This is a genomic window from Erythrobacter sp. (assembly GCF_024305245.1).
Classification (GTDB): Bacteria; Pseudomonadota; Alphaproteobacteria; order Sphingomonadales; family Sphingomonadaceae; genus Erythrobacter.
Genome location: NZ_JAMWYX010000010.1, coordinates 1 through 110,644, shown reverse-complemented (window position 1 = coordinate 110,644; position 110,644 = coordinate 1). Strand labels below are relative to the sequence as shown.

116 protein-coding genes are annotated in these 110,644 nt (G+C 63.4%); 64 read left to right on the top strand and 52 right to left on the bottom strand.

What is annotated here, in order from left to right; all coding sequences use genetic code 11:
- Nucleotides 1–11: 11 nt before the first annotated feature.
- On the top strand, nt 12–491 hold the full coding sequence (rplM, locus tag Q0L48_RS13655) for a 50S ribosomal protein L13 (protein WP_296721840.1): 480 nt from the start codon (nt 12–14) through the stop codon (nt 489–491).
- Nucleotides 491–1,030, top strand: a complete 540-nt coding sequence (gene rpsI, locus Q0L48_RS13650; protein WP_296721838.1) for a 30S ribosomal protein S9 — start codon at nt 491–493, stop codon at nt 1,028–1,030. The genes rplM and rpsI overlap by 1 nt, the downstream gene beginning before the upstream one ends.
- A 77-nt stretch (nt 1,031–1,107) precedes the next feature.
- On the opposite strand, the gene Q0L48_RS13645 is transcribed toward rpsI, so the two are convergent.
- The 4 genes from Q0L48_RS13645 to Q0L48_RS13630 form a co-directional block, all read right to left on the bottom strand.
- Nucleotides 1,108–1,305: a hypothetical protein gene (locus Q0L48_RS13645; protein WP_296721836.1), complete on the bottom strand. Its 198-nt coding sequence runs from the start codon at nt 1,303–1,305 to the stop codon at nt 1,108–1,110.
- A gap of 170 nt (nt 1,306–1,475) precedes the next feature.
- Nucleotides 1,476–2,336, bottom strand: coding sequence for a metallophosphoesterase (locus tag Q0L48_RS13640; protein ID WP_296721834.1), 861 nt, complete (start codon nt 2,334–2,336; stop codon nt 1,476–1,478).
- Nucleotides 2,326–3,186: a diacylglycerol kinase family protein gene (locus Q0L48_RS13635; protein ID WP_296721831.1), complete on the bottom strand. Its 861-nt coding sequence runs from the start codon at nt 3,184–3,186 to the stop codon at nt 2,326–2,328. The genes Q0L48_RS13640 and Q0L48_RS13635 overlap by 11 nt, the downstream gene beginning before the upstream one ends.
- A gap of 33 nt (nt 3,187–3,219) precedes the next feature.
- Complete coding sequence (locus Q0L48_RS13630; protein ID WP_296721829.1) at nt 3,220–3,492, bottom strand: hypothetical protein; 273 nt, start codon at nt 3,490–3,492, stop codon at nt 3,220–3,222.
- A gap of 228 nt (nt 3,493–3,720) precedes the next feature.
- Between Q0L48_RS13630 and Q0L48_RS13625 the strand changes: the two genes are divergently transcribed.
- Nucleotides 3,721–4,041: a UrcA family protein gene (locus Q0L48_RS13625; protein WP_296721827.1), complete on the top strand. Its 321-nt coding sequence runs from the start codon at nt 3,721–3,723 to the stop codon at nt 4,039–4,041.
- A 136-nt stretch (nt 4,042–4,177) separates the two neighbouring features.
- On the opposite strand, the gene Q0L48_RS13620 is transcribed toward Q0L48_RS13625, so the two are convergent.
- The 3 genes from Q0L48_RS13620 to fumC all read right to left on the bottom strand — a co-directional run bounded on the left by Q0L48_RS13620 (nt 4,178) and on the right by fumC (nt 7,746).
- Nucleotides 4,178–4,933 carry a LytTR family DNA-binding domain-containing protein gene (locus tag Q0L48_RS13620; protein WP_296721825.1) on the bottom strand — a complete coding sequence of 252 codons (756 nt, stop codon included), beginning with the start codon at nt 4,931–4,933 and terminating at the stop codon, nt 4,178–4,180.
- A complete protein-coding gene (locus Q0L48_RS13615) occupies nt 4,926–6,125 on the bottom strand; it encodes a sensor histidine kinase (RefSeq protein ID WP_296721901.1) in 1,200 nt (399 codons plus the stop codon). The genes Q0L48_RS13620 and Q0L48_RS13615 overlap by 8 nt, the downstream gene beginning before the upstream one ends.
- Nucleotides 6,126–6,339: 214 nt before the next feature.
- Nucleotides 6,340–7,746 (bottom strand): class II fumarate hydratase, encoded by a 1,407-nt coding sequence (gene fumC, locus Q0L48_RS13610; RefSeq protein ID WP_296721899.1) that lies wholly within the window; start codon nt 7,744–7,746, stop codon nt 6,340–6,342.
- A 215-nt stretch (nt 7,747–7,961) separates the two neighbouring features.
- Here fumC and Q0L48_RS13605 point away from each other — a divergent pair, with 215 nt between their 5' ends.
- The 5 genes from Q0L48_RS13605 to Q0L48_RS13585 are packed head-to-tail and all read left to right on the top strand — an operon-like array spanning nt 7,962 to nt 13,256.
- Nucleotides 7,962–8,573, top strand: coding sequence for a protein-L-isoaspartate O-methyltransferase (locus tag Q0L48_RS13605; protein WP_296721824.1), 612 nt, complete (start codon nt 7,962–7,964; stop codon nt 8,571–8,573).
- A 5-nt stretch (nt 8,574–8,578) separates the two neighbouring features.
- On the top strand, nt 8,579–10,042 hold the full coding sequence (locus Q0L48_RS13600; protein WP_296721897.1) for a TolC family outer membrane protein: 1,464 nt from the start codon (nt 8,579–8,581) through the stop codon (nt 10,040–10,042).
- Between the two features lie 47 nt (nt 10,043–10,089).
- Nucleotides 10,090–10,617: a DUF2497 domain-containing protein gene (locus tag Q0L48_RS13595; protein ID WP_296721822.1), complete on the top strand. Its 528-nt coding sequence runs from the start codon at nt 10,090–10,092 to the stop codon at nt 10,615–10,617.
- 39 nt (nt 10,618–10,656) lie between these two features.
- Nucleotides 10,657–12,846 carry a S9 family peptidase gene (locus Q0L48_RS13590; protein WP_296721820.1) on the top strand — a complete coding sequence of 730 codons (2,190 nt, stop codon included), beginning with the start codon at nt 10,657–10,659 and terminating at the stop codon, nt 12,844–12,846.
- Nucleotides 12,843–13,256, top strand: a complete 414-nt coding sequence (locus tag Q0L48_RS13585) for a (2Fe-2S) ferredoxin domain-containing protein (RefSeq protein WP_296721819.1) — start codon at nt 12,843–12,845, stop codon at nt 13,254–13,256. Before Q0L48_RS13590 ends, Q0L48_RS13585 begins: the two co-directional genes overlap by 4 nt.
- On the opposite strand, the gene Q0L48_RS13580 is transcribed toward Q0L48_RS13585, so the two are convergent.
- Nucleotides 13,253–13,564, bottom strand: coding sequence for a hypothetical protein (locus Q0L48_RS13580; RefSeq protein ID WP_296721817.1), 312 nt, complete (start codon nt 13,562–13,564; stop codon nt 13,253–13,255). The genes Q0L48_RS13585 and Q0L48_RS13580 overlap by 4 nt on opposite strands.
- 145 nt (nt 13,565–13,709) lie before the next feature.
- Between Q0L48_RS13580 and Q0L48_RS13575 the strand changes: the two genes are divergently transcribed.
- From Q0L48_RS13575 to xth, 3 genes are all read left to right on the top strand, one after another.
- Complete coding sequence (locus Q0L48_RS13575; RefSeq protein ID WP_296721815.1) at nt 13,710–14,141, top strand: CBS domain-containing protein; 432 nt, start codon at nt 13,710–13,712, stop codon at nt 14,139–14,141.
- 40 nt (nt 14,142–14,181) lie between these two features.
- On the top strand, nt 14,182–14,514 hold the full coding sequence (erpA, locus tag Q0L48_RS13570) for an iron-sulfur cluster insertion protein ErpA (protein ID WP_296721813.1): 333 nt from the start codon (nt 14,182–14,184) through the stop codon (nt 14,512–14,514).
- A gap of 114 nt (nt 14,515–14,628) precedes the next feature.
- Nucleotides 14,629–15,423, top strand: a complete 795-nt coding sequence (xth, locus tag Q0L48_RS13565) for an exodeoxyribonuclease III (RefSeq protein ID WP_296721811.1) — start codon at nt 14,629–14,631, stop codon at nt 15,421–15,423.
- 167 nt (nt 15,424–15,590) lie between these two features.
- Here the strand turns inward: xth and Q0L48_RS13560 are convergent, their stop codons facing one another.
- From Q0L48_RS13560 to Q0L48_RS13515, 10 genes are all read right to left on the bottom strand, one after another.
- A complete protein-coding gene (locus Q0L48_RS13560; RefSeq protein ID WP_296721810.1) occupies nt 15,591–16,247 on the bottom strand; it encodes a cell wall hydrolase in 657 nt (218 codons plus the stop codon).
- Between the two features lie 192 nt (nt 16,248–16,439).
- Nucleotides 16,440–16,781: a DUF1491 family protein gene (locus tag Q0L48_RS13555; RefSeq protein ID WP_296721808.1), complete on the bottom strand. Its 342-nt coding sequence runs from the start codon at nt 16,779–16,781 to the stop codon at nt 16,440–16,442.
- On the bottom strand, nt 16,778–17,254 hold the full coding sequence (locus Q0L48_RS13550; protein ID WP_296721806.1) for a PaaI family thioesterase: 477 nt from the start codon (nt 17,252–17,254) through the stop codon (nt 16,778–16,780). The genes Q0L48_RS13555 and Q0L48_RS13550 overlap by 4 nt, the downstream gene beginning before the upstream one ends.
- Nucleotides 17,255–17,272: 18 nt before the next feature.
- On the bottom strand, nt 17,273–17,734 hold the full coding sequence (locus tag Q0L48_RS13545; protein WP_296721805.1) for a PTS sugar transporter subunit IIA: 462 nt from the start codon (nt 17,732–17,734) through the stop codon (nt 17,273–17,275).
- A gap of 154 nt (nt 17,735–17,888) precedes the next feature.
- Nucleotides 17,889–18,461, bottom strand: a complete 573-nt coding sequence (gene raiA / locus Q0L48_RS13540) for a ribosome-associated translation inhibitor RaiA (RefSeq protein WP_296721803.1) — start codon at nt 18,459–18,461, stop codon at nt 17,889–17,891.
- Nucleotides 18,462–18,516: 55 nt separating this feature from the next.
- Complete coding sequence (gene dnaQ, locus Q0L48_RS13535) at nt 18,517–19,212, bottom strand: DNA polymerase III subunit epsilon (protein WP_296721801.1); 696 nt, start codon at nt 19,210–19,212, stop codon at nt 18,517–18,519.
- Nucleotides 19,213–19,261: 49 nt separating this feature from the next.
- On the bottom strand, nt 19,262–19,846 hold the full coding sequence (gene coaE, locus Q0L48_RS13530; RefSeq protein ID WP_296721800.1) for a dephospho-CoA kinase: 585 nt from the start codon (nt 19,844–19,846) through the stop codon (nt 19,262–19,264).
- Nucleotides 19,843–20,697 carry a shikimate dehydrogenase gene (gene aroE / locus Q0L48_RS13525; RefSeq protein WP_296721798.1) on the bottom strand — a complete coding sequence of 285 codons (855 nt, stop codon included), beginning with the start codon at nt 20,695–20,697 and terminating at the stop codon, nt 19,843–19,845. The genes coaE and aroE overlap by 4 nt, the downstream gene beginning before the upstream one ends.
- Nucleotides 20,694–21,299, bottom strand: a complete 606-nt coding sequence (locus Q0L48_RS13520) for a Maf family protein (protein ID WP_296721796.1) — start codon at nt 21,297–21,299, stop codon at nt 20,694–20,696. Before Q0L48_RS13520 ends, aroE begins: the two co-directional genes overlap by 4 nt.
- On the bottom strand, nt 21,296–22,141 hold the full coding sequence (locus tag Q0L48_RS13515) for a pyruvate, water dikinase regulatory protein (RefSeq protein WP_296721794.1): 846 nt from the start codon (nt 22,139–22,141) through the stop codon (nt 21,296–21,298). Before Q0L48_RS13515 ends, Q0L48_RS13520 begins: the two co-directional genes overlap by 4 nt.
- 347 nt (nt 22,142–22,488) lie before the next feature.
- Here Q0L48_RS13515 and hemE point away from each other — a divergent pair, with 347 nt between their 5' ends.
- The 5 genes from hemE to Q0L48_RS13490 all read left to right on the top strand — a co-directional run bounded on the left by hemE (nt 22,489) and on the right by Q0L48_RS13490 (nt 26,387).
- Nucleotides 22,489–23,517 carry a uroporphyrinogen decarboxylase gene (hemE, locus tag Q0L48_RS13510; protein ID WP_296721793.1) on the top strand — a complete coding sequence of 343 codons (1,029 nt, stop codon included), beginning with the start codon at nt 22,489–22,491 and terminating at the stop codon, nt 23,515–23,517.
- A gap of 6 nt (nt 23,518–23,523) precedes the next feature.
- Nucleotides 23,524–23,967, top strand: a complete 444-nt coding sequence (locus Q0L48_RS13505; protein WP_296721791.1) for a CopD family protein — start codon at nt 23,524–23,526, stop codon at nt 23,965–23,967.
- Nucleotides 23,968–24,169: 202 nt separating this feature from the next.
- Entirely contained in the window at nt 24,170–25,435 is a 1,266-nt protein-coding gene (gene rho / locus Q0L48_RS13500; RefSeq protein ID WP_296721790.1) for a transcription termination factor Rho, read from the top strand.
- Between the two features lie 55 nt (nt 25,436–25,490).
- Complete coding sequence (locus Q0L48_RS13495; RefSeq protein ID WP_296721788.1) at nt 25,491–25,883, top strand: BLUF domain-containing protein; 393 nt, start codon at nt 25,491–25,493, stop codon at nt 25,881–25,883.
- Nucleotides 25,884–25,988: 105 nt separating this feature from the next.
- The gene (locus tag Q0L48_RS13490) at nt 25,989–26,387 is read left to right on the top strand and encodes a BLUF domain-containing protein (RefSeq protein WP_296721787.1); all 399 of its coding nucleotides are present in this window, start codon (nt 25,989–25,991) and stop codon (nt 26,385–26,387) included.
- On the opposite strand, the gene Q0L48_RS13485 is transcribed toward Q0L48_RS13490, so the two are convergent.
- Nucleotides 26,378–26,743 carry a nuclear transport factor 2 family protein gene (locus Q0L48_RS13485; RefSeq protein WP_296721896.1) on the bottom strand — a complete coding sequence of 122 codons (366 nt, stop codon included), beginning with the start codon at nt 26,741–26,743 and terminating at the stop codon, nt 26,378–26,380. The two genes, Q0L48_RS13490 and Q0L48_RS13485, sit on opposite strands and share 10 nt — an antisense overlap.
- Before the next feature lie 47 nt (nt 26,744–26,790).
- Nucleotides 26,791–27,504: a dienelactone hydrolase family protein gene (locus Q0L48_RS13480; RefSeq protein WP_296721785.1), complete on the bottom strand. Its 714-nt coding sequence runs from the start codon at nt 27,502–27,504 to the stop codon at nt 26,791–26,793.
- A gap of 102 nt (nt 27,505–27,606) precedes the next feature.
- On the opposite strand from Q0L48_RS13480, the gene Q0L48_RS13475 reads away from it, so the two are divergent.
- From Q0L48_RS13475 to Q0L48_RS13450, 6 genes are all read left to right on the top strand, one after another.
- Complete coding sequence (locus Q0L48_RS13475) at nt 27,607–27,882, top strand: DUF6489 family protein (protein ID WP_296721783.1); 276 nt, start codon at nt 27,607–27,609, stop codon at nt 27,880–27,882.
- A 10-nt stretch (nt 27,883–27,892) separates the two neighbouring features.
- Nucleotides 27,893–29,179, top strand: coding sequence for a tRNA uridine-5-carboxymethylaminomethyl(34) synthesis GTPase MnmE (mnmE, locus tag Q0L48_RS13470; RefSeq protein ID WP_296721782.1), 1,287 nt, complete (start codon nt 27,893–27,895; stop codon nt 29,177–29,179).
- Nucleotides 29,180–29,300: 121 nt separating this feature from the next.
- Nucleotides 29,301–31,166 (top strand): tRNA uridine-5-carboxymethylaminomethyl(34) synthesis enzyme MnmG, encoded by a 1,866-nt coding sequence (gene mnmG / locus Q0L48_RS13465; protein WP_296721780.1) that lies wholly within the window; start codon nt 29,301–29,303, stop codon nt 31,164–31,166.
- Nucleotides 31,163–31,789, top strand: a complete 627-nt coding sequence (gene rsmG, locus Q0L48_RS13460; protein ID WP_296721778.1) for a 16S rRNA (guanine(527)-N(7))-methyltransferase RsmG — start codon at nt 31,163–31,165, stop codon at nt 31,787–31,789. The genes mnmG and rsmG overlap by 4 nt, the downstream gene beginning before the upstream one ends.
- Before the next feature lie 66 nt (nt 31,790–31,855).
- Nucleotides 31,856–32,632 (top strand): ParA family protein, encoded by a 777-nt coding sequence (locus Q0L48_RS13455; protein ID WP_296721777.1) that lies wholly within the window; start codon nt 31,856–31,858, stop codon nt 32,630–32,632.
- Nucleotides 32,629–33,594 carry a ParB/RepB/Spo0J family partition protein gene (locus Q0L48_RS13450; protein WP_296721775.1) on the top strand — a complete coding sequence of 322 codons (966 nt, stop codon included), beginning with the start codon at nt 32,629–32,631 and terminating at the stop codon, nt 33,592–33,594. The genes Q0L48_RS13455 and Q0L48_RS13450 overlap by 4 nt, the downstream gene beginning before the upstream one ends.
- 100 nt (nt 33,595–33,694) lie before the next feature.
- On the opposite strand, the gene Q0L48_RS13445 is transcribed toward Q0L48_RS13450, so the two are convergent.
- The 3 genes from Q0L48_RS13445 to Q0L48_RS13435 all read right to left on the bottom strand — a co-directional run bounded on the left by Q0L48_RS13445 (nt 33,695) and on the right by Q0L48_RS13435 (nt 35,229).
- Nucleotides 33,695–33,835: a hypothetical protein gene (locus tag Q0L48_RS13445; RefSeq protein ID WP_296721774.1), complete on the bottom strand. Its 141-nt coding sequence runs from the start codon at nt 33,833–33,835 to the stop codon at nt 33,695–33,697.
- Nucleotides 33,836–33,946: 111 nt separating this feature from the next.
- Nucleotides 33,947–34,585, bottom strand: a complete 639-nt coding sequence (locus Q0L48_RS13440; protein ID WP_296721772.1) for a hypothetical protein — start codon at nt 34,583–34,585, stop codon at nt 33,947–33,949.
- A 143-nt stretch (nt 34,586–34,728) separates the two neighbouring features.
- Complete coding sequence (locus tag Q0L48_RS13435; protein ID WP_296721770.1) at nt 34,729–35,229, bottom strand: GAF domain-containing protein; 501 nt, start codon at nt 35,227–35,229, stop codon at nt 34,729–34,731.
- Between the two features lie 65 nt (nt 35,230–35,294).
- Here Q0L48_RS13435 and Q0L48_RS13430 point away from each other — a divergent pair, with 65 nt between their 5' ends.
- Complete coding sequence (locus Q0L48_RS13430) at nt 35,295–36,776, top strand: PQQ-dependent sugar dehydrogenase (RefSeq protein WP_296721769.1); 1,482 nt, start codon at nt 35,295–35,297, stop codon at nt 36,774–36,776.
- On the opposite strand, the gene Q0L48_RS13425 is transcribed toward Q0L48_RS13430, so the two are convergent.
- Both Q0L48_RS13425 and Q0L48_RS13420 read right to left on the bottom strand, forming a co-directional pair.
- Nucleotides 36,773–37,627: a DUF815 domain-containing protein gene (locus tag Q0L48_RS13425; RefSeq protein ID WP_296721767.1), complete on the bottom strand. Its 855-nt coding sequence runs from the start codon at nt 37,625–37,627 to the stop codon at nt 36,773–36,775. The two genes, Q0L48_RS13430 and Q0L48_RS13425, sit on opposite strands and share 4 nt — an antisense overlap.
- Complete coding sequence (locus tag Q0L48_RS13420; RefSeq protein WP_296721766.1) at nt 37,596–39,338, bottom strand: acyl-CoA dehydrogenase; 1,743 nt, start codon at nt 39,336–39,338, stop codon at nt 37,596–37,598. Before Q0L48_RS13420 ends, Q0L48_RS13425 begins: the two co-directional genes overlap by 32 nt.
- A gap of 88 nt (nt 39,339–39,426) precedes the next feature.
- Between Q0L48_RS13420 and Q0L48_RS13415 the strand changes: the two genes are divergently transcribed.
- On the top strand, nt 39,427–40,377 hold the full coding sequence (locus Q0L48_RS13415) for an L-threonylcarbamoyladenylate synthase (protein ID WP_296721764.1): 951 nt from the start codon (nt 39,427–39,429) through the stop codon (nt 40,375–40,377).
- Here the strand turns inward: Q0L48_RS13415 and Q0L48_RS13410 are convergent.
- From Q0L48_RS13410 to Q0L48_RS13380, 7 genes are all read right to left on the bottom strand, one after another.
- Nucleotides 40,374–40,706, bottom strand: a complete 333-nt coding sequence (locus tag Q0L48_RS13410; RefSeq protein WP_296721761.1) for a hypothetical protein — start codon at nt 40,704–40,706, stop codon at nt 40,374–40,376. The two genes, Q0L48_RS13415 and Q0L48_RS13410, sit on opposite strands and share 4 nt — an antisense overlap.
- 39 nt (nt 40,707–40,745) lie before the next feature.
- Entirely contained in the window at nt 40,746–41,516 is a 771-nt protein-coding gene (locus Q0L48_RS13405) for a head GIN domain-containing protein (protein ID WP_296721760.1), read from the bottom strand.
- 148 nt (nt 41,517–41,664) lie between these two features.
- A complete protein-coding gene (locus Q0L48_RS13400) occupies nt 41,665–42,198 on the bottom strand; it encodes a CarD family transcriptional regulator (protein ID WP_296721758.1) in 534 nt (177 codons plus the stop codon).
- Nucleotides 42,199–42,427: 229 nt separating this feature from the next.
- A complete protein-coding gene (locus tag Q0L48_RS13395) occupies nt 42,428–43,225 on the bottom strand; it encodes a YihY/virulence factor BrkB family protein (protein WP_296721755.1) in 798 nt (265 codons plus the stop codon).
- A 58-nt stretch (nt 43,226–43,283) separates the two neighbouring features.
- Nucleotides 43,284–43,622 (bottom strand): ferredoxin FdxA, encoded by a 339-nt coding sequence (gene fdxA, locus Q0L48_RS13390; protein WP_296721751.1) that lies wholly within the window; start codon nt 43,620–43,622, stop codon nt 43,284–43,286.
- A gap of 17 nt (nt 43,623–43,639) precedes the next feature.
- Nucleotides 43,640–44,020: an RNA-binding S4 domain-containing protein gene (locus Q0L48_RS13385; RefSeq protein ID WP_296721750.1), complete on the bottom strand. Its 381-nt coding sequence runs from the start codon at nt 44,018–44,020 to the stop codon at nt 43,640–43,642.
- A 5-nt stretch (nt 44,021–44,025) separates the two neighbouring features.
- The gene (locus Q0L48_RS13380; RefSeq protein WP_296721894.1) at nt 44,026–46,731 is read right to left on the bottom strand and encodes a helicase-related protein; all 2,706 of its coding nucleotides are present in this window, start codon (nt 46,729–46,731) and stop codon (nt 44,026–44,028) included.
- Between the two features lie 320 nt (nt 46,732–47,051).
- Here Q0L48_RS13380 and Q0L48_RS13375 point away from each other — a divergent pair, with 320 nt between their 5' ends.
- The 6 genes from Q0L48_RS13375 to Q0L48_RS13350 are packed head-to-tail and all read left to right on the top strand — an operon-like array spanning nt 47,052 to nt 53,809.
- On the top strand, nt 47,052–48,821 hold the full coding sequence (locus Q0L48_RS13375) for a M23 family metallopeptidase (RefSeq protein ID WP_296721748.1): 1,770 nt from the start codon (nt 47,052–47,054) through the stop codon (nt 48,819–48,821).
- Nucleotides 48,822–48,864: 43 nt separating this feature from the next.
- A complete protein-coding gene (gene hemB / locus Q0L48_RS13370; RefSeq protein ID WP_296721747.1) occupies nt 48,865–49,860 on the top strand; it encodes a porphobilinogen synthase in 996 nt (331 codons plus the stop codon).
- Nucleotides 49,861–49,864: 4 nt separating this feature from the next.
- On the top strand, nt 49,865–50,431 hold the full coding sequence (locus Q0L48_RS13365; RefSeq protein WP_296721745.1) for a GNAT family N-acetyltransferase: 567 nt from the start codon (nt 49,865–49,867) through the stop codon (nt 50,429–50,431).
- Nucleotides 50,428–50,997 carry a GNAT family N-acetyltransferase gene (locus Q0L48_RS13360; RefSeq protein ID WP_296721743.1) on the top strand — a complete coding sequence of 190 codons (570 nt, stop codon included), beginning with the start codon at nt 50,428–50,430 and terminating at the stop codon, nt 50,995–50,997. Before Q0L48_RS13365 ends, Q0L48_RS13360 begins: the two co-directional genes overlap by 4 nt.
- A complete protein-coding gene (locus Q0L48_RS13355) occupies nt 50,994–53,219 on the top strand; it encodes a spermidine synthase (RefSeq protein ID WP_296721742.1) in 2,226 nt (741 codons plus the stop codon). The genes Q0L48_RS13360 and Q0L48_RS13355 overlap by 4 nt, the downstream gene beginning before the upstream one ends.
- A gap of 14 nt (nt 53,220–53,233) precedes the next feature.
- Nucleotides 53,234–53,809: a gamma carbonic anhydrase family protein gene (locus tag Q0L48_RS13350; RefSeq protein ID WP_296721740.1), complete on the top strand. Its 576-nt coding sequence runs from the start codon at nt 53,234–53,236 to the stop codon at nt 53,807–53,809.
- Here the strand turns inward: Q0L48_RS13350 and Q0L48_RS13345 are convergent.
- The 9 genes from Q0L48_RS13345 to Q0L48_RS13305 form a co-directional block, all read right to left on the bottom strand.
- The gene (locus Q0L48_RS13345) at nt 53,806–54,465 is read right to left on the bottom strand and encodes a hypothetical protein (protein ID WP_296721739.1); all 660 of its coding nucleotides are present in this window, start codon (nt 54,463–54,465) and stop codon (nt 53,806–53,808) included. The two genes, Q0L48_RS13350 and Q0L48_RS13345, sit on opposite strands and share 4 nt — an antisense overlap.
- A 144-nt stretch (nt 54,466–54,609) precedes the next feature.
- Nucleotides 54,610–55,251: a YoaK family protein gene (locus tag Q0L48_RS13340; RefSeq protein ID WP_296721737.1), complete on the bottom strand. Its 642-nt coding sequence runs from the start codon at nt 55,249–55,251 to the stop codon at nt 54,610–54,612.
- Between the two features lie 115 nt (nt 55,252–55,366).
- On the bottom strand, nt 55,367–56,020 hold the full coding sequence (locus tag Q0L48_RS13335; protein ID WP_296721735.1) for a hypothetical protein: 654 nt from the start codon (nt 56,018–56,020) through the stop codon (nt 55,367–55,369).
- Between the two features lie 227 nt (nt 56,021–56,247).
- Complete coding sequence (locus tag Q0L48_RS13330; RefSeq protein WP_296721734.1) at nt 56,248–56,817, bottom strand: twin-arginine translocation pathway signal protein; 570 nt, start codon at nt 56,815–56,817, stop codon at nt 56,248–56,250.
- 103 nt (nt 56,818–56,920) lie between these two features.
- Nucleotides 56,921–58,519 carry a cisplatin damage response ATP-dependent DNA ligase gene (locus Q0L48_RS13325; protein ID WP_296721732.1) on the bottom strand — a complete coding sequence of 533 codons (1,599 nt, stop codon included), beginning with the start codon at nt 58,517–58,519 and terminating at the stop codon, nt 56,921–56,923.
- On the bottom strand, nt 58,519–59,523 hold the full coding sequence (locus Q0L48_RS13320; RefSeq protein WP_296721731.1) for a ligase-associated DNA damage response exonuclease: 1,005 nt from the start codon (nt 59,521–59,523) through the stop codon (nt 58,519–58,521). The genes Q0L48_RS13325 and Q0L48_RS13320 overlap by 1 nt, the downstream gene beginning before the upstream one ends.
- Nucleotides 59,524–59,582: 59 nt before the next feature.
- Nucleotides 59,583–59,747 (bottom strand): hypothetical protein, encoded by a 165-nt coding sequence (locus Q0L48_RS13315; protein ID WP_296721729.1) that lies wholly within the window; start codon nt 59,745–59,747, stop codon nt 59,583–59,585.
- A 215-nt stretch (nt 59,748–59,962) separates the two neighbouring features.
- Nucleotides 59,963–62,320, bottom strand: a complete 2,358-nt coding sequence (clpA, locus tag Q0L48_RS13310) for an ATP-dependent Clp protease ATP-binding subunit ClpA (protein WP_296721728.1) — start codon at nt 62,318–62,320, stop codon at nt 59,963–59,965.
- Between the two features lie 143 nt (nt 62,321–62,463).
- Nucleotides 62,464–62,667, bottom strand: a complete 204-nt coding sequence (locus Q0L48_RS13305; protein ID WP_296721726.1) for a DUF1192 domain-containing protein — start codon at nt 62,665–62,667, stop codon at nt 62,464–62,466.
- A 112-nt stretch (nt 62,668–62,779) separates the two neighbouring features.
- On the opposite strand from Q0L48_RS13305, the gene Q0L48_RS13300 reads away from it, so the two are divergent.
- The 6 genes from Q0L48_RS13300 (at nt 62,780) to Q0L48_RS13275 (ending at nt 69,257) form a co-directional block, all read left to right on the top strand.
- A complete protein-coding gene (locus tag Q0L48_RS13300) occupies nt 62,780–63,814 on the top strand; it encodes an NAD(P)H-quinone oxidoreductase (RefSeq protein ID WP_296721725.1) in 1,035 nt (344 codons plus the stop codon).
- A complete protein-coding gene (locus tag Q0L48_RS13295) occupies nt 63,807–64,436 on the top strand; it encodes a glutathione S-transferase family protein (protein WP_296721723.1) in 630 nt (209 codons plus the stop codon). Before Q0L48_RS13300 ends, Q0L48_RS13295 begins: the two co-directional genes overlap by 8 nt.
- A 123-nt stretch (nt 64,437–64,559) precedes the next feature.
- A complete protein-coding gene (locus tag Q0L48_RS13290; protein ID WP_296721722.1) occupies nt 64,560–65,483 on the top strand; it encodes a UDP-2,3-diacylglucosamine diphosphatase in 924 nt (307 codons plus the stop codon).
- On the top strand, nt 65,480–66,586 hold the full coding sequence (locus Q0L48_RS13285) for a glycosyltransferase family 1 protein (protein WP_296721720.1): 1,107 nt from the start codon (nt 65,480–65,482) through the stop codon (nt 66,584–66,586). Before Q0L48_RS13290 ends, Q0L48_RS13285 begins: the two co-directional genes overlap by 4 nt.
- Nucleotides 66,587–66,725: 139 nt before the next feature.
- A complete protein-coding gene (locus Q0L48_RS13280) occupies nt 66,726–67,466 on the top strand; it encodes a DUF1013 domain-containing protein (protein ID WP_296721718.1) in 741 nt (246 codons plus the stop codon).
- Nucleotides 67,467–67,589: 123 nt separating this feature from the next.
- Complete coding sequence (locus Q0L48_RS13275) at nt 67,590–69,257, top strand: AMP-binding protein (protein WP_296721716.1); 1,668 nt, start codon at nt 67,590–67,592, stop codon at nt 69,255–69,257.
- Nucleotides 69,258–69,263: 6 nt separating this feature from the next.
- On the opposite strand, the gene Q0L48_RS13270 is transcribed toward Q0L48_RS13275, so the two are convergent.
- A complete protein-coding gene (locus tag Q0L48_RS13270; protein WP_296721714.1) occupies nt 69,264–69,635 on the bottom strand; it encodes a polymer-forming cytoskeletal protein in 372 nt (123 codons plus the stop codon).
- A 10-nt stretch (nt 69,636–69,645) separates the two neighbouring features.
- Complete coding sequence (locus Q0L48_RS13265; RefSeq protein ID WP_296721712.1) at nt 69,646–70,842, bottom strand: M23 family metallopeptidase; 1,197 nt, start codon at nt 70,840–70,842, stop codon at nt 69,646–69,648.
- 267 nt (nt 70,843–71,109) lie between these two features.
- On the opposite strand from Q0L48_RS13265, the gene Q0L48_RS13260 reads away from it, so the two are divergent.
- The 8 genes from Q0L48_RS13260 to Q0L48_RS13225 all read left to right on the top strand — a co-directional run bounded on the left by Q0L48_RS13260 (nt 71,110) and on the right by Q0L48_RS13225 (nt 78,071).
- Nucleotides 71,110–72,399, top strand: coding sequence for a glutamate-5-semialdehyde dehydrogenase (locus tag Q0L48_RS13260; RefSeq protein ID WP_296721711.1), 1,290 nt, complete (start codon nt 71,110–71,112; stop codon nt 72,397–72,399).
- A 19-nt stretch (nt 72,400–72,418) separates the two neighbouring features.
- A complete protein-coding gene (locus tag Q0L48_RS13255; protein WP_296721708.1) occupies nt 72,419–73,102 on the top strand; it encodes a nicotinate-nucleotide adenylyltransferase in 684 nt (227 codons plus the stop codon).
- Nucleotides 73,103–73,276: 174 nt separating this feature from the next.
- Entirely contained in the window at nt 73,277–73,627 is a 351-nt protein-coding gene (gene rsfS, locus Q0L48_RS13250) for a ribosome silencing factor (RefSeq protein WP_296721707.1), read from the top strand.
- 227 nt (nt 73,628–73,854) lie between these two features.
- Nucleotides 73,855–74,280: a 23S rRNA (pseudouridine(1915)-N(3))-methyltransferase RlmH gene (locus Q0L48_RS13245; protein ID WP_296721893.1), complete on the top strand. Its 426-nt coding sequence runs from the start codon at nt 73,855–73,857 to the stop codon at nt 74,278–74,280.
- A 4-nt stretch (nt 74,281–74,284) separates the two neighbouring features.
- Complete coding sequence (locus Q0L48_RS13240; protein ID WP_296721705.1) at nt 74,285–75,562, top strand: peptidoglycan DD-metalloendopeptidase family protein; 1,278 nt, start codon at nt 74,285–74,287, stop codon at nt 75,560–75,562.
- A gap of 134 nt (nt 75,563–75,696) precedes the next feature.
- A complete protein-coding gene (locus Q0L48_RS13235; RefSeq protein WP_296721703.1) occupies nt 75,697–77,061 on the top strand; it encodes a S41 family peptidase in 1,365 nt (454 codons plus the stop codon).
- A gap of 10 nt (nt 77,062–77,071) precedes the next feature.
- The gene (locus tag Q0L48_RS13230) at nt 77,072–77,524 is read left to right on the top strand and encodes a disulfide bond formation protein B (RefSeq protein WP_296721701.1); all 453 of its coding nucleotides are present in this window, start codon (nt 77,072–77,074) and stop codon (nt 77,522–77,524) included.
- Nucleotides 77,525–77,549: 25 nt separating this feature from the next.
- The gene (locus tag Q0L48_RS13225) at nt 77,550–78,071 is read left to right on the top strand and encodes a demethoxyubiquinone hydroxylase family protein (protein WP_296721700.1); all 522 of its coding nucleotides are present in this window, start codon (nt 77,550–77,552) and stop codon (nt 78,069–78,071) included.
- A 19-nt stretch (nt 78,072–78,090) separates the two neighbouring features.
- Here the strand turns inward: Q0L48_RS13225 and Q0L48_RS13220 are convergent, their stop codons facing one another.
- Together Q0L48_RS13220 and Q0L48_RS13215 are read right to left on the bottom strand one after the other, a co-directional pair.
- Nucleotides 78,091–79,110 carry a phytanoyl-CoA dioxygenase family protein gene (locus Q0L48_RS13220; RefSeq protein WP_296721699.1) on the bottom strand — a complete coding sequence of 340 codons (1,020 nt, stop codon included), beginning with the start codon at nt 79,108–79,110 and terminating at the stop codon, nt 78,091–78,093.
- A 115-nt stretch (nt 79,111–79,225) separates the two neighbouring features.
- On the bottom strand, nt 79,226–80,515 hold the full coding sequence (locus tag Q0L48_RS13215; protein WP_296721697.1) for a nucleotide sugar dehydrogenase: 1,290 nt from the start codon (nt 80,513–80,515) through the stop codon (nt 79,226–79,228).
- Between the two features lie 156 nt (nt 80,516–80,671).
- On the opposite strand from Q0L48_RS13215, the gene Q0L48_RS13210 reads away from it, so the two are divergent.
- Nucleotides 80,672–81,379: a hypothetical protein gene (locus Q0L48_RS13210; protein ID WP_296721695.1), complete on the top strand. Its 708-nt coding sequence runs from the start codon at nt 80,672–80,674 to the stop codon at nt 81,377–81,379.
- A gap of 6 nt (nt 81,380–81,385) precedes the next feature.
- Here the strand turns inward: Q0L48_RS13210 and Q0L48_RS13205 are convergent, their stop codons facing one another.
- From Q0L48_RS13205 to Q0L48_RS13195, 3 genes are all read right to left on the bottom strand, one after another.
- Nucleotides 81,386–82,399, bottom strand: coding sequence for a GDP-mannose 4,6-dehydratase (locus Q0L48_RS13205; RefSeq protein ID WP_296721694.1), 1,014 nt, complete (start codon nt 82,397–82,399; stop codon nt 81,386–81,388).
- 54 nt (nt 82,400–82,453) lie between these two features.
- Nucleotides 82,454–82,819 (bottom strand): hypothetical protein, encoded by a 366-nt coding sequence (locus tag Q0L48_RS13200; protein WP_296721693.1) that lies wholly within the window; start codon nt 82,817–82,819, stop codon nt 82,454–82,456.
- Nucleotides 82,820–82,886: 67 nt separating this feature from the next.
- Nucleotides 82,887–84,152, bottom strand: a complete 1,266-nt coding sequence (locus Q0L48_RS13195; RefSeq protein ID WP_367274045.1) for a capsule biosynthesis protein — start codon at nt 84,150–84,152, stop codon at nt 82,887–82,889.
- A 211-nt stretch (nt 84,153–84,363) separates the two neighbouring features.
- Here Q0L48_RS13195 and Q0L48_RS13190 point away from each other — a divergent pair, with 211 nt between their 5' ends.
- Entirely contained in the window at nt 84,364–85,845 is a 1,482-nt protein-coding gene (locus tag Q0L48_RS13190) for an LTA synthase family protein (RefSeq protein ID WP_296721691.1), read from the top strand.
- On the opposite strand, the gene Q0L48_RS13185 is transcribed toward Q0L48_RS13190, so the two are convergent.
- Nucleotides 85,825–86,613: an SDR family oxidoreductase gene (locus tag Q0L48_RS13185; RefSeq protein WP_296721689.1), complete on the bottom strand. Its 789-nt coding sequence runs from the start codon at nt 86,611–86,613 to the stop codon at nt 85,825–85,827. The two genes, Q0L48_RS13190 and Q0L48_RS13185, sit on opposite strands and share 21 nt — an antisense overlap.
- Before the next feature lie 202 nt (nt 86,614–86,815).
- On the opposite strand from Q0L48_RS13185, the gene Q0L48_RS13180 reads away from it, so the two are divergent.
- The gene (locus Q0L48_RS13180; RefSeq protein WP_296721688.1) at nt 86,816–87,433 is read left to right on the top strand and encodes a sterol desaturase family protein; all 618 of its coding nucleotides are present in this window, start codon (nt 86,816–86,818) and stop codon (nt 87,431–87,433) included.
- Here the strand turns inward: Q0L48_RS13180 and Q0L48_RS13175 are convergent.
- Nucleotides 87,413–88,090, bottom strand: coding sequence for an HAD family hydrolase (locus tag Q0L48_RS13175; protein WP_296721686.1), 678 nt, complete (start codon nt 88,088–88,090; stop codon nt 87,413–87,415). The genes Q0L48_RS13180 and Q0L48_RS13175 overlap by 21 nt on opposite strands.
- Before the next feature lie 75 nt (nt 88,091–88,165).
- Here Q0L48_RS13175 and Q0L48_RS13170 point away from each other — a divergent pair, with 75 nt between their 5' ends.
- From Q0L48_RS13170 to Q0L48_RS13120, 11 genes are all read left to right on the top strand, one after another.
- Nucleotides 88,166–89,194 (top strand): SIS domain-containing protein, encoded by a 1,029-nt coding sequence (locus Q0L48_RS13170; protein WP_296721685.1) that lies wholly within the window; start codon nt 88,166–88,168, stop codon nt 89,192–89,194.
- 6 nt (nt 89,195–89,200) lie between these two features.
- Entirely contained in the window at nt 89,201–90,019 is an 819-nt protein-coding gene (locus Q0L48_RS13165; protein ID WP_296721683.1) for a 3-deoxy-manno-octulosonate cytidylyltransferase, read from the top strand.
- On the top strand, nt 90,019–90,837 hold the full coding sequence (kdsA, locus tag Q0L48_RS13160; protein WP_296721682.1) for a 3-deoxy-8-phosphooctulonate synthase: 819 nt from the start codon (nt 90,019–90,021) through the stop codon (nt 90,835–90,837). Before Q0L48_RS13165 ends, kdsA begins: the two co-directional genes overlap by 1 nt.
- A gap of 1 nt (nt 90,838) precedes the next feature.
- On the top strand, nt 90,839–92,386 hold the full coding sequence (locus Q0L48_RS13155) for a hypothetical protein (protein WP_296721680.1): 1,548 nt from the start codon (nt 90,839–90,841) through the stop codon (nt 92,384–92,386).
- A gap of 82 nt (nt 92,387–92,468) precedes the next feature.
- Nucleotides 92,469–93,593: a capsule biosynthesis protein gene (locus Q0L48_RS13150; protein ID WP_296721678.1), complete on the top strand. Its 1,125-nt coding sequence runs from the start codon at nt 92,469–92,471 to the stop codon at nt 93,591–93,593.
- Between the two features lie 3 nt (nt 93,594–93,596).
- Nucleotides 93,597–94,379: an ABC transporter permease gene (locus tag Q0L48_RS13145; RefSeq protein WP_296721676.1), complete on the top strand. Its 783-nt coding sequence runs from the start codon at nt 93,597–93,599 to the stop codon at nt 94,377–94,379.
- On the top strand, nt 94,376–95,023 hold the full coding sequence (locus Q0L48_RS13140) for an ABC transporter ATP-binding protein (RefSeq protein WP_296721891.1): 648 nt from the start codon (nt 94,376–94,378) through the stop codon (nt 95,021–95,023). Before Q0L48_RS13145 ends, Q0L48_RS13140 begins: the two co-directional genes overlap by 4 nt.
- A 169-nt stretch (nt 95,024–95,192) precedes the next feature.
- Nucleotides 95,193–96,965, top strand: a complete 1,773-nt coding sequence (locus Q0L48_RS13135) for a beta-galactosidase (RefSeq protein ID WP_296721674.1) — start codon at nt 95,193–95,195, stop codon at nt 96,963–96,965.
- A 77-nt stretch (nt 96,966–97,042) separates the two neighbouring features.
- Nucleotides 97,043–97,285 carry a hypothetical protein gene (locus Q0L48_RS13130; protein WP_296721672.1) on the top strand — a complete coding sequence of 81 codons (243 nt, stop codon included), beginning with the start codon at nt 97,043–97,045 and terminating at the stop codon, nt 97,283–97,285.
- Between the two features lie 474 nt (nt 97,286–97,759).
- The gene (locus Q0L48_RS13125; RefSeq protein WP_296721670.1) at nt 97,760–98,944 is read left to right on the top strand and encodes a glycosyltransferase family 4 protein; all 1,185 of its coding nucleotides are present in this window, start codon (nt 97,760–97,762) and stop codon (nt 98,942–98,944) included.
- 31 nt (nt 98,945–98,975) lie between these two features.
- A complete protein-coding gene (locus tag Q0L48_RS13120; RefSeq protein WP_296721668.1) occupies nt 98,976–99,914 on the top strand; it encodes an NAD-dependent epimerase/dehydratase family protein in 939 nt (312 codons plus the stop codon).
- Nucleotides 99,915–99,950: 36 nt separating this feature from the next.
- Here Q0L48_RS13120 and Q0L48_RS13115 read toward each other — a convergent pair whose 3' ends face one another.
- Together Q0L48_RS13115 and Q0L48_RS13110 are read right to left on the bottom strand one after the other, a co-directional pair.
- Nucleotides 99,951–102,329: a glycosyltransferase family 2 protein gene (locus Q0L48_RS13115; RefSeq protein WP_296721666.1), complete on the bottom strand. Its 2,379-nt coding sequence runs from the start codon at nt 102,327–102,329 to the stop codon at nt 99,951–99,953.
- 47 nt (nt 102,330–102,376) lie between these two features.
- Nucleotides 102,377–104,335, bottom strand: a complete 1,959-nt coding sequence (locus Q0L48_RS13110) for a hypothetical protein (protein WP_296721665.1) — start codon at nt 104,333–104,335, stop codon at nt 102,377–102,379.
- A gap of 65 nt (nt 104,336–104,400) precedes the next feature.
- Between Q0L48_RS13110 and Q0L48_RS13105 the strand changes: the two genes are divergently transcribed.
- From Q0L48_RS13105 to Q0L48_RS13080, 6 genes are all read left to right on the top strand, one after another.
- Complete coding sequence (locus Q0L48_RS13105) at nt 104,401–106,110, top strand: glycosyltransferase family 2 protein (protein WP_296721663.1); 1,710 nt, start codon at nt 104,401–104,403, stop codon at nt 106,108–106,110.
- A 1-nt stretch (nt 106,111) separates the two neighbouring features.
- Nucleotides 106,112–106,909 carry a DUF5672 family protein gene (locus Q0L48_RS13100; RefSeq protein ID WP_296721662.1) on the top strand — a complete coding sequence of 266 codons (798 nt, stop codon included), beginning with the start codon at nt 106,112–106,114 and terminating at the stop codon, nt 106,907–106,909.
- The gene (locus Q0L48_RS13095; RefSeq protein ID WP_296721660.1) at nt 106,906–107,883 is read left to right on the top strand and encodes a phytanoyl-CoA dioxygenase family protein; all 978 of its coding nucleotides are present in this window, start codon (nt 106,906–106,908) and stop codon (nt 107,881–107,883) included. Before Q0L48_RS13100 ends, Q0L48_RS13095 begins: the two co-directional genes overlap by 4 nt.
- 81 nt (nt 107,884–107,964) lie before the next feature.
- Nucleotides 107,965–109,125, top strand: coding sequence for a polysaccharide biosynthesis/export family protein (locus Q0L48_RS13090; RefSeq protein WP_296721659.1), 1,161 nt, complete (start codon nt 107,965–107,967; stop codon nt 109,123–109,125).
- Nucleotides 109,126–109,136: 11 nt separating this feature from the next.
- A complete protein-coding gene (locus tag Q0L48_RS16695) occupies nt 109,137–110,327 on the top strand; it encodes a glycosyltransferase family 4 protein (protein ID WP_367274044.1) in 1,191 nt (396 codons plus the stop codon).
- A gap of 175 nt (nt 110,328–110,502) precedes the next feature.
- Nucleotides 110,503–110,644 (top strand): sugar phosphate nucleotidyltransferase (locus Q0L48_RS13080; RefSeq protein ID WP_296721890.1); only part of this gene is annotated, 142 nt, incomplete at its 3' end.

Sequence of the window (110,644 nt, the reverse complement as noted above, 5' to 3'; positions counted from 1 at the left end):
GATACACAGCCATGAAGGCGCTCAGCAAGCAGACCCGGTCGATCAAACCGGCCGAGGTCGAAAAGAACTGGCACATCATCGATGCCGATGGCCTCGTCGTCGGCCGTCTGGCCGCGATCGTCGCCAGCATCCTGCGCGGCAAGCACAAGCCGAGCTTCACGCCGCATGTTGATTGCGGCGATCATGTCATCATCATCAACGCCGAAAAGGTGCAGTTCACCGGCAAGAAGATGGGCGACAAGGTCTATTACAAGCACACCGGCCACCCCGGCGGCATCAAGGAAACCACCCCGGCCAAGGTGCTGGCGGGCAAGTTTCCCGAGCGCGTGCTCGAAAAGGCCGTGGAACGCATGATTCCGCGCGGCCCGCTGGGTCGCCAGCAGATGAAGGCGCTGCACCTCTACGTCGGCACCGAGCATCCGCATGACGGCCAGCAGCCGCAGGTGCTCGACGTTGCTTCCATGAACCGCAAGAACAAGGTCACCGCATAATGACCCCGGAAAATACTGGCGAGAACACTGGCGAAACCACCACCGTGACCGATCTCGCCGATCTCAAGGACATCGCCGGCGATGCACCGCAGGGTGATGCCGTCGAAATGGCCCGCGTTTCCGCTCCGCTGCGCCAGCAGGAGCTGGACAAGCAGGGCCGCGCCTATGCCACCGGCCGCCGCAAGGATGCGGTTGCCCGCGTGTGGGTGAAGCCCGGCACCGGCAAGATCACCATCAACGGCAGGGACCAGGAAACCTATCTTGCCCGCCCGACCCTGCGTCTGGTCATCAACCAGCCCTTCACCATCACCGATCGCAACGGCCAGTATGATGTCGTCGCCACAGTGCGCGGCGGCGGGCTTTCGGGTCAGGCCGGCGCGATCAAGCACGGCATTGCCCAGGCACTGAGCAAGTACGAGCCGGAACTGCGCAGCACCGTCAAGGCGGCAGGCTTCCTGACCCGCGACAGCCGCGTGGTCGAGCGCAAGAAGTACGGCAAGGCCAAGGCCCGCCGCAGCTTCCAGTTCTCGAAGCGCTAAGACTCGATCCTTTACGGATACCGAAAGGGCGGCCCCGCAAGGGTGCCGCCTTTTTTGTTGTCCTGCGCCGCCAGATTTCAGCGCTGCAGCAGCATCAGCCCCCAGGCAAGGCCGCTGCCCGACAGGAACACCGGCCACGACCAGTAGACCTTGGCATCGGCTATCGCGACCATGTGGATGGCCAGCGGCCCGGCGCTGGTGCCCTGCGACCCGATCACCAATCCGATCGCCGCAGACATCAGCGCACCGAATATGAATGCCTTCAACATCTCCATCACGAACCTCCGGCACAATCCAGAACGGCAAGGGTAAGACCAAGGCAGCACCGCCGGATCGCCTGCGCGCGACTCCGCGGTCTGCCTGCGCAGTTTCACTTAGAAAATCTTAACGCCGATACTCGGGAAAAGGTTAAGCCGGGGGGGCCGCAGGTTACGAAGCGCGCGCGTCAGTGCACCGGCGGATCGACCGGCGGAACGCGTCCGGCCGGTGCGACGGGATCGCCCGGACCACGCGGCGGAAGCGCGTTCTCCGGCACATCGGCGATCATCATGTCAGGGGTCGGCAGATGTTCGAGGTTGCGCGCCTCGACCTCGAGCCGGGTCCCGTCCCAGCGCAACTCGTTGAAGCTCGGCGGGGTCGAACGGATGCGCTGCGACAGCGTACCCGCGCCGATCATGCGCACCGCCCCCTCGGCGGTCGGCTCGGCGATATCGAAAGCGTCGTGGACATGGCCCGACAACACCCCCAGCACCTGCCGCTGCGCCAGTTCGCGCAAGGCGCGCTCACCGTGACGGGTCAGCGCGGTACCTTGCGTGCCGACCTCGCGCAGCGGGTGATGCACCGCCACCAGCGCGCGCGTGCCTTGCGGAAGCCGGTCGAGCGCAGCAAGGCAGCGATCGAGCGCGGGCTGCGTCACCCATCCTTTCGACCAGTTGAAGCGCGGCTGCCAGCGCCGCACCGTCTTGAGCGGAACGATCGCCAGCCCCGGCAGATCGATCTCGCGCTCGATCAGCGCCTGCATCCCCTCGAACCGGCGATAGGGCGCGAAGAAGCGCTCGATCAGGTTGAAATAGGGCATGTCGTGATTGCCGATGCTGATCGTCACCGGCACATCGAGCGCGGTAATCCAGCGCGTTGCGGCGGCGAATTCATGGGTTCGCGCGCGCATCGTGTGATCGCCGGTAATCACCACCGCATCGGGCCGCCGCGCGGCGATTTCGCGCCGCACCCATTCGAGCGCTTCGCGGTCCTCCAGGCCGAAATGGATATCGGAGAGGTGGAACAGGACGAGCCGGTCAGAGGTCATGCGCGCTCGCCAGCAGATCCACCGCGCACGGCTCGACAGTGAAGCGGAACGGAGAGGGGCATTCGGCCGGCTCCCCGTCGATCAGACAGGCGAGCGGGCTGCCATCGATGCTGGACAGCACCAGCGCTTCGACCATCCCCAGCCGGTCGTGCGGGCCTTCGCGGAACCTGCGCCGCAGCAATGCCCAAGCCTGCCCGGCGTAATCGAGCGGGTCCTCCGCATAATAGCCGTCGATCTGGATGCCGTGTTCGCCCGGCGTCAGTTCGATCAGGGGATAGCCGTCCTCGCGTGCCATGCCGCTCTCGGGCACGAGCACATAAGGCGCCGTGGCGGTATGCCGGATCGCCTCGATCGTTTCCGCCGCCATGTCGGCCAGCGCGAAGTCGCGCATCGATTCGCGCACCCGGTTCCACTGCGTGCCCGGCCCCACCAGCAATCCTGCCAGCGCCAGCCGGCCATCGCAGCGCACACAGGCGGGGCGACATCTGCGCGCGCCGCCGCCCGCAACGATGTCGAAGATATCGTCCATGTCGAGCGACCGGTGCAGTCGCTTCGCCAGCAGGTTCATCGTTCCGCCCGGCAGCACCAGCACCGCGCCGCCCCATCCGGCGAGCCCATTGATCAGGGCGTTGACCGTGCCGTCGCCCGCATAGACGACCACCATCGCGATTGCGGCTGCATCCAGCGCCGCCGGGGTCGGCAGGGGCTGATCGGGGAAAGTGATCGTGCGGCTGACCGACCACCCGCGCTTTTGCAGCGCGGCGGCGAGCGTCTCTGCCGAAGCCGCCTCGTTGCTCCCGCTGGCCGGGTTGACGACGAGCCAGCAGGCCGAATCCGGTTTCCGATTCATGTGAAGCGCCAATTCCTCTACCGTTCCGCGGCACTATACCCGCCTCGTGAGGATCAGCCATGCAGCCACTGCGCTGAACGCGGTATAACCTGCATAAGCCCAGGCAAATCCCGGCCAGCCCCTGACCGACAGCAGCAGCGCAAAGAACAGCACTGCGAATTCGGTGACCAGTGAAGCGCGGCGGCCCAGCTCGCGGCTCGACCGCGGCAGGCGCGCCATCAGCGGATGGCCGCTTTCGAACACCGCCCGGTTCATTGCGAAGTTGGCGACGCCCAGCACAAAGATCACGATTGTCGCCAGTCCCATCCCCGCCACTATGCAGATGCGCCGGTCGGATGGAAACCGCCATTTGTCGGGGATGGCGAACCGTCCATCCGGATACCGCCGCGCCGGTCGAGCAAACGCAACGGGTTGATCGAGTCTCGCGCGATGGCGGCGGCGAATCGGCCTATTCCTCAATTCGGCAGAGGGCCTGGCACCCCCCGGATCGGCACCCCCGTCCGATCACAGGCTGGCTGCCTTTGGAGGATGACTATGAAAAACCTGACGAAAACATTCGCAATTGCAGCCGCCACTTTGGGCCTCGTCGGCACCGCCGCCCCGGCCTTTGCCAGCGGCGCAACCACCATGTCGCTGACGATCGAAACCAGCGACATCAATCTCGCCACGCCGTCCGGTCAGAAGCTGCTCGACCAGCGGATCGAGAAAGCCGCGCGCACGGTGTGCCGCACCACCGATCTCAAGACCGGCACGCGCGTGATGAACCGCGAAGCGCGCGCCTGTCTGGCCAAGGCCCGCGTCGATGCGCGCCAGCAGGTCGCGACCATCATGGAAAATCGCCAGCGCGGCGGCTGAACCGCGCAGCCTGACGCTGCCCCACCCCGCAGTGCAGCGATGCGGCCCGAACCCTCATAGTCCCTGGGGTTCGGGTCGCTTTTTTTGGTTGGCAGGGCATTTGTGTGGCGCAGCTCGCATCAGCGAACCCGAAAAACTACCTTCCGGCCATCGCCTTGACCCGGGCGAGGTAGGTGCGCCCGATCCGCAGCGCCTCGCCGTTCTGCAATTCCACCGACCACACGCCGAGGCCGTCGTGCCGCAGCCCGCGAATATTGTCGCGCCGCAGGATGGTGGAGCGGTGAATGCGGATGAACTGTTCGGGATCGAGCCGCGCTTCCAGCCCGGCGATGGTCTGCAGCAGCAGATATGATCGCTCCGCATCGGCCCCGCCGACATGCAGCCGCACGTAATCGCGCTCGGCATCGATCTGGTGCACTTCGCTCACCGCGATGCGCAGCAGTTCTGACCGGTGCGGCACCCACAATTCGTCGAGATAGCGGCTGGTTTTCTGGCGCCGCTGGCCGCGCCGCGCCAGTGCACGTTCGATCGCGCGTTCCAGCCGGTCGGCAGCGACCGGCTTCAGGACATAATCGACCGCATCGCAATCGAACGCCTCGACCGCGAAATGATCATGCGCGGTGACGAAGATCACCACCGGTGCCTGTTCCTGCTCGGCCAGCTTTCGCGCGACGCCCAGCCCGTCCAGTTCGGGCATGGTCATGTCGAGCAGCACCAGATCGGGTTCGAGCTTTTCGGCCAGCCGCAGTGCGGCGGCCCCGTCGCTCGCCGTGCCGATCACCCGCACATTGGGGATTTCGGCGCAGATCACCTGCACGCGTTCCACCGCGAGCGGTTCGTCATCGACGATCAGGGTGCGCAGGGCGGTCGGTTCGATGTCGTTATCAGTCATGGCGGGTCGCAAACCGGGTCAGGGGGATACGGATTTCGGTGCGATATCCGCCCGGAACAGGGGCGGAGGTAAAGCCGATATCGGGGCCGAAGCGCGCCTCCAGCCGGTCACGCACATTGGCGAGGCCAATGCCGAAGCCGTGGCTGGCGCCCTGCGGCACGCCGGGGCCATCATCACTGACGGTCAATACCAGCCGATCGAATTCCTCGCGCGCGGCGAGCGTCACGGTCACTGTGCGTGCGACGGGCGAGATCGCGTATTTGACCGAATTTTCGACCAGCGGCTGCAGGATCATGCCCGGCACCCGCGCTTCCTCGAGATCTTCCGGAAGATCGAACACGCAGACCAGCCGCTTGGGAAAGCGCACCGCCTCGATATCGAGATACAGCTTTTGCAGGTCGAATTCGTCTTTCAGCGCGACATCGGCGGTGGGTTCGTTCGCTAGGCTGTGACGATAGAACCGGCTCATCGTCTGGATCATCTTCTCGGTCCGGTCGGCCTTGCCAGTCATCACCAGGGCAGAGAGCGAATTCAGCGTGTTGAACAGGAAATGCGGGTTCACCTGATAGCGCAGGGATCGCAATTCGGCGGCCTTGGCGGCAGAGCGGAACTGTTCCTCGCGGCGCTGTGAGGCGCGCGCCTGCACGCCTGCCAGCAGCGCGAAATAGGTCGATGCCCAGGCGAGCAGCAGGAAATAGCGCCCCAGCGCCACGTCGAGCAGCTTGCGCCAGAAATCGGCATAGGTTTCCGCGCCGGCGATGATCACGCTTTCGGACCCGACCACATCGTCATCGTCGTCGACAGCGCCGCCGGGCACGCCCGGAACCGCCGGGCCGACCCGCCGCACCGGCACGTCGACCAGCAGATTGCCCGCTTCGTCGCGGCGCAGGTTGAGGTTGTATTTCTCGGCATAGGCCTGCTGGTAGGCGGCCTCCATGTCCTTGAAGACAAGGTAATTTACCTGTCCGATCGCAAGCGCCACGGGCAGCGCAAGCAGGCACGAGGCGGAAATCTTGATCCACAGCGATTTGGCATCGAACAGGCGCAGCAGCAGCCACAACACGATCGTCATCGTGACGCCCATCGCCGTCACCGCAAGGCGGCGCCAGGCCAGTTCGAACTGGAGATCGAATTCCATCACCATGCTGCGCAGCGTGGTGAGCGCGAAATAGGTCGCCCACAGCACCAGCATGGAAACCAGCACCGTGCGGAACGGCACAGTCACATCAGCCCCGGACGTGGGCACCTCGGTTTTTCGATCATTCGCCATGTTGCGCGTCAGCGATAACGCCCTGCCCGCACGAATCCTAGCGGGCAGGGCGCTTGTCGTCGGGCAGGGTGGGGCCTTGGTCGAAAGATGAACGGCTGTTCAGGCGCGCGCCTTACGCGCAGCCTTACGCGCAGCCTTATGCTCGGGGCTTGATCATGTCGGCGGGCACCACCCACTGCGCGAATTGTTCCTCGGTCAGCAGGCCGAGTTCCAGCGCGGCTTCCTTCAGGGTCATCCCTTCGGCATGCGCCTTCTTGGCGATCTTGGCGGCGTTGTCGTACCCGATATGCGGATTGAGCGCGGTCACCAGCATCAGGCTTTCGTTGAGCAGCTGGTTGATCCGGCCTTCGTTGGCTTCGATCCCGACCACACAATTATCGGTGAAGGCATGGCTCGCATCGCCGATCAGCTTGATCGACTGCAGCACGTTGTAGATCATCACCGGCTTGAACACGTTGAGCTCAAGATGCCCGTGCGTGCCCGCAACCGTCACCGTCATGTGATTGCCGATCACCTGCGCGCAGACCATCGTCATCGCTTCGCACTGGGTCGGGTTGACCTTGCCCGGCATGATCGAGGAGCCGGGCTCGTTGGCGGGCAGGCTGAGTTCGCCCAGCCCGCTGCGGGGGCCGGAGCCGAGCAGGCGGATATCATTGGCGATCTTCATCAGGCTGACCGCGAGCACGTTCAATGCGCCCGAGATCTCCACCATCGCATCATGCGCGGCGAGGGCTTCGAACTTGTTGGGCGCGGTGACGAAGGCGTGGCCGGTTTCGGCAGCCACTTGCGCGGCGAATTCTTCTGCAAATCCGACCTTGGAATTGATCCCGGTGCCCACGGCAGTACCGCCCTGCGCCAGCTCGAGGACGCGCGGCAGCGTCGCTTCGACGCGGGCGATGCCGTATTCGATCTGCTTGGCATAGCCGGAGAATTCCTGCCCCAAGGTCATCGGGGTAGCGTCCTGCAAGTGGGTGCGGCCGATCTTGACGATTGCACCGAATTCCTGCGCCTTGGCATCGAGCGCGCCGTGCAGCTTTGTCAGCGCGGGAATCAGATTGGCAATCGCCTCATGCGCGGCGGCGATGTGCATTCCGGTGGGGAAGGTGTCGTTCGACGATTGCCCCATGTTGCAATGATCGTTGGGATGAACCGGATCCTTGCCGCCTTTGTTGCCGGTGAGAATCTCGTTGGCGCGGCTGGCGATCACTTCATTGGCGTTCATGTTCGACTGGGTGCCGGAACCCGTCTGCCACACCACCAGCGGGAACTGGTCCGCAAGGCTTCCGTCGATCACTTCGCGCGCGGCCTGCACGATCGCTTCGCCCAGCTTGGCATCGAGCACACCCAGCTTCATGTTGGCCTTGGCGGCGGACAGCTTCTGGATACCCAGCGCGCGCACCAGCGCAGGCGGCATTTTCTCGCCGCCGATGGGGAAGTTGACGATGCTGCGCTGCGTCTGCGCGCCCCAATGAACATGCGCGGGAACCGCCACTTCGCCCAGCGAATCCGTTTCGATCCGCACGTTGTCGCCATTGGTCGTCATGTCACTCATCGAAGCCATCCCTGCATAAGTCGAATACAATGTCGCTTGATTGCGCGCTCCCCTAAGCACCGGTGAGCCATGAGGTCAAAGCCCGAAATCGAACGCCGCCAACAGTCGGTCGCAAAGGGCGCAAAGGCCTTGGAACCCGCTTCACGCACGTCTAAGGAAGGTTTGACTAACTGTATTACTCCTCTAATACAGCGTCCGGAGCAAGCATGACCGATCTGACCATGACCAGTGAACCCCGCAATGACACGCAGCCCGCGCGCCGGGCCATGATCGACAGCCAGCTGCGCACCAGCGGCGTGAACGAGGAATATGTGCTGGCGCGCATGATCGCCGTCCCGCGCGAGGATTTCCTGCCGGCCGAAAAGGCGTCGCTCGCCTATATCGACCGGGCGGTTTCGCTCGGCGCAAACGGCCACCTCGCCGCGCCGCTGTTCTACGGCAAGCTGCTGATGGAAGCCGCGCCCGCGCGCACCGACCGTGTGCTGGTGGTCGAAGGCGGCACCGGCTACCTCGCCGAATTGCTGCGCCCGCTGGTGGCCGACCTGACCACTGTCAGCGCGGCCGATGCGGTTACAGGCGCAGGTGATGCGGAATATTCGCTGATCATGATCGATGGCGCGATCGAGCAGCTGCCCGAAGCGCTGGTCGCACGGCTGGCAGATAACGGCCGGGTCGTTGCGGGCCTCGTGCTGCGGCAGGTGACGCGGCTGGCTTCGGGCCGCAAGGTTGTGGGCAAGGTCGCGCTGCAACCGCTCGAGGATATGGGCATCCCGGTGCTCCACGCCTTCGACGCGCCCAAGGGCTGGACGTTCGGGTGACGCGCATTCCCGCCCTGCTGCGGTTGGCCGGTTCGGCCAGCCTGCTGACGCTGACTGCGCTCGCCGCTCCGGCGCAGGCGGATACGCTGCGCGAGGCGCTGGCGGCGGCCTATGTCGAAAACCCCTCGCTCGAAGCCGCGCGCGCCAACCAGCGCGCGACCGACGAGAACGTGGCGATCCAGCGGGCGCCGGGCTTGCCCAGCCTCAATACGACCGCAACCTACATCGAGTTCGTTCGGCAATCGGCCAATGCTTTTACCGCCCCGGAACGCAACCTCGGCGTCGCCACGCAATTCCTGGTGCCGATCTATTCGGGCGGTGCCGTCCGCAATTCCATCCGCGCCGCCAAGGAACGGGTCGCCGCCGGACAGGCCGACCTGCGCAACACCGAAAGCGCGCTCTTCAGCCAGGTCGTCGCCGCCTATATGGACGTGCTGCGCACCGAGGCGCTGGTGGCGCTGGCGGATAACAACGTCGCCGTGCTGCGCACCAATCTGGAGGCCACCAGCGACCGGTTCCAGATCGGCGACCTTACCATCACCGATGTCGCCCAGTCACGCTCGCGACTCGCGGTGGCCGAAGGCGATCAGCAACAGGCGATGGCGACCCTGATCGCCGCGCGCGAGACCTATATCCGGCTGGTCGGCAACGCGCCGGGCGAACTCGCGCCGCCGCCGCCGCTTCCCGGCCTGCCCGATACGGTCGGCACCGCGATCGTTACCGCGCTGGAAAACAACCCCAACCTGATCGCCGCCAAGGAACGCGCCGATGCAGCGGGCTTCGACACCAAGGTTGCGGGAGCCGGCCGGTTGCCTCAGCTCTCCGCCTTCACGAACGCCGACTACAGCAACTTTTTCGGCACGCTCGGCGGGTTTGGGCAAGGCCTTGTCCAGGCCGAGGTGACAGGAAACGCCGGTGTCCGCCTTACCATCCCCATTTTTCAGGGTGGCCTGCCCGCCGCCCGCCAGCGGCAGGCCGGTGCGCGTGAAAGCGCGGCGCTCGAAGACGTGATCGCCGCCGAACGTCAGGTGATCGCCGAAACCCGCTCGACCTATTCCAACTGGCAGGCGGCCAATGCGGTCATCCGCAGCACGCAGGCCGCCGTCGAAGCCGCCGAACTCAGCCTTGAAGGCGTGCGGGCCGAAAATTCGATCGGGAACCGCCAGATCCTCGACGTGCTCAATGCCGAACAGGAACTGGTCAACGCGCGCGCGCAATTGGTGACGGCGCGCCGCAACGCCTATGTCGCCGGGTTCAACCTGCTGGCGCTGATGGGCAAGGCCGAGGCGCGCGACCTCGATCTCGACACCGGCGGCCCGTTATATGATCCGACGATCAATTACGAACGGGTGCGCGACAGGATCTGGGACTGGGATCGCGACCCCGCGGCCGCAGCGAAATCGACCAGCACCGTTGACATTCCCGCCCCTGACGCAACAATCGGGCCGCAATTGCTTCCGGGCGAATGAATCTGTCCCGATTCGGGAACGGTCGGGTAGCGTAACAAGGGCAGGACATGGGGCACGACAGCGAAGCGTCGGTCGAGGAAATCCTCGAATCGATCAAGAAAGTCATCGCGCGCGATAATCGCGCCGTGGCCATGGAACAGCGTCGCCGCCGCGAAACCGCCTCGGATGATGCCGAGAGCGCGGCGACACCGCAGTCCGAGGCGCCGAACCAGCATCAGGTGCGCGACGCGGACATGGTCGGGGACGAAGTGCTCGATCTGGCCGACATGGAATGCCTGCCCGAAGGCGAAAACAGCGCGCTGCCGCTGGGCATTGGCGCGCCAGCATCGGACGATACCCCGTTGATCGCCGATGCCGTGCGCAGCGCGATGCAGGATAATCTCGCCGCGCTGGCGATGCTGGCCGAACCGGGCGTGAAACCGCAGATCGTCCGCTCGGGCGAAACCTCGCTCGAAGGGCTGACCCGCGAATTGCTGCGCCCGATGCTGGCCGAATGGCTGGAGGCAAAGCTGCCCGCGATGGTCGAAAAGCTGGTGCAGGCGGAAATCGCCCGGATCGTCGGCAAGCGGCCGTAACACTGGCGCACATCCGCGCGGCAGGCTACTCTTGCAGCCATGCGTAATGTTACAGCTTTCGGCGCCCTGATTCCGGTCACACTCGCCGCCGCCCTTTTCTCCGCCCCGCTCGCCGCACAGGAACCGCCGGAAAGCGCGGCGACCGCAACCGCGACCATTCCCGGCCTTGCCACCCCGGCGATGACCGCGCGCGATCTTGTCACCATGCCGCGCCTCGGCGCGCCGGCGGTGAACGGCGCGGGCACGCTGGCGGTTTACAGCGTGACCACCACCGATCCGGACACGCTGGTGCGCAGCACCGCGCATTACCTGCTCGACCTGACACAGCCCGGTGCAGCGCCGGTGGCGCTCGATTTCGGGCTGAAGGCTTCTGCGGTCGCCTTCGGCGCCGGCGGAGCGCTCTATTTCCTCAGCAGCGACCATCCCGCTGCCGATGCCGAAGCGCGCAGCCGCGTTTGGCGGGTAAGCCTCGGCAGCAATGGACGGGTCGGAACGCCCGAACTGGTGGCCGACACCCCCGGCACCGGCATCGACGGGTTCAAACTGGCACCGACCGGCAATGCCATCGCGCTATGGGGCGCTGCCCCGCGCGATTGCCCGCAATTCGCGTGCCCCGATGCCACCCCTGCACACCTGCCGGGGCCGGGCACCGGGCGGCTGTATGACGGCGCGGACGGGTTCTACCGTCACTGGGACCAGTGGGAAACGCCCGGCACCTATAACCGCGTGTTCGTGTTCCCGATCGAAGACGGGCAAGCGGTGGGCGAGGGCGTGCCGGTCGACGGCACCGATCCCGCCACCGGGCTGACCGGCGACACCCCGACCATGCCGTTCGGCGGGGGAGAGGACATCGTCTGGTCGCCCGATGGCCAGCAGGTCTACTTCGTCGCGCGCAAAGCTGACGGCGAGGAGCCGACCTCGACCAATCTCGATGTTTACGTTTCCGACCTTTCGGGCGGCGCGCCCACCAATCTCACCGCGAACAATGCCGCCACCGACACTGCGCCCGCCGTGTCGCCCGATGGCCGCTATCTTGCATGGTTGGCGATGGAGCGCCCGACCTACGAAGCCGATCGGCTGATGGTGCAATTGCGTGATCTGGCGACCGGAACCACCCGCGCGCTGACCGCCGATACCGATCTCAGCTTCGGCAGTCTGGCATGGAGCGCCGATGGCCAAAGCCTGATCGCCACCGCGCAGGAGGTGCTGGATACCCCTGCCTTCCGCATCGATCCGGCCAGCGGCAAAGTCACCCGGCTCGATCTGATGGCGGGGAACGAGGCGCATATTGCCGGCCTCGCCGCGCTGCCAGGTGGGCGACTGCTGTTCACCCGCGATTCGCTGGGCAATCCGGCGGAGTTGTATCTTGCCGATGCGGGCCAGCAGGGGCGGCCGCTGACCGATGTGGCCACCACCCGAATGGGGCAGATGGCCAATATCATCACCCGCCGCTTCAGCTTTGCCGGGGCGGATGGGGACACGGTGTGGGGCCAGATCACCCGGCTAGCCGATCAGGAAGGGCCGATCCCGGCGGTGCTGTATATCCACGGCGGGCCGCAGGGCAGTTTCAACGATGGCTGGTCAAGCCGTTGGAACCCGCGCGTCGTCGCCAGCCAGGGCTATGCGGTGATCTCGGTCGATTTCCACGGCAGCACCGGATACGGGCAGGCCTTCACCGATGCGATCCGCAACGACTGGGGCGGAAAGCCGCTGGAAGACCTGCAAAAAGGCCTCGCCGCGGCGCTCACACTCGACACACAGATCGACGGGGACCGCGCCTGCGCGATGGGGGCGAGCTATGGCGGCTACATGATCAACTGGATCGCAGGGCGCTGGCCCGAACGGTTCGATTGCCTTGTCCAGCATGACGGGTTGTTCGACCTGCGCAGCTTCTACTATTCGACGGAAGAATTGTGGTTCCCACGCTGGGATTTCGGCGGCTCCTACACCGAGGCACGCGACACCTACGAACGCTGGAATCCGGCCAATTACGTCGACAATTGGCAGACGCCGATGCTGGTCGTGACCGGCGAGCAGGATTTCCGGGTGCCCTACACCCAGGGCCTGCAAAGCTTCACCGCACTGCAGGAACGCGACATTCCCTCGCAATTGCTGGTGTTTCCCGATGAAAACCACTGGGTGCTGAGCCCGAAGAACTCGCTGCAATGGCATGACACGGTGTTCGCCTGGCTGGATCGCTGGCTGAAGGACGAGGAGGGCGCGCAATGAGCCGCAAGGAACTGCTGTCCGCCCAGACCTCGCTCGGCAAGCATTTCGGCGACCCGGACAAGGGCACCGCAATCCAGCGCCACATCATGCTGTGTTCGGTCTCGGACAAGCAGAAATGCTGCTCGCGCGAGGAAGGCGAGGAGGCGTGGAAATTCCTCAAGACGCGGCTGAAAGAACGCGGACTGGTCGGTCCGCAGCGCGGGGAAGACAGCAAGCGCGGGCCGGGCGGCGGGATCCAGCGCAGCAAGGCCGATTGCCTGCAGATTTGCGCGGCGGGGCCGATCGCGGTCGTGTGGCCGGACGGGGTGTGGTATCATTCGTGCAGCCCGCAAGTGCTTGACCGCATTATCGAGGAACATCTGGTCGGCGGCGTGCCGGTGGAGGATTACCAGCTCAAACCGCCCGCTTAATCATCCTTCGGCGACCAGAACTCGTCGCGGCCCGGAAGGCGGTTGTCGACCGATTCGTCGTGCCCCGTCCCGTTGGACAGGAAGGCGAGGCCCATCAGTCCGCCGCCCAGTAGCATCGTAAAGCTGATGCCGAGCGCAACCGCGATGTAGAAATGCACCGACACCGTGCCGTTGGACGCGAACAGCAGCCCCATCGCCACAGCCACCACCAGCGCGGTCACCGCCAGCAGCAGCTTCATGATCTGGCGATAACGCGCCCAGGCGTGGGCCGCGTTCTTGGGATCGTCGAGCGGGGATTTGCGAGTCATGCCGCACAGATGGCGCGCAGCCGGAGGCAATGCAACGCGCAAAAGCCGCAAGGTTGCCCGCATGCGATGCAAGTCGTGCGACGGGCGGATTCGCTTTTTGACCGCAGACATGGCACCTTCGCACCCTGAGAGAAGGGAGTCGGCCATGAACATCGCCAGCATCATCGCCCAGCGCGGCGCGTCCGACATCATCGCCTGCGACGTTTCGACCCCGGTGGCCGAGGCCGTCCGCATCCTCGCTGCCCGGCGCATCGGCGCGCTGCCGGTGCTGCGCGATGGCGCAGTAGTCGGCATCATTTCGGAACGCGACGTGATCTATTGCCTCGGCGACAAGGGGGCCGCGTGCCTCGATCTGCCGGTCGAACAGATCATGACCTCGCCCGCCGTCACGGTCGAACCTGCAACCTCGATCGACGAGGCGCTGGCCATGATGACCCGCCGCCGGTTCCGGCATTTTCCGGTGGTCGAGGATGGCACGCTGGTCGCCTTCATCTCGATCGGCGATCTGGTGAAGCGCAAGATCGACGAAGTGCAGCACGAGGCCGAGGCGCTGCGCAATTATATCCAGGCGGTGTGAAAGCCTTGAGGTTGTCCTGCGGGTGGCCTATTTTAAACTCATGACCGCACAGACCATGACTTTGACCCCTTCGGCTGCCAAGCGGATCGCACTGATCGCCGAAAAGCAGGCACGCCCGCCGATCCTGCGCCTTTCGGTCGAAGGCGGGGGCTGTTCGGGCTTCCAGTACAAGTTCGACCTCGCCGAAGCGCCCGATGGCGAAGACATGGTCAGCGAAACCGATGGCGTGCAGCTGGTGGTCGACCCGATGAGCCTCGAACTGGTCGGCGGCAGCGTGGTCGATTTCGTCGAATCGCTCGGCGGGGCGGCGTTCAAGGTCGAAAACCCCAATGCGGCGGCCGGCTGCGGCTGCGGGTCGAGCTTCGGGATTTAAGCACACCTACCGTTCGGGCTGAGCTCGTCGAAGCCCTGCACTTCTTGAACTCCACGCGGAAAAAGAAAGTACAGCCCTTCGACAGGCTCAGGGCGAACGGGTAAGGCGAATCCCATGAAAATCGCCACATTCAACATCAACGGGATCAAGGCGCGCCTGCCGCGCCTGCTCGAATGGCTCGCCGAAACGCGGCCCAGCGTCGCCTGCCTCCAGGAAATCAAATCGCAGGACGAAGGCTTCCCCGCCGCCGACATCGAGGCGCTGGGATACAGCGCGATCTGGCACGGGCAGAAAAGCTTCAACGGCGTCGCGATTCTGGTCGACAACGCTGCCGGATACACCCTCACCGAGGTCCAGCGCGGCCTTGGCATTCCCGGTCCGAATGAAGGCGACGCCGAACAGGCGCGCTACCTTGAGGCGGACGTCAGCGGCGTGCGGATCGCCTGCCTGTACCTGCCCAACGGCAACCCGCATCCGGGGCCGAAATTCACCTACAAGCTGGCGTGGATGGAAGCCTTGCGCGCGCGCATGGCGGACATCTGGGCCGCAGAAGTGCCCGCCGTGGTGCTCGGCGATTTCAACGTGATCCCCGAAGATGACGATACGTGGTCGGTAAAGGCGATGCGGGACGATGCGCTGATGCAGCCCGAATCCCGCGCCGCCTATGCCCGGATGCTGGCCGATGGCTGGACCGACGCGCTACGCACCCACAATCCGCGCGGCGGGGTGTGGACCTACTGGGACTATCAGGCAGGCGCATGGCAGCGCGACCACGGCTTCCGCATCGACCACATCCTGCTGTCACCCGAATGCGCCGACCGGCTGGAAGCTTGCGGTGTCGACAAGGATCATCGCGGGCGCGAGAAGGCCAGCGATCATGCGCCGGTTTGGGTACGCCTGAAGGCGTAATCCTCGCCGAGTCTTTGTCGCCCTATCGCTGCGCTCCTTGAGGGCGATTGCCCTTGCGGCGCTACTCCCGTTGGCTGTCTCTGATCGGCGCGAAGCGCCGCAAGCCCAACCGGGCGCCCGCAGCCGCTCGCGCGGCACGCGCGGCACGCGCGAAACAGCGGCGAGGATCAGCGGTAAAAGATATGCGTGTCGATCTGCGCCAGCTTCGTCTTGCGCTGGCTCCAGCCGGGGCGGACGTAATTGGCGTGGAAGAACACCGCGTCGCCCGCTTCGGACTGCCACATGCCCTGATGGGCGATCTGCGCGATCGCCACGGCGCGGCTCCAGGCGGCTGTGCCCGTGCGGACAGCAGGCATGCGGCTGCCGCGCATGAACGAGAACTGCCCCTTCTGCGCCACGACGCTGCAATAGGTGCCGGGGAAGCGATTATCCTCGCTGCGGTTGATGATCACCTGCGCCACCGCCAGCTGGCCTGCCAGCGGCTCGCCGCGGGCTTCGAAATAGACCGCACCGGCAAGGCAGCGCAGATCTTCGTTCATCGGGGCGGAGGTATCGACCATGCCGACGAGTTCGCGGAGCGAACCGGCTTCGGTCAGAACCGGCGCTTCGGGCTGTTCGGGAAGCGGCTGCACCACTTCTTCCGAGATGAACACGGTGGGTTCTGGAACCAGTTCCGCAGCCGGGGCCGGATCGGCCGCACCGGAAAGCGAAAGCGTGTCATCGGCTGCTTGAGCCAGCGCCGCAGCACTGTCAAGGCCGGGCAAAGTCACCGTCGCGGCGGCCACAGCGGCCAGTGCGACGACAGAAAAAGTCTTACGACCCATTTAATCTACTATTCAAGCGGTGAGCGTGCTCCGACGCAGGCGGAATCCCTGTGCGATTATTCGCTGAAAAAAGAGGGGGTTCAAAAAGCCTGCCGGCCGCTCCCCGTCTGCGTGCTGATCGAACGACCGAATTGCCGCTCCGTCAGCCTGCGCCAGGAAGTGGGCGGGCAAATAGCTACGCGCGGATCAGGGTCAAGCAAAACCCGACAATTGGGCGATGAAGCGTTCCGCATCAGCGATATCCACCTCGATCAGCCAGATATCCGGGTCCTGCCGCCGCCGCCGCGCCAGATATTCGGCAAATTCTTGTCTGTTTTCAGGATCTTCGCGCTTTGAAGCAACAAAGCTGCGCGAACCATCGAGCGCGGGCATTCTTTCGTAAAGAACCGAAGGCTCGCCGCGATAGGTCGTTACGATCAGCACAGTCCCGGCATCGCGCTCGCCCTTGGCCAGCACCGTTGCAAAGCCGCCTTGGGTTTCCGCCAGCCGCATGATCGCCCCGGCCTCCAGATGCGCGGGCAGGCGTGCGCTCACGGCCCGGCCGTATAGCCCGGCAGGCCCGACAGCGCGATGTGCGAGCGCATGAAGGTGCCGGTGCCGCGCCCGATCTCCTCGCCCTCCTCGTCAACCAGCCGCGCTTCGGCGACGAACACGCGCCGTCGGCCCGAAACCCAGCGCCCTTCGGCAATCACGGTTCCGGCGCGTACCGGCTTGGTGAAGTGCAGGTTGAAACTGGTGGTGAGCAGGAAACGATCGGTCGCCATCGTGTTCGCGGCATAGAACGCCGCATCGTCGAGCATCTTGAAATAGATCGTCCCGTGCGCCGCGCCCGCTGCGTGATAATCCGCTTCGGTCACAGTAAAAGTCAGGCGCGATCGCCCTTCGCCCGGAATGTGAAGCGTCGAGGCAAACTTGTGGTTCACCGGCGCGGAGGCATAGAGCCGCTCCAGCGCGCGGTAATGTCCGTCGGCCCCGGTGGCGGGGGAATCGTGCTCGTCTGCGGTCATGATCTCAGGCGGTGCGCTTTAGGCAGCATTACGCTCGAACTGGTTGGTGAGGAGGGCATAGACCGCCTCGGCATCGGGGGCGTCGGCCAGCATCTGCAACTTCGCCTCGTCGCGGGCAAGGCGCGAAATCGCGGCGAGCGCGTGCAGGTGGGTTGCCCCGGCGTTCTCGGGCGAAACCAGCCCGCAGATCAGCGTGACAGGCTGCGCGTCGGCAGCGGCGAAATCGAGCTGCTGTTCGAGCCGGATCAGCGCGAGGCTGGGCTTGCGCACATCCTTGCTGCGGCAATGCGGGATCGCCACCCCGCGTCCGAAGCCGGTGCTGCCCAGCGCCTCGCGCGTTTCGAGGTTTTCCAGCACCTCGTTTGCGTCCAGCCCGTAGGTATCGGCCAGCAAGTGCGCGATCGCGTCGAGCGCCTTTGCTTTGCTGTCGATGTGCTCGAACGCAATGGCCTGCGGCGAGAGGGCAAGGTTGACGTCCATTATGGTGCGAATCCCGAAATGAAATGCGTGCGCAGACAATATCCGGTCAGACAGCTGAGCAAGGCTCGTGCCGGACCGGGGCGATGCCCCTCCTGCTGCTGCCGCATACGTCCTGCCTGATCATTTTACCGTTCCCGACGGCCAGGCTTGAACTCTATTTCGGTTCGACCCAACCGATCGAACCATCGGCACGGCGATAAACCATATTATGTCTGCCGGTGCCAGCGTTTTTGAAAAACAGGGCAGGGGTGTGCCGCAGGTCCATCATCATCACCGCGTCGGCCACGCTGGCGGTCGGGATATCCACCCGCGTTTCGGCAATCACCAGCGGGGCGTCGGAGGCGGTATCCGCCTCTTCCTCGTCCTGCTCGGCCACCGCGAAGATGGTGTAGGCGGCTTCTTCCTCGGCGCGCGAATGGTTGGTCTGTTCGTGGCGATCATTCAGGCGGCGCTTGTAGCGGCGCAGCTGCTTGTCGATCTTGGCCACCGCATCGTCGAGCGCGATATGCGCATCGGGCGCGGAGCCCTGGGCCTTGAGGATCAGGCCCTGCATCACGTGGGTGACGATGTCGCAGGTGAACGCCCCGGCGGGCGCCTTGCCGAAGGTGACGTGGCTGGACAGCGCCTTGTCGAAATACTTGTCGACGATCACGCCAAGCCGGTCAGCCGCGTGTTCCTGCAAGGCGCTGCCGGTGTCCATCTGGTGGCCCGAAATCCGAATATCCATGCATTGTCCTCCTTATGGGTTGAGGATCCTGGCGATCCTGACGCGCGCCCAGGCTTCAGCGCGCCCAGATCGCGTTATCGATTCCGGCGATGAATTCCTTGTGCCGCGCCAGTTCTTCCGGCGAAGCGGTGTGCGGGCGCGGTGGACGCACCGGACGGGCGGGGGCAGGCGTTCCGGCGACGCTCACCACCGCCGCAGCCACGGTGACACTGTGCACCGCCGCCAGTTCCAGCCCGATCTGCCGTCCGCCGGTCAGTTCGACATAGACCTGCGCCAGCAATTCGGCATCGAGCAGCGCGCCGTGCTTGACCCGGTGCGAGCGATCGATCCCGTACCGCGTGCACAGCGCATCGAGCGAGTTCTTCGCGCCCGGATGCTTCTTGCGGGCAAGCGCGACGGTATCGACCATTCGTTCGAGGCTGATCGCCGCGCGGCCGATCCGTTCCAGCTCGTTGTTGAGGAACCCGAAGTCGAAGCCGGCATTATGCGCCACCAGCGGGGAATCGCCCAGAAATTCGAGCAGTTCGTCAACGCTTTCGGCAAAGCGCGGCTTGGTGGCGAGGAAGGCGGCGCTGAGGCCGTGCACCCGTTCGGCTTCCATCGGCATATCGCGTTCGGGATTGTAATAGGCGTGGAAGGTGCGGCCCGTCTCGACCCGACCGACCATCTCGATGCAGCCGATTTCCACCATGCGATCCCCGCTCTTGGGATCCAATCCGGTGGTTTCGGTATCGAAAATTATCTCGCGCATTGGCGGTACTATCTGCCCAAGCTTTGCTGCTGGCAAGTGCCGCAAGCCATCAAAGTGAAGCAATCAGTGCAGCGACCGCGCTGCGGGTTTCATCGAGGCTGGTGCCGGTGTCGATCACATGATCGGCGCGCGCGCGCTTGTCGGCATCGGGGAGCTGCAGGCCGAGAATATGCTCGAACTTCTGCGGGGTCATGCCGGGGCGGGCGAGCACGCGGGCGCGCTGCACGTCAGCCGGGGCCGAGACGACGACGATCATGTCGACGCTTTCGTGCCCGCCGCGTTCGAACAATAGCGGGATATCGAACACCACCGCGCGTTTGTCTTGATGCGCGGCGAGGAACGCGGTGCGCCTGGCCGCCACCGCCGGGTGGACGATGGCTTCCAAGCGGGCGAGCGCTTTCGGATTGGCGAAGACATGCTGGCCAAGCCGGTCACGGTCGACGCCAGCCTCGCCGGTCGAGCCGGGGAAAGCGGCTTCGATGGCGGAGACAAGTTCGCCGCCCGGCCCCTGCATCGCGCGCACTTCGGCATCGGCATCGAACACGGGGATCCCCGCCTCGGCGAACATTGCCGCGACAGTCGACTTGCCCATGCCGATAGAGCCGGTGAGGCCGATGATGGTGGGGCGGGTCATCGGGTCAGGATCTCGCGCAATTCGGCATCATGTGCACGCGGAGCGGGGTGGCCGAAGAATTTCTCGAACGCCGCCGCCGCCTGCCCGATCAGCATCGAAAGCCCGTCGATGGTGCGGTGGCCCTTCGCCCGCGCGCCTTGCAGGAACGCGGTATCCAGCGGCGCGGTGACGACATCATAGGCGATGCTGCCGGGCGGGGCGTGGCTCCAGTCGAAGGCGAGCGCCGGCTGCCCCTGCATCCCCAGCGAAGAGGCGTTGATGACGAGATCGCAGCACGCTTCGCGGTCGTCGAAGGGGAAATCGGTGGGATCGGCGAAATGGGCGAGGTCGATTGCATGATGCTCGCCCTTTCCACCAAGTTCGTCGAGCAGCGCGCGCGCCTTGGCCGGATTGCGGCCTGCCACCACCAGCGTGAAGCCGTGGCCTGCCAGCGCGGTAATGATCGCCCGCGCCGCGCCGCCTGTGCCGAGAATCCGCGCCATGCGGAAATAATGCGTCTGCGCCAGCGTTTCACCCAGCGGTTCGAGGAAGCCCGCCGCGTCAGTGTTGGTGCCCGCCAGCGCTCCGGCGGTCGGGAAGATCGTGTTGACCGCACCGATCGCATCGGCGGGCGGGTCGATCCGGTCGAGCAATCCCATCACTGCCTGCTTGTGCGGCATGGTGACGTTGCACCCGCGCCAGTCGGGGTCGGCGCGGCGGGCGGCGAGGTAATCCGCCAATCCGTCCGCCCGCACATGGGCTGCGCGATATTCCGCTTCCAACCCCAGCTTGCCCAGCCAGAAATTATGGATCGCGGGCGATTTGGACTGCGCAATCGGATCGCCGATGACTTCTGCATAGGGCTTGGTCATGCCAGCAGCACCCCGGCCTCGCGCAGCGCGCCCAGTAGCGGCAGCAACGGCATGCCCAGCACGGTGAACTGGTCGCCTTCGATATGATCGAACAGCTGCACCCCCGGCCCCTCGATCCGGAATGCGCCGACGGTGTGGCCGATTTCGGGCCATTCGAGGCTCAGGTAGTGCGCGATGAAATCATCCGACAGATCGCGCACGTGCAGGCGGGCAATGCTGGCATGGCTCCACTCGCATCCACCGTCTCGCACCAGAGCCGCGGCGCTATGCAGTTCCATCATGCGTCCCGAGAAGAACCGCAGATGCTCGCCCGCTTCCTCGGCCGAACCCGGCTTGTCGAACCGCCGCCCGCCTGCAACCACCAGCGAATCCGAACCCAGCACCAGCGCGCCCGGATGGGCCGCCGCCACCGCCGCCGCCTTGGCGACCGCCAGCGCCTCGGCCACCTCGCCGGGGGCCGCGCCCGCCAGCCCTGCCTCCACCGCACGCTCGTCCATATCGGCAGGCACCGCTTCGTACGCCACCCCGGCGGCATCCAGCATCGCCCGGCGCGAAGCCGATTTGCTGGCGAGGATCAGGCGCGGCGCGTGCGCGGCGGTCATATCGGTTTCCCCACGCCGCCCTCGCTCGGCGGGCGGCGGTGGCGTTCCTGTGCCAGGCGGATGATCGCGGCGGCCGTCTCCTCGATCGAGCGGCGGGTGACATCGATCACCGGCCAGCCATGATCGGCGAACATCCGCCGCGCGAACTGCAATTCGGCCTTCACCCGGTCATTGTCGACATAGGCGGTCTCGGTCGCCTCGTTCAGCGACAGCAGCCGGTTGCGGCGGATCTGCACCAGCCGTTCGGGCGAGGTGGTGAGGCCGACCACCAGCGGGTGCCTGAGCCCATACAAGGCAGGTGGCGGCGGGCTTTCGACCACCAGCGGAATATTGGCGACCTTGAAGCCGCGATTGGCGAGGTAGATGCTGGTCGGGGTCTTGGAAGACCGCGACACGCCCACCAGCATGATATCGGCCTCTTCCCACTCCTCGTATCCGATCCCGTCATCATGGGCGATGGTGTACTGGATCGCATCGACGCGCTTGAAATAGCTTTCGTCCATCATGTGCTGACGGCCCGGACGGCCATGCGCCTCCTGCCCCAGCTGCGCTTCCAGTGCGGCGGTCACCTGATCGAGCACCGCGACCGCTGGCAGGCCGAGATGGCGGCAATGCTCCTCCAGCCGCTTGCGGGTTTCGGGATTGACCAGCGTGTACAGCACCAGCCCCGGATGCGCGGCGAGATCGGGCACGATCCGGTCGAGATGCTGAAGCGAGCGGACCATCGGCCAGAAATGGCGGCTGACATCGGGATCGTCGAACTGCGCCAGCGCGGCTTTCGCGATCATTTCCAGCGTCTCGCCGGTCGAATCCGATACCAGATGCAGATTGAGTCGGTTCATGAGTTGAGCGCTCGCGGTCCGGATTCGGGCCAGGGGGTGGAGGCTGTGGACAGAACCCCGCATAAACCACGGGACAGCGGGGCTAACAAGCAGGGGAGCGATTTAAGTCCCCGCTGACAGGCATTCGGTGGGGGGTATTTGCGCACACGGGACAAGTCTTGTCGACAGGCTGGGAAGAGTGGGGATAAAGCTTGCTTGACCTCGGTCCCTTGCGGATTCGGTGGGGGCATTCGGTCCTGTTCAGCTTGGGCATAATCCGGCAAGCGCCGGTAATTCCCGCTATCCACAGGGCCAACAGACTCCATCAATCCTTTTATAATTAGATTAGTTTTGTTTAAAGGAACCCTATGCCCGGTCCGCTTCTCGATACGCTCAATGGTGTCCGTCAGGACGTTGCCCCCGTCTGGCTGATGCGCCAAGCCGGGCGCTATCTGCCTGAATACAGGGAACTCCGGGCCGAAAAGGGCGGGTTCCTCGAACTGGTTTACGACAGCGAGGCCGCAGCCGAGATCACCGTGCAGCCAATCCGGCGGTTCGGGTTCGACGGGGCAATCCTGTTTTCCGATATCCTGATCGTGCCGCATGCGATGGGGCAGGGGCTGACGTTTCAGGCTGGTGAAGGGCCGCACCTGTCGCCGACGCTGCTGGAAACCGGGCTCGACAGCTTCACACCTGCGTTCGAGCGGTTCGAACCGGTCTACGAGACCGTGCGCCGCACCCGCGCGCTGATCGGGCCGGAAGTGACGATGCTCGGCTTTGCGGGGAGCCCCTGGACGGTCGCGACCTACATGATCGCAGGTCAGGGCTCGAAGGATCAGGGCCCGGCGCGGCTGCTGGCGTACCGCGATCCGGCGCACATGCAGGCAATCGTGGATGCGATCATCGAAGTTTCGGTCACCTACCTGCGCGGTCAGATCGATGCGGGTGCCGAGGCGGTGCAGTTGTTCGACAGCTGGGCGGGCAGCCTTGCCCCCGACCAGTTCGAAAAGTGGGTGGTCGCCCCCAATGCGGCGATCACCGCGCAGCTCAAGGCTTCGCATCCCGACACCCCGGTGATCGGCTTTCCCAAGGGCGCGGGCGCAAAACTGCCGTCCTATGCGCGCGAAACCGGGGTGGATGCGGTCGGGCTGGACGAAACGCTCGATCCGGCCTGGGCGCATGCCAGCCTGCCTGCGGGCATGCCGGTGCAGGGCAATTTCGATCCGTTGCTGCTCGAAGCCGGCGGTCCGGCCATGGCCGAGCGGGTTCGGACGATCATCGACGCGTTCGAGGATCGCCCGCATGTGTTCAACCTCGGCCACGGAATCGGACAATTCACCCCGATCCCGCATGTCGAGGAACTGCTTGCGGCCCTCAGAAACCCGGCTAGGGGTTGAGAGGTCATGCAATCCGTCCTCCTCACCATCTACCCGTTCCTCAAGATCGGCCATGTCATCTTCATGGTGTTCTGGCTGGCGGGCCTGTTCATGCTGCCGCGCCAGTGCATCTACATGCTCGATCATGCGCCTGGTTCCGAAGGTGAGGCCAAGTGGGCGACCCGGATGGGGAAGCTGCGCAAAATCATCCTCACCCCCAGCCTGATCATCGTCTGGGTGCTGGGTCTGGCGATGGCAATCGCGATGGGCTTTTTCAGCGACGGCTGGCTGCATGCCAAGCTGACGCTGGTGCTCATCCTGACCGGTTATCATGGCTGGCTGGTAGGGCAGACCAAGAAGATGGCGCGCAGCGAGCGGCCGCTGACCGAAGCCCGTCTGCGGATGATCGGCGAAGTGCCCGGCGTGCTGCTCCTGTTCATCGTCGCGCTGGTCTATCTGAAGCCGTTCTGAGGCAGGCCGCACCGGCCCTGCATTTCCGCGATTGACCGGACCGCGCGGCAGTTCTATCCCGCGTGAGTTCATCCGGTTTCGGAAGCGTTCCACGCGCTTCTTCAGGTCTGCTTTCTCCAAGCCCGGCCCCGCCACACGGGGCGCCTCTTTCTCAAAGAGGTACTGACCATCCGGCCACTCCTGTTTTCGGAAAATAACGACAATGCATCTCAAAGACCTCAAGCGAAAGACCCCGGCCGAACTGGTCCAGATGGCCGAAGAACTGGGCGTCGAAGGCGCCTCGACCATGCGCCGACAGGACCTGCTGTTCAGCATCCTGCGGGAACTGGCCGAGGATGAGGAATACGAAGAAAAGATCATGGGGATCGGCACCATCGAGGTGCTGCAGGACGGCTTCGGATTCCTGCGCTCGCCCGAGGCGAATTACCTTGCCGGGCCGGACGATATCTATGTCTCGCCCAATCAGGTCCGCCGCTGGGGCCTGCGCACCGGTGACACGGTCGAAGGCGAGATCCGCGCCCCGCGCGAAGGGGAGCGCTATTTTGCGCTTACCACCCTCGCCAAGGTCAATTTCGACGATCCCGACGCGGTCCGCCTGCGCACCAACTTCGATAACCTCACCCCGCTCTACCCGGACGAGAAGCTGACGCTCGACAGCCTCGATCCCACGGTCAAGGACAAGAGCGCCCGCGTAATCGACATCATCGCGCCGCAGGGCAAGGGCCAGCGCGCGCTGATCGTCGCCCCCCCGCGCACGGGTAAGACCGTGCTGCTGCAGAACATTGCCAAGGCGATCACCGACAACCACCCCGAGGTGTTCCTGATCGTCCTGCTGGTCGACGAACGGCCCGAGGAAGTCACCGACATGCAGCGGAGCGTGAAGGGCGAGGTGATCTCCTCGACCTTCGACGAGCCCGCCAATCGCCACGTGCAGGTCGCCGAAATGGTGATCGAAAAGGCCAAGCGTCTGGTCGAACACAAGCACGACGTGGTGATCCTGCTCGATTCGATCACGCGTCTGGGCCGCGCCTACAACACCGTGGTGCCATCATCGGGCAAGGTGCTGACCGGCGGTGTGGATGCCAACGCGCTCCAGCGGCCCAAGCGGTTCTTCGGCGCGGCGCGTAACATCGAGGAAGGCGGCAGCCTCTCGATCATCGCCACCGCGCTGATCGACACCGGCAGCCGCATGGACGAAGTGATCTTCGAAGAGTTCAAGGGCACCGGCAACAGCGAAATCGTGCTCGACCGCAAGGTTTCGGACAAGCGCATCTTCCCCGCGCTCGATGTCGGCAAGTCCGGCACCCGCAAGGAAGAACTGCTGGTCGAAAAGGACAAGATGTCGAAGATGTGGGTGCTGCGCCGCATCCTGATGCAGATGGGCACCGTAGATGCGATGGAATTCCTGCTCGACAAGATGAAGGATTCCAAGACCAACGACGATTTCTTCGATACGATGAATCAATAGGCAAGGGCGCGCCGGGGGGCGTGCCATCGGGACGACAACGGACGGGTCGAAAAAAGTGCTCAGCCAATATCTCTATATCAGCACCGCGCCGACTTTGCTGCGCGAAGAAGTCGACGCGATTCTCGCCACCAGCGAGCGGAATAATCCGGCGCGCGGGATAACCGGGTTGCTGCTGTTCAACGGCCGCAATTTTCTCCAGCTGCTCGAAGGGGCAGAGGGCGAGGTCAATGCGCTAATGGAAACGATCTTTGCCGATCCGCGCCACAGCGGTGTCTCGGTGCTCGACCGGCGCGGGATCGCCCAACGCACCTGCCCCGATTGGGCGATGAAGCGGGTAATGATCGCCGAGAGCATCGAAAGTCGCCAGGAGATGCTCGAAGGCGAGCTGCCCAAAGGCCTCGACCCCGAAGTGCGCAAGATGATCATGAACTTCGCGGTGCTGAATTGATTGGAAGTGCGCCGGTCACGATAGATCAGTTCTAAATCTTAATGTGCCGGTAGGATTGTTTTCACACCTTTTCGCGTAACCCCCTCCAAGTGCAGGAGGGGTGTTATGGAACGGCTAATCTACGTCAGCACTGCAATCCCCTCGCTTGCGGGTGGTGACGTGTTCGACATTATTCAGAAGTCGTCCCTGCGCAATCCCGATCGCGGGATCACCGGGTTTCTGTGTGTCGTGGGCGGTCTGTTCTTCCAGTATATCGAAGGCGATACGTCTGCGCTGGACAAACTGCTTGGCGATCTGGCCCACGACCCAAGACATCATTCGATCACGATCCTCGGGCGCTGGGCCGCTGATAAGCGTGCTTTTCCGGCGTGGAAGATGAAGCGGATCCATCTGTCACAGCCCATTACGCAATCGGCCGACTTCATCGCGCAGTTGCGTACCTTGGGCATTCCCGAAGACGCCGTTCGCAAGGTGGAGCAATACCTCGCCGTGCGTCAGGATTGACCCTTCGCTGTTTCGAGTTGCGCTGCCATCACTTCCCAGACCTTGTTGATCGCCTTCAGCGGACGCACCATAACCTTGAAATCGCTGATATTTCCTGCTTCGTCGAAACGGATGATGTCGACCCCGTTGATCGCTATGCCGTCGATCGCCGTGACGAATTCGAGCATCACCTCGTTCCCGTCGACCAGCTCGCGGGTATAGCGGAAAGCATCGTTCCCCAGCACCTGCGCAGCGGCAACAAGGTAGGCCAGCACCACCGGCCTGCCGATCTGCGGGGTGTGCACCACCGGAGAGTGGAACACAGCATCATCCGCTAATAGCGCCGACAGGAGGGCAGGATCGCTCCCGCCCTCCATATAGGCGTGCCAGCGGGCGAGGCCCGTGTGGTTTTCGGCGCCCGCGCTCACCCCAGATGTTCGGCGAAAAAGGCGGCAGTCCGGCTGTCGGCGAGGGTCGCGGCTTCTTCGTCGCGGCGTTTGCCGGTTTCGGTGGCGAAGCCGTGATCCAGCCCTTCGTAGTCGTGCAGCGTCACGCGCGGGTGATCGTCCAGCCCTTCGTGCATCGCTGCCTGTGTTTCACGTGAAACAAAGCCGTCCTCGGTCGGGATGTGGAGCATCAGAGGGTTGGAGATCGCGTGCTTCTCGCCCAGCAATCCGTCGATCCCGACGCCGTAATAGCCGACGCTCGCATCGATATCGGTGCGCGCTGCGGTCATGTAAGCGAGCCGCCCGCCAAGGCAGTATCCGACGCAGCCGACCTTCGCGACGCCCAGCGAGCGGCGGATGTGGTGGATCGTCGCCTCGATATCGCGGATGCCGGCGTCCTGGTTGAACTTGCCCATCATGTCGAGCGCGGTCTGGAACTCGGCCTCGACATCGGGATCGAATTCGACGCCGGGTTCAAGCCGCCAGAACAGATCGGGGGCGACCGCGAGATATCCGTCCGCTGCCAGCTTGTCGCATTTGCTGCGGATGCCGGGGTTCACACCGAAAATCTCCTGAATAACGATGATGGCGGCCTTGGGTGTGCCTTCGGGCTTGGCGACATAGGCACCGAAGCTGGACCCGCCAGCTTCATTGGCGCCGTCAAGGGTGGGGATGGTTTCGTTGAGGCTCATGATGTCTCTCTCGCTTGCGGGGGAAGGGGTGCGGGGCGAACCCTATCGCTTGCCTTGCTCGGCTGCCAAGCCCAAATGGATGGACAGACAGGAGGATGCGCCATGAAGATCACCATCGAAATCGACTGCACGCCAGAGGAAGCCCGCAGTTTCATGGGCCTGCCCGATGTCAGCGCAGCCAATAATGTCTATGTCGAGAACATCACCAAGGCGATGCAGGGCGTCTCAAACCCCGATCAGTTGCAGCAATATGCGCAGGCCCTGGCGCCGATGGGGCAGGTAGGGCTGAAGATGTTCCAGAGCTTCGTCGAAAGCGGGATGAAGGCGGCGTCCGGCTCCACCGGGCGGGCCGGCGAAGGGCCGAAGGGCTCCGAATAGTTCCGCTGCGATGAGCCAGAATCCGACGATCTTCGCGCTTTCGAGCGGCGCGCCGCCTTCGGCTATCGGTGTGATCCGCATTTCCGGGCCGCAGGCGGGAGCCGCGCTGGCTGCGCTGGCCGGGCGGATGCCGGAGCCGCGCCGCGCTGCGCTGGTCAAGTTGCGCGATACGGACGGGGCAATGCTCGATGAAGCCTTGGCGCTGTGGTTTCCGGGACCGAACACCGCGACGGGCGAGGATCTCGCGGAATTGCACTGCCACGGTGGGCGCGCGGTGATCGCCGCGGTAGAGGCGGCGCTGGCGGCACTCCCCGGCCTGCGCCGTGCCGAACCGGGCGAATTCACCCGACGTGCCTTCGCCAATGGCCGCATCGATCTCGCCGAGGCCGAGGGGCTGGCCGATCTGCTCACCGCCGAGACCGAATTGCAGCGCGCCGCCGCGTTGGCGAACGCGGGCGGTGCCTTGTCGCGCCAGGTGGTGGATTGGCGCGAACGTGCACTCGCACTCTCGGCCGAGATCGAGGCTGCGCTGGACTTCTCCGACGATGAGGACGCGTCCGACCTCCCAGAATGTTTCACGTGGAACATTGCCGCGCTGGCGGGCGAACTGCGCGTCTGGCTGTCGCGTCCGCGCTCGGAGCGGTTGGGGGAGGGGTACCGGGTGGTGCTCGCCGGGCCGCCGAATGCGGGCAAATCAACGCTTTTCAACGCTTTGATCGAAAGCGAGGCAGCGATCACCTCGCCCATTGCCGGGACGACGCGCGATGTGATCGAGCGGTCTGTGGGTATCGCAGGCGTTCCGTTTACCTTTGTCGACACTGCAGGGCTGCGCGACGGCGCGCACGCGGAAGCCATCGAGGCGATCGGCATCGACCGCGCGCGGGGCGAGTTGGCGCGCGCCGATCTCGTACTGTGGCTCGGACCGGAAGGCGAGGGTCCGCAGGGCGCGTGGGAAATTGCGGCGCAGGCGGATCGCGGCGACTTCACAGCCAAACCTTCGGCGCGGTTCACCTTGTCGGCAACGACCGGCGAGGGGCTTGGCGCGCTGAAATCCGCGTTGGCCGAAGTGGCGCGCGGCACACTGCCGAAGCCGGGGGAGGCCGCGCTCAATGCCCGTCAACATGCCCGGCTTGCCGAAGCGGCAGAGGCTTTGGCAGCGGCAGAGATGCTCAGCGACCCGCTGCTGATCGCGGAAGAACTGCGCCGTGCGCGGCACGAATTCGACCGGCTGATCGGGCGCGCGACCACCGAGGATATGCTCGACACGCTGTTCGGGCGGTTCTGCATCGGCAAGTGAAGCGTGCACAATGTTTCACGTGAAACATTTTCGGCATTTCTTGCGGCCAATGTTTCACGTGAAACATTTTGCCTGATGAAACGGCTTTGACGATCCCTGCGCCAAGCCCTATCTGCGCCGCATGCATTCCTTCGATGTCCTCGTAATCGGCGGCGGTCACGCCGGAGTCGAAGCTGCCTGCGCGGCGGCGCGGATGGGTGCGCGCACGGCATTGGTCAGCTTCGATCTCCAGGCCATCGGAGCGATGAGCTGCAACCCCGCCATCGGTGGTCTCGGCAAGGGGCATCTGGTGCGCGAAGTCGACGCGCTCGACGGGGTGATCGGGCGCGCGGCGGATGCCGGCGCGATTCATTACCGGATGCTCAATCGTTCCAAGGGCAGCGCCGTCTGGGGCCCGCGTGTGCAGGCCGACCGGGTGCGGTTCAAGGCGGCAGTGCAGAGAATCGTGCGCACGCAAGAGAACCTGATGTTGGTGCAGGGCGAAGCGGCTGCGCTGGTGCTGAAAAGCGGGGTGGTCGCCGGACTGGAACTCGCGGACGGAACAATCCTCAACGCCCCGCGCGTGATCCTGTGCACCGGCACGTTCCTCGGCGGCGTGCTGTTTCGCGGCGAGGAGCGGTTCGAAGGCGGGCGCATCGGTGAGAACGCCGCAAAGCGTCTCGCCCAGCAGCTGCGCGCTGCCGATCTGCCGATGGCGCGGCTGAAGACCGGCACACCGCCGCGGCTCGACGGGCGCACCATTGATTGGGCCGCGCTGGAAGAACAGCCTTCGGATGACGAGAGTTGGACTATGTCTCCGCTCACCCCGCGGCGGCTTAACCCTCAGGTGTTCTGCGCGATCACCCGGACCACGCAGGCGGGTCATGATGCGATACGCGCGAATCTCCACCGGTCCCCTTTGTTTTCAGGTGCGATTGGTGCGGCCGGGCCGCGCTATTGCCCCTCGATCGAGGACAAGATCCACCGCTTCGGGGACCGGGAGGGCCATCAGGTGTTCCTGGAGCCGGAGGGGCTGGATACCCACATGGTCTATCCCAACGGGATCAGCACCTCGCTGCCGGTCGATGTTCAGGAGCTTATTGTCCGCACGATGCCGGGCTGCGCGCGGGTCGAAATCGTGCAGCCGGGCTATGCGGTCGAATATGATCATATCGATCCGCGTGCATTGACGCCGGATTTGCAGGTGAGGGTGATCCCAGGTCTCTATTGTGCCGGACAGATCAACGGCACCACTGGCTATGAGGAAGCTGCCGCACAGGGCCTGGTCGCCGGGTTGGAGGCGGCGGCTGCGGTGCTGGGCAGGGCTGCGCCCGCGCTTGATCGCGCCAATTCCTATATCGCGGTGATGGTGGATGACCTGACTTTGCAGGGCGTGTCCGAACCTTATCGGATGCTCACCTCCCGCGCTGAATACCGGCTCCGGCTCCGCGCCAATAATGCGGCGACGCGGCTTACCGGGTTGGGGATCGCGGCGGGATGCGTGAGTGAAGAACGCAGGTCATGGTGGGAACGGCGCGAAAATTTGCGCGAAATGTTTCACGTGAAACATTCGCAGTGCCTCCACTCCCGCGACTTGGCCGATGCTGGATTGCCGGTACGGCGCGATCATGGTGTAAAACCGATTGCCGAATGGCTCCGCTATGACGGGATCACGCATGATGCGCTCGCCCCATGGCTTGGCGACGTGGCTGCGTTGGACCCGCTGCTGGCCGAGGAGATGGCAGAGGATGCGGCCTACGCGCCTTACCTCGCGCGGCAGGATGCCGAATTGCGTGATCTGCGCGCGAGCGAGGCGCTGACGCTGGCGGCGGATTTCCCCTTTGCGGAGGTTCCCGGTCTCTCGAACGAAATGGTCGAGCGGTTGACCAAGGCCGCGCCGGGAACGCTCGCGGCGGCGGGCCGGGTGGCGGGGGTGACGCCCGCTGCACTGTCGGCGCTGCTGGTCCACGCCCGCCGCCGGCTGGCTGACGGGCAGCGTGCAGCGTGATCAGGACTGAAGAGGAGGCCCGCGCCTATGTCGCGACCCTCGCCGATGCGGACGCAATGGCGCGGATGGCGACATTCGCCGCGCTGGTGCTGGAGGAGAATCAGCGCCAGAATCTGATCGCCAAGGCGACCGAGCCGCATATCTGGCAGCGCCACATTGCCGATTCGGCGCAACTCATCGAAAATGTTTCACGAGAAACATTGGGGCCGAATGCGATCGGCCCTTGGCTCGATCTCGGGAGTGGGCCGGGATTTCCGGGGTTGGTAATAGCGGCGCTGTGCCCCAACATGCCGATGGTGCTGGTCGAATCCCGGGCGCGCCGGGTGGAATTTCTCGAAAGATGCATTGCGGCGCTCGATCTGCGGAAATGCCGGGTCGAAGGGCAGCGGTTGGAGCGGGTTACCCCCTTCGCCGCCCGCGCCATTTCCGCCCGTGCGTTTGCGCCCTTGCCGAAGCTCCTGAGCTTGTCCGCACCCTTCTCCACAGCGGCGACTGCCTATGTCTTGCCCAAGGGCCGCTCGGCGGCGCAGGAGTTGGAGGCGTTGAAACCTTCGATTCGAGCAATGTTTCACGTGAAACATTCCTTGACCGATCCCGATGCGGGAATCATTGTGAAGGCCTGACACGCGACACACCCCCGGAACGCCGCGATTCAGGCAATTTCGGCTGCGGGAAGGACGGGATACGCCATGCTGACCATCGCGATTGCCAACCAGAAGGGCGGGGTGGGTAAAACCACGACCGCGATCAACATTGCCACCGCGATGGCCGCGACCGGATGGCGCACGCTGCTGATCGACCTCGATCCGCAGGGCAACGCCTCGACCGGGCTTGGCGTGCAGGCCGCATCGCGCGAAGTCTCGAGCTACGATCTGCTGGTCGACGAAGTCGCGCTGGAAGACGCCATCGTGCCGACCAGTATCCCGCGGTTGGATATCGTACCAGCAACGGTCGATCTCAGCGGGGCCGAGATCGAGCTGGTTTCGGTCGAGGATCGCACCTCGCGGTTGCGCGATGCGCTGGCGAATCATACCAGCCACGATATTGCGTTTATCGATTGTCCGCCGTCCTTGGGGCTGCTGACGCTGAACGCGCTGTGCGCCGCCGATACGCTGCTGGTGCCGCTGCAGTGCGAATTCTTCGCGCTCGAAGGGCTGAGCCAGCTTCTCCAGACGGTCGATCAGGTGCAGCAGCGCTTCAATCCGCGGCTTGGCATCATCGGCGTGGCGCTGACGATGTTTGATCGCCGCAACCGGCTGACCGATCAGGTGTCCGACGATGTCCGCGATTGCCTCGGCAAGCTGGTGTTCGAAACCGTCATTCCCCGAAACGTGCGCCTGTCCGAAGCGCCGAGCCACGGGCTGCCCGCGCTGATCTATGACCAGCATTGCACCGGCAGCCGCGCCTATATGGCCCTGGCGCGCGAATTGATCGGGCGCTTCCCCGCAGAAAGGCAAGCCGCATGAGCGAAGATACCGATCAAGCCGTTGATACTGCTCCAACAATGCGCGCGGCTGCGGAAAAGCCGCGGCGGTTGGGCAAGGGTCTGGGCGCGCTGCTGGGCGAGACCCGGCGCGAGGAGCCATTGGTCCGGCGCGAAGAGCCTGTCGATGCACCGACACCCGGCGGCGCGGCCCTGCGGATGTTGGCGCTCGCCACGATCAAGCCGCTGCCGGGCAACCCCCGCAAGCATTTCGACGAAGCGGCGCTGGATGAACTGGCGGCCTCGATCGCCACGCGCGGAGTGATCCAGCCGATTATCGTTCGGCCCCATCCCGAAGGCACCGGTTATCAGCTGGTTGCAGGCGAGCGGCGCTGGCGTGCGGCGCAGAAGGCGCGTCTGCACGAGATCCCGGCGCTGGTCCGCACCCTGACAGACCGCGAAGTGATGGCGCTCGCACTGATCGAGAACCTGCAGCGCGAAGATCTGAACCCGGTCGAGGAAGCGCGCGCCTATCACCGGCTCTCCGAAGACGAGGGCATGATCCAGGTCGACATCGCCAAGATGGTCGAAAAGTCGCGCAGCCATGTCGCGAACATGATGCGGCTGATGACGCTGCCCGACAGGGTGCTGGATCTGGTCGAGCAGGGCAAGCTCAGCACCGGTCATGTCCGCGCGCTGATCGGGCGGCCCGATGCCGCGCATCTGGCGGAAATCGCGGTGGCCGATGGGCTGTCGGTGCGCGACATGGAGGGGTTGACCCGCAAGGCTGGCAAGGACGGCGCTGCCCGCAACGCTGGCCACCGCGCCGAACCGGCGGAAAACGCCGATATTCTCGCCGTGCAGCATCATCTCGAGGAATTTCTGGGGCTTGGCGTCCGGATCAAGCCCGAAGTCGATCCGCGCAAGGGCACGATTACGATCCGCTACACCACGCTGGATCAGCTCGATCTGGTGTGCCAGCGCCTCACCGGCGGCGAATTCTGAGAACACCCACCCCGCGTTTCACCGAATCAAAAGCCCCGGAAAGTCGCGCCATGCAACTTCCGGGGCTTTCTGTGCCTGCCATCAAGGCAGAGGAAAGGCTCTAGCGGTCGGCCTTGATCATCTTGGGCGAGGGGCGCGCTGCGGGGATTTCGCGCACAGCGCCGGGCACGGTGTAATTTTCGTAACGCACCGTCTCGCGCACCACCACCTGCTGCTGCTGTTCGCTGCGCACCGGGACCATCACCATCTGCTGCGGCGGGGCATAGGAATAGCCGTAGCAGATGGTGATGGTCCCGGTGCGCAGCGAACAGCAGCAGCAGGTGGTGGTGCGCGAGACGGTGCGTTACGAAAATTACACCGTGCCCGGCGCGCCATATTGCGACAGGTAGCTGTCGAGCGCGGCTTCGCAATCATAGCGGTTCTTGTCCTTGTCCCCGCCGAACAGGCTCCCGAGCAATCCGCCGATCAGCCCGCCGCCGCCCACGCCGAGCACGGTGCCGAGCACGCGATCACCCCCGCCGGCGATCTCGTAGCCGGCAACGCCGCCCGCAACCGCGCCGAGCAGCCCGCCGATGATAAGTCCGGTATCGTCGCGGTTCCGCCCCGCCGTGCGGCGGTGGCATTCCGCGATCCACTGGTCACGCTCGAACACCGCGGGCGCATAGGCCTGCGCGGGAGCATAGGACTGCGTGTAGCCCTGCATCGCGTGACCTTGCGGGGCAGCGGGGAGCGGGCGCGGCGATTCGATCCGGCGGGTGCGGGTGATCGTCTCCACCCCGTCGTCACCGATGATGGTCTGCGTGTCGGCCGTGGCGGTCATCACCGGCGCGGTGCGATACTCGGCGGGCAACGTCCGCACTTCCGCCTCGCTCATCGGGCTGAGCGGCGGCAAGTCGCTGTAATCCTGTGCAATCGCGGCGGTGGACAGCGCAAGCGCAGGCATGGTGAGCGTAAGCGCGGTGAGCGAACGGGTGGGCAGGCGCGTGGGCATTGGCAGATTCCCCCTGAAGCAGCCGCGCGCGGGATATGGCGCGCAAACCGATGGTTAGCAAAACCTTACCATCGACTCGCGCCCGTCCCCAAGCAGTGCTGAGGGCGCTGTCCCGTTTCGGGCCGCTAGTGGCGGGAATTCTGTCAGATACGGTCGGACAGCAGCGCCGCCAGCGCCTCGATCCCTTCGGCATCGGCAGCGCCGAAGCGGGCGGGCGAGGGGCTATCGAGGTCGATCACCGCGATCACCGCGCCATCGCGGAGCACCGGCACGACCAGTTCCGAACGGCTCGCCGCGTCGCAGGCGATGTGGCCGGGGAAGGCATGGACATCCGCGACAAGTTGCGTGGCGCGACTTTCCGCGGCCGCGCCGCAAACGCCTGCGCCGAACGGGATGCGGATGCAGGCGGGGCGGCCCACGAACGGGCCAAGCACCAACTCGCTGCCCGCGCCGTCTTTGGTCGGTGCGGTGCGGTAGAACCCGGCCCAGTTGAGATCGGGCAGGAATTCCCACAGCAGCGCCGCGATATTGGCCATGTTGGCGGTACCGTCCGGCTCGCCTGCGGTCAGCGCATCGGCGGCACCGAGCAGTTCGCGGTGGACCTCGACCGGGTCGAGTGCGGTATCGGGCTTGAAATCATACATCGGGATCGGGCCTTTGCGTCGCTTGCCAGTTGCCGCCGGGGCGCGGCGGCTCTATCTCCCCCCACATGGCATTCTCCCGCAAAATCGCAATCGCTGTCCTCGTCGTCGTCCTGCTGGTCGTCGCGGTGCTGTTCTGGCTCTCACGCGGCGACACCGCCGAACTTTCGGTAGAGGCGGTTGCCGGCACCGATCCGGTGTTGCAGGAACCTGCCGCCGAAAGCTTCCCGACCGTCAAGATTGCCGAGCCGGTGGGCTGGGCTGCGGACGAAAAGCCGGAAGCCGCCGCCGGGCTCGAGGTGATGCGTTTTGCCGAGGGGCTGGATCATCCGCGCGTGCTCTACACGCTGCCCAATGGCGATGTGCTGGTCACGCTGACCCGCGCTCCGGCGAAGGAGAACGAGGCGAGCGGGATCATGGCGACGGTCCGCGGCTGGATCGAAGGCATCCTGTTCGCCAAGGCCGGATCGGCGGGCGAATCCGCCAACCAGATCATCATGCTTCGCGATACTGATGGCGATGGCGCCGCCGAAACGCAGCAGGTCTTGCTCGAAGAAGGGCTCGACTCGCCTTCGGGCATGGCCTACCAGGACGGCACGCTGTATGTCGCCAATCACAACGCTGTGCTGGCGTTCCCCTACACGCTCGGGACCGACCAGGTCACCAGCACCCCGCGCAAACTGATGGATCTGCCCGGCGGCGGCGGCCACTGGATGCGCAATCTCGAGCTCTCGCCCGATGGCAACAGCCTGTATGTCGCGGTCGGATCGGTCAGCAATATCGGCGATCAGGGGATGGATTTCGAAGCGGGCCGGGCGATGATCTGGGAATATGATCTCGAGGCCGGTCGCCAGCGCCAGTTCGCTGTCGGCCTGCGCAATCCCAACGGCATGGATTTCAGCCCCTGGACCGGCGAGCTGTGGGTCACAGTGAACGAGCGCGACATGCTCGGGTCGGATCTGGTGCCCGATTACCTCACCAATGTCCCGGTGGGCGCGCAATATGGCTGGCCGTGGATCTACTACAAGACCAACATCGATCGCCGGGTCGAAGCGCCGATGCCGCAATTCCTGATGGAATATACCCGCAACCCTGAATACGCGCTGGGACCGCATGTCGCGGCGCTGGGCTTCGTGTTCAGCAGCGAAGGCCACGTGATGGGCGATCGTTTCGCCAGCGGTGCCTTCGTGGCGCGGCACGGCTCGTGGAACCGCAAGCCGCCCTCGGGCTATGATGTGGTCTATGTGGAGTTCGATGCGCGCGGCAATCCGGTGGGTAAGCCGCAGCCGGTGCTGACCGGGTTCCTGACCGGCGAAGGCACCACCCGCGGACGGCCGACCTGGGTCGAATGGGCGCAAGATGGCGCGCTGCTGGTGTCCGACGATACGGCGGGCGTCATCTGGCGGGTGCGTTCGCCCTCGGCCTCGCCAGCGCCCGCGATTGCCCGGTTGCAGAGCGATCCGCTGCGTCCGCAGAGCGAGCTGCGCGATCCGCGCGCGGTGTTCGAGGAGGATTATCTGCGCGAGCAGGCCGGCCAGCAGACGAACTAGAGGCGTTTTCCTGCCCGCCCCGCAAGCTCCGTGGCGAATTGCAGCGCGGTGCGGCCTGATCGGTTGCCGCGCTGGATCGCAAAGGCCAGCGCCTCCTCCGCATCGACGCTCAGACCGAGCGGCGCGGTGTAGCTTTCGACCATCGCCAGAAAAGTCTCGCGGCTGGCGGGATGGAATCCCAGCGTCAGCCCGAACCGGTCAGCCAGCGCCAGCGCATCGTCACGCTCGTCGCGTTCGTGCAGCGCGGCGGACGTATCCTCACGCATGGTGATCGCGCGGCGGTTGGCGGTCACCGCAATCCGGATATGCGCCGGACGCGGGGCGACGCCGCCGTCGAGCAGACCGCGCAGCGCGAGCATTTCGGCCCGTCCATCATCGCCGAAGCCGAGATCGTCGATGAACAGCAGAAAGGCGCGGGGTTGCTGCGCCAGTTCGGCGATCAGCGCCGGGAAACCGGGCAGCGCGCCGGGGGCAAGTTGCACCAGCGCCAATGCCTGCGGGCTGTCCGACTGCACATCGGCCACAGCGGCGCGCACCAGCGCCGACTTGCCCATCCCGCGCGCGCCCCATAGCAGCACGTCATGCGCCGCCGCGCCGCTCGCGAGACGTCCGCACAAGTCGCGCAGCGCTTGCTTTTGCGTGTCGATCCCGTGGAGCCGCTCCAACGGCAGCGCGTCCAACTCCGCGATACTGCGCGCGCTTTGGCCGTCCCACACATAGGCGGGGTGCGCGAGCCAATCGGTCGGTGGCGCAGGCGGGGGTGCCATCCGCTCCAGCGCGGCGGCGATCCGCTCCCAGGCCTCGCCCCCTTGGGTCATCTCAGCCGACCAGCGCTTCGGCAGGGAGAGCATAAAGACCATCGGCCCCGGCGGTTGCGCCTGCCTTCAGACCCGCCGCTTCGGGCACGATCCGGTCGAGGAAGAACCGCACCGTTACCGGCTTGCTCGCTGCCAGAGCCGGCGCTGCGCCCGCCGCCACCGCTGCGGCCTGCTTCATCAGCTGCCAGCCTGCGACCGTAACCGCGGCCATGGTGCAGAACGGCACGCTGCCCGCAAGGCGATCGTCGAGGCTCGCTTCGCTCTGCATCCAGCGCGCGATGGCGGCGCAGTCCTGCGCCAGAGCAGCGAGGTTCGCTTCACCGGCGGCTTCGCGGGCGATGGTTTCGAACAGCGCCACCATCGCCTCACCCCCGTCGAGGCCCAGCTTGCGGGTGACGAGGTCGGCGGCCTGAATGCCGTTGGTGCCTTCGTAGATCGGCGCGATGCGCGAATCGCGCCAGTGTTGCGCCGCGCCGGTTTCCTCGACAAAGCCCATCCCGCCGTGGATCTGGATGCCGAGGCTTGCCACCTCCACGCCGATGTCGGTGCCCCACGCCTTGATCAGCGGCACGACGATTTCGGCGCGGTTCTTCGCCGCCGCATCGCCCAGATTGCCACGATCGACCTGTCCTGCGCAGTAGTACAGCAGCGCGCGGCTGCCCTCGGTCAGCGCCTTCATCCGCAGGATCATGCGGCGCACGTCGGGATGCTCGATGATTGCCACGGCGGTCTTGTCGGGCGAGCCGGCGCGCGCCGATTGCACCCGGTCGCGGGCGTAGGCGAGCGCCTGCTGCGTGGCGCGCTCACCGATCTGCACGCCCTGGTTGCCGACATTAATGCGCGCGTTGTTCATCATCGTGAACATCGCCGCCAACCCCTTGTTCTCGTGACCGACCAGCTCGCCGATACACTCGCCGTTGTCGCCGTAGCTCATGACGCAGGTGGGCGAGGCGTTGATGCCCAGCTTGTGTTCGATGCTGACACAGCGCAGGTCATTATGCGTCCCAAGCGATCCGTCGTCGTTCACATGATATTTCGGCACGAGGAACAGGCTGATCCCGCGCGACCCCTCGGGCGCGCCGGGTAGCCGCGCCAGCACCAGATGGACGATGTTGTCGGCCAGATCATGCTCGCCCCAGGTGATGTAGATCTTCTGCCCGGTGATCCGGTACTGGCCCGCGTGCGGCCCTTGCGTGATCGGTTCGGCGGTGGTGCGCAGCGCGCCGACATCGCTGCCTGCGCCCGGCTCGGTCAGATTCATCGTGCCCGACCAGCGCCCGCTGACCAGGTCGGGGAGGTATTTCGCCTGCTGATCCTTCGACCCGTGATGCTCCAGCGCTTCGATCGCGCCAACCGACAGCATGGGCAGCAGCGTGAAGGCCATATTGGCCGCGCCGAGGTTTTCCAGCACATTGCACGACAGCGTGAAGGGCAGGCCCTGTCCGCCGAATGCTTCGGGCGAGGCAATCGCGTTCCAGCCCTGCTCGACATAGGCGTGGTAGGCTTCCCGGAACCCGTCCGGCAGGCGCACCACGCCGTTTTCGAGGCGCGCGCCTTCGAGATCGCCCACGCGGTTGAGCGGTGCGAATTCCCCGGCGGCGAACGCGCCGACGCCTTCGACGATGGCTTCGACCAGATCGGGCTCGGCATGGGCGAAGCGTTCGCTTTGCGCCAGTTCCTCGATCCCGGCATTGACGCGGATGGCGAGCAGCTGGTCGGCGGTCGGCGGGGTATAGGGGGTCACGTTAGGGGCGTCCTGTGAAGCTGGCGTGAGGGAGGCGGCGGGCGCCCTGCACTTGGCAGAGCACGCGGCAGTCTATAGCGCGAGGGGCATGAGCGGCAAGAACGTTACGGACATGGTGCTTGCGGACGCCGCAGGAATAGCGCGCGCGGCGCGAATCCTCGAATCGGGCGGGCTGGTCGCGGTGCCGACCGAGACGGTCTATGGCCTTGCCGCGAGGGCCGATAGTGCCGAGGCTGCGGCGAAGATTTACGCCGCGAAAGGGCGGCCCGATTTCAACCCGCTGATCGTCCATGTGCGGGATGCAGAGCAGGCTGCGCGCTACGGCAGTTTCTCGCCCGAGGCGGCGGCGCTGGCGCAGCAATACTGGCCCGGTCCGTTGACGCTGGTGGTGCCGCGCCGCGCAGATGCCGGACTGGCCGACGCGGTGACAGCGGGCCTGCCGACTGTCGCCCTGCGTGCGCCTGCGCATCCGGTAATGTCGGCACTGCTGGAGCAGGTCGACTTTCCGCTCGCCGCGCCTTCGGCCAATCGGAGCGGGTTCATCAGCCCTACCTGCGCCGCCCATGTGCTCGCCTCGCTCGACGGGCGGATCGATCTGGTGCTCGACGGCGGGCCGACGACGGCGGGGGTGGAGTCGACCATTCTGGCGGTACGGGCAGACGGCAGCATTGACGAACTGCGCCCCGGGCCGCTCCAGATCGGGCACCGGACTGCGGGAGGAGAGACGGGAGCGCGTTTAGAGGCGCGCATTCAGGCTCCGGGCCAGCTTGCCAGCCACTATGCGCCGGGCAAGCCGGTGCGGCTGGAAGCGACCAGCGCCGAGCCTGACGAATTCTGGATCGGCTTCGGCGCAGTGCAAGGTGACTGCACGCTGTCGGCGAGTGGCGACGTCAACGAGGCAGCGGCGCGGCTCTATGCCTGCCTTCACGAAGCCGCGCGTGCGCCGCAGCCCCGCATTGCTATCGCCCAGGTGCCGGACAACGGCGTGGGCCGCGCGATCAACGACCGTTTGCGGCGGGCAGCGACGCCGCCAGCCTAGTCCGCTTCCGGCTCGACCGGCACGCCCTGCATCAGCGCGCGCTGTTCGGCGCGGATCGCCTGCGCGCGGTCGCACGCGGCATCGTCGCCATCGCCGCAGCGTTCCATCGCCTTGTCGTAATCGCGTTCGAGCTTGCCGAGTTGTTCCTCGCGCTTGCGGATTTCGCGGCCGCGATTCTCGTCGGCTTCGGACTGGCTGGTGGTGGCGAGATCGACGCCCTTGCTCACCGCCCTGACCGGCAGCGTGACGACATCGACCGCCGCACGGGCGAGACAGCCCTGCAGGGCAAGCGAGGCGAGGCCGAGGGCCACAAGCTGGGGAGCGCGCATGATCGGATTATTTCGCGCGCTCCTGCCCGAAAAGCAAACCTATTCTGCGGGTTCGGTCGCAGGAGCATCCGTTGCCGTGGCCGCTGCCGAATTGCAGGTCAGCGTGCCCGAACCGAACGCCTTGACCGTGCACTTGGCGCTGCCGTTCACACGAACATCGCCTGCGCCGGCAATCGTGGCTTCGACCGTGCCGTCCGAGGCAAAGGCGACATCGCCCGACCCGCCAATATTCACGTCAGCGCGGTCGGCCTTGAGCGCGGCGAGGTCGACATCGCCCGACCCGCCGATATTGATTTCGAGCCGCTTGGCCGTGCCCGCGCCCTTGATCCGGCCGCTGCCACCGATATTCACCTCGAAGCTCTCGGCCGCGACGGTGGTGAATTCGACATCGCCCGATCCGCCGATATTGACCGAGCTGGTGCTGGCGAGCGATTGCGCCTTCACACTGCCGCTGCCCGCGATCACCACTTCGGACGGCGGGGGCATGGTGATGCGGATCGTCGCCTTGCCGTTGCCGTCCCGGCTGTTTTCACGGGTGATCCCGATCACTTCGTTGTCGCGCACGAAGCGCAAGGCATCGCTGCCTGCACCTTCGACGGTGAGATCGAACGTCTCGCCTTCGGTCAGGATCACGGTGTCGCCCGATGACAGCACCAGTTCGTTGGGCGCCGGGCCGCTCATGTCGAGTTCGGCCAGCGGCACGCCCTTTTCGCCGTTGATGCTGATATCCGCACCATTGCAGCCCGAAAGTGCGGTGCCGAGCGCGAGCGCGGCGACCGGGGCCATGCGCCTGAAGAACTGGTTTATCATGCTTTCTCCCTCCGGGATGTGTTCAGCGTGTTGCCGACATAATACACCAAGCCGCCGGAAGCAAGCGCGCGTATCTGTGTGATCCGCACAAACAAAAAGGGCCGTCCCGAAGGACAGCCCTTGTTGCTGCGACCGGCGCTTGAAGCCCTCAGGCTTCTTCGGCGCTGTCGTAATATTGCGGTGCGTGTTCGCGCAGAACGTCGAGGATCTTGTTCAGCGCGGTTGGCTCATCCGTCTCTTCCATCGCCGCGAGTTCGCGGGCGAGGCGGCTGGAGGCCGCTTCGAAGATCTGGCGTTCCGAATAGGACTGTTCGGGCTGGTCTTCGGGGCGGAACAGATCGCGCGTCACTTCGGCGATCGACACGAGGTCGCCGGAATTGATCTTCGCTTCGTATTCCTGCGCACGGCGCGACCACATGGTGCGCTTCACCTTGGGCTTGCCCTTGAGGGTTTCCATCGCCTGCTTCAGCGTCTTGTCGGACGACAGCTTGCGCATCCCGATCGATTCGACCTTGCCCACCGGCACGCGGAGCGTCATCCGCTCCTTTTCGAAGCGCAGCACGTAAAGTTCGAGCTGCATTCCGGCGATTTCCTCGCTCTGCAATTCGATCACGCGGCCGACGCCGTGCTTCGGGTAGACAACATAATCGCCAACGGTGAATGCGTTTGCGGTGCTTGCCATGCAAGTTCCTTTCTGTGGGCCAACCGGCAACAGGGGGGGGGAGAATCATCCCGGCGGCGCGACCCACCCCGTTAGAGGGAAAGCACCGGGAGCGGATTGTCCGGAGGGGGGGTTGCTGGTGTGTGGCCTTCCTGGTTTCGACGCGTGCGGCAGGCCCCGATTACCGATCAGGGCCAACGCGCTCGCCTATTATATAGCACGTTGGCAACAAAATTGCGAGTCCAACCTGTCAGCCATGCCCGTCCGAACTCGCGGCAGCAAAATGCGCGCCGAGCAGCAGCAGCCAGGCGCTGAGCCACAGCCATGTCAGGAACACCACCACCGCGCCGAGCGATCCGTAAGTGGTGCCGTAATTGCCGAAATTGCTTGCATAAAAACCAAAACCCGCACTCGCTGCCAGCCAGCCGACCGCGAACAGTGCGCCGCCGCGCAGGGCAGGGCCGCGCCCGACCGCAGCGTCATGCGGTACCACCCGGTAGGCCAGCATCGCCCCGCCGAGCCCGGCCAGACCCACAACAACGTAGCTTGCCAAGGCGCCCGCAAGCCCTGTGAACACGGTCGAGACCAGCGTTGTCACGCCGACCATCAGGCCGAGCGCCAGCACCGCACCCAGCGTGATCGCCAGCGCCAGCAGGTTGGCCGCGATAAAGCCGCGTTCCTCCTCGACCTCGAACGCGATGTTGAGCGCGGTGATCAGCGCGCCCGCCGCCGCCCGCGCGCTGATGAGCGACAGGCCGAGCGCAATCACCAGCCCCAAGCCCTGCGCCCCGCCGCGTGTATCGGCGACATCGCGCATCTGTTCGGCCACCAGCTCGCCTGCGGAACCCGGCAGGTTGCGCGCCAGCGTCTCGCCATGAGCAGCGATGGTGGCAGGGTCGACCACCAGCCCGTAAGTCAGGATGGCGGCGGCGAGTAAGGGGACCAGTGCGAGGAAGCCGTAATAGGCGACCCCGGCGGCAATGATGCCGACATGGCCGTCGCTGGCCTGCGACCAGCCTGCGCGAAGCGAGGGGAGAATGGGATGCATGAACCATCAACCGGACGGCGTCCGGCGCGTTCCATGATTTGTCCCGTTCAGGGGGCGATCAGTCGCCTTCGCCCGGTTCGGTGCTGAAATATTTCTCGAACTTGTCCTTCTCGCCCTTGAACTCGTCGGCATCGTCGGGCGGGGATTTCTGGCTGGTGATATTGGGCCACTGCGCCGAAAACTTGGTGTTCAGCTCAAGCCACTTTTCCAGCCCGTCCTCGGTATCGGGCAGGATCGCCTCGGCCGGGCATTCGGGTTCGCACACGCCGCAATCGATGCATTCGCTGGGATTGATCACCAGCATGTTCTCGCCTTCGTAGAAGCAATCGACCGGGCACACTTCCACGCAATCGGTGTATTTGCACTTGATGCAGTCTTCGGTGACGACGTAAGTCATTGCGGCTCTTTCAGATATCAATCTTCGGGATCATCGGGCGGACGGACTGCCGTGAGAGGCGAGGTTGCTATGGCGATTTGCCCCTGAGGGTCAAGACTGTCTGGGTCAACCTCGTCAAAAACCACAAGGTCGCGGTAATGCGACCGTGCGTGTCCGGGTGGGCCGCGCCGGTCGGGCAGGGCGGTGAGTTCGATCACCCGCATCCGCTCGCCCAGCGCGATGGTCAGCACGTCGCCGATACGCGCCTGTTCGGCCCCGCGCAGCACATGTTTTCTGTTGCGGCGCAAAGCGTGATTGTCGATCAGCGCCTGCGCGGCGGAGCGCGTGCGGGCGAAGCGGAGATAGACCAGCAGGCGGTCGATCCGGATCGACCCCGTTCTGTCTACCTCCGCGCCCAAAGACTTCATCCCTTGAGCAGGTCCGCCAGCTTGTCGAAGGCGCCGCTCGCGCGGGCCGGGCCGGTATCGGGTTTGGGCGGCGCAGGACGGGGTGGCCGGTCGGGGCGGCGGTCACCCCTTTCCGGGCGTTTGCCGGGCCGATTGTCTGAGCGATTATCAGAACGGGCCTTGCCTTTGGCGGGTGCGGTGCCTTCAGCCTGATCCTTGTCTTGAGGCGCGCGCGCCTGTGCGGGCTTGAGGCGCGGATGACGTGGCCGCTCGCTGCGCTTTTCGTCACGTTCGCGCACCTGCTCGCCGGGGCGGCGCGGGCGCCAGTGCCAGCGGTCGGGCGCAGGCGCGCCCTGCGCGCCTTCGGGCAAGGCGCGCGCACGATCACAGCGGAAGCCCGCACTGCCCAGCAGGCGGCGAGCGTTCTCCGCTTCCAGCCCGATCGACACGCTGAGCGCCAGATCGAGCCGGAACGCGCGGTTGCGTTCCTTCGGATGGGCAGCGGTTGTCACCGCCCGCGCATCGAATGCGGCGCGCAGGATCTTCTCGGCAAGATCGACCCGGATCGCCTGCGTGCCCGCAAAGCGATATCCGGCCGGCAGCCGCCCCTTGGCCCACGCACCTTCCGCCAGCACCGGCAACATTGCCTCCTGCAGCGGGCGCGGGTCCAGCCCTAGCGCGTGCAACAACCGGCGCGGCGCAGGCTTGAGCAGGGGCGCGGCGAAGATGTCGAGCGCGCCGAAGGTTACGCCCAGCTTGCGCAGATAGGGGCGCATTTCCTTGGGCAGGTGTTCCAGACCCGCTTCCTCGCGCGAAATCACGCCGCGTGCTTCGATCAGGGTGATGACCAGCGCCCGCGCCTGCGATCCGGCCTCGGGATCGCGCGCGGCATCGGCCAGCTTGCGCAAGGGGGCGAGCGGTTCGAGCTGCGCCTCCAGCCATGTCGTCAACCCCGCTTCAAGGCTCGCCCGCGCAGCTTCGGGCAGCAGTGCCAGATCGCGGGTCTGAACGAGGCGGGGCGAGCCGAAATTGTCTGCGCCAGGATGGCCCGGAAAAGTGATGTCGGCCAGGGCGCGGCCCCCACCTTGACCGGGCCAGCGGATTGCGCCGCCGGAAATTTCCAGCTCGCCCAAGCCCTGTGTCAGCAGCCATTCGGCGCGCCCCGCCAGCAGCGCGGGCAGCGCCTTTTCGCCCGCCGCCAGCAGCATCCGGCGGTCAGCGACGCCTGCCGAGGGATCGACATGGAAGCGGAAGCCCTCGAGCCGTCCGATGTGTTCGCCCTCCACGGTCAGGTGGCCATCGGGCTCTAGCGTGACGGGCAGCGCGCTTGCGTCCTGCCCCAGCGATTTCATCAAGAGTGTCGTCCTTCGGTTCACGAATCTTTCGGTCAGCCGCGCATGCAGCGCATCCGACAGCTTCGCCTCGACCGCGCGAGCCCGCGCGGCCATCTCGTCGCGTGCCAGCACCCAATCGGGCCGCTGGCAGATGTAAGCCCAACTGCGAATCGCCGCGATTCGCCCTTGCAGCGTGTCGATGTCGCCCTGCATCCGGTCAAGCTCGGCGATGCGCGCGGCGACGAAATCCGCGCCGAGATACCCTTCGCCCAGGTCCTGCCAGAGCCGCGCCACGAACCGCGCGTGCTGCTCCACCCCGAAATTGCGGAAATCGGGGAGCGAGCATGCCTCCCAGAACCGCCGGACACTGCCCGCACCGCGCACGCCTGTGGCAACGGGATCGTCCGCGAGGCGTTTCAGCACGGCGAGATCGATCGCTTCGGGCGCGCCGCGCAGCACCGCGTGGTCGGGGCGGGATTCGAGATCGGCGATCAGCGTGCCCAGGCTATCGAACCGGGGTTCCGCCTCGCGCCAATACAGATGCGTCAGCGGCGCGAACTTGTGTTCCTCGATCGCGTAGACTTCTTCATCGGTGAAGGCGAGCGGTTCGCCCTGCTGGCTTGCGGTGCTCATGCCCGACAGCGTGCCGAAGGTGCCGTCGCGCTGGTGCCGCCCGGCGCGCCCGGCGATCTGCGCCATTTCCGAAGGGGTCAGCCGACGTTTGCGCCGTCCATCGAACTTCGAAAGCGCAGCAAACGCCACGTGGTCGAGATCGAGGTTCAGCCCCATGCCGATCGCGTCGGTGGCGACGATGTAATCGACCTCGCCCGACTGGAACAATTCGACCTGTTTGTTGCGGGTTTCGGGCGAGAGCGCACCCATCACCACCGCCGCGCCGCCGCGGAACCGCCGCAACGCCTCGGCCATGGCGTAGACCTGCTCGATCGAGAACGCGACCACGGCCGAGCGTTTGGGCAGGCGCGACAATTTGCAGATGCCCGCGTGGGACAGGGTGGAGAACCGTGGGCGGGTGGTGATCTCGGCCTTGGGGATCAGCGCCTTCACCATCGGCTCCAGCGTGGCGCTGCCGAGGATCATCGTCTCTTCCCGCCCGCGTGCATGCAGCAGGCGGTCGGTGAAAATATGCCCGCGTTCGGGATCGGCACCCAGTTGCGCCTCGTCAATCGCGACAAAGGCGTGTTCGCCCATCGTCCTCGGCATGGCTTCGGCGGTGCACAGGAAATAGCGCGCCTCGGGCGGCTCGATCCGTTCCTCGCCGGTGATGAGCGCCACCTGCTTGTCGCCCTTGAGGCTGCGCACCCGATCATACACTTCGCGCGCCAGCAGCCGCAGCGGAAAGCCCATCATGCCGCTGGAATGGCCGCACATCCGTTCGATCGCGAGGTGGGTCTTGCCGGTGTTGGTCGGGCCGAGCACGGCGCGCACACGCTCGTCCGGGGCGGAGGATTTGTCGCGCAGGGCGACGGCACGGGCACCGGGGGGAAAGGTCACGACCCGGCGGTTGTCGCAGGCTTGGCGCGGCGGAGCAAGGCCGCGCTCCGTGCAGGTGGGGGCGCAGGGGCAACAACTTGTCGCATCTGTGATGCATTTGATCGCTGGTTAATGCAGCCTTTACTTTGATCGGGCAGGAAATTGCGTCAAGGCGGCAATCGGTCTTGCCCGCAAGGGGCGCGGCTATCGGGGCACTGATGTTGAACCACGTGCGCAATATGAACGATCTGCCCGAGGCAGAGGGTGAACCTTGCGCCGATGAAGACCCGCGCGCACTGGTCCGGGCCGATCCGGCCCCGTTCGACCCGGAGGCCGCGCGCGATCTGCTGCCCTACCTGCGCAATTCCAAGAAGCTCGCCCCGCCGACCAAGGCGCAAGCGGCAAAACGCAAGGTCGTTGTCCGGGTCAATGGCTGGGGCGAACGCTATGACGAATGGAAGCTGGCCGCCTCGCGCTGGTTCGACGGCGTCGATCTTGCTCCCGATCTGGCCGATAATATCGGCAGCCGCCGCTGGTTCCGCGGGCTGGGCACGATGGTCGGCCTCGGCGCGCTGGCGCTGGCGTTCTGGCCCGATCTCACCCCGCTCGAAGCCCGGCCCGCGATGCCGCAGGACAAGGCAGTCACCAGCGAGCTGCGCAGCCAGATGATCCTGCCGCTGGCGCTGGGCGCGGATTCGGGCCGCCGCATGGGGCCGACGGGGCAGGTGATCCCGCTGAAAAGCGCGCCCGAACGCCCGCAGATCCAGATGCTCGTCACGCTGGCATCGGGGGACAGTTTCGTCACCATGCTTCGCCGCGCCGGAGTTTCTGCAGTGGACATCGATCGCGCCGCCGCGCTGGTCGAACAGGCGGTGCCGCTGGCCGATATCGCACCGGGGACGCAGATCGACGTGCTGCTCGGCCGCCGGATTGCAGCGGGCCAGCCGCGCCCGCTCGATAGTCTCGCGTTCCGCGCGCGGTTCAATCTCGAGCTTGAACTGACCCGGCCGGGGGTGGGCGAGATTGCTGAAGACGGCACGCCCATCGTTCCCAACGGCCCGCTGGCGCTGAAACGCAACATCATCCGCGTCGACGAAACCCCGCTCAGGGTGCGCGGCACGGTCGGCTCCAGCCTCTACCGCTCGATGCGGCGGGCAGGGGTTCCGGCCAGCGCGGTGCAGGATTATCTCAAGACGCTCGATTCCCAGATCGACATGGACCGCGAGGTTCGCTCCACCGACGAATTCGACATCATCCTTTCCTATCGCCGCGCTGCCACCGGCGAACGGCAGGCGGGGCAGCTGCTGTATGCCGGAATCGAGCGCGGCGGAGAGCCGAAGACGCAGCTGATGCGCTGGGGCAGCGAGGGGCGCTTTTACGAGGCTTCTGGCGTGGGCGAGCAGCGCAACGGCCTGCTGGCGCCGGTGCCGGGGTCGATCACATCGGGCTTCGGGATGCGCCGCCATCCGATCCTCGGGTATCGCCGGTTGCACGCCGGGATGGACTTCCGGGCGCGTCACGGCACGCCGATCGTTGCGGTCAGCGATGGCCGGGTGAGTTCCGCCGGGCGCGCCGGCGGCTGCGGCATAGCGGTGCGGCTGGAACACGGCAGCGGGCTGTCCACCCGCTATTGCCACATGAGCCGCATGGCGGTGAGCCGCGGCCAGCAGGTGCGGCGCGGGCAGGTGATCGGCTATGTCGGATCGACCGGCCTGTCGACCGGCGCGCATCTGCATTACGAAATGTATCGCGGCGGGCGGGCGATCAATCCGTCCAGCGTTGCCTTCGTCACCCGCGCCGAATTGAGCGGCACCGAACTGATCGATTTCCGCCGCCAGCTGATCCGGCTGAAGGAGGTCGAAACCGGTGCCGCGCTGAAGGAGCTCGAACCGCTGCCGACCGAAGTGGAGGAGCCGGTGCGCGAGATCGAGAAGATCGACATAGCGACCCGCGGGACTCGCCGCACCGCGGCGACAAGCTCGCTGTAACGAGAGCTTGTCGCGGGCGTGCGATTGCGCCAAATCCGCAGCCATGACCGGACATTTTCCCAACACCCGCCTGCGCCGCACGCGCGCCCACGCCTGGAGCCGGACGCTCCACCGCGAGACCATCCTCAACCCCGCCGATCTGATCTGGCCGCTGTTCGTCACCGCCGGAAAGGGCGTGGAGGAACCGATCGCGACGTTGCCGGGCGTGTCGCGCTGGTCGGTCGACGGGATCGTCGCCCGCGCGAAGGAGGCGGTCGCACTGGGCATTCCGGTCATCGCGCTGTTCCCCAACACCCCGCGTGATCTGCGCAGCGACGATGGGGCCGAGGCGCATAATCCGGACAACCTGATGTGTCAGGCGATCCGCGCGATCAAGGATGCTTGCGGCGATTCCATCGGCGTGCTGACCGACGTGGCGCTCGATCCCTACACCGCCCACGGACAGGACGGGCTGGTGGACGATGCCGGTTATGTGCTGAACGATGATACGGTGGCAGCGCTGGTCGATCAGGCGGTCAATCAGGCGAATGCAGGCGCGGATATCATCGCGCCATCCGACATGATGGATGGCCGCATCCACGCGATCCGTGTGGCGCTGGAGATGAACGGGCATCCCAATGTCCAGATCATGAGCTACGCCGCCAAGTATGCCAGCGCGTTCTACGGCCCGTTCCGAGACGCAGTCGGCAGTAGCGGGCTGCTCAAGGGCGACAAGAAAACCTACCAGATGGACCCGCCCAACGCCGACGAGGCGATGCGCGAGGTCGCATTGGACATTGCCGAGGGCGCGGACAGCGTGATGGTGAAGCCCGGCCTCGCCTATCTCGATATCATTTACCGGGTGAAGCAGCGGTTTGACGTGCCGGTCTTCGCCTATCAGGTCAGCGGCGAATACGCGATGATCGAGGCCGCTGAGGCCGCCGGGATCGGCGACCGCGATGCGCTGGTGCTGGAAAAGCTGATCGCCTTCAAGCGCGCCGGGTGCAGCGGGATCCTGACCTATCACGCCGCCCACGTTGCCCGCCTGCTGAACGGCTGACAGCATGGCCGAATCCGGGGCTGATTTCCGGCACGAAACCGCCCGCCTGATCTTGCGCGACTGGCGCGATGACGATTGGGCGGCGTTCTGGGAGGCCACCAACACACCCGCCGTCATGCGCTGGCTGGGCGGGGTGGCCGATGCCGACGTGCGCGCCGCCGCGCAGGATCGCCTGATCGGCTACCGGCGCGATTTCGGCCACACTTTCTGGGCGGTGGAGCGCAAGGCCGATGGCGCGCTGCTGGGTTTCTGCGGGCTGAAACGCTCCAATCAGCCGGGCGGTCCGCAGGGGATGATGGAAGTCGGCTGGCGCCTGCGCGAGGATGCCTGGGGGCAGGGCTACGCCAGGGAAGCCGCTGCCGCCTCGCTCGATCTGGCGTTCGGCCGCTTCGGCGCGGACGAGGTGATTGCGCTGACGGTGCAGGGCAACACCGCCAGCTGGGGCCTGATGCTGCGGCTGGGGATGGAGCGGCGCTTGGATCTCGATTTCGCCAGCGCGGACTTCGATCCCGATAATCCGGTGATCATCGCCTATTCCATCACCCCGGAGAAATGGCGCGTGGCCGCGTGACGGCAACTGTGCTGACGACCGAGCGGCTGATCCTGCGCCGGATCGTGCCGGACGATCTCGATCCGCACATGGCGCTGCTCAACACCCCGGCGGTGATGCAGCATCTGGGCGGCGTGCAACCGCGCAGTGCCATCGCCGCCAAGCACGAAGCCGCGCGCGCCGGCTTTGCCGCCGAAGGGTTCGGCTTCATGATGATGGAGGAACGAGCCACCGGCGAAATCGTCGGTCATTGCGGGCTGCGCCGGGCCGCCCACCCGCTTTATCCCGTTCCCAACGATCACGAAATCGGGTGGCTGGTGCGCGAGGATCGCTGGCGGCGGGGCTATGCTCTCGAAGCGATGCGCGCGGTGGTGGACTGGGGCTTTGCCGTCATCGGCGCGCCGCACATTGTCGCCATCACCTGCGAGGCGAATGTCGGCAGCTGGCGGCTGATGGAACGGCTCGGGATGGAGCGTCGGCGCGATCTCGATTTTCCGGATTCGCCAGAGAACCGGGGCGAGAGACCGGATCTTAACCATAACATTGTATTCGCGATCACCCGTCAACAATGGACAGGCCGATCATGACATCCTCTCGCCGCTCGCTGTTTGTCGCGGCCATTCTGGTGGGCAGTTTTCTGCTGTTTCTGGTGCAGCCATTGGTGGCGCGGCTGGCGCTGCCGCGTCTGGGCGGCACGCCGAATGTCTGGAACAGCGCGATGCTGGTGTATCAGGCGCTGCTGCTGGGCGGATATGCCTATGCCCATGTGATCGGCAGGTTCACGCTCCGGCGCCAGCTGGTGCTGCACATCGGGCTGCTGACGGTGGCCGCGCTGAGCTTGCCGCTGGCACTCGCGGATTTGCCCGATTTCGGCCCCGGGCTGGAGGTTTTCTGGGTGCCGGCGCTGCTGTTCGCATCGGTCGGGCCGGTGTTCTTCCTGATTTCGGCGCAGGCTCCGCTGATCCAGCGCTGGTACTCCGCCGATCCGGCCGCCGGCGATCCCTATCCGCTTTATGCCGCATCGAACCTCGGCAGCTTTGCCGGGCTGATCAGTTATCCGATCCTGATCGAGCCGTTGCTGCCGCTGGGCCAGCAGAGCCTCATCTGGAGCCTCGGCTACGGCGCATTGATCGTGTTGCTGCTGTTTGTGGTGCGCGCCCGGTGGCAGACGATCGCGCAGGATGGTGACGACAAGAGCGTTCAGGCAGCCGCCGCCGCCGACCGCGATCCCATTGACTGGCGGCGCATGGGCATGTGGCTGGTGCTGTCTGCAGTGCCATCGGGCCTGATGCTGTCGACCACCACGCACCTGACCACCGATATTTTCGCGATGCCGCTGCTGTGGGTGATCCCGCTCGGGCTGTATCTGCTCAGCTTCAGCGTGGCCTTTGCCGAACGGCGGACCCTTGCGCGGTTAATTACCGGCGCGGCGCCGGTGGTTGTCCTGCTGGCGGGCGGCATGGCGATGGTTTCGCAGTCGAGCGAAGGCTTGTGGCTGCTGCTCGCCTCGGTCGCGCTGTTGTTCGTGGTGGCGGTTGCGCTGCACACGCGCTTGTATGATCTGCGGCCCGATCCTTCGCGGCTGACGCTGTTCTATCTGGTGATGTCGGCGGGGGGCGCGCTGGGCGGGCTGTTTACCGCGTTGATCGCGCCGCTGCTGTTCGACTGGGTGTGGGAACATCCTCTGCTGATGCTGGCCGCCGCCGCGCTGATCCCGCTGGGCTGGTTCGGGTCATGGCAGATGCGGATTACAGACGACCGGACGCGGCGTCTGGCATTGCTGGGCGGCGGGCTGATTCTGGCGCTCGGTATGTCGTCGGCCCTGTTCAATGCCACCATGCGCGATGCCGATATGCTGGTGATCGCGCTGTATCTTGCGCTGGCGGCGGCGGCGCTGGTTCTCGCCTTCAATCGCGTGGCATTCGTGGCGGTATTCTGCGGCATGATGGTTGCCAGCAGCCTTGCCGGACATGGATATACTTACGTCAACGGCGACCGGGTCCGCAGCTATTTCGGGGTCTACAATATCAGCGATAATGCCGCCCTCGGTATCCGCGTTCTGGGCCACGGGACGACCAATCACGGCCAGCAGTTCCTGAAACCGGAACAGCGGCGTGAACCCACCGCCTATTATGGCCGCGCTGCCGGGATCGGACTGCTGTTGTCGGGCGCTTCGGACCTGTTCGGTGAGGGTGCCGACATCGGCGTCGTCGGTCTCGGTACCGGCACACTGGCCTGTTACCGTGAGCCGGATCAGAAGTATCGCTTCTACGAGATCGATCCGGTGATGCTCGATTTCTCGACCGAGGGCCGGTTCACCTTCCTGTCCGATTGCGCGCCGGACAGCGAAACCGTGATCGGCGATGCCCGGATCGCGCTCGAACAGGAAGCGGGCGGTCAGTATGATGTGCTGGTGGTGGATGCCTTTTCGTCCGACGCGATTCCGCTGCATTTGCTGACCCGTGAAGCCTTGCAGACCTACCGCCGCTCGATCAGGGATGATGGAGCGATCGCGATCCACATCACCAACCGCTTCATCGATCTGAAGCCGGTGCTGGCGGCCCTGGCGCGCGATGGCGGGTTGGCCGCTGCAGTGCGCAGGGACGTTCCCGATGCGGCGACGGGACTTTTCCCGTCGACCTGGGTTGTGCTAACCCCCACCAACGAAACGCTCGCGTCGATCAAACGGATCAGCGGCGCCGATAACTGGCGCATTCTCGATGACCCGGCGCCGAGTGTGTGGACCGATCAGCATGCATCGACATTGAGCCGGTTCCGCTGGAACGAACTCGTCAGGCGCAATCCCTAAAGCAAGGCCGCAATATGAACCGCCCCCAACACCGCCCCGGCGTCAATATCATTCCGATCCACGGGAAGACGCCGAAGATCCACGAAACCGCATTCGTCGCCCCCGGCAGCACCATCATCGGCGATGTCGTGATCGGCGCGGGTTCATCGATCTGGTACAATTGCGTGCTGCGCGCCGATGTGTTCAGCATTCGCATCGGCGAGCGCACCAATGTGCAGGACGGCAGCATCCTCCACTGCGATCCGCCGCGTCCCGGCGATCCGGATGGATGCCCGCTGGTGATCGGCGATGATGTGCTGATCGGCCACATGGCGATGGTACATGGCTGCACGATCGAGAGCCGCGGCTTCGTGGGCCTCGGCGCGATTGTCATGAACAAGGCGGTGGTCGGCGCGGACGCGATGCTGGCGGCCGGCGCAATGCTGACCGAGCGCAAGGTGATGGGCCCGCGCGAATTGTGGGCCGGCCGCCCGGCAACCCGCATGAAGGATCTCAGCGACGCTGCGATCGCCGGAATGCGGGCGGGCGTGATGCACTATGCCGAAAACGCAAAGGCCCACGCCGAAGCCGTGGCAGCCAGCGGGCTTTAGAGCACCCAGATCTCGTAGCGATAGGTCGTCGGCTGATTGACGCGCAATCCGCCATTCGCATCGACCGTGACCATGTTTGCCGGAATGCGGCGCTGATCGTCGTCGAACACGGATTCCGCATTCATCTGTACGACGTAATCGCTCAGCATGCCGGTTTCCGGGTGGAACAGGATGTCGCTGACCGGCAGGGCTTGCCCGTCGGAAAACGTCAGGCTCGAACTGAGCAGGTTCGACACCATCCGCCGGTTGGCCTGCGACCGCGTCAACGCGATCTCCTGCGGCGCTTTTCCGCTCGCCTCGTCATTGACGACAAGTTCCGGTCCCGCTCCCAGCCCGGCTCTGACATCGATATTGGCCCACTCGACAAAGCCGTTTCCGGTTTCGAACGGAAAGTAGGAACCGCGCTGATTGAACAGCACATATTGCACCTGCCGCCCGTCCGTCGACAAGATCATGTCGTCGACCGAAGCGATCGGGCTGAAGCCGTTGGAGATATCTCCATCCAGCATTTCTTCCGCGCTCACGCGTTCGGCCATGTTGGCTTGCCGCTGCTGTTCGCGCTGCATGGCCCAGTCATTGTTCTGCGCCATAGCCGGAGCAACCATTCCAAGGCCGGCGGCGGCCAGAGCGAGCTTCGTCCATTTCGGGGTTGTCATAAGGGCTCCTTGTTGTTTTCGGGGCCGATATGCGGCCACCAGGATGTCCCGGCACATGCGCGGGCATTCTGCACAGCCTGCGCGTTTTTGGCCGGAGCACCCTAAAATGAGATATTAGCCTGTTGGCGCTGTCGCTGGCGCGGATCAGCGCGGCGTAGTCTCCACCCGGAAGGCGAAGCCCCACAGCGCCAGCGCGGAAAACAGGGCTGCGCCCGCCGCCAACGACCGGTCGATCAGGCACAGGCTGCCCCCGACCACCGCCCCCAATGCCAGCGCGCTCCACAACAGGCCATAACCCCGCGTCGCGGGGAGCGATTGTCCAGCCAGCCGCGCCGCCAGACCTTGTCCGAAACGCACCAGAGCGCCGGTCATGTAGGTGACCCCGACCGTCACCTCGCCGTCGCGGGTGAAGACATTATTGGAAACCCCCATCGCCGTTGCCGAGGCTGCCAGAAATAGCAGCGGCCAACCGGCAACCAGCCCCCCGGTGCCGATCCCCAGCAGCGCTGCGACCAGACCGAGCAATACCCGCTTGTGCCGCCCCGGCACCCGCCGCAGCATCAGCGCGCCCGCCACCACCCCGGCCAGAAAGCATCCGATCAGACCCAGCGGCAGCAGCGCAAGCGCGGGACGCTCCACCAGTTCCACCCCCAAGCGCGTGGTATTGCCCGACATGAAGGAGGTGAAATATCCGCCCGCCACCACGAACCCGGTCGCATCGACCAGCCCCGCCAGCGTAGCGAGGCCGATTGCGAGGCGTTGGCGCGCGGGATCGTAGCGGTGCATGGCTGTTGTCATGCGCCCGAAGCGAGGGGCAATTCAATCCCCTTGCGAGACCGGAACGACGCAAAGGGCCGCGCCCTGATGAGCGCGGCCCGTCGTTATTCCGATCAAAGCCCGATCAGAAAATCCAGGTTTCGTAGGTATAGGTCACCGGCTGGGCGGCCATCCAGTAGCCGCGCTGCTCGTCGAGGCTCACCATCGCGGCCGGGATCAGCCTTGTGTCTTCGGAGTAGAGACTGTCGGCATCGAATTCGACCACGAAGTGCTTCACCATGCCGGTGTCGGGATCGAACAGGATGTCGTCGATTTCGCGCGTCTGACCGTCAGCGAACATCATATCGCCGCCGATCATTCGGCTCACCATCCGGTCGTCGGCCTCGGCTCTGGTAAGCTGCAGCCTGTCCTTGCCCTCGGCACTGGCCGGGTCGTCGATCCTGAGATCGAGACCGGCTCCGACGCCGCGCTCGATCTCGATATTGTCCCACCGCACGAAACCATCATCGTCGCCGTAGATTTTGGCGATGGTGGGGGTCTCGTAGAGAATATATTCGACGCGCTGTCCGGCGGGATCGAGGATCAGGTCCGTGACCTCGCCCATCTGGCGGAATGCGTGGGTGACATCGCCGCTCAGGATCCGTTCGGCGCTGGCGTTTTCGCTCATCGCCCGGTCGTAGTCGGCCTGCGCCACGCGCATATCGGTCTGCGCAAAGGCAGGGGCTGTGCCGAGGGTCGTGGCGGCGAGGGCGGCGGCGAGTAATGTCCTTGTCTTCATGGTCGGTCTCCGTTGTTCATTTACATGAGATCAACGGAGACCTCGGTGCCCATGTTCCGGTTTCACGCCAAGCTGTGGGTTCCCCGCGACGGCTCGGAAAAGGCGCAAACAGGCGCTTAACTGCTTGATTCAATCAGGTTAGTCCTGTTGCAGCGCTCGCAAGCTGGCGATCAGGTCAGCTTCGTGAGCGGGCTTGTTTCAGCGGATGCGGTGGATGCGATCCGGCGCTATCGTGTTGTGGTCGGGACAGCTTTCCATTCTTCCCACGATAGGTCGCGCCCCGGGAACGCGGGATTGGCAAACTGCCACTCGGTCGCCACCCAGGCGCGCACAGCGGCTTCAAGTGCGCGGTCTGCCGGGTCGCCCTGAAAGCTTTCGCGCGCCCAGAAGGTCACATCGGCATCATACCCGACCTTGCGCGTGGGATTGATGTAGACACAGCCGATAACCTTCGCGCCATCGGGGGAGAGGACGGTGTAGGCAAACGACCTGCGGCGGGTGAACTCGCGCTGGTGCCACCCCAAATCGATGAGGTTGTCTTCAAGGGTGAGTCCGGTGGGCCAACCGCCCGACGAAGGAAACAGCTTCGACAAATGTGGCGTGCTGGCGACGACCGCTTCGAAGTCCCGCACCACGTCATTAACCGTGAGCATCCGAAGCCGGAAATCGGGGGTGACCAGTTCCTCCGGCACCGTGAATTCCTCGGCGACGAACGGATAGGACGATTGCGCCTGCGCCGCCTGTGCGCCGGTGAGCGCCACACAGTAGGCCAGTCCGAAAATTGCGGCTCGAAACATGTCTCACACCCCCCTAATTGCAATGGGAAATATGCCCTTCACGCGGTGCTTGTCAAAACAAACACCGTGAAACAAACACCGTGATATGTATCGCAGGGTCGGCTTAATCCTTCACCAGTGCTCGCAAGCTGGCGATCAGGTCGGCCTCGTGCGCGGGCTTGTCCCAGCGGATGCGGTGGATGCGGGGGAAGCGCATGGCGAGACCGGATTTGTGGCGTTTGCTGGCGTGGACGCTGTCGAACGCGACTTCGAACACCAGCTTGCGCTCCACCTCGCGCACCGGGCCGAAGCGGTTGAGCGTGTTCTGCCGCACGAAGCGGTCGATCTTCTTCAGCTCCTCGTCAGTGAAGCCCGAATAGGCCTTGCCGACCGGAAGCAGGTCCGCGCCGGCGTCGGGATCGTCGGCCCAGCAGCCGAATGTGTAATCCGAATAGAAGCTCGACCGCTTGCCTGACCCGCGCTGGGCATACATCAGCACGCAATCGATCAGCAGCGGATCGCGCTTCCACTTGTACCACAGCCCGACCTTGCGCCCGGACAGATAGCGGCTGTCGCGGCGTTTCAGCATCAGCCCTTCGATCGCCTCGTCGCGCGCGGTTTCCCGGATCGCGGCAAGCTGCGCGAAATCATCGGCGGCGACCAGCGTCGACAGATCGAAGTGGCTGGCGGGCAGGCGGTCCATCAACGCCTCCAGAGTTGCGCGGCGCGACTCCCACGGCTGTTCGCGATGGTCTTCGCCTTCTGCGATGAGCACATCATAAAGCCGCACGAAGGCCGGAAACTCGCGCAGCATCTTGGCCGAGACGGCTTTACGCCCGAGCCTTTGCTGGAGCGCGTTGAAACTCGCCGCACCCCCCGCTTCTCCGCCCTGTGCGGTGCCGCGCACCAGCAATTCGCCGTCGAGCACCGCATCGAACGCCAGCACTTCGAGCAATTCGGGGAAGGTCGCGGAAATATCGTCGCCCGAGCGTGAATAGACCCGCGTCTCGCCCCCGGCGCGCACCAGTTGCACCCGGATGCCGTCCCATTTCCACTCGGCGGCATAATCGGCAAGATCGACTTCACCGCCCTCCAGCGGGTGCGCGAGCATGAAGGGGCGAAAATGCGGGACATCGGCAAGGTCCGGGGCGGGGCCACCCTGTGCGGCCCAATCGAACAGTTCGCCATAGGGCGGGGCGAGCGCGTGCCAATATTCCTCGACCGCATCCACCGCCACATCGAAGGCCTGCGCGAAAGCGGTCTTGGCCAGACGCGCCGACACGCCGACGCGCATCCCGCCGGTGGCGAGCTTGATCAGGGCATAGCGCCCCTTCGCATCGAGCCGGTCGAGCAGCCCGGGCAGTTCTTTGGGCGCGGCGGCGCGGGTGAGTGCGGACAGGCGCGTGACCACGTCGGCCAGCGACAGATCGCCTTGCGGCGCCTGCGACTTCGGTTCCGGCCACAGCAGGCTCGCGGTTTCCGCCGTATCGCCGACAAAATCGCGGCTCAGCGCCCACAGCACCGGATCGACCCGCTCCATCATCAGATTGCGGATGGTGGAGGATTTGACTGCGGGGAAATCCAGCCCGCCGGTCAGCGCGGCCAATGCCCAGCCGCGATCGGTGTCGGGCGCGGCGCGCAGGTAATCCGCGATCAGCGCCAGCTTGCGGTTGCGGCTGGCGGTGTAGATCAGCGCATCGAGGAGGGCGGCGAACTCCTCCATCAGTCGTCCTCATCCTCGTAGCCGACCAGCGCCAGCGCGCGGGCGCGGCGCTGGTTGAGCTGGCACCAGCGCAGCAGCGCCTCTTCGCGTCCGTGGGTGATCCAGGTTTCCTGCGGGTTCACAGCGGCGATGGTGGCGGTGAGTTCGTTCCAGTCGGCATGGTCGGAGATTACCAGCGGCAGTTCGACCCCGCGCTGCTTGGCGCGGGCGCGCACCCGCATCCACCCGCTCGCCATCGCGGTGACCGGATCGGGCAGACGGCGGCTCCAGCGGTCGTTCAGCGCGGACGGCGGAGCGACAACGATGCTGCCGCGCATCTCATCCTTCCCCGCATCGCCGACCAACCGCAGATCGCCGAGCGGGACGCCGTGTTCCTCATACAGGTGGCACATCGCCTCCATCGCCCCGTGCAGCCAGATCGTGTCCGTGTGGCCCGCCGCGCGCAATTCGGCGATCACGCGCTGCGCCTTGCCCAGCGCATAGGCGCCCACCAGCACGCAAGCCTCGGGGTTATCGCTGCGCGCCTTGAGCAATTTGCCGATTTCCTCGGCGATCGGCGGATGGGTGAAGACCGGCAGGCCGAAGGTCGCCTCGGTGATGAAGATGTCGCAGGGGGTGACCTGAAAGGGTTCGCAGGTCGGATCGGGCGCGCGCTTGTAATCGCCGGTTATGATCACCCGCTCGCCCGCGTGTTCGAGCAGGATTTGCGCGCTGCCGAGCACGTGACCGGCGGGCAGGAAGGTCGCGCTGACCCCGCCGCCCAGCGCGATGCTTTCGCCATACTCCACCGGCACTGCCCCGTCCGAAGTCGCGTAGCGCAACTTCATGATCGCAAGGGTCGCCGGGGTGGCGAACGTTGCGCCATGCCCGCCGCGGGCGTGATCGGCATGGCCATGCGTCACCAGCGCGCGCGGAACAGGGCGCGAGGGATCGACCCAGATATCGGCAGGAACGATGTGGATGCCCCACGGTTCGGGCCGGATCCAGGCGAAGGGGGCTGTCATGCGCCCGAGATGGGCAAGGGCAGGGTCAGTGTCCAGCCTGCACGGCCATAAAGCGCAGGCTAGGCTTGCCCGGAGTTCCGCGATCGCATGATTTTGCGGCTGTCCTCCGCCAGTTCCTGCACCGCCTGCCTGACTTGCGGGTTTGAAACCGACAGCAGCGCATCGCGCGCGGTGCCGAAGGCTTCAAGATGCGGCGTATGATATTGAAATTTATCTACTACCATGGCTTGTCCTCGTGTCCCCATCAGCAGTTGCAGGCGAAACCCGATCGCCTGGCGCTGGCCGGGCGCAATCTCTGGCTGCTTGGCAGGACATCATGCTGCGCGCAGGGCGCCCGCCGCAATCTCGCAAATTTACGGTGGCGGCGTTCAGATATGCAAAGGGCGCGGACAGGTTGCCCCGTCCGCGCCCTTGCGTGGATCCAAACGGACCCGTGGCCTCAGCCTTCGCCGGCCTCGGGCGCGGGCTTTTTCGCGGCGGGTTTCTTTTTCGGCGGGGCTTTCCGCTTCGGCTTCACCTTGGGCGGGGCCGGAGTCATTTCGAAGCTGGGCTTGTTGTCCTTGACGGTGACATGCACCTCGCCGCCGTCCGACAGCTTGCCGAACAATAATTCCTCGGCGAGCGGCTGCTTGATCTTGTCCTGGATCAACCGGCCCATCGGGCGCGCGCCATACAGCTTGTCGTAACCCTTGTCCGCCAGCCAGCTGCGCGCGTCGCTGTCGAACTGGATGTGGACGTTCTGTTCGGCCAGCTGCAGTTCGAGTTCGAGGATGAACTTGTCGACCACGCGGGCAACCGTGCTCTTGCCGAGATAGGCAAACGGCACGATCGCATCGAGACGGTTGCGGAATTCGGGCGTGAACATCTTCTGCACCGCTTCGGTCCCGGCGTCTTCCTTGGACACGTTGCCAAACCCGATCCCGCTGCGCGCCATGTCGGACGCGCCGGCATTGGTGGTCATGATCAGCACCACATTGCGGAAATCGACCGTCTTGCCGTGGTGATCGGTCAGGCGGCCATTATCCATCACCTGCAACAGGATGTTGAACAGGTCGGGGTGCGCCTTTTCGATTTCGTCGAGCAGCAGCACGCAATGCGGGTTCTGGTCGATCGCATCGGTCAGCAGGCCGCCCTGATCGTAACCGACATAGCCCGGAGGCGCGCCGATCAGACGCGATACGGAGTGACGCTCCATATATTCGGACATGTCGAACCGCTTCAGCTCGATCCCCATGATGCTGGCGAGCTGGCGTGCGACCTCGGTCTTGCCGACGCCGGTCGGGCCGCTGAACAGGAAGCTGCCGATCGGCTTGTCCGGATCGCGCAGACCTGCACGCGCCAGCTTCATCGCGGTCGACAGACGCTTGATCGCCTCGTCCTGGCCGAAGACAACATGCTTCAGATCGCGTTCGAGGTTTTCGAGCGCCTTCTTGTCGTCCTTGCTGACCGATTTGGCCGGGATGCGCGCCATCGTCGCGATCACCATTTCGATCTCGCGTGCGGTGATGGTCTTCTTGCGGCGGCTGGGGGGCACCAGCATCTGCATCGCGCCGACTTCGTCGATCACGTCGATCGCCTTGTCGGGCAGCTTGCGGTCATTGATGTAACGTGCCGAGAGTTCCACCGCGGTCTTGATCGCATCGGGGGTGTATTTCACCTTGTGGTGATCCTCGAACGCGCTCCGCAGACCCTTGAGGATCTTGATCGTGTCCTCGATCGTCGGCTCATTCACGTCGATCTTCTGGAACCGGCGCAGCAGTGCGCGGTCCTTTTCGAAGTGGTTGCGGAATTCCTTGTAGGTGGTGCTGCCGATGCAGCGGATCGCGCCGCTCGACAGGGCGGGCTTGAGCAGGTTGGAGGCATCCATCGCCCCGCCGCTGGTCGCGCCTGCACCGATCACGGTGTGGATCTCGTCGATGAACAGCACCGCGTGCGGCATCGCCTCAAGCTCGGTCACGACCTGCTTCAGCCGCTCTTCGAAGTCGCCGCGATAGCGCGTGCCCGCCAGCAACGCGCCCATGTCGAGCGAATAGATCACCGCTTCGCCCAGCACTTCGGGCACATCGCCTTCGATGATCTTGCGCGCCAGACCTTCGGCAATCGCGGTCTTGCCGACGCCGGGATCGCCCACGTAAAGCGGGTTGTTCTTCGACCGGCGGCACAGGATCTGGATCGTCCGGTCGACTTCCGGCCCGCGACCGATCAGCGGATCGATCTTGCCGCTTTCCGCCTTGACGTTGAGGTTGACGGTGAACTGGTCGAGCGCGGTTTCCTTCTTGTTGCCGCCGCTTTCCTTGGTCTGCGCCGGTTCGTCGGCCTTGTCCGCGCCTTGCGGGGTCTTGCTTTCGATCTGGCGGCCGCCCTTGCCGATGCCGTGGCTGATATAGCTGACCGCATCCAGCCGGCTCATGTCCTGCTGCTGGAGGAAATAGACCGCATAACTATCGCGTTCGGAAAACAGCGCTACCAGCACATTGGCGCCAGTGACGGTGTCCTTGCCGCTCGACTGGACGTGCAGGATCGCGCGCTGAATCACCCGCTGGAACCCGGCGGTCGGCTGCGGATCGGCGCCGTCCTCGGTCTTGAGCGATTGGTACTCCTGATCGAGATACTGCTTCACCACCTCGCCCAGCTCGGCCAGATCGACTCCGCACGCCGCCATCACCTGGGCGGCGTCCTCATCGTCGATCAGCGCCAGCAGCAGGTGCTCCAGCGTCGCATATTCGTGCTTGCGTTCGGAGGCATTGCCGAGCGCATTGTGCAGGGTCCGTTCGAGGTTCTGTGCAAAGCTGGGCATGGGAAATCTCTATGAGAGGGCGGGGAATGCCCCGGACAGCGGGGCGGTAGGGGAGGCCGTAGGAGTCGTTCGGGGAGTATATGGGATGGTCGCCGAAAATTGCGAATCCGTTTGCGCAGGCGCCGTAAGAAAACCGTCCCGGTTCACCCACCCGGCCTTCCGAACAGCGATTCGGCGGCGGCGCGGTGGGCGGCGGTCTTCGCGTGATGGGCTTTCACCCGCGCGATTTCCGCTTCGAGCAATGCGATCCGCTCCTGAAGTTCGGCCTGCGAATAGGGGGCGAGATCCTCTGCCGCGAGGCGGGATGCCGCATCTCCTGAGGGGCGTGGACGATCGGGCTCTTCCATTGCCACGCAACATCGCAAGCCAAGCGGCTTGCTGTCAATCGGCAAGGCGGGTAATTGCGCGGTCGATTGGATAGGGCCGGATGGTTAATCGGGCGTTTGCAGGGGGTAAAGAATGGTTGGAGAGAGCGCCGCAGACCTGCCCGAAAGCATGGCCGCGATCGGCTTCGATGCGCCGGGCGGGCCGGATGTGCTGCGGCCCGAACGCCAGCCCCTGCCGCGCCTGCGCCCCGATGATGTGCTGATCCGTGTCGCCTATGCCGGGGTCAACCGCCCCGATTGCCTCCAGCGCGCGGGCGCCTATCCGGCGCCGCCGGGGGCTTCGTCGCTGCTCGGGCTGGAGGTCTCGGGCGAGATCGTGGCGGTCGGCACCGAAGTCCCGCGCGAGATGATCGGGCAGATGGTCGCCGCGCTCACGCCGGGCGGGGGATATGCCGAATATTGCGCCGCGCACTGGCAGCATTGCCTTCCCGTTCCCGAAGGCATGATGCTGGCCGATGCCGCCGCGCTGCCCGAAACGCTGTTCACCGTGTGGCACAACCTGTTCGAGCGCGGCCTTGCCCGCGATGGCGAGGCGGTACTGGTGCATGGCGGCACATCGGGGATCGGGACGATGGCGATCATGCTCGCCAAGGCATTCGGCATGCAGGTGATCGTGACCTGCGGCGACGCGGCCAAATGCGCCGCCGCCACCCGCATCGGCGCCGATCTGGCGATCAATTACCGCGAGGACGATTTCGTCGAGGCGGTGATGGCCCAAACGCAAGGCAAGGGCGTGAACGTGGTGCTCGACATGGTGTCGGGCGATTATGTGCCGCGCAATCTCAAATGCCTCGCCGAAGATGGCCGCCACGTCACCATCGCGGTGCTGGGCGGGGCCAAGGCGGATCTGAACATGGCGGTGGTGATGATGCGGCGGCTGACGCTGACCGGATCGACTTTGCGCCCGCGCTCGGATGCGTTCAAATCCGCGCTGGCGGACGAAATCGCCGATAATGCCTGGCCGATGTTCGCCAGCGGCGAGCTGTCGCCGGTGATGGACATGACCTTCCCCCTGGCCGAAGCCGCCGCCGCCCATGCGCGGATGGAAGCGGGCGAGCATATCGGCAAGATCGTGCTGGAGGTGGCGGGAGAAGCGGACAATGGCTGAAGCGCTCACGCTCCACGAAGACCCGCGCAGCGGCAATTGCTACAAGATCAAGCTGACCGCCGCGCTGCTCGGCGTGCCGCTCGAAACCCGCGCCTACGACATCATGAAGGGCGAAACCCGCACGCCCGATTTCCTCGCCAAGGTCAACGCCAACGGGCGCATCCCGGTGCTTCAGATCGGCGAGGACGGGGCTGCGCGCTTCCTGCCCGAAAGCAACGCGGCGTGCTGGTATCTGGCCCATGGCTCTGCGCTGATCCCGCAGGAACGCTTCGCGCAGGCCGACATGCTGCGCTGGATGTTCTTTGAACAGTATAACCACGAACCCAATGTCGCCACCTTACGGTTCTGGCTGCGGTTCGTGGGCGAGGCGAAACTTTCGGCCGAACAGCGCGCGCAGATCATGCCCAAGCGGATGGCGGGTTGCGGCGCGCTCGACCTGATGAACCGGCATCTCGAAACCAACGCGTTTTTCAGCGGCGACGCTGTGAGCCTCGCCGATATCGCGCTGTTCGCCTACACCCACGTCGCCGAGGAGGGCGGCTTCGGCCTTGGCGATTATCCGCATATCCAGGCATGGATTGCGCGGGTGCAGGCGCTTCCCGGCTTTGTCGCGATGGATTGAACCTGCCCAGATTGACGCGGCCCTGACCGGAAACTGACCCGAAACCGTCATTGCCCTGTGAGTCCCCTGTAACATTTCGCTGCCACAGAGTGGTCAAGCGACATGACATCCGGGGGTTTTCCCATGACTGCTGCCGACCTCACCGACATCATCACCGACAACATCGCCAGCTTTCCGCTCACCGCCCCGCGCATTCCCGAGCCCGAGGGGGCCGAGCGGCGCAGCTTTCGTACGATCTGGATCAGCGACGTGCATCTGGGCACCAAGGGCTGCAACGCCGACATGCTGATCGATTTCCTCGACCGCACCGACAGCGAGGTGATGTATCTGGTCGGCGACATCATCGATGGTTGGCGGCTGAAGAAGAAGTTCTACTGGCCCTCTGCCCATAACGACATCGTCTGGCGGATCATGAAGCGCGCCCGGCGAGGGACCCGGGTGGTCTATATCCCCGGCAACCATGACGAGATGTTCCGGCAGTTCACCGGATTGAACTTCGGCGGGATCGAGATCCGCCGCGCCGCCTTCCACGACACCGCCGACGGTCGCCGGTTGATGGTGCTGCACGGTGACGAATTCGATGCGGTGATGCTGTCGCACCGCTGGCTCGCCTTCGTCGGCGATCATGCCTACCACCTGATGATGAAGCTGAACGTCACGGTCAACGCGTTCCGGCGCTGGCTGGGCAAGCCCTATTGGTCGCTGTCCAAGGCGGCCAAGCACAAGGTCAAGAACGCGGTCGAATTCATCGGCAAGTACGAGGAAGTCGTCGCCCGCGCCGCCGGGGAACGCGGGGTCGACGGGGTGGTGTGCGGCCACATCCACACCGCCGAGTTCCGCTATTTCGAGCACAATGGGCGGCAGATCGAATACTGGAACGACGGCGATTGGGTGGAAGGTTGCAACGCGCTCGTCGAACATCACGACGGGCGGATGGAAATCCTCCACTGGGCCGACGAGATCAAGCGCCGGATCGCACAAGAAGGCGGTGACGAAGCGCCTGCGTCCGCAACTGCAGCGGCCGATCCCGCACGCGAGGCGGCGTGAACCGGTACACGACGATCCTGCCCGACACCGCCTCGACCGCGATTGCGCCCGGTGCGCCCCAATCCATCGCAATCGTCACCGATGCGTGGCATCCGCAGACCAACGGCGTGGTGCGCACATTGTCCACCACCTGCGATGTGCTGCGCCGCTGGGGTCATGACGTCACCGTGATCTCGCCCGAAGACTATCCTTCGATGCCTGCGCCGACCTATCCCGAGATCAGGCTGGCGCTGACTGTCCCCGGTGCAGTCGGGCGGCGGCTGGCGAACATCGCGCCGGACGCGGTGCATATCGCCACCGAAGGCCCGCTGGGCTTTGCCGCGCGGGCGTATTGCCTGCGCCGCAAGGTGCCGTTCACCACCGCCTATCACACCCAGTTCCCCGATTATCTTTCGCGCCGCACCGGCCTGCCCGCACGCGTGTTCTGGCCTTATATCCGCTGGTTCCACCGCCCGGCGGAGGCGATCATGGTGGCGACCGAGACGATCCGCGCGCAACTGCGCGAACAGGGACTGACGCACCTCACGCACTGGAGCCGCGGCGTCGATCTCGCGTGCTTTTCTCCTGCTGCACCCGCGCCGCCCGAATATGCTGCAATCGAAGGTCCGATCCTGCTCTATGTCGGGCGCATCGCGGTCGAGAAGAACATCGAGGCTTTCCTGACCTGCGACTATCCCGGCACCAAGGTCGTGGTCGGCGACGGTCCGGCGCTGGCGGCGCTGACCGCGAAGTTTCCGGAGGCGCTGTTCCTCGGCAAGCGGACCGGGGCCGATCTGGCGGGCTGCTATGCCGGGGCCGATGTGTTCGTCTTCCCCAGCCGCACCGATACCTTCGGCCTCGTGATGATCGAAGCGTTGGCCTGCGGGACGCCGGTGGCGGCCTTTCCGGTGGCTGGCCCGCTCGATATAGTCACCGACCATGTCGGCGCGCTGTCCGAAGATCTGACCCGCGCGATCGATGCCGCCCGCTACTGCGACCGCACGGCCTGCGCGGCTTACGGGGCGACCTATTCGTGGGAGGCGGCGACGCGGCAGTTCCTCGCCGGACTGGCTCCGCTGGAGCAAAGGGAGGCGGTCTCGCTTCGGGCGATGGCCGCGTTCTAGACCGCGCAAAACTGCGCGCGCAATGCAGGCTGGTGTCCTGCACCCTTTTCCTTGCCGTTTGATGCGCCATCGCCTATCTAGGCTGGCAATGTGGCCGCTCCGAAAGGGGCGGCCCTTCTATTTTGAACGGAGATTTCCCATGGCTATCAAGGATCAGCCCAAGCCGCTGATGCCGCACGCCACTGCGACCTGGCTGGTGGACAACACCGCATTGTCGTTCGAGCAGATTGCCGAATTCTGCGGCCTGCACATCCTCGAAGTGCAGGCGATGGCCGATGATCTGGCCGGCAGCAAGTATACCGGCCGCGATCCGGTGCACTCGGGCGAGTTGACGCAGGGCGAGATCGAGGCCGGTCAGGCCGACGCGACCTATTCGCTGCGGATGCACAAGGCGCCGGTCGAAGTGACCCGCACCAAGGGCCCGCGCTACACCCCCGTGTCCAAGCGGCAGGACAAGCCCGATGGCATCGCGTGGATCCTGCGCAGCCATCCCGAAGTGTCGGACGCGCAGATCGGCAAGCTGATCGGCACCACCCGCAACACCATCGGCGCGATTCGCGACCGGTCGCACTGGAACATCCAGAACATCCAGCCGAAAGACCCGGTGACGCTGGGCCTGTGTTCGCAGCGCGAACTGGATGCGATGGTGGCCAAGGCGGCCAAGCGCGCCGGGATCGTCGAAGACGCCGAACCGGTCGCCAAGCCCGAGCGCAACGACCGCGAAAACCTGATCGCGGAACTGCGCGCCGAACGCGACGCCAACGTCCAGGCGGCTGGCAAGGCCGCGCAGGAAGCCGAGGCCGAAGCCTGGCTCGCCGCCCGCCGCGAGGCCGAAGCGAACGAAGAAAAGATCGACCCCGAAAGCGGGTTCAAGGACTGAGTCCTGCTGGCCGGAGCGCGCCAAACGCTCCGGCCGCGGCAACACGCCGCAATTGCGAAAAATTAGCGTTTGCCTCGCCGGTTTCGCTTGTGCACGCCCGCATTGTCCGCCAATATTACTGACATGCCTGTCAGTAACGCTGCCTACCATCACCCCACGCCGCAGGACACCCGGTTCGAGGCGCTGAGCCTTCCGGACATGTTGGAGCGCACCATGCGCGCCGACCCGCAGGCGCCGATCCTGCATTTCCTCGGGCGGACCTACAGCTACGGCGAGATTTACAGCGAAGCCCAGCGGTTTGCCGCGGGGCTGCAGGCGGCGGGCATCGTCAAGGGCGACCGGGTCGGCCTGTTCCTGCCCAATGTGCCGATCTATGCCGCCGCCTATTACGGGGCGATGATGGCGGGCGCGATCGTGGTCAATTTCTCGCCGCTCTATTCGGTCGAAGAACTCGCCTGGCAGGTGGACGATTCCGGCACCAGACTGCTGGTGACGCTGGACGTGCCCGAACTTTACACCACCGCCAGCAAGGTGCTCGCCGCTTCGGGGTTGGAAACGCTGGTGGTGGGCAGCCTCGCCGACATGCTGCCGTGGTACAAGGGCATCGCGCTCAAGCTGCTGAAGCGCAGCCAGATCGCCGACGTCGCCTATGGTCCGGTGGTGCGCAGCTGGGCCGACATGACGCCTGCAAACGCTGCTCCTACGCCTGTCGCCATCGATCCGCATACCGATTTGGCGCTGCTGCAATATACCGGCGGCACTACCGGACGGCCCAAGGGCGCGATGCTGGGGCACGATCAGCTGAGCATCAACGCGCAGCAGGTCGCGGGCATCAACCCGTTCGGCAATGCCCGCGAAGAAGTGTTCATGGGGGCGCTGCCGTTCTTCCATGTCTTTGCCAACACAGCTCTGCTCAACCATGCGGTCTACACCGGCGCCTCGATCGCGATGGTACCGCGGTTCGAGACCAAACAGGTGCTGGAGACGATCCAGAAGTATCGCTGCACCGGCTTTCCCGGCGTGCCGACGATGTTTCAGGCGATGCTCGACCACCCCGATCTCGCCAAGACCGACCTTTCCAGCCTGAAAGTTTGCATATCGGGCGGCGCGCCGATGCCCGGCCCGGTGCATGTGCGGTTCGAGGAAGCGACAGGCGTGCGGCTGGTCGAAGGCTACGGCCTTACCGAAAGCGCGGGCGTGGTCTCGGTCAATCCGTATGAAGGAACGCGCAAGCGCGGCACCATCGGCCAGTTGGTGCCCAGCACCGAAGTGATCCTGCTCGACAAGGAACATCCCGAGCGGCTCGCGCCCGAGGGCGAGCCCGGCGAACTCGCGGTGTGCGGCCCGCAGGTGATGCGCGGCTACTGGAACCGGCCCGAAACCGACCCCGACACCTTCGTGGAGCGCGATGGCAAGCGGTACCTGCGCACCGGCGATGTCGCGCGCGTGGACGAGGACGGGTTCCTCGAAATCGTCGACCGGATCAAGGACATGATCGCGGTCGGCGGGTTCAAGGTGTTCCCCAGCGTCGTCGAGGACGTGATTCTCGAACATCCGGCGGTGAAAGAGGCGCTGGTGATCGGCGTGCCCGAGGAATACCGCGGCGAGGTTCCGCGCGCCTACATCACGTTACACGAAGGCGCGGCCGCGACGGCAGAGGAACTGGCGGGCTGGCTCAACGCGAAGATCGGCAAGCACGAACGCGTCGATCAGGTGGTGATCCGCAGCGACCTGCCGCGCACCATCATCGGCAAGCTCGACCGCAAGGCGCTGCGGGCGGAGGTGCTGTAGCTTTCGCTACTCCGCCGCTTCGACCCTCGGCGCGCTCGGCACGGCCTTGACCGCCTGACGCGCGTTGGGAGCGAAACGCCCGTCGACCTGCGCGCCCTGTTCGATGGTCAGCGCATCATAATGCACATCGCCTTCGATCCGTGCGCTCTTGAGGATCACCAGATCGCGCGCGGTGATCGAACCCGTCACCGTGCCGGCCATGCGCGCGCTTTCGGCGACCACGGCGCCGCTGATGCTGCTCGATTCGCCCTGCACCAGCGAGGCGCATTTGATGTCGCCCTCGATCGTGCCGTCGACATGCAGATCGGCGGTGGCGGCGATATCGCCCTTGATCACCACATCCGCGCCGATCACCGAAAAGGTCGAGCCAGAAGCCATTGCGTTGCCCTTACTTGCTGGCCGCGACGGCGCCGGTGGCGCGGTCCGGTCGGCCGGAGCGGACTTCTTTGAGAACATCGGGGGCGGTCTCCAGAAAGGGGCGCGGATTGATCGCGCGATTATTGATGCGCACTTCGAAGTGCAGATGCGGGCCGGTCGAACGGCCGGTACTGCCAAGCCCGCCGAGCGTCGCCCCGGCTTCGACCAGCTGGCCCGGTGTCACGTCGATCCGCGACAGGTGGGCGTAGCGGGTCATCAAGCCGTTGGCGTGGGTGACTTCGACAGCCTTGCCATAGCCGCCCTTGCGTCCGGCAAAGGTGACGCGGCCCTCAGCCGCGGCGAAGATCGGCGAGCCGACCGCACCCTTGAAATCGATGCCGGCATGCATTGCCGCACGGCCGTTGAAGGGATCGCGGCGATAGCCGAAGGTCGAAGTGATGTTTTCAATCGTGGCGGGAACGACCTGCGGGATGCCGTCGAGCGCGCGTTCGAGCGCGGTCATCCGCGCCAAGCTGAGGCCGAGCCGTTCGAACCGCGAATCGATTCCGTCATCGGACGAACCGGACAGCGCCTCGAACGGGCCGCCCATTCCCTGATCCATCCCCTGTTGCGCCGTGCGGCTGAGGACGCCGGGATCGAGGTTCAGTTTGCGCATCGCGGCTTCGGCACGGCGCGAGCGGGCATCGGCAAAACGGGTCAGGCGTTCGACCACGGCAAGCTGGCGCGCTTCGACTTCGGCAAGGCCGCGCGCCTGCGGGAAAAACTGGCTGACTTTCTCGATCGTCTTGGCGGCTTCGGCGCGCGAATCGGTCACGGTGCCGGTGGCGGCGCCTTCCGCGACGATATCCTCGGGGAGCATCCGCGCCATGTCTTCAAGGAAGTCCTGCCGCTGCTGGAGATCGTCCACCACCCGGCCGATGTCGCCGCCATAGGCTTCGAGCCGCTCCTGCGACTTGGCGACCCGCGCGCGCTGCTGTTCGAAGGAGGCGAGATCGGCTTCGGCGCGGTATTGGCCCCAGGCCATCACCGCCAGCGCAATCAACCAACCCAGCACCAGCGCCACCACCACCGCAGCAGCGCGAATCTGGAGCGTCGACGAAATCTTGATGAAGCGCACCTGACCATCGGAGCGCATGAAAAATTCGCGATCGGGGAACCACTGCCGAAGCTGCTGGCTCCACTTGCGCGTGGAAATACTGTCTGACACTGCGGTCCCGATATTATTATTTGCGCCCCACACATGGGTTAGTATCAGCGCAAATCTTAAGGGTCGATTTTCAACGCGCAGCAAGGGGTGAACCGAAGCGGATTCGCGGCGAGTGGTTCATCTGAGCGCCATGTTCCACAAATGCGCGTGCGGCTCACCCGGAAGTTGCGCGGCGGCGGGGGTCTTGTTCCTGATTCGTGCCCTGAGCATCGCGGCGCGCTTTGCGGCGGGCCTGACAGCAGGCGGCGCGGCTGCTATGGGGCGGCCATGAACCAGACAGCAACACGACCGACCGCCACCGAAACCCACGATCCCACAGAGCTGATCGGCTCGCTCGCCCGCGCCGCGCGGCTGGCGCAGCGAAAGCTTGCCGCCATGACCAGCGCGCAGCGGGCCGCCGCGCTGCACCTTGCTGCCGACCGGCTCGAAGCCTCGGCCCCCGCGATTCTTACCGCCAATGCCGAGGATATCGCCGCTGGCGAGGCGCGCGGCATTGCCAAGGCGATGCTCGACAGGCTCGCGCTCGACGAAGCGCGGCTCGCCGGGATTGCCGCAGCCGTGCGCGCGGTCGCTGATCTGCCCGATCCGGTGGGCGAGGTGATCGACACAGCCGAGCGGCCCAACGGGCTGCACCTGCAGCGCATCCGCGTGCCGATCGGCACCATCGGGATAATCTACGAAAGCCGCCCCAACGTCACCGCCGATGCCGCCGCGCTGTGCGTGCGCGCTGGTAATGCGGCGCTGCTGCGCGGCGGGAGCGAGGCGGTGCATTCCAACCGCGCGATCCACGCCGCACTGGCCGAAGGACTGGCCGAGGGCGGGGTGCCCGCCGAAGCGGTGCAATTGCTGCCGACGCAGGACCGTGCCGCCGTCGGCGCGATGCTGGCCGCCAGCGGGCTGATCGACATGATCGTGCCGCGCGGCGGCAAGAGCCTGGTCGCCCGCGTGCAGGCCGATGCCCGCGTCCCGGTGCTCGCGCATCTCGACGGCATCTGCCACACCTATGTCCATGCCGCCGCCGACCCGGAGATGGCGCAGAACATCGCGCTCAATGCCAAGCTGCGCCGCACCGGCATCTGCGGTGCGATGGAGACATTGCTGATCGACGCCGATTTTCCCGAGAGCGAAAAGCTGGTCGCCGCCCTGATCGACAAGGGCTGCGAAGTGCGCGGCGACGACCGGATCCGGTCGCTCGACCGGCGCGTCACTCCCGCCAGTGCGAATGACTGGGACACCGAATATCTCGACGCCGTGCTGTCGGTGGCGATGGTCGATGATCTCGAAGCTGCGCTGGCCCACATCGCGCGCCACTCCTCCGGCCACACCGATGCCATCGTGACGTCGGACAAGGACGTGGCCGAGCAATTCCTGACGCAGGTCGACAGCGCCATCGTGATGCACAACGCCTCCTCGCAATTCGCCGACGGGGGCGAATTCGGACTGGGCGCGGAGATCGGCATCGCCACCGGGCGGTTGCACGCACGCGGGCCGGTCGCGCTCGAAGGGCTGACCACCTACAAGTGGCAGGTTCGCGGCGCGGGCCAAACTCGCCCCTGACCGCTGAGGAAAACGGCGCTTGAACTCACGCCCGGTCACAACGGGGCTGCTGGGGGGCAGCTTCAACCCCGCGCATGGCGGGCACCGGCGGATCAGCCTGTTCGCGGCCGACGCGCTGGGGCTGGACGAGGTGTGGTGGCTGGTCTCGCCCGGCAATCCGCTGAAGCCGAAAGCCGGCATGGCGCCATTGGCAGCGCGGCTGCGGTCGGCACAAGTGCAGGCCCGCCGTGCGCGAATCGTGCCCACCGCGATCGAGCAGCAGCTGGGCACACGTTATACCGTCGACACGCTCCGCGCGCTTGTCCGCCGCTATCCTAAACGGCGCTTCGTCTGGCTGATGGGGGCCGATAACCTCGCCGAGTTGCACCGCTGGAAAGACTGGCGACAAATCGCGCGGACAATGCCGATTGCGGTGATCGCCCGCCCCGGCTATGATGGAACGGCCATGACGAGCCCCGCCATGGCCTGGTTCAGACGCAATCGTGTGTCTGCCGCCAGTTTTCGGAAACGGGGGCAATGGAGCGCACCGGCCCTGGTGTTATTGCGTTTCGATCCTGACGACCGCTCGGCCACGGCAATCCGCCGTGCCAATGCCGGGTGGGCCGAGGATATCCTCGGGAGGGATCGCGACGACGACGACATTGATGTGCCGCTGCGCGACCGGCTGACTTTTCGCAGCATCCGGACAGAGGAAAAGGCATGAAGCGCATTTCTCGCGTTTCGTCCTTCTCGCCTGTCTGCCTGCGCAATGCCGGTCTTCATCGCCCTGAACTCTGGAGATACCCGATTGCCGATGACCGAGGCATTAGTTGCATCCATTCCGCTCGCCCCGGCACAAGCCGCGGCGCAGGCGGCCCAATCGCTGGCGCACGCTGAGATGAGCGATCATCCGCTGCACCAGCTGGTAATGACCCAGCTTGACGACGATCAGGCGCAGGAAATCGTGTCGATCCCGCTCGAGGGAAAAAGCTCGATTGCCGATCACATGGTGATCGCCAGCGGGCGTTCGACCCGGCAGGTTGCGTCGATGGCGCAGAAGCTGGGCGAAGCGATCAAGAAGGCCGGGTTCGGCCACGTCCGGATCGAAGGCCTGCCGGCTGCCGACTGGGTGCTGATCGACGCGGGCGACGTTGTGGTGCACCTGTTCCGCCCCGAAGTGCGCAGCTTCTACAACCTTGAACGCATGTGGTCGTTCGAGGGCGGGGAAGCGACGCAAGGCCGGGCGTAATTTGTTTTGCGCTCGCCCCCGTCCGGGCGAGCGTCCTTGGCGCTGTTTCAAGCCCTTTGGGCTTGAGCGCCTGCGGGCGGGCGGTCGCCCTTGCGGCCACTTTGTGGCCGATCCATTGCGAAACGGGCTGCGACGCGGACCGCAAAAGGGCGACTGCCCGCCGGCCGGCAGGCCGCCCCTCGAAGGCCAAGGCGCAGCCTTTCGCCGTGAGAGAAAGGGACTCTCTTATCCTCCTCCACGTCATCGCTCGGGGTAAGATCGGCCGGTCGCCTGAGGGCGAGCTGGTGGATCGCTATGCCAAGCGGATGACGTGGCCGGTCAAACTGACCGAGTGGCCCGAGACGGGCGCGGGCAAGGTCGGCGATCCGCTTACCCCCTGCCGCACCGTGCTGCTGGATGAACGCGGCAAGGCCATGACGTCGGAGGATTTTGCCGCCCTGCTCGGTCGCTGGCGCGATGAAGGCGTGCGCGAAACCCGCTTCATGCTCGGCGCGGCAGACGGGCATTCGGACGCCGAACGCGCCTCGGCCGATCTGCTGCTCGCCTTCGGTCCCGCCACCTGGCCGCATATGCTGGCCCGCGCAATGCTGATGGAGCAGCTCTACCGCGCGGTCACCATCCTTGCCGGGCATCCCTATCATCGGGCAGGGTAGGATCATGAACCGCCCCGCGCTCCTGACCCCCGGGCTCCTGACCCCTGCGATCCCGGCATTGTGCCTCGCCATAGTGCTGACGGCGGCGATGGCCGTGGCGCTGCCCGAATCGCGGGCGGCGCGCACGGCGCTGCTGCTGGAGCCCGCCGAGGCCGAGGCCCAGCTTGCCCGTGCGACCCGCGAAAGCCGCCGCGCCGAAAGCCGCGCCGCGCGCCTCACCCGCGAGGCCGAAGCCGCTACCGAAGCCGCCAGCCGCACCGCACGCGAGGCCGCTGCGCTCGCCGCCCGCATCCAGCAGGCCGAAGCCGATATCGAAGTGGCTCGCGCGCGCTATTCGCTGACCAGTGCCGAGCGCGGTGCGTTGACTGCGCGGCTGGCCCGGCAGCAGGAACCCACCGCCCGCCTTGCCGCCGCATTGCAGACGGCGTCACGCCGCCCGCTCGCCCTGTCGGCGCTGCAACCCGGTTCGCTCAAGGAGGTCGTCTACGTGCGCGCCGTGCTCGACAGTGCGGTGCCGCAGATCCGCGCCCGCACGGCCGGTTTGCGCGCCGAACTGGATCGCGGGCGCGCGCTGGAGGCCGAAGCGGGCCGCGCACTGGCCGAAGTGCGCGCCGGCGAGCAGGCCTTGCGCACCCGCCGCTCGCAGCTGGCCGCGCTCGAAACGCAGCAGCGCATTGCATCGCGCACGGCGCGCGGGGCGGCATCGCGTGAGGCCGAGCGAGCGCTCGCGCTGGGCGAGGAAGCGCGCGATCTCGATGGATTGGTGGCGCGGCTGGATGAAGTGGCGGCACTGCGGCGCGAACTGGCGGCGTTGCCCGGTCCAGTGCCGCGCCCCGCTGACCTGGCTGCACCGCGCTCCGCAGCGAACGTGGCGGCGGCATCACCTTCCGCTCCCGTCCCATCTGCCAGCACCCCGCCGCCGCGCGGGTTCCAGCTACCGGTCGACGGGCGCACGCTGGTCGGCTTCGGAGCGATCCGCGACAGCGGGATCGCCAGCACGGCACTGGTGCTCGCGCCCGCAGACGGCGCGCAGGTGGTCGCGCCCGCCGATGGCCGCGTCGCCTTTGCCGGGCCATATCGCGGGTTCGGCCGAATCGTCATCATCGAACACGAAGGCGGCTGGACCAGCCTCGTCACCGGCCTCGCGCGGGTCGACGCAGTGGTCGGCGACGGCGTCATCGGCGGCAGCCCGATCGGCGTCGCGGGCGGGCGGGCGACGCCGGTGAGCTTCGAACTGCGCCGTGACAGCGATCCGGTCAACCCCTTGCAATTCCTACGCTAGCGCCGATCTTGGCGGCAGGAATTCAGGCCCACCTGTCCCGTCCGGATACGCAGGGTGGCGGCACCCGCGCTCTCATCTGGCGTTAAGCTGGCCGAACCTATACATTCGCGTCCTGAAGGAGCCTTGCACGTCCAATGAAAATCGCCGCTCTCCTGCGCAGCGCTGCGCTTGTCACCGCGGTGGCGCTGATCCCCGCCACCACCGTCACCATGGCCCAGGTCGATGGCCGCGCCGGGCCGGAATTCGCCAAGTTGTTCGCGGTGTTCCAGCGGGTGAAGGCCAGCTATGTCGAGCCGGTGGAGGATGACGTCCTGATCCGCGGCGCGATCGACGGGATGCTGGCGGCGCTCGATCCGCATTCCGCCTATCTCGATGGCGGCGATCTGCAGCGGCTCGAAACCATGATCGACGGCAATTATTCCGGCCTCGGCCTGTCGGTGGTGCTGGAGGATGGCGCGGTCAAAGTGATCTCGCCGTTCAATGGCAGTCCGGCGGATAATGCCGGGATCAAGGCCGGCGACTTCATCACCCATTTGGATGGCAAGCTCATCTATGGTGGCAGTCTGGATGATGCCGTGGCGCAGATGCGCGGGCCATCGGGCAGCACGATCCAGCTGACGATCTTCCGCCCCGGCCGCGAAGAGCCGCTGGAAGTGGACGTGACCCGCGGCGTGATCGAGCTCGAACCGGTCACGCATGAACTTGGCGCGGGCAATATCGGCGTCATCACCGTCAACGAATTTTCCGCCGATGTCGGCGCGGATGTGTACGCCGCGTGGCAGGCGATCCGCGAAGAAGCGACCGGACGCGTCAGCGGGCTGGTGCTCGACCTGCGCAACAATCCGGGCGGCAGTCTGGACGAATCGGTGGAGCTGGCCGACCTGTTCCTGACCGATGGCCGGATCGTCAGCCAGCGCGGGCGCGCGCGCGGCGAAACAATCCTCTACGATGCCGAAACCGCCTATCGCGGCGATATGGCCGAAGGCGTGCCGGTGATCGTGCTGATCAACGCAGGGTCAGCCTCGGCATCAGAAATCGTCGCGGGCGCGCTGCAGGATCATCGCCGTGCGCTGATCATGGGCGAGCGCAGCTTCGGCAAGGGTTCGGTGCAATCGCTGCTACCACTGGGCCGGGATGCGGCGCTGAAGCTGACGACCGCGCGCTATTTCACGCCTGCGGGCAATTCGGTGCAGGAAGGCGGGATCAAGCCCGACATCGCGGTGCCGCAGCTGTCCGACCCCGATCTTGCGCTACGGATGAAGTACCAGACCCGCGAAAGCGATCTGCGCGGCCATCTGATCAACGAGCTGGGCATCAAGGACGAGGAGCTGGAGGCCGACACCATCGCCGATCCGCGTTTCCAGCTGACCGCCGAACAGCTCAAGGATCAGGGCGTCGAGGATTTCCAGCTGCATTATGCGATGGAGACCCTGCGCCGCACCACCAAGAGCACTGTCGCGCTGAGACCGGCCTTGCCCGCCCGCCCTGCCAAGCGTTGAGGCGGGTTGCATGAACAGTTTCGGCAAGGCGCGGCTGCTTGCCGTGCTGGTTCCCGCCGCCTTGCTGGGCGGTGCGTATATCGCGCAATATGGCTTCGGCCTGCCGCCGTGCGAGATGTGCTGGTGGCAGCGCTATCCGCATTTTGCCGCGCTGGGGATCGCGGGGCTCGCCTTCGTGATTCAGCCCGCGCGGGTGTGGACGGCGCTGGCCGGGCTGGCGATCATCACCTCCGGCCTGATCGGCGGCTTTCATGCCGGGGTCGAATATGGCTGGTGGGAGGGGATCACCGGCTGTTCCACCCTGCCGTCGAGCGTCGATGTGATGAACATCTCCGCCGCACCGCTGATCCGCTGCGATGTCGCCCCGTGGACGCTGTTTGGCATCTCGCTTGCCGGGTTCAATTTCCTGATTTCCTGCACGGCGGGTGCGGCCATTGTGGCGCTCGCCGCGTATAGAAGGTAAGGCGGGGGCAAGAAGGGAACGCAATATGCAACGCGATGAACTCCACCGCATGATCCGGGTCGATCAGGCCGGCGAATTCGGCGCGACCCGCATCTATGAAGGCCAGTTGGCCGTGATGGGCGACCGTGCGCCGCATTCCGCCGAAATCCGCCACATGGCCGAGCAGGAGCGCGAACACCGCGCCAAGTTCGATGAACTGCTGGTGAGGCGCGGGGTGCGCCCGACGGTGCTGCACCCGTTCTGGTCGGCGGCGGGCTACGCACTGGGCGCAGGCACTGCGCTGCTCGGGCCGGAAGCCGCGATGGCCTGCACCGCCGCGGTCGAGACCGAGATCGACAAGCATTACAGCGAGCAGCTGGACAGGTTGGAAGCGAGCGGCGAGGATCCCGAATTGGCCGGCATGATCGAGGCGTTCCGCGAAGACGAGCGCGAACACCGCGATGCCGCGCTGGCGAACGGCGCCGAACGCGCGCCCGCCTATCCGTTGCTGGCAGGCGCGATCCGGCTCGGCTGCCGCCTGGCGATCAAGGTGAGCGAGCGGATCTGAATCTTCGGCGCGGGGCTTTTCAGCCCGGCTCCGACGGGGTCCTGCGCCCGACCGGCTGCCACGGCTGGCCGATCTGCTTCTCCAGACGATCACGCACCCGCCACACCAGTCCCACCCGCCGCTCGGCAATGCCCGGCAAGCTGCTGGGATCGCCCGCGAGCCATGGCAGGAACGGGTTCCGCCGGGCATAGGACCACAGCTCCACCCGCTCCCCCGATCGCAGCGATGGTCCGCGCGCGTGAAAGCCGACCGTATCGGCAACCACCAGCGTATTGGCCGCCACCTCCAGCGACCGTGCCGGAGGGAGCTTCATCGCCTCCAGCTCGGGCGCGCCGATCCGCGGCGAACCGCGCGCCGAAAGGCGATCGATCGCGCGCGGATTGGCAAGGCTGCGTGCCCGCTCCCATGCCATGCGTTCCGGGGTAAAACGGTGCGATCCGGGGACATAGGTGAACGGCCCGTCCTCCACCGCCACCGGATTGAGGAACAGCCACGATTTCAGCGACGAATGGAAACTGTCCGCGTGCAGGACTTCCTGCGGATCGGGTTCATTTCCGCCGATCTTGCTGACAATCGTCTGGACGTAGTGGAGCGGGGTTATGCGGTAGCTCGCGACATAGTGGAACAGGGCGACGATGTCCTCGCGTTCCAGCAGACGCCGCAGCGCGGGGATGGCCCGCAGCATATCGGGATCGATGGCCATGCGCCGGGTTATGGCGTCACCCTGCCGCATTTCGCGCGCCGGAGCCTCGTAGCCCAGCACCGCGGCGCGCAAGGCGGCGAATTCCGCGGGCGGGACGATGTCGGGAATGGCGACAAAGCCGTCACGATCGAATGCCTCGCGCCAGTCGGACCGAACTCTGGACGCCAACCGGCGGCGACGCCACTGGCATATGGCATCGGCCAGCCTTACTCTGGCGACGTGCAGCCCACGCCGGTTCAGGCGCTGCGAACCGATAAGCGGATTGTCGAGGAAGCTCTTGGCCCCGGTTGCCAGCTGCAGCGCCCATAACGGCGCCAGTAGGGCCTTGCGGATCATATTAGCGGCTCTGTGTCAGTGCGGGCCTTGGAAACGAAGGGCTTAGTCCCACGCGGCTGTTGATCGATCAAGCATTTTTCGACCGCCTGCGGGAACCCGCTGGCGGCATGCGGTGTCAAAGGCTCCAATACACCAGTTCGTCGGGCAATCCCGCCCGGTCGAGCGCGCTTTTCACGTCCACCATCACGCCGCCCTGACGGATCCGACCGGTCAATTGCGCCGGGTCGGCGAGGTAGTCGGCGTGGTTCACCGCCAGCACCAGCGCATCGAGCCCGACCAGATCGCCGGGCGGGCTCAGCGCGATGCCATATTCGTGCAGAGCCGCCGCAGGTTCCGCCAGCGGATCGCTGACCAGCGCTTCGATCCCGTATTCGCGCAGTTCGGCGAGGATATCGGGCACCTTGGAATTGCGGATGTCGGGCACGTCCTGTTTGAAGGTCAGCCCCATCACGCCAACCTTCGCACGGCACGGGGATACGCCTTGCGCGATCAGCAGCTTGACCAGCTTCTGCGCGATCGCCTGCCCCATTGAATCATTGATCCGCCGCCCTGCCAGGATGACTTCGGGCCGGTAGCCGAGCTTTTCCGCCGCCGCTGTCAGGTAGAACGGGTCGACCCCGATGCAGTGCCCGCCGACCAGACCGGGGGTAAAGGGCAGGAAATTCCACTTCGTCCCCGCTGCCGCCAGGACGTCACGCGTCGCGATGCCCATCCGGTCGAAGATCAGCGCGATTTCGTTCATCAGCGCGATGTTGAGGTCGCGCTGGGTGTTCTCGATCACCTTGGCGGCCTCGGCCACCTTGATCGATGGTGCCTCGTGCAGCCCGGCATCGACGATGCTGCCGTAGATCGCACGCATCCGCGCCAGTGCCGCTTCGCTGTCGGCGGCAATAATCTTGGTGATGGTCTCCAGCCGGTGGACATGGTCGCCCGGATTGATCCGTTCCGGACTATAGCCGAGCGCGAAGTCCTCGCCCTGCCGAAGCCCTGAAATCTCCGCCAGCCATGGGCCGCAGATGTCCTGCGTCACGCCGGGGAATACGGTCGATTCGAACACCACCAGCGCGCCTTTGGCGAGGCGCGGGCCGATGGGTTCGCAGGCCTTGCGCAATGGGGTGAGATCGGGGCGCTGTTCGTCGGTGATCGGGGTGGGAACCGTTACGATGAAAGCGCTCGCCCCTTCGAGCGCGGCGGGATCGTCGGTGACGTCAAGGCCGCATGACGCCAGCCGTTCATCGGTGATCTCGCGGGTTGCGTCATGCCCTGCGCGCAAAGCGGCGACGCGTCCGGCGGCGATGTCGAACCCTGTCACCTTGCGCCCGTTGCCGCCGCACCGTTCGGCGAGCGCCACGGCCACCGGCAGGCCGACATAGCCAAGCCCCACGACTGCGATATTATTGTCCATCCGCGCCGCATAGCTTACCGGGACTCAATTTTTCGCTAACTGTGCTGATAGCGGTGCCCGCTTCACAGCCGGTTCAGCGCAAGCGCTCTAGACAAGTAGGCCCGCCCGAAGGCATGGCTGGGACGAACCGCTCTGCCGGACAAAGGACCAAACGCGATGAAGCACCTGCTCGCCCCTGCTGCTATCAAAGGCGCTGTTCTCAAAGGCGCCCTTCTCGCCGCCACTGCGACGCTTGCCGCCGCTGCACCGGCTTCGGCACAGAGCGCCGACGAGAAGATCAACATGGTGATCGCCTATAGCGAGGACGAATGCCCGACCGCGCAACCCGGCGAAGTGGTGATCTGCGAGATCCTGGTCGAAGCGGACCGCTATCGCATCCCGTCGAACCTGCGCCAGAGCAACTCGCCCGAGAACACCGCCTGGGCGGAGCGGGTCGAGTCGATCAAGTATGTCGGCGATTTCGGCGCGATGAGCTGTAGTCCGGCCGGTCTCGGCGGCTTCACCGGCTGTACCCAGAAGTTCATCGAAGCCGCTTACAAGGACCGCGCCGAGGCCGATAACGTGCGCTTCAGCGCGCTGATCGAGGAAGCGAGGGCCGAACGCCTCTCTACCATCGATGAAGATGCGGCCGCCGAGCAGGAGCGGGTCGAGATGATCGAGCGCGAATATATGGAACGGCTCGAGCGTGAGCGCGCCGGGGAACTTCCGGCCGTGAGCGATCCTTCGCTCGCCCCGCCGCCGATCGACACCGAAGCGCGCCAGCCCCCGGTTGCTCCGGCAAAGCCCGGCCCGTTCGACGATGGCGATGATGAGCAGGTACCGATCGACGCCATTCCGCCAGCGGAAGCCCCGTCCGGAAACTGACGCCGCCTAAACGCGGTAATAATCCCGATACCATGCGACGAACCGCGCCACGCCTTCGCGGAACGGGGTCTGCGGAGCGTAGCCGGTAAGTGTCTTCAGCAGTGACGCATCGGCCCATGTCGCGGGCACATCGCCTTGCTGCATCGGCATGAAATTCTTGATCGCCTCGCGCCCGCATTCGGCCTCGATCGCGGTAATGAAATCCATCAGCCGCACTTTCTCGCCATTGCCGATATTGACCACCCGGAACGGGGCGGCGGGCGAGAGGCTGTCACCTTCGGCGATGTCTTCGGGGCTGTCGGGCCGCACCGGTGCAGTATCGACCAGCAGCCGGATGCCGCGCACCAGATCGCTGACGTAAGTGAAATCGCGGTACATTTCGCCATCATTATAGATGTCGATCGGCGTCGCTTCGAGGATTCCGCGCGTGAATTTGAACAGCGCCATGTCGGGCCGCCCCCACGGGCCGTAGACGGTGAAGAACCGGAACATCGTGGTCGGCAGGTTCCACAGATGCGCATAGGAATGCGCCATCGCCTCGTTCGCCTTCTTGGTCGCGGCATAGAGCGTCAGCGGGGTGTCGCATTTCTGCCCCTCGCCGAACGGCATTTCCTCGTTCGCGCCGTAAACCGAGCTGGTCGAGGCCATCAGCAGATGATCCACCGCCAGTTCGCGCGCGCATTCCATCACGTTGAAGGTGCCGATCAGGTTTGCATTCACGTAAGCGCGCGGGTTTTCGAGCGAGTACCGCACCCCCGCCTGCGCTGCCAGATGCACGATCACATCGGGCTTTTCCGCCATCGCCAGCGCGTGCAGCGCGTCGAAATCCTCCAGCATCGCTTCGGTGCAGCTGAAATGCGGGTGCTGCAGCAGCATCTGGTGGCGGCGCTGCTTGATCCGCACGTCGTAGTAATCGGTCATCCCGTCATAGCCGACCACGCGGAAGCCTTCATCCAGCAGCAGCTGCGCCAGATGAAAGCCGATGAACCCGGCCGATCCGGTGACGAGAATTGTGCGCATGACGGCCCTTACCCCAATGGTGCGGACTGCGGCTATGGGCAACGGCGCAAGCCGTCAAGCACCGGGCGGGGCGATCTCGTCATCTGCTCCATCGACAGGCTCTTGCACGGCAGGGCCGCTCCCGACGCTGCCGGCGATCAGGGCAATCGCGACGGTTGTGATCACTGGCCCCAGCCAATCGGCAATCTGATCGCTGTTCTGCCAGACACGCCGGTCGAATACGGCGTTCCACGGCATGTTGGCGCGCAGCCCGTCCCCGAAATGCTCGATCCAGCGATATTCGGCCTGCGCAACCTCGCGCCCGATGAAATAGGTCGAAGCGAGTGCAGCGCCGGCCCACCAATTGCCTGTGAGCAGGCCGATGATCAGCTGGATCACGGCCGCGAATATGGCGTGTTCGAAAAGGCTCATGTCGATCATGTGCCCGCGCTCCGCGACGCTTGTCGCTGATATCGGTTGGAAAGCTGCACCGTGATCGACGTCCGGCCTAGTCGGGCAATAACCTGCGCCCTTCGAAGCGGGCGATGGCATGGGTGACCACCTTGTCGAGCGCTTCGTCGGAGAAGAACCCGCCCGGGATCAAGCAATGATCGATCAGTACCCGGCGAAAGGCACCGAATGTTTCCGCATCGGGGGGCGTTGCCTCGGTCCAGAAGTGATCGAGCCCGTTCTGGAATGTGAGATCGGGCAGGTCGTAAATCGCCTTGCCCAAAACGACCACGGGAATCCCCCGCGCAAGCCCCAGCGTCCCGCTGGTGCTGTTGATCGTCACCATCCCGCACGCGCGCTCGGCAATCGCCTCGATATCGCCCCAAGCCAGATAATCGACCCGGTCCTCGATCCCGAACCGCTTGGCGAGATCGGCGGTTTCGAGTTGCCAGTCGCGCACCCCGTTATCGAGCGGGTGTTCCTTGACCACCAGACGCGTATCGGCCGGAGCATGTTCGGCAAAGGATTGCAGCACTACCTTGAGCGCCTCGACAATGCCGGCGAAGGGCGAATGCAGCCGGATCTGCGCGTCCGAATCGAGTTGTAGCGGAAACAGGAAATAGGGCGCATGCTCTTTCGCCAGCCGGGCGATCAGCCGTGCTCCCTGTTCGCGCCGCTCCTCGCGGCGGTTGAGCTTGCGCGCCCAGCCGATGCCCTCGACCAGCGGATGCCACGGACGATGGGTGCGCCAGCCCGGGTAGCGCCAGCGCGTCAGGACGTCGGCGACATTGTACCACAGCCCTTCGGTCGCCCGGCGGCGGAACGACGAAGGCACCTTGCGGTGTTCGGGCACAGGCGGCAGTTCGGCCGCGACGGCGCGGTACCATTGCGGGTCGCGTGGCAGCAGGCTGTGGCCGTTCACGCCGCCGATCTCCATCGTCACCCAGTCGGGACGCACATAGCCTTCCTCGAACACCCACACCGTCAGCGCGCGCTCCCGGCACACCGCGAGTGCCGCCGTGTGATGATCGCGGCAATCGCCGAACAGCATCACATCGGTGATGTTGTGATCGTCGACCAGCCGGGCGAAGGCTTCGGGCCATTCGTCCAGCGTCCCGCGAAAGTCGATCCCGTTGGGGAGCCGCCAAAACGCCCGGTCACCGCCGTTGAAATTGACCTTGAACACCTCATGCCCGGATTTGCGCAGACCCTCCCCGAGCTTTCGGAAAAACGGCCCCATCAGGCCCTGCAGCAGCAGCACGCGGCGCTGCATCCCCGATTGCAGAAGCGGATTCGTCGGCGGCAAGATCGGTTGAGCGGTCACGGGAAATCGCTGGATCATTCGGTAGGTGCGGGATTTACGTTCGTCTTCCCTAGGCCTGCGGGCAGCGGTTTGTCGATGCTGGAATAGCATTTTGTTTTTGCTTTCCATGGTGATTCGAAGCTAGCCGAGCGGTCATGATCACGGTCGCGCATGATCGGAGCGATGCTCCGTACCGGGGGCAATGCCCCGCAGTGTTGCCCGGGAGGCACAGGTGATCGAAGTATGGCGCGAACTTGCGATCGCGGCGCTGCTGGCAGGTCTGTTCGCGATCATTGCCGATGCCTTCGCGCTCCCGCGCGGGCGGTTGTCCCCCGCGCCGCGCAGCCTGGGCGGCACCGCCGTTCTGGCGCTGGCCGCCATGCTGGTTTTTGGCCTCGGAGTCGTCCTGACCGGCGCGCCTGGGGTCTCGGCAGTGGTCGTGGCCGCGCTTTCGGGCGCGCTTGCACTGATCTCGAACATCAAGCGCCGGGTTCTGGGAGAGCCGCTGGTGTTCAGCGATTTCGCGCTGATCGGAGCGGTTTTCCAGCACCCGCAATTCTACCTCACCGCGTTGCGCCCGGCGCAGGTTGTAGTTTTGGGAGGAGGCGTGGCCGCCCTCGTCGTGGCACTGGCTGCGTTGTCGAGCCTTGAACTGGCGCCGAGGCTGGCGGGTCTTGGGCTGGCGCTCGGCGCGGGGGCGGGGCTGGCTGCCGCGCTGTGCCGCATCGGCCGCCCGGTGGCGGACGTGGTGCCCGATCCGGACACCGATGTGATGCGCCATGGCCTCGCCGCGAGCCTCCTTGCGCACTTGCATGCGTGGCGCGGCACCGCCGACCCCGAACCCTGCCGCGCGCCGCCGATTGCCGGGGAACCGGGCCAGCTGGTGGTGATCATCCAGTGCGAATCCTTTACCGATCCGGTCGCGGTTTTTGGCGATCCGGCGCTTTCACTTCCCGGTCTGGCGGCGGCGCGGAGCCGTGCCTTGCAGCAGGGGCGATTGCTGGTTTCCGGCTTCGGGGCCTACACCATGCGCACCGAATTCGGCGTGTTGTTCGGACGCGGCGAAGAGGTGCTCGGAACGCGCCGGTTCGACCCGTTTCTGACCGCGCGCGGCGAAACCAGCTATGCGCTTCCCAACCGGCTGGACCGTTCCGGCTGGACCAGCTGGTTCGTGCACCCCCACGACATGCGGTTCTACGGACGCGACCGGCTTATGCCCGAAGCCGGGTTCGATGCGCTTGTCGGCGAGGAGGCTTTCGCTCCTCCGGCACCGGGCGAGGGGCGCTATGTCACCGACGCGGCGGTTGCCGACCGGATCATCGCGCTGGCCGAGCAGGACAGTGCAGGTGCGAGCCTGATCTATGCCGTGACGATCGAGAATCACGGCCCCTGGCCGCCGGACGAAGCCGACGCAGTGCGCAGTGCCGCCCCTTACCTGAGGCTGCTGGCACGCAGTGATGCCATGCTCGCGCGCCTGATGGATGCTCTCCCCCGCATCCGCCGGCCGACCATCCTGTGCTTCTTCGGAGATCACCGGCCGAGCATTCCTGGTGCCAGCGAACCGGGGGCGGAGCGGCATACGCCCTATGTGCTGGTCCGCTTTGCCGCCGATGGCACGCCCGTGCCCGAAAGCGGATCTGAATGCGACCTCACCCCCGCCGAACTCCACCACGCTATTCTCGATGCCATCCGCCTAAGGGACCCTGAGCGATAGCAGCAGCCGATCCCGCAAGGGGCGGGGCAGCAGCCGATCAAGCCAGCGTAGCAGCAGGAAACGCCGGGGTACGACCACCTCGGCACGGCCCGATGCTACGGCTGCGATCATTCGTTCTGCGACGATGCCTGCAGAAATTTCCCCGGGGCGGCGGGTCACCGAATGATCGCCTTGTGCAGCGGCGAAGAAACCTGGCGTGATCAGAGTTACCGAGACACCGTGTTTCCGGACGGCGAGCCGCAAAGCGTCGGCATAGCGCGCCAGTCCGGCCTTGCTCCCGGCATAGGCTGCCGCAAAGGGCAGCGAGTGCGATGCGGCAGCAGTTCCCACCAGACCGATCCGCCCCGCGCCGCGGGTTGTCATACGTGCAGCCAAAGCTGAGGCCATCGCCGCGGGTGCAACGAAGTTTGCGTGGCCGAGTCTCGCCACCTGATACGGATCTTCAATGACTTCGCCGGGCAAAAGCGTGTCTCCTTGGCCTGCAACCAAAAAGGCCAGATCAAAGGGAGAAAGGTTGTCTTCGTGATTGAGCGCGTCGAGGGCGTTGACGAGGTTGGCGAGATCAACCGATCGAATATCTGCTCGGGCACCATGCTCGCGGCACCGGTCAGCAACCTCGCTGAGACGCGCTTCATTGCGGCCCCATAGTGAAAGGTGCACTCCGGGCCGCGCCAGCCGAATGGCGAGTTCCCGACCCAAAGTTCCCGAAGCGCCGCTGACAAAAATATGTGTATTCACGGAGGCTTTCAGCTGTTGTTCCGTTACCAAACTCGATTACTCCTGAATCAGGTTCGCAGCTGCGGCATCGCACTGCTTAATAGGGTCTTTCGAAGCTTCGAGGCATGCGTCAGGTGCCGATATGTCACACCAGAATGGGGAACTTCCATCCTATATTGGCATTCTATCTTATAATTCCGGCGTTCGTCGCAAGCGTCTTGACTTGATCCCCTTGCCGTCCATGGAGGCGCTTATGACAGGTTCGCGCCCTAATCTCTCAAGACGCATTCAGCTGTTCCAAAACGGTTACTTAGAGCGACTAACGGTGCTCTCGGCGGCTGGCTTTGTGGTTCTCTGGGCGATGGCTCTTCCTGCTATCGCGATCGTGGGTGTGATCACCGCTCCCACAGTCTGGGCCCTGCTGTTCGTATTTCTCGGACTGGTTGTCTGGACCATTGTTGAATACGTTCTGCACCGCTTCATCTTCCATTTTGAGCCGCAGTCGGCGTTGCTTAAGCAGGCGATTTTCGTCATTCACGGGAATCACCACGCCGACCCAAACGACCCGCTTCGCAACCTGATGCCTCCGATTGTCAGCCTCAGCGTCGGCGGCTTGATCTGGTTGCTGTCGCTATGGGGCTTTGGCTTGATCGGAACATGGTTTTTCTTGGGCTTCATGGTGGGTTATGTCGCTTATGACCTGGTGCATTACGCCTGTCACCAGTTCCCAATGAAAGGGCGAGTGGCCCGTGCGGTAAAGCGTCACCATATGCGCCACCACCATTTCAAGGTCGGCGGCAACTACGCGATCACGGGGATGATCTGGGATCGCGTTTTCTCGACTCGGATCTCATCCTCCCGGAAAGCATAGCTGTCCATGTCCCTCAAGAGCTTCACTCAAAGCGAACATCGATTCGAGGACAGGAGTTCTGGGCTCGATTTTGAGTGCGTCAGCGGTGCCATAACCCCACCGAACCAAGGTCGCCATCAGCCCCGCGGCGCGCGCAGTGCCGATATCGATTACCGAATCCCCGCAATAAAGGGTGTCCCTAGAAGAGCCCCGCAACGCCGCGACTGCCAGCTGCGCGCACTCCGGGGCAGGTTTCCGGGCGCGGTCGGGCGAGCTGCCAATAATTGCAGTGAAATGCTGCGCCAAGCCGAGGTCGCCGAGGATTTTGTCACACAAGAACTGCGGTTTGTTCGAACAGATCGCAAGGCCAATACCGCTTGCGGACAGTTCTCCGAGGGCCTCTCGCACACCTGGGAAAGGCAATTCTGCAGGCACATTGGTCGTCCGGTGGAGGGCGCGGAACTCCTCGATTTCAGCAGCGGGATTGATCGAATGAGGGCCCAAGACGGCGGCTATCATGGCTTCGCCGCCAATGGCGTCCATTTTGCGGATCAAGTCTCTACTGGCACGCATGTCTACGCCCCGCTTGTCCAGCATCTGGTCGATAATCACTCCGGTGAGCCGCGCACTATCAATGAGGGTGCCGTCAAGATCGAAGACAATGTTGCAGAATCGCACAGTATTTTTGCCTTTTTTCTTCCTGCCCTGGGTCGCACAGAGCAGTATAACGCTTCACGTTGGGGGTAGTTGCAGATGGTATTTCCCGAACTCCGTAAAGAGGCGCACGTTGATGCGCCATCTTCGAGCAGCAATGACGCGCACATCGCTGTTGGTCGCGGCGTAATTCGGATGGAAGCCGATGCACTTCATCTGCTGAGCGAGCATCTGGACGAGGACTTCGCCAAGGCAGTCGAAATGATCCTCAGCTGCCAGCAGCGGGTGATTGTATCGGGCATCGGCAAATCGGGCCATATCGCGCGGAAGATTGCCGCCTCGCTCGCCGCTACCGGCACTCCTGCCCTTTTCGTGCATGCGGCCGAAGCTGCCCATGGCGACGTTGGGATGGTGAGCCCGGGCGACGTGCTGATCGTGTTCTCCAACAGCGGTGCAACGGTCGAGGTGCAGCCTCTTTGTATCTATGCCAAGTCCATCGGCTGTCCCGTCATCGGCGTTTCGCGCAATCGCAATTCTTTGCTGATGCGCACAGCTGATATCAGATTGATGTTGCCGAAAGTTGAGGAGGCTTGCACATCGAGCCTGGCGCCGACGACCTCGTCGACAATGATGCTCGCGCTGGGAGACGCGTTGGCAGTGGCAGCGATGCGTGCACGCGGTCTGTCCGCCCCTGACATTCGCGCGCTTCACCCTGGAGGTGAAATCGGGCTGTATCTTCGCAGTGTCGAAGACGTCATGCATTCGGGCAGCAAGCTGCCCCTCGTCGCACTCAACACGCCCATGCCACAAGTGCTGCTCACTATGACAGAGAAGCGACTGGGGTTGGCGGGAGTGATCGACGATGAAGCAGAATTGGTTGGCGTCATCACCGATGGCGACCTTCGTCGGCACGCGCGCAATCTGATTTTTGGATCTGCTGCCGACGTCATGAGCGAAACGCCTCGCACAATTTTGCGTACCGCGCTTGTGCAGGAAGCTCTCGAGATGATGAACACGCATCGGATCACGGTGCTGTTTGTTGTGGACGAGCGCGAACCAAAAATTCCGCTTGGGGTGGTGCAGATTTATGACATCGCAGCAGCACCGCTCGCGGGAACCGCACCTTGACCAGTAATGGCTAATAACGTCATCATTGTCCCTGCACGGCTTGCCTCGAGCCGATTTCCAGCCAAGCCTCTGGCGCCAGTGAAGGGCCCCGATGGGCTGGTTCGCCCAGCCTTGTGCTACACGTGGATGGCTGCTTGCTCGGCCGCCCGCGCATTAGGCCCGGACACATGGTGTGTGATCGCCACAGATGATGATGGGATTGCGCAAATGGCAAAAGCCGAAGGTATGGAGGTGGTGCTCACACCAACTGCGTGCACTAATGGCACTGAGCGCTGCGCTGCTGCTCTCGAGGTTCTCGGTGAAAAGCCTGATCTTGTCGTAAACCTGCAGGGCGACGCACCGCTTACCCCTCCGGCCATGGTGGCGGCTGTTGCAGCGATGATTACATCAAATCCGGACCTTGCCATGGCAACCGCAGCTGTGCGCGCCAGTCCGGTTATCCTTGATCACCTTCAGTCTGACGCTGCTGCCGGGAGGGTTGGGGGAACGACAGTTGTCTGCAGCAAGAGCGGGCGCGCACTTTATTTTTCCAAATCCATCATTCCCCATGTCTCTCCAGGTTCTACTCCGCTCGAGAGTGTGCTGCTTCATCTCGGTCTGTATGCCTATCGACCCGAGGCGTTAGCAGACTATTCGGCGCACGGACCAGTGCCACTTGAGCTGCAGGAGGGGCTCGAGCAGCTGCGGTTCCTCGACGCGGGGTTGCCGGTAGGGGTCGCGGTATGCGAAGCGCCCGGCTGGGAAATGATCGAACTCAACAACCCTACCGATGTCCCGCTGATTGAGGCTGAGCTAGCCCGCCGCGCGGCAATGGAGCCCGCCTGATGTTGCCATCTTTCCACCGCGAACCCGGAGCCCCGCCGTTCCTAATCGCCGGACCTTGCGTGATCGAGAGCGAGGCGCTTTGTCTGTCTATCGCAGAGCAGCTGCAAGCCATCGGCGCCGAGCTAGATATTCCGGTGATTTTCAAGGCGAGCTTCGACAAGGCCAACCGTACGTCTGTGACCGGCTTTCGCGGTCACGGGGTGGAGGAGGGTTTGCGGGTTCTCGAAAAGGTGCGCAAGGAAACCGGGCTGCCGGTGCTGACCGACGTGCACCTGCCAGATCAGGTTTCGGCAGTGGCCGAAGTGGTCGACATGCTCCAGACCCCAGCCTTTCTTGCCCGCCAGACCGATCTCATCATGGCCGCCGCCGCTAGCGGGCGGCCGGTCAACATCAAGAAAGCGCAGTTCATGGCCCCGCCCGACATGGCGGCGGTGCTGGGCAAAGCACAGGCGGCTGCTCAAAATGCGGGGATTGCCGACCCGCAAATCACGCTGTGCGAACGCGGATCGAGCTTCGGCTACAACAACCTCGTTGTTGACATGCGCGGGCTGGTAATCATGCGCGAAATGGGCGCGCCGGTGGTGTTCGATGCCACCCACAGCGTCCAGCAGCCCGGCGGCGGCGGTGATCGGTCCTTGGGCCAACGCCAGTTCGTCGAGCCGCTCGCGCGGGCCGCAATGGCGGTCGGGGTCGACGGCCTGTTCATGGAAACGCATCCCGACCCGGCCAGCGCCCTGTCGGACGGTCCGAACATGGTCCCGCTTGGCGAGCTTTCCGGGCTGCTGCGCAAGATCATCGCCATCGCCGCAGTCGGGTAAGATGAGACCCACCCCGATCCTGTCCATCCCGCCGTTTCCGGGCGCGCGCGCACCGCGTTTCGCATCGCCCGGCGGCAGTGGAGCCGGCGATCCGACGGCGCTGCTTGCTGCCTTGGCGAGCCACCGGGTCGGCGGGTGCTATTGGGGCTCCCGCCTGTCTGAGCAGCCAAAGGGGGCAGTTCTTGACGGAACGAAGAGGCCTCTGGCGGAAGCCTTCGCGTGGCCTGAAGGGCACGACCCCTGGTCGATTCTCGAGGCAGCGCAGGCCGCCCGTCTCCCGGATGGCGATCCGCGCGCGCTGATAGCGGTTGCGGCAGGCGTGTCGGTGATCCTCGTTGCGGATGATGGGAGCGAGCGAGAGGCCGGAGAGGGCGACACGGAATGTCTTCTCGAAGCGCATCTCACCGGCTGGCAGTGGCACAATCCCTTCGATGGCAGCACAATCGCGCCGCTCGATGCCATCGTCCTGTGCGGCATGTGGCGCGCCCTTATCGATGCCAACCGCTGCATCCATTCGGTGATGGGGATTGCTTACTGGAAAAAGCCGACAGTCTCGGCGCTACTCTGGGCGGGCGCTCCAGTGCCCTATGGTCGCGGGCTTGCAGACCTGCCGCCAGGCGCAGGCGTGGCGCTGTGGCGGACCCGGATCTCCGCCGCACAGGCCCGCGCGCTTGCGGAGGTCTCGCCTCCAGTGATCGAGATCGAAGACGGCTTCATCCGCTCAGCCGGCCTGGGGGCAGATTGCGTTCCGCCCCTGTCGATCATCGTCGACGAGCATGGGCCGCACTTCGATCCCGGCGCACGGAGCGGGCTTGAACACCTGCTGCAAGACGGAGACTTCCCGCCCGAGCTCCTTACCCGCGCGCGCGCGCTGCGCGCGGCGATTATCGCCGGCGGCCTTTCCAAATACGAAAAGGGCAGCGGCGAGCCGCTGCTGCGTCCCGGCGGAGCGCGCCGCCATGTGCTGGTCCCGGGGCAGGTGGAGGATGATCGCGCTGTCACCAGCGGCGGCGCGCTTTCTTCCAACCTCGAACTGCTGCGCCGCGCGCGGGTCGAGGCCGGGGCCGATGCCTACGTGATCTACAAACCGCATCCCGACGTGCTGGCGGGTCACCGCCGCGGGTTGATCCCAGAACGCGAGATGGTCGCGCTCGCCGACCGGGTCGAAACCAGCGCGCCGATGGCGGCGCTGATCGACATGGTCGACGAATTGCACGTCAACAGCTCGCTCGCCGGGTTCGAGGCGCTGATGCGCGGCAAGCAGGTAACCGTTTTTGGGGTGCCGTTCTACGCTGGCTGGGGCCTGACGGTCGATCGCGGCCCTGTGCCCGCCCGCCGCACGGCGCGGCGCACGCTCGACGAACTGGTTGCGGCCGCGCTACTGCTTTACCCGCGCTACCTTGACCCATTGACAGGGCTCCCCTGTCCGGCAGAGGCGTTGGTCTCCCGTCTGTCTGAGGGAGCGCCAAGTTTGAGCGCCGCGGCATCGGCAATTGTCATTGCGCGGCGTACAGCCGGACGGATTAACCAAATTCTGCGACCCCAATGAACCCCGCTCGCTTCAACGCTCAATGCGACTTTGAGACGAGTTTTTGCTGGTGTTGGCTGGCTCGCCGACGCATAGGGCGGCCATGAATTTTCTCCGCAATCTGTCAGCTAAAGCACGCCGCAATCCATGGTTTCTTCTCGGCGTGATCCTACCGGTGCTGCTCAGCGCCATCTATTTTTTTGCAATTGCGTCTAGCCAGTTCGTCTCCGAATCGCGCTTTGCAATCAAGGCGCCCAACCAGCGCGGCGCGCAGGTGTCCTCCTTTGCCAATCTTATCCAAACCACCGGCCTCTCCGGTGGTCAGGAACAATCCAATCAGGTCATCGACTTCGTCCGCTCGCGCTCCGCACTGAGCGCACTTGCAACGGACCTTTCGGTTCGCAAGATCTATGGCGCAGAAGACGTCGACATGCTCTCGCGATTCCCCCTCCCCTGGCAGGAAAACGCATTCGAGGATCTGTTCGACTACTATCGCGACAAAATCCAGATCAGCCGGGACGCCGACACTGGGCTGATTGTCCTGCGCACGATCGCCTTCGAGCCGGCTGAGGCCGCAGCGATCAACGAGAAGTTGTTGCAGCAAAGCGAACAGCTGGTCAACGAACTCAACGAGAATGCACGGACCAATGCGATCGAGGAGGCAGAGAGCCGAGTCGTGGAGGCCGAAGTCCGTGTCGCCGCGGCGCGTGCTGCGATTGCTCAGTACCGCAACACCGCGTCGGTCGTAGACCCATTGGAGGAAGCCACCGGCGTAGCCGAGATCGTGAACCGCATCATTGCGGAAAGGGCTTCGCTTGAAGCGCAGCTATCCACCCTGCGGAGTGTGACGCCCGACCATCCCTCAATTCCGGCTCTGCGCGAACAGATCGCATCGCTCACCCGTGAGATTGAACGCCAAACCGCACGGGTTGTTGGCAGCGGCAATACGATCAGCTCCAAGCTGCCATTTTACGATGCGTTGGTGCTGGAGCAGGAACTGGCTTCAGAACTGCTTGTGCTTGCTCAAACGACGCTCGAGGGGGCGAGGACCGACGCGCTCAAGCAGCAATTCTACCTCGAGCGGGTCGTCGATCCGAATGTGCCCGACCAACCTGAATACCCCAAGGCGTTCCGAACGGTTCTGACGATCTTTGGGTTTGCGCTGTGCCTGTATTTTATAGTCTGGATGTTCGTGGTGGGGATCCTCGAACACGCGCCTGAGGATTGATCAGTGAGTGTGTTGCTCCAAAGCTGGGCTATCCAAGTGCGGGTCATCAAGGCCTTGATGCTACGTGAACTTTCAACCCGCTTCGGTCGTGAAAACATTGGCTTCCTCTGGGTGATGGCGGAGCCGCTCTTGTTTGCCGTGCTTGTGGGAATTCTTTGGAGATCGATGAAGGGCCCTTTTGAATTCGGGGTCGACATAATCGCTTTCGTCGTCACGGGTTATATCCCGCTAGTGCTGTTTCGTAGCTCGTTGTCGCGGGCAATGAACAGCTTCACCGCCAACGGCAGCCTTATGTATCATCGTCAGATCAAGGTTCTTGATCTGCTTCTGGTTCGTTTCCTCATTGAACTAGTGGGGCACATGATGGCGTATCTCTTTATCGCCGTCGTTTTGGGCGCTCTTGGAAACTTTCCGTGGCCCTATGATTTTGGATTTCTCCTTCTGGGCTGGGCGTACTATTCGCTATTTTCCTTTGCGGTCTGTCTGGTCGTGGCGCCGCTGAGCGAAGCGAGTGAAGTTCTAGAAAAGTTTCTGCCAGTTACTGCCTATCTGATGGTCCCATTTTCGGGTGCATTTTTTGTTGTGTCATCGCTCTCCCCCGAAGCAGCGGCCATTGTCCTCTACTCTCCGCCGGTTCATGGCATGGAAATGATGCGGTATGGGGTCTTCGGTCCTTCGATCGATCCGCAATATGACTACCTCTATCCCTTACAGTTCAGCCTGCCCTGTATGGTGCTGGGGTTGCTTCTGTGTCGAACGATCCGGCGCCGGCTTGTCATCGAATGATAGCCTGCCAAAACATCCGAAAAAGCTATCGTACCGGCCATGGTCGGCGCGAGGTGCTCAAGGGTATCAGCCTCACTGTCCGCAAAGGAGAGCGAGTGGCTTTGCTGGGCCGCAACGGTGCCGGTAAATCGACCCTGATCAAGCAAATCGGAGGCGTTGAACTCCCTGACAGCGGAAAGATCGTCAGAAAGATGACGTGTAGCTGGCCTATCGGGTTTAACGGGGGCTTCCAAGGTAGTTTAACCGGCTTTGATAATGCGCGTTTCATTGCCCGTATATACGGCCGATCGTACGCTGAAATGCGTGGATTCGTCGAAGATTTTACCGAGCTGGGCGGTGCACTGAAGCAGCCGGTCAAGACATACTCTTCGGGTATGCGCGCCCGTTTGGCCTTCGCACTTTCGCTTGCCATCGAATTTGACTGCTATTTGATCGATGAAGTGATATTGGTTGGCGATCAGAACTTCCAGCGCAAATGCCACCATGAGCTTTTTGAAAAGCGGTCTGATCGAGCGATGATTATCGCGAGCCATGATATGAATACAATACTCGGAACGTGCAATCGCGGTGTGGTAATAAGCGATGGGTTCGCGACCGTCCATGATGATCTATCGGAAGCGGTGGATGCTTATTCCCGTTTGTAAACCCTATCAGCGCTCATGAGGGGATGTGAAAATGGCTCCCGAGAAGATAATGCGTAGTCTACAGGATACGCGAGGTGCATGGCCAAATGGAATAGCCAAGCCGGACAATTCGAAGCTTAGCACTTTTGGCTGTTAGAAGGATCGTGACATTCCCAAAAAGAATCTTGCAGTGAAATCGAAATTTCACGTCACGACCCTTTTGCACCAGTGGGATGTACTTAATCCCGATTTCGATCCGAAAAAGCTACTTAATGCCGGTGTAAATTATGTGACGCTTCCGATTATGTGGAGCAGAGTGGAAAAAGAATACGATGTTTGGGATTGGGATTATTACATCCCCATTATTGAAAAAATCATCGAATCCGGCTTCAAGATCGTAATTATGCTTGATGCCGGTGGGCGGCTTGATTTCGATGATCAGGGAAATCCTCTTATTGGCACGTGTGTTTTGCCGAATTATGTTATCGCAAATCACGATTTGCTTCAGATGGATTTCGAGGGGAATGCTTGCCTTCAACTGAATTTTTCGAACAAAGATAGCTTGCACTTCGTATCTCATTTTTACAAAAATGCACTTTCAACGTTGGGCAGCAGATTTAAGGATCATATTTTTGCAATTGCAATAAGCGTTCACAGTGAGTGTGAGGTAAAATATGGCCAGAATAACTATGTGTGGAGAGACTACAGTAAGATAACTAAAGATAAGTTTTATGATGAAACAGGCCTCACGGCGCCGGTGGTAAATTATGGACGCCCTATTGCTGCCAACCCAGGCGAATGCATAGGATATTCTGCTTGGATGCGGTTCAGAGAGAAAGAGATCGTCTCATTTGTCTCACAGTTGTCCGCTTTAATTCGTGCTCACGACTTTCTATCGATGGCCTATTTCGGAGAATTTTTTACATCGCATGATGCGATCAGCCAGGTGTCTGTGATTGGGGAGCTCGCAGGCTGCATCGATTGCGTAGCCATCGACTATAATTTTTATTCGGGTTGGGACGTCGACCCGAATCCTTGGCGAATTCCGCTGATGGCGAATTATTGTCGGACCCTCGGATACAAATTCGTTTTCGGCGGGTATTATGTGGAGCGATGGCGTGACCCGGTCGGGGCGCCGGGTTCGCCAGTTAAAATGGAAATCTGGCCGGTAGTCGCAGAGTCCATCTTGGAAGCGCGGCACAATGACCTCATTGACGGCATTGAGATTGGTGGCTTGGGGAACATGAACCGGGATTTAAGGGCATTATCGACCCCTTTGATGCGTGCTGCGATTGAGGGAAGAATTCCGGCTAACCAGACTGCGAAAAAGTACAGGATTGGAATTTACTGCTCCCATGAGAATTTTGAATGGTTTGTCGGTGAGTGGGACCAGAAACGCAACATACACCAACAGTCCGTCACTGCGAGTTTTGCTCTTCTAGCCCATTCGGGGTCTTTCGAACCCATCATCATTAGCGAAAAGACGTTCGATAAATCACCGTCTGCGATTGCATCACTGGATGCCATTTATATCCCTCATCAGCCGTTTATCACGGATGCAGCATTGAGGCCGTTGCGGCAATTCGCTGAAAGTCGAGCCCTGGTTCAGGATCTTCGTGCGGGCGAATGGGGTGATGACGGACGGTACCGCGGCGACTGGATGCATGACCTATTTGGAATAGGCGGAGTCGTATGGGAAAATGGCGGGGAATTCGTCTCAGGATCGATGCCCGCGAACACAATTTCAGGCCATTCGTCTCATGCGCTGATGAGCGCGGAGGATAAGGCGACAATTCTCGAGCCGAGCCTTCGCGATCCAGACATCGGATTGATCATTAAGACGCAACGAACCATAGCCTTCGGTTATATCCCGGCTATAATTCCCGGCCTCGAAGGTGAGATATGGAAGGACCGGTTTTTGCGAGAAATTGCGATACTTATCGATGAACAGAACCACAATTAAGCGGATGCGGATCCTTTCCGAGGCGTTCGCGCTGAGAGGCCTGCGTTGCCGAGATGTGCCGACGACACAATATCTCTGTGGCGCTGATCGACACTTGCTGGCGCAAGCTGCTCTATGCAGGTGTGGCGCAGGACCGCAAGTCTCCCGAGGGGCGCCCGGCATCTGAGTTTGCTGAAGCCGCGATCGACGAAGAGATAGCGGCGGCCAGTGCCGCCGAACAGCCAGCGATGATGATCGTCCTGCTGCGCGGCGAGTGTCTCAGTATTATCGCCGCGGCCACGCTGGCTTTTGTTGCTGGTGCGCCAAAGGCTTTTCGATGATCCCTTCAGGCCCAAGGGTGTGGATCGCACTCAGCCACGCGGATAAGCGCAAGGGCATGCGTGGTGTCGCCCTGCTGGTGCAGTACAGACTCAAGCGTAACCCGTCTGGCGGTGACCCTTGACGATCAGGTTGGCGCTGCCGCCCATGCGGTGATGCTGCTCAACAGGTTGATCGAAACGGACAAGGCAAATCAGCACGCTATTTGCCGGTTCACGAGGCTTGCGGAGAACTGCGCGCTTCGAGTAAGCAGACTGATAATGCTTGACGACCTGCCAGACCGAGGATGGCCTTCGACCCCGGTTGACTTGGAGCAAATGAAGATATCTTGCTTGGCTGCAAGCTGATGCGGACGTGCTGTTCTCGCGCAACTTGCTAATCTGGGGAAGAGAAAATGCGAACTAGATGAAAATTTTCGCACGTTAAACACAGAATAATCAACAACTGCGGTGCAAACATCGTAGCAGTAAGCAGCATTGTTATTCAATTTTGGCAATCGCCAGCATCTTAATTTTTGCAGATACAAGGTTACTGATTTGGCAAATGGCGTTGTTGAGTTTTGGGACTTTGTTCTCCGGGAACCATTCGGTAGGAATGTATCTCATTTGTGGGAGAGCGAACAAATCACCTTAAACTGGTTTGTCCCTCCGCTGTCAAAACACTCTGGAGGACATATAAATTTATTCCGTTTCATGCTCGGACTAGAGCAGCGTGGCTTTCAAATCCGAGTCGTCATAGCTAACGACGCGATGGTCAATCCTTGCGTTGCGACAAACGTAGAATTACTACAAAATATCAACGATTGGTATGGCCCCTTTAATGGTGGGGTCTACCATGACAACGATGATATACCGCCATGTCATTTCGCGTTCGCCACGGGATGGCAATCGGCCTACGCCGTAAAGGCATTTCGGGGAGCCTTGTACCGCTATTACTTCGTTCAGGACTTCGAACCTTACTTTTATCCGGTCAGTTCTGAATATGTTTTCGCAGAGGACACCTATCGATTCGGTTTCACCGGAATAACCGCCGGGGGTTGGCTGGCTGATAAGTTGCGGACCGAATACGGAATGCGAACCCACGCCGTCGGCTTTTCTTACGATCGCAATCTGTATACTCCAAGGGCCCGCAATTCGGAATTACGGCATCTCTTTTGCTATGTCAGGCCGGATACTCCTCGGCGCGCCTGGGACCTGACAGCACTCACCCTTGCCGAGTTTCACAAAAAACGCCCGGATGTCGGCTTGGTGCTGGCGGGCGGCAGCATAGATATCGCCGCTCTCCCGTTTCCCGCTTTTGCCCCTGGTGCAGTAGCGCAGACAGAGCTGCCCGATCTCTATTCCCAGTGCGATGTGGCCCTCGTGCCCTCGCTGACTAATCTCTCGTTGCTTCCGCTAGAGCTGATGGCATGTGGTGTGCCCGTCGTCTCGAACAGCGGGCCCAACGTGGAGTGGCTACTCAACGCAGGTAATGCGAGCGTGATGCCTGCAAATCCGCGTGACTTGTCTGACGAACTGGTCCGAATCCTCGATCTGCCGCCAGTCGAGTATGGCGCTCTTCGCTCGCGGTCGATGGCCTTTGCTGCCAGTACGGATTGGGAGCGTGAGTGCGACAAGGTTGCGGACATTCTTAACGTGGCCGTTGGGCGCATGACGGCCTGAATTTAATTTATACATCTGGGAATTGGTGAACATGGACGGTGTTTTGGTAATCGGCGCGGCAGGCTTTATCGGTCGCAACGTCGTTCAGCGTCTGCTGTCCGTTAATCGACACGTTACAGCCATGGATATCAAGCCGTTGGCACCAGGGACCTTTCACGGTGAAAAGTGGCTTTCATGGGCAGCGGGCCCGGCAGACGATCGATCTGCTTTGGCTGCATCCCTCAAGAACTGCGAAAATGTCATCTACCTCGTTTCCGGCAGCCTTCCGGCTACGGCCAATGCTCACCTTGCGCACGAGGTTCAACATCATGTGGCTGAAACCCTGGCTGTTGCTGAATTTTGCGAACAACACGGTATGAAATCGTTTGTCTTCTCGTCATCAGGCGGGACCGTTTACGGGCTCGACAGTGAAGAACCCATCCCTGAAACTGCCCCGACAAGCCCTCGGAACGCATATGGAGTTTCCAAGCTCGCGATAGAGCATTATCTGCGCTTGATCACTGAAATCCGATCGATGCGAACAATATCGCTCCGCATCTCCAATCCCTACGGAATTGGACAAGTCGCCAAGCGAGCTCAAGGCTTCGTGGCAGCTGCTATGAACGCCGCATGGTCTGGCGAGACCCTATCGATATGGGGCGATGGCTCAGTCATTCGCGATTATCTCTTTGTCAGCGATGTCGCCGACGCGATCTCAATGGCCCTTGACTACGATGGCGCGGAATCCGTGATGAATATCGGAAGCGGGAAGGGCTATACACAAACGGAAATTATTGCCGGAATAGAACAGATCAGTAAGCGCAAGATCAAGGTGGACTATACTCCTTCTCGAAAAATCGACGTACGGTCCAATGTCTTGTCGATTGAACGAGCTGCTATCGAATTAGGCTGGCATCCGCAGACGAGCCTTCCGGAGGGACTCGCAAAGACATGGGCCTGGTGGGAGGCTGGAGAAGCGACTATGGTGTGATCGATTATCAACGCAACTCGCTCTAATGCTTCTGCTTTAGCCTTGTGTGGTTCTGAGTCGATCACGCGTCTTGTAGGTTTCATGCAACAAACGCACCTGTCCTTGGTACCGAGCGAAGAGCGACTCTCGGTCCAACAACATTTGTTCATCTGTAACCGAAGGTTCAACGCGGTGAGCCGCCGCAAATGCTTGTCTCTGTTCCTGCAAGTATAGCAGAGAAGCGTTCACCTCCGCGTCGGAACCTTCAAAGCTGTAATTAAAATAGCGGAGCCAAAAATCCCCTTCGATAGCTGAAACTTTGCGCTGTTGCTCGGCATTCAGGTTGTGAGAATGATAAACTACGGCATCATTTGCAAATGCTTTCTGATATCCTTGCTTAACGACTTCCCACGCCCATACCTGATCTTCGCCCCAATCGATGTCTGGGTAGGGGATCTTTTCCCAAACTGAGCGGCGCATGCATGAATTATTATCGGAATAATAATGCAGCCAGTTTTGCCAAGCCACCGAACCGAAACTTATAGGTTCGCCATGATCGTTTGCCCATTCCGCTAAATGGGGCAAGCGATCGAAGTGTTCGAAGTGCCCCTTAATCCCGCTTGATACAAACGGTGTCGCCTCCGGGTAGGCTTCATGTCCGCCGAACACGCCTGCCACACGGTCACCCGCGTTAAAGGCCTTCACCAGGTTTGCGAGCCAAGAGCTGTTGGCAGGGGTCGCATCTTGAGTTAGAACAGCCACGAATTCTGCATTGGTCAGGGAGATCGCGAGGTTGCGGGTTCTACCATGCTGGAACTGCGAATTTGGAATCGTATGGAGGCGCACGCCGCGCGTTTCATAAGACCTTACGATCTCAACCGTCTCATCAGTTGATCCGCTGTCTATCACGAGGACATCGAAGGACCACGGAGTGCGCTGGGTTGCGATCGCCTCTAGCACATCTCGAAATAGAGCGCCTCCATTCCAAGTGGGAATTATAACGGCAGCTTTGTGCTCATAGTCTGAAGTGGCCATAGCGCTGGCGATGGTCACGGGGACACTTTTCGCCGAAAGCCCAGTCCGCAAAATACCTTCAGTCGCTTGCGCTGCTGCGCGGGCGGATACGACGCCATTTTGGCTTGCTTGCTTGAGAGGCTGAAACTCAACCAAGTTTGCACAAATCGATTCTGCAATTGCGACGGACAGCCCGCTGGCCGGCGGGGAGTTTCCGCCAGCACCACAGATTTCATTCCGTGGCAGGCCGACACTATGAAGTCCGCAAGCATACATTTCTGATTGGGTTGTGCAATCAAGTCCGGCCGCTAACGATAAGCCAACCTGGCAAACTCTAAAGAGCTCCGCGCGGTCGCTCGGGCCAATCGGCCCATGGTCGCGATAGGCCTTTAACCGAAGTTCACCGATGTCTGGCTGGCCAAATAGATGAGCAGTGAATGACACTCCGCGTTCGGTGAGAAGATTCAAAACGTCGAACGTCAGGTCTGTTGCGACGTCAGGGGTCGCGCCGCTGCCGAGATCAACAGCGATTTGCAGCGTTTTATCCCGTCCATGGCAAGCACGATCCGTCGCCGGGTAGAATATGCGTTCATCCACAAAGAGCGGCAAGCTACCCATCCAATCTACCGCTGGGGTAGGAGAGGACGCGAGTAGCGGACTTAATCCGAACGCCATGAAGTCCAAAGTTTCGGCATAAGCTGCCAATGTGGCTGCAGTAACACTTGTCCTGCCTTCGTCGAGCCGCTGCACAAGCCGGAACCGGGCTTTGAACAACGGCATTGCTGCTGCCGGAAAACATGACGCCCAGTCCGTGGCAATCACCGCATCCCCGGAAATACCAAGAACATGATCCGGAAGCCGGCGTACAATGGTGTGCGGAACCGACATACCCTCCGCGGCTAAGGCTTGTTTGAATGCGCTCTCACCTGTTTGATCACACGGAGGCTGGATCCATACCCACTGCTTGTGCCCCAGTTGTTCCAGTTCGCGGACCAAGGCGAACACTTGAGCCTGTCGCGCGTTCAACGGGAGTTCGCCAGACACGATCCAGTGCAGATTCATCGCATTGGGGTTAAAGGACTGGAACAGAGGCTTAAGCGGCAAAGATGGCTGCCGAGCAATCCGAACGCCGTTTCTGGCCCAGCGTTCCGGGTCATTTGGCATAGATTTCAGGTCATCTTCAGTCGGGCCTACCGTGTCAGAGGGAGGCGTCGAAAGCATGGCAGAAATTTGCGGCTCATCTTGCTCGGATAAGAAGCCTTTGCCGCCATTGGGTTTACGGCCAAGCCGCTTCCCAATCCACTCATAATGATCAGATGGATCCATACCGACCTGAGCAACGTCCGGATAAGTGATGGCATACCAGACCGGATCAAAATCTTCTGATGCCGTTACACTGGCTGATTTCTGGTCCAAAATCATGATTCGCAACATATCCAATAATCACAAGGAAACTGAGTTCCGGCGCCTCAGAGCGGATTTCGGCGGTCTTCATCCATTCCGTGCAGAATATAATGTCTGATGGGATCCATTCCGTTCGCGGCAACATCGGGATAAAGCTTGAGGTACTTTTCTGCATTGAAAAGACCCTTGCGCATATAACGGGCATGCTCACGTTTGCGGCGCCAGGAGGATGGCATAAGCATCCACCAGCGCGGGAAACCTGCTGATACAGCATTCACGCGCCGTAACCACTGTGCATTCAGCTTGGACTGATCAGACTCAGTTGCCGTATCACGCAACATTTTTGTCAATGATGCGATCTCTGCAAAACGAGCAGCCAATTGGCGTTCGGCAGCACCTCGAGCGGCTTCGGCGGCACCGAGATCTTGATCCCGTTGCTGCAATAGCGCGGTCAGTCGATTTTGCAATTGAGCATCCGGCTTGCCCGAGAGCTGTGTCAATTGGTCTTCGGATTCGTGCAATGTTTGCCCTGAGCGTACTTTCTCCGCCAAGTCCTGGGCAACCTGCTTTGACGCCTCTTCGAGGCGGGTCTCCAAAGCCCTGATCTTGCCATCGGCAGCGATAATGCGTCGCTCCAATTGGGAGCGTAGATCGCGTTCCTTTTCGCATTCCAGCTCGGCCCGTATGCGGATTTGCTCAAGCTGGTTGTACTGGTCGAGGAATTGGGCAAGTTCCTCCTGACGCTGAACAATTGCACTTTGCGTGGCGGATAACTGCCCTGCCAATTGGGCATTGCGCAACTGCTGCTCATGCAGATCGTGCAAAGCTTTTGCGAGCCGTTTTTCCGCTTCCGTATCCGTCGCCGAGAGCGCGGCAATTTCGTTATTCAGCTTGTCGATCTCGGATTGCAAGAACTGCGTATGATTGGTCTTGGCATCGATCTGTGACGTTAGTTCGCTCTCGCGTTGCGCTGCGGCACCACGCACGTCCTCGGCGGCCTCCGCGGAAAGCCGTAGTGCTTCAGTTTTGCTCTCGTTCTCTTCACGAAGCGCCTGTAATTCGCTCCGCAACCGACTGGCTGACCCGGCTTCACCTGTCATTTCCGGCGTCAGCAGGAGCATAGCAAACGCACTGTAGGCGCGGTCCAATTCGCATCGCACCTCATCCAGAGCCGCGTAATCGGCCGCGTCTTCCCCCTGTTCACTCCATGTCTGCATGATCTGGAAGGTCTGGCGCAACCATGGCGAGTAGCTCGGATCCTCAATCACTATGGCCGGATCAGAGACCTGGTGACGATGCGAATGCGATAGAAACTGGCTGATCTCCGCGTGCACCCTCGGTGTATTGCGTGGTAAAACGACAGAAAGCGCGCTCTTGATTTTCGCGACCACGCTCTGCCAATTGCCGATCAGTTGATCGTAGCGGCAAACGACCCGCGTTTGGCCGCGCGTAAAGAATTCTGCGTCGAGGACATATCGCAGCCACAACAGCTCGCCATAGCCGGTCGCCATGAGATCGCGCGCCTCGAGCGAAGCCGCCACTTCGTCCGGGTTGCGCAACATCAACAGCACGAGGGGCTCTACCTCCGCGGCGACGGCAGCCTCGAGCCAAACGTCGGCAAGACGACAAATGCGAGGATCTTTGATCGCAAATAATGGACCGAGCTCAGCATGATCCGCTACAATGTTGCGGGCGCGTTTCACCATTTGGCCGCGAATTGCGGAATTCCGCCAATCTGTGTTGATCGGCCCCCAATCGTCGTAACTCGAGCCGGCAGATGCCAGCATTTCGTCGTTAAGCGATAGCGCCTCGGCTGATTCCCAGTGCCCGGTCTCATTGCCCTCGCCGCTGCCGAGCAACTGATCGGAAAGGGCGCAGCCGAGGAGATTAAGAACGCGTGTGCACGCGCTCGTTCCACTGCGGTGCATACCAAGAACGAAAATGCCTTGGTTCTTTGTATTGATAATTGACGAGGGCTGTCCCGTCGCAGGGACGATTTTGCCAATTTGGCGAGTGTTGTTCATCATTCCGATCTAGCTTATGGCTTTTGCGATTGTCCACAAAGAGTTGGCTGGCAGGAGTTGATTGCATGATCGATCCTCTCCTCAGATGCCAAGGCGGCTTCGTTAGGGTAGATCTTGGTCAGGCTGCAGGTTTGCGTCAACACTCCTCCGATCAGTTGCACGGGAAGATACCAGTGAGCGCGTCCGGCATCCGTAAGATTGCAGACGCGTGGCTCACGCTGCGCGTTCATCTGGAAGCGTTTCGCGCAGCACCGGGTCCATACCTGACCGCGATGAAATGGTGGATCTTGCGTAAGCGCGTAAGAGCCCGGGGCCAGTTGGCGCCCCTGCTTGGCCGAACTTCACTAGCCTATGAGTGGTGGGTCTTGCGAGAGGACGCCAAGGCTCGTCCCGCCAGCCCTCCGCAAGAGCCCCCGATAATTGGTTTGATATATGGCACCGCGAGTTTCGCCCATGCCGCGGAGACTTTAGCCTCACTCAAAGCGGAAAATATCACATCATTCGTGGTTGATTCCAATAACCAGAACGCGCTCAGGCAGGTAGTTACGGCGATCGATTGGTCCGCATCGCCGTGGCTCCTTCCAATTGCTGCAGGCGACTGCATTGCACCCGGTGCTGCGCGTGCCTATCGCGCGGCGATCGCGGAAGATGACCGGAGTGCATATTTCGCCGATGATGACCTGCTCGATGGCCTGGGCCGCCGAACGGATCCTCACTTTAAGCCAAACTGGAATCCCGAACTGCATGCGCATTTTGATTATTTGACAGGTGCGTGCATCGTGAAAGGAAATCGCCCCATACTCGCTGCCCTCGCAGATGAAAAAGATTGGGCACCGTTTCTGATCGGGCAAGCTACCGCGGACGGGGCGAAACACCTTCCATTGGTCCTGCACCACCGCCGAGGGCGCCCTACACCCTGCGTGCCAGCGGCAATTGCATCCCGAAGTTCTTCTTTGCCTGACCTCTCAGTCATCATTCCAACCCGCAACCAAGTGGACTTGCTGCGGATTTGTCTCGAAGGCCTTTACACCGTGAACTATCCAGCAATCGAGATCATTATCGTCGATAACGACAGCGACGAACCCGCGACGCTGCAATTCCTTGCCGAACTCGCCAAGCGCGGGGTCAAGGTCCTGCGCCATGCTGGCGAGTTCAACTACTCGGCAATCAACAATCGCGCCGTTGCTGAAGCGAGTGGTGAACTGGTGTGCCTGCTCAACAATGATATCGAAATGCTTTCGGCCGACTGGCTCGCAAGCATGGCCGCCCAAGCACTGCGCGACGATGTCGGCGCTGTCGGGGCCCAGCTACTCTATCCTGATGGACGGATTCAGCACGCCGGCGTGGTGATCGGGGTGGGCAACGCCGCAGGTCATGCGCATCGCTTGCTCGATCCCGGGTCGCAAGGCTATTTCTGCCGCCACAGTCTGCCGCAATTCGTCTCGGCAGTGACTGCGGCGTGCCTAGTGGTCCGGCGTGACCGCTTCTTGGCAGTCGGCGGTCTCGACGAAGACAACTTCCCGGTAGCCTTCAATGATGTCGATCTGTGCCTCAAGCTCAATCAGCGCGGATGGCAATCATTTTACGAGCCACGCGCCGTACTGATCCATCATGAATCTGTTTCGCGTGGACATGATGTCGATCCAATTGGCGCTGCGCGCTTTGCCGGAGAATTGGCAGCGCTTAAGCGTATCTGGAAAACCGATGAGATTGTGGACCCCTACCATCACCCTCACCTCAGTCGTGCTTCCGAGCAATTTGCCGTGGCACTTTGATATGAGCGGAACTAACGATAAGCGACGCCTCGCTCTTCCAGAGGTCACACTTGTCGCGGCCACATCGGTCAATGTCTCGGCAACTATCGCCGCAATGGAGGCGAGCATGGCCGAGGTTGCGTTCGGGGCATGTCTGCTGCTTACCGACACCCGTCCCGATCCGTTACCGCAAGGCATCGACCTGGTACTCATTCCTCCCCTTATCTCGGCTGACGCCTATTCAGACTTCATTCTCCGCAATCTTGGCGACTACATCGCGACAATCCACTGCCTTGTGATCCAGTGGGATGGCCACGTAATCGACGCCGGCCGGTGGATGCCCGAATTCCTCGATTACGACTATGTCGGTGCAAGCTGGCCGCAATTCAGCGATGGCCATGATGTCGGAAATGGCGGCTTTTCGCTCCGGAGCCGTGCCTTGCTAGAAGCGATCAGGAATCGAGGTTTCAAACCTTCTCACCCAGAGGATTTGGCAATCGGCCGCCACAATCGCGATTGGCTCGAGGCGCAAGGTTTGAGGTTTGCGCCGCGAGAGTTGGCCGACACCTTTGCGGCGGAGCGCGCGGGTAATCCGGCTACCAGTTTCGGCTATCACGGTGTCTGGCAGATGCCGGGCATATTAGGCCGCCAAAAGTTCTGGCAAATCTATCTCAGTCTCGACGAACGGGGCAGTATTCGCCATGACTTCTATAGTTTGTTGAGGCAGGTGGCCCGCGGAAAAGGTGGTGCAAAGCGTGCCTTGCACTTCATTCGCAACCGAATTGATGATGCAAAGCGCGAAAGGAGTGTTGTTGCGTGAAGAACCCCTTGCCGGGCCTCCCGTTGATCGAATCGCCGCTGTTTCCCGTCCTTCTGCCCGAATTGGGGTTGAACGCGGAAGAGGTGCGCATCGGGCTGGAGCTGCATGAGCGCGGATATGCGGTGTTCGACTTTCCTGATCAGGATCTGGTTGCACGGATCGAGCGCATCCAGGCGAGCCTCGGTCCACGTTTCGGCGTGGACTTCGCTGACCCGGCGAGCGATAAAACTGCAGGCGACCGGCGCATTCAAGATGCCTGGGAGTTCGATGTTGACGTTCGGGCGATAGCATCAAATTCGGGGGTGCTTGAGCTTCTTAGCAAGCTCTATGGCCGAGGGGCCTTTCCATTTCAGACACTCAATTTCCCTGTTGGAACGCAGCAAGGCGCCCACACAGATATTGTGCACTTTTCCAGTCAGCCCGAAAAATTCATGTGCGGTGTATGGCTGGCAATGGAGGACATTGTGGCCGAGGCTGGGCCACTGTTCTACTTCCCCGGATCGCACAGGTGGCCCGTAATGAGCAATGCGCTCGTTGGTCGCAAAGGCTTCGGAGGGACACTCGCCTCGGCGCAAGACCCGTTTGAAGCGGCTTGGGCCGCGATAGGAAGGGCGAAAGGAGCAACTGCTGAAACATTTATGGCGCGCAAAGGTCAGGCGCTTATCTGGTGTGCTAATCTCTTACATGGCGGCAGCCCACAAACCGACCCGCGGCTGACTCGCTGGTCGCAGGTGACGCATTACTACTTCGATGACTGTATTTATTACACCCCGGCTTTCTCTGATGAGGCAATCGGCGCGCTGGATTGGCGCCACATTACCGCCATCAGCGATGGCCAGCGAAGACCAAATCTCTACCATGGCGAGCCTGTGGCCGATCTAATGACGAGGTTGCGGGGCAAGCCAGCGTCTGATCCAGAAGGCGGTTGGTCGGTCAGGCGAATGGTGCAGCGGATGCTGTCACGCAGGCGCTGATCCACACCTCGTACATATTGCGTCAACCCTGCAAGAGGCTATAGACGCTCAACCCGTGCCCTTTGCCCCAGGATCGATTTTGTGAATTTTGCCAATGCATTCGCTTTGAGTCTCCAGCGCAATCTGGCCTTGATGGCGATTGCTGCTGCTGCGACCTTGGCGGGTTGTTCGACGATCCCGTCGAGCGGCCCGACCGGCGGTCAGATAGTTTCGCAAATCGAAAACGAACTAGGTGCCCTGCCGATCAAATTGGTGGAAGTCAGATCAGTGGGCGATCTTCCGACTGCTATAAGCCTGGGGGCGGTGTTCAGCGAGGATTACACGCCGCCTGCCCCTACCGAATTGGTCGGCCCAGGCGACGTCCTCAGTATTGCCATTTACGAAACGGGAATTGGTCTGTTCGGGGGCGGGGCTGCTGTTGGAGGGGCGGATCAAGTGTTCGATCCTTCTTCGCGCGCAGAACGCTTCCCGGCAATGCGCGTAGACGACGACGGCACAATCAATTTGCCGTTTGTTGGCGACATAATGGTTGCAGGTCGGACCACGAACGATATCGAACGGCTCCTTCGCAACGCCTTGCGTCGCAAATCGCAGAACCCGCAGGTGCTGGTCTCCATAGCCGAAGGGCTCACGAATTCGGTCATCATCGGCGGCGACGTCCGCCAGCCTGGGCGATTGGTGCTTCCGACAAATCGCGAATCTCTTTCGGATGTGATAGCGCTTTCTGGTGGTAATACCGGTGAGATCAAGGATATGCTTGTGCGGGTTCAGCGCGGTGAAACGTTCAGCGAATTCCGGCTAAGCGACATTATGGCGAACCCGGGTCAAGACATCCGTATCTTCCCAGCGGATCGCATTCAGCTAGTACGTGCGCCGCAAAGCTTTTCCGTTCTTGGTGCGGCTGGGCGCAATGACCAGATCGCCTTCCCCGGCCCTCGCCTTTCGCTGATTGAGGCGGTTGCGGTTGCCGGTGGCTCCAACCCGAACTCGGGCGATCCCCGGGCAATTTTCCTGTTCCGCTTCGTGGAAGACCTAGACGGTAAGGACACACCCACTGTGTATCATTTCAATATGATGCAGGCGAGCTCCTATCTTCTTGCCCAGCGCTTCGCCATCAAAGACAAGGACGTGCTGTATATCGGCAATGCAGAGGCAAACCAGCCAACCAAGCTTGTGCAAATCGTCAGCCAGTTATTCTTCCCGCTGGTGACCCTTGAGGGCGTCATCAATCGGCCGAACTGAATTGCTGAACAGTGCTAGCCCGCGATAACGACGCTCCGCTGCTGCTCGATATATCCCGCCTGATCTGGCGACGCTGGAGCGGCACTCGTGCGACAGGCATTGACCGCATTTGCCTTGCTTGGCTGGAGCATTATAGTGCGCAGGCGCAAGCGGTCGTTACTCACCGCCACGGTCAAGCAATCCTTCCCTTCAGCACGTCGCAAGCCCTATTTAAGCTGCTTTCGCGTCCGGGTCGTGCGGGAGGCGACGCAATACATTTCCGGGCCGCACTTGCGGCACTGGCGATTCGCCGCTCGGGACATCTGCGCGATCGCCTCGAGGGGCGAGGCCGGTTCTGGCTAAATCCCGGACACACTGGGCTTGATTCACCAAGTGTAGTACCTTGGGTTCGGCGGCGTCATGTGCGGCCCATCCACCTTGTCCATGACCTGATCCCGATTACACACCCTCGTTATTGTCGTGAAGGTGAAGGCGAGCGCCACCGACGCCGGATGCGCACTGTGCTCGACACTGCGTGCGGTATCGTCGCAAATAGCGGCCATACTCTCGGCACCCTAGCCGAATACGCCGCAGCGGCAAACCGCATCATGCCTCCGGCAGCGGTTGCTTGGCCGGGCACGCCAATTCTGCCTCCCGTCTCGGCGCGACCCGAGGACGAGCCTACCTTTGTCATTCTTGGAACGATCGAGGGCCGCAAGAACCATGCCTTGCTTTTATCCGTATGGCAACAGCTTATTTGGGCAAGAGGGGCGGGAGCGGCACCCCACCTCGTCATTGTTGGCCGCCGTGGATGGCAGGCTGATGAGGTATTTGCGCGACTGGACCGATATGAATTCGCGGGTCGCGTGACTGAGGTCGGGCCGCTCGACGACCGGCGCCTTGCAAACATTCTTTCCGGATCGCGAGCATTGCTGTTTCCAAGTTTTGCTGAAGGTTACGGCATTCCCTTGGTAGAGGCCCTTGCCGCTGGGGTGCCTGTAATCGCGAGCGATTTGCCCGTTTTTCGGGAAATTGGTCAAGGTGTTCCTGATCTGCTGCCGGTCGACGATGTTGCGGCATGGTGTGACGCTGTCAGTGACTACTCTCAGCAGCCCAGCTCTCGCCGAGATGCGCAGTTGTTTCGGATGAAAGAATTTCGGGTTCCAGATTGGCGCGACCATTTCGGCACTGTCGATGCGCTCATGGATGTGCTTGGCCGGTAGCGGCGCCGCACGGATGCAGCGCAAGTGCTTGTTTTCAGAGAAACCAAGTGTCCTTCCCAATAGGAGACGGTGGGGCCTGCAGTTTCGCTAGATATCCGAACGTAGCTCCTTGACGCGACATTGGTTCAATGCCAGCGGGCTGGCCAGCAAGATTGGGATTGAATTAACAGTGAGCATTTTAGCAGCTGAAGAAGCAAGGAAAGGCATCATCCTTGCCGGAGGATCGGGCACGCGTCTTTATCCCCTAACGCGCGGCGTTTCTAAGCAGCTGATGCCTGTCTTCGACAAGCCGATGATCTACTACCCGCTCAGCACGC

What these genes read in the sequence shown, in the direction of transcription:
- rplM (WP_296721840.1), top strand. Translation starts at nt 12, where the DNA reads ATGAAGGCGCTCAGCAAGCAGACCCGGTCGATCAAACCGGCCGAGGTC.
- rpsI (WP_296721838.1), top strand. Translation starts at nt 491, where the DNA reads ATGACCCCGGAAAATACTGGCGAGAACACTGGCGAAACCACCACCGTG.
- Q0L48_RS13645 (WP_296721836.1), bottom strand. Translation starts at nt 1,305, where the DNA reads ATGGAGATGTTGAAGGCATTCATATTCGGTGCGCTGATGTCTGCGGCG.
- Q0L48_RS13640 (WP_296721834.1), bottom strand. Translation starts at nt 2,336, where the DNA reads ATGACCTCTGACCGGCTCGTCCTGTTCCACCTCTCCGATATCCATTTC.
- Q0L48_RS13635 (WP_296721831.1), bottom strand. Translation starts at nt 3,186, where the DNA reads ATGAATCGGAAACCGGATTCGGCCTGCTGGCTCGTCGTCAACCCGGCC.
- Q0L48_RS13630 (WP_296721829.1), bottom strand. Translation starts at nt 3,492, where the DNA reads ATGGGACTGGCGACAATCGTGATCTTTGTGCTGGGCGTCGCCAACTTC.
- Q0L48_RS13625 (WP_296721827.1), top strand. Translation starts at nt 3,721, where the DNA reads ATGAAAAACCTGACGAAAACATTCGCAATTGCAGCCGCCACTTTGGGC.
- Q0L48_RS13620 (WP_296721825.1), bottom strand. Translation starts at nt 4,933, where the DNA reads ATGACTGATAACGACATCGAACCGACCGCCCTGCGCACCCTGATCGTC.
- Q0L48_RS13615 (WP_296721901.1), bottom strand. Translation starts at nt 6,125, where the DNA reads ATGCTGGTGCTGTGGGCGACCTATTTCGCGCTCACCACGCTGCGCAGC.
- fumC (WP_296721899.1), bottom strand. Translation starts at nt 7,746, where the DNA reads ATGACGACCAATGGCGACAACGTGCGGATCGAAACGGATTCGCTGGGC.
- Q0L48_RS13605 (WP_296721824.1), top strand. Translation starts at nt 7,962, where the DNA reads ATGACCGATCTGACCATGACCAGTGAACCCCGCAATGACACGCAGCCC.
- Q0L48_RS13595 (WP_296721822.1), top strand. Translation starts at nt 10,090, where the DNA reads ATGGGGCACGACAGCGAAGCGTCGGTCGAGGAAATCCTCGAATCGATC.
- Q0L48_RS13590 (WP_296721820.1), top strand. Translation starts at nt 10,657, where the DNA reads ATGCGTAATGTTACAGCTTTCGGCGCCCTGATTCCGGTCACACTCGCC.
- Q0L48_RS13585 (WP_296721819.1), top strand. Translation starts at nt 12,843, where the DNA reads ATGAGCCGCAAGGAACTGCTGTCCGCCCAGACCTCGCTCGGCAAGCAT.
- Q0L48_RS13580 (WP_296721817.1), bottom strand. Translation starts at nt 13,564, where the DNA reads ATGACTCGCAAATCCCCGCTCGACGATCCCAAGAACGCGGCCCACGCC.
- Q0L48_RS13575 (WP_296721815.1), top strand. Translation starts at nt 13,710, where the DNA reads ATGAACATCGCCAGCATCATCGCCCAGCGCGGCGCGTCCGACATCATC.
- erpA (WP_296721813.1), top strand. Translation starts at nt 14,182, where the DNA reads ATGACCGCACAGACCATGACTTTGACCCCTTCGGCTGCCAAGCGGATC.
- xth (WP_296721811.1), top strand. Translation starts at nt 14,629, where the DNA reads ATGAAAATCGCCACATTCAACATCAACGGGATCAAGGCGCGCCTGCCG.
- Q0L48_RS13560 (WP_296721810.1), bottom strand. Translation starts at nt 16,247, where the DNA reads ATGGGTCGTAAGACTTTTTCTGTCGTCGCACTGGCCGCTGTGGCCGCC.
- Q0L48_RS13550 (WP_296721806.1), bottom strand. Translation starts at nt 17,254, where the DNA reads ATGACCGCAGACGAGCACGATTCCCCCGCCACCGGGGCCGACGGACAT.
- Q0L48_RS13545 (WP_296721805.1), bottom strand. Translation starts at nt 17,734, where the DNA reads ATGGACGTCAACCTTGCCCTCTCGCCGCAGGCCATTGCGTTCGAGCAC.
- raiA (WP_296721803.1), bottom strand. Translation starts at nt 18,461, where the DNA reads ATGGATATTCGGATTTCGGGCCACCAGATGGACACCGGCAGCGCCTTG.
- dnaQ (WP_296721801.1), bottom strand. Translation starts at nt 19,212, where the DNA reads ATGCGCGAGATAATTTTCGATACCGAAACCACCGGATTGGATCCCAAG.
- coaE (WP_296721800.1), bottom strand. Translation starts at nt 19,846, where the DNA reads ATGACCCGCCCCACCATCATCGGCCTCACCGGCTCTATCGGCATGGGC.
- aroE (WP_296721798.1), bottom strand. Translation starts at nt 20,697, where the DNA reads ATGACCAAGCCCTATGCAGAAGTCATCGGCGATCCGATTGCGCAGTCC.
- Q0L48_RS13520 (WP_296721796.1), bottom strand. Translation starts at nt 21,299, where the DNA reads ATGACCGCCGCGCACGCGCCGCGCCTGATCCTCGCCAGCAAATCGGCT.
- Q0L48_RS13515 (WP_296721794.1), bottom strand. Translation starts at nt 22,141, where the DNA reads ATGAACCGACTCAATCTGCATCTGGTATCGGATTCGACCGGCGAGACG.
- hemE (WP_296721793.1), top strand. Translation starts at nt 22,489, where the DNA reads ATGCCCGGTCCGCTTCTCGATACGCTCAATGGTGTCCGTCAGGACGTT.
- Q0L48_RS13505 (WP_296721791.1), top strand. Translation starts at nt 23,524, where the DNA reads ATGCAATCCGTCCTCCTCACCATCTACCCGTTCCTCAAGATCGGCCAT.
- rho (WP_296721790.1), top strand. Translation starts at nt 24,170, where the DNA reads ATGCATCTCAAAGACCTCAAGCGAAAGACCCCGGCCGAACTGGTCCAG.
- Q0L48_RS13490 (WP_296721787.1), top strand. Translation starts at nt 25,989, where the DNA reads ATGGAACGGCTAATCTACGTCAGCACTGCAATCCCCTCGCTTGCGGGT.
- Q0L48_RS13485 (WP_296721896.1), bottom strand. Translation starts at nt 26,743, where the DNA reads ATGGAGGGCGGGAGCGATCCTGCCCTCCTGTCGGCGCTATTAGCGGAT.
- Q0L48_RS13480 (WP_296721785.1), bottom strand. Translation starts at nt 27,504, where the DNA reads ATGAGCCTCAACGAAACCATCCCCACCCTTGACGGCGCCAATGAAGCT.
- Q0L48_RS13475 (WP_296721783.1), top strand. Translation starts at nt 27,607, where the DNA reads ATGAAGATCACCATCGAAATCGACTGCACGCCAGAGGAAGCCCGCAGT.
- mnmE (WP_296721782.1), top strand. Translation starts at nt 27,893, where the DNA reads ATGAGCCAGAATCCGACGATCTTCGCGCTTTCGAGCGGCGCGCCGCCT.
- mnmG (WP_296721780.1), top strand. Translation starts at nt 29,301, where the DNA reads ATGCATTCCTTCGATGTCCTCGTAATCGGCGGCGGTCACGCCGGAGTC.
- Q0L48_RS13455 (WP_296721777.1), top strand. Translation starts at nt 31,856, where the DNA reads ATGCTGACCATCGCGATTGCCAACCAGAAGGGCGGGGTGGGTAAAACC.
- Q0L48_RS13450 (WP_296721775.1), top strand. Translation starts at nt 32,629, where the DNA reads ATGAGCGAAGATACCGATCAAGCCGTTGATACTGCTCCAACAATGCGC.
- Q0L48_RS13445 (WP_296721774.1), bottom strand. Translation starts at nt 33,835, where the DNA reads ATGGTCCCGGTGCGCAGCGAACAGCAGCAGCAGGTGGTGGTGCGCGAG.
- Q0L48_RS13440 (WP_296721772.1), bottom strand. Translation starts at nt 34,585, where the DNA reads ATGCCCACGCGCCTGCCCACCCGTTCGCTCACCGCGCTTACGCTCACC.
- Q0L48_RS13435 (WP_296721770.1), bottom strand. Translation starts at nt 35,229, where the DNA reads ATGTATGATTTCAAGCCCGATACCGCACTCGACCCGGTCGAGGTCCAC.
- Q0L48_RS13430 (WP_296721769.1), top strand. Translation starts at nt 35,295, where the DNA reads ATGGCATTCTCCCGCAAAATCGCAATCGCTGTCCTCGTCGTCGTCCTG.
- Q0L48_RS13425 (WP_296721767.1), bottom strand. Translation starts at nt 37,627, where the DNA reads ATGCTCTCCCTGCCGAAGCGCTGGTCGGCTGAGATGACCCAAGGGGGC.
- Q0L48_RS13415 (WP_296721764.1), top strand. Translation starts at nt 39,427, where the DNA reads ATGAGCGGCAAGAACGTTACGGACATGGTGCTTGCGGACGCCGCAGGA.
- Q0L48_RS13410 (WP_296721761.1), bottom strand. Translation starts at nt 40,706, where the DNA reads ATGCGCGCTCCCCAGCTTGTGGCCCTCGGCCTCGCCTCGCTTGCCCTG.
- Q0L48_RS13405 (WP_296721760.1), bottom strand. Translation starts at nt 41,516, where the DNA reads ATGATAAACCAGTTCTTCAGGCGCATGGCCCCGGTCGCCGCGCTCGCG.
- Q0L48_RS13400 (WP_296721758.1), bottom strand. Translation starts at nt 42,198, where the DNA reads ATGGCAAGCACCGCAAACGCATTCACCGTTGGCGATTATGTTGTCTAC.
- Q0L48_RS13395 (WP_296721755.1), bottom strand. Translation starts at nt 43,225, where the DNA reads ATGCATCCCATTCTCCCCTCGCTTCGCGCAGGCTGGTCGCAGGCCAGC.
- fdxA (WP_296721751.1), bottom strand. Translation starts at nt 43,622, where the DNA reads ATGACTTACGTCGTCACCGAAGACTGCATCAAGTGCAAATACACCGAT.
- Q0L48_RS13380 (WP_296721894.1), bottom strand. Translation starts at nt 46,731, where the DNA reads ATGTGCGGCCATTCCAGCGGCATGATGGGCTTTCCGCTGCGGCTGCTG.
- Q0L48_RS13375 (WP_296721748.1), top strand. Translation starts at nt 47,052, where the DNA reads ATGTTGAACCACGTGCGCAATATGAACGATCTGCCCGAGGCAGAGGGT.
- hemB (WP_296721747.1), top strand. Translation starts at nt 48,865, where the DNA reads ATGACCGGACATTTTCCCAACACCCGCCTGCGCCGCACGCGCGCCCAC.
- Q0L48_RS13365 (WP_296721745.1), top strand. Translation starts at nt 49,865, where the DNA reads ATGGCCGAATCCGGGGCTGATTTCCGGCACGAAACCGCCCGCCTGATC.
- Q0L48_RS13355 (WP_296721742.1), top strand. Translation starts at nt 50,994, where the DNA reads ATGACATCCTCTCGCCGCTCGCTGTTTGTCGCGGCCATTCTGGTGGGC.
- Q0L48_RS13350 (WP_296721740.1), top strand. Translation starts at nt 53,234, where the DNA reads ATGAACCGCCCCCAACACCGCCCCGGCGTCAATATCATTCCGATCCAC.
- Q0L48_RS13345 (WP_296721739.1), bottom strand. Translation starts at nt 54,465, where the DNA reads ATGACAACCCCGAAATGGACGAAGCTCGCTCTGGCCGCCGCCGGCCTT.
- Q0L48_RS13340 (WP_296721737.1), bottom strand. Translation starts at nt 55,251, where the DNA reads ATGCACCGCTACGATCCCGCGCGCCAACGCCTCGCAATCGGCCTCGCT.
- Q0L48_RS13335 (WP_296721735.1), bottom strand. Translation starts at nt 56,020, where the DNA reads ATGAAGACAAGGACATTACTCGCCGCCGCCCTCGCCGCCACGACCCTC.
- Q0L48_RS13330 (WP_296721734.1), bottom strand. Translation starts at nt 56,817, where the DNA reads ATGTTTCGAGCCGCAATTTTCGGACTGGCCTACTGTGTGGCGCTCACC.
- Q0L48_RS13325 (WP_296721732.1), bottom strand. Translation starts at nt 58,519, where the DNA reads ATGGAGGAGTTCGCCGCCCTCCTCGATGCGCTGATCTACACCGCCAGC.
- Q0L48_RS13320 (WP_296721731.1), bottom strand. Translation starts at nt 59,523, where the DNA reads ATGACAGCCCCCTTCGCCTGGATCCGGCCCGAACCGTGGGGCATCCAC.
- Q0L48_RS13315 (WP_296721729.1), bottom strand. Translation starts at nt 59,747, where the DNA reads ATGGTAGTAGATAAATTTCAATATCATACGCCGCATCTTGAAGCCTTC.
- clpA (WP_296721728.1), bottom strand. Translation starts at nt 62,320, where the DNA reads ATGCCCAGCTTTGCACAGAACCTCGAACGGACCCTGCACAATGCGCTC.
- Q0L48_RS13305 (WP_296721726.1), bottom strand. Translation starts at nt 62,667, where the DNA reads ATGGAAGAGCCCGATCGTCCACGCCCCTCAGGAGATGCGGCATCCCGC.
- Q0L48_RS13300 (WP_296721725.1), top strand. Translation starts at nt 62,780, where the DNA reads ATGGTTGGAGAGAGCGCCGCAGACCTGCCCGAAAGCATGGCCGCGATC.
- Q0L48_RS13295 (WP_296721723.1), top strand. Translation starts at nt 63,807, where the DNA reads ATGGCTGAAGCGCTCACGCTCCACGAAGACCCGCGCAGCGGCAATTGC.
- Q0L48_RS13290 (WP_296721722.1), top strand. Translation starts at nt 64,560, where the DNA reads ATGACTGCTGCCGACCTCACCGACATCATCACCGACAACATCGCCAGC.
- Q0L48_RS13280 (WP_296721718.1), top strand. Translation starts at nt 66,726, where the DNA reads ATGGCTATCAAGGATCAGCCCAAGCCGCTGATGCCGCACGCCACTGCG.
- Q0L48_RS13275 (WP_296721716.1), top strand. Translation starts at nt 67,590, where the DNA reads ATGCCTGTCAGTAACGCTGCCTACCATCACCCCACGCCGCAGGACACC.
- Q0L48_RS13270 (WP_296721714.1), bottom strand. Translation starts at nt 69,635, where the DNA reads ATGGCTTCTGGCTCGACCTTTTCGGTGATCGGCGCGGATGTGGTGATC.
- Q0L48_RS13260 (WP_296721711.1), top strand. Translation starts at nt 71,110, where the DNA reads ATGAACCAGACAGCAACACGACCGACCGCCACCGAAACCCACGATCCC.
- rsfS (WP_296721707.1), top strand. Translation starts at nt 73,277, where the DNA reads ATGAGCGATCATCCGCTGCACCAGCTGGTAATGACCCAGCTTGACGAC.
- Q0L48_RS13240 (WP_296721705.1), top strand. Translation starts at nt 74,285, where the DNA reads ATGAACCGCCCCGCGCTCCTGACCCCCGGGCTCCTGACCCCTGCGATC.
- Q0L48_RS13235 (WP_296721703.1), top strand. Translation starts at nt 75,697, where the DNA reads ATGAAAATCGCCGCTCTCCTGCGCAGCGCTGCGCTTGTCACCGCGGTG.
- Q0L48_RS13230 (WP_296721701.1), top strand. Translation starts at nt 77,072, where the DNA reads ATGAACAGTTTCGGCAAGGCGCGGCTGCTTGCCGTGCTGGTTCCCGCC.
- Q0L48_RS13225 (WP_296721700.1), top strand. Translation starts at nt 77,550, where the DNA reads ATGCAACGCGATGAACTCCACCGCATGATCCGGGTCGATCAGGCCGGC.
- Q0L48_RS13220 (WP_296721699.1), bottom strand. Translation starts at nt 79,110, where the DNA reads ATGATCCGCAAGGCCCTACTGGCGCCGTTATGGGCGCTGCAGCTGGCA.
- Q0L48_RS13215 (WP_296721697.1), bottom strand. Translation starts at nt 80,515, where the DNA reads ATGGACAATAATATCGCAGTCGTGGGGCTTGGCTATGTCGGCCTGCCG.
- Q0L48_RS13210 (WP_296721695.1), top strand. Translation starts at nt 80,672, where the DNA reads ATGAAGCACCTGCTCGCCCCTGCTGCTATCAAAGGCGCTGTTCTCAAA.
- Q0L48_RS13205 (WP_296721694.1), bottom strand. Translation starts at nt 82,399, where the DNA reads ATGCGCACAATTCTCGTCACCGGATCGGCCGGGTTCATCGGCTTTCAT.
- Q0L48_RS13200 (WP_296721693.1), bottom strand. Translation starts at nt 82,819, where the DNA reads ATGATCGACATGAGCCTTTTCGAACACGCCATATTCGCGGCCGTGATC.
- Q0L48_RS13180 (WP_296721688.1), top strand. Translation starts at nt 86,816, where the DNA reads ATGACAGGTTCGCGCCCTAATCTCTCAAGACGCATTCAGCTGTTCCAA.
- Q0L48_RS13170 (WP_296721685.1), top strand. Translation starts at nt 88,166, where the DNA reads ATGGTATTTCCCGAACTCCGTAAAGAGGCGCACGTTGATGCGCCATCT.
- Q0L48_RS13165 (WP_296721683.1), top strand. Translation starts at nt 89,201, where the DNA reads ATGGCTAATAACGTCATCATTGTCCCTGCACGGCTTGCCTCGAGCCGA.
- kdsA (WP_296721682.1), top strand. Translation starts at nt 90,019, where the DNA reads ATGTTGCCATCTTTCCACCGCGAACCCGGAGCCCCGCCGTTCCTAATC.
- Q0L48_RS13155 (WP_296721680.1), top strand. Translation starts at nt 90,839, where the DNA reads ATGAGACCCACCCCGATCCTGTCCATCCCGCCGTTTCCGGGCGCGCGC.
- Q0L48_RS13150 (WP_296721678.1), top strand. Translation starts at nt 92,469, where the DNA reads ATGAATTTTCTCCGCAATCTGTCAGCTAAAGCACGCCGCAATCCATGG.
- Q0L48_RS13140 (WP_296721891.1), top strand. Translation starts at nt 94,376, where the DNA reads ATGATAGCCTGCCAAAACATCCGAAAAAGCTATCGTACCGGCCATGGT.
- Q0L48_RS13120 (WP_296721668.1), top strand. Translation starts at nt 98,976, where the DNA reads ATGGACGGTGTTTTGGTAATCGGCGCGGCAGGCTTTATCGGTCGCAAC.
- Q0L48_RS13115 (WP_296721666.1), bottom strand. Translation starts at nt 102,329, where the DNA reads ATGATTTTGGACCAGAAATCAGCCAGTGTAACGGCATCAGAAGATTTT.
- Q0L48_RS13110 (WP_296721665.1), bottom strand. Translation starts at nt 104,335, where the DNA reads ATGAACAACACTCGCCAAATTGGCAAAATCGTCCCTGCGACGGGACAG.
- Q0L48_RS13105 (WP_296721663.1), top strand. Translation starts at nt 104,401, where the DNA reads ATGATCGATCCTCTCCTCAGATGCCAAGGCGGCTTCGTTAGGGTAGAT.
- Q0L48_RS13100 (WP_296721662.1), top strand. Translation starts at nt 106,112, where the DNA reads ATGAGCGGAACTAACGATAAGCGACGCCTCGCTCTTCCAGAGGTCACA.